General features: G+C 63.3%; 104 protein-coding genes (1 of these 104 running past the window's edge). 48 read left to right on the forward strand and 56 right to left on the reverse strand.

The features are described 5' to 3' along the window. Positions 1-84 precede the first annotated feature (84 nt). Genes kynA through kynB form a run of 3 tightly spaced genes read right to left on the reverse strand, consistent with a single transcriptional unit; the run spans position 85 to position 2,946 of the window. Positions 85-1,017 (reverse strand): tryptophan 2,3-dioxygenase, encoded by a 933-nt coding sequence (gene kynA / locus P0D73_RS26190; RefSeq protein ID WP_408286744.1) that lies wholly within the window; start codon positions 1,015-1,017, stop codon positions 85-87. Between the two features lie 10 nt (positions 1,018-1,027). Then, on the reverse strand, positions 1,028-2,278 hold the full coding sequence (gene kynU / locus P0D73_RS26195; protein WP_408286745.1) for a kynureninase: 1,251 nt from the start codon (positions 2,276-2,278) through the stop codon (positions 1,028-1,030). A gap of 29 nt (positions 2,279-2,307) precedes the next feature. Then, entirely contained in the window at positions 2,308-2,946 is a 639-nt protein-coding gene (gene kynB / locus P0D73_RS26200; RefSeq protein ID WP_408286747.1) for an arylformamidase, read from the reverse strand. Positions 2,947-3,077: 131 nt separating this feature from the next. On the opposite strand from kynB, the gene P0D73_RS26205 reads away from it, so the two are divergent. Further along, on the forward strand, positions 3,078-3,593 hold the full coding sequence (locus P0D73_RS26205; protein ID WP_012434188.1) for an Lrp/AsnC family transcriptional regulator: 516 nt from the start codon (positions 3,078-3,080) through the stop codon (positions 3,591-3,593). Positions 3,594-3,717: 124 nt separating this feature from the next. Here P0D73_RS26205 and P0D73_RS26210 read toward each other — a convergent pair whose 3' ends face one another. Then, entirely contained in the window at positions 3,718-4,227 is a 510-nt protein-coding gene (locus tag P0D73_RS26210; RefSeq protein ID WP_132373332.1) for a flavin reductase family protein, read from the reverse strand. A gap of 257 nt (positions 4,228-4,484) precedes the next feature. Here P0D73_RS26210 and msrA point away from each other — a divergent pair, with 257 nt between their 5' ends. After that, a complete protein-coding gene (msrA, locus tag P0D73_RS26215; protein ID WP_408179836.1) occupies positions 4,485-5,033 on the forward strand; it encodes a peptide-methionine (S)-S-oxide reductase MsrA in 549 nt (182 codons plus the stop codon). A gap of 28 nt (positions 5,034-5,061) precedes the next feature. Here msrA and P0D73_RS26220 read toward each other — a convergent pair whose 3' ends face one another. The 3 genes from P0D73_RS26220 to pdxH all read right to left on the reverse strand — a co-directional run bounded on the left by P0D73_RS26220 (position 5,062) and on the right by pdxH (position 8,549). Further along, entirely contained in the window at positions 5,062-6,480 is a 1,419-nt protein-coding gene (locus P0D73_RS26220; RefSeq protein ID WP_408286749.1) for a DUF72 domain-containing protein, read from the reverse strand. Positions 6,481-6,551: 71 nt separating this feature from the next. Beyond that, the gene (locus P0D73_RS26225) at positions 6,552-7,766 is read right to left on the reverse strand and encodes a class I SAM-dependent methyltransferase (RefSeq protein WP_132373335.1); all 1,215 of its coding nucleotides are present in this window, start codon (positions 7,764-7,766) and stop codon (positions 6,552-6,554) included. 141 nt (positions 7,767-7,907) lie between these two features. Continuing rightward, positions 7,908-8,549, reverse strand: a complete 642-nt coding sequence (gene pdxH / locus P0D73_RS26230) for a pyridoxamine 5'-phosphate oxidase (protein ID WP_408219951.1) — start codon at positions 8,547-8,549, stop codon at positions 7,908-7,910. A 230-nt stretch (positions 8,550-8,779) separates the two neighbouring features. Here pdxH and tcdA point away from each other — a divergent pair, with 230 nt between their 5' ends. Then, the gene (gene tcdA, locus P0D73_RS26235) at positions 8,780-9,637 is read left to right on the forward strand and encodes a tRNA cyclic N6-threonylcarbamoyladenosine(37) synthase TcdA (RefSeq protein WP_408433379.1); all 858 of its coding nucleotides are present in this window, start codon (positions 8,780-8,782) and stop codon (positions 9,635-9,637) included. Between the two features lie 83 nt (positions 9,638-9,720). Here tcdA and trxA read toward each other — a convergent pair whose 3' ends face one another. Beyond that, a complete protein-coding gene (gene trxA / locus P0D73_RS26240; protein ID WP_132373338.1) occupies positions 9,721-10,569 on the reverse strand; it encodes a thioredoxin in 849 nt (282 codons plus the stop codon). Positions 10,570-10,660: 91 nt separating this feature from the next. Continuing rightward, positions 10,661-11,536, reverse strand: a complete 876-nt coding sequence (locus P0D73_RS26245) for a pirin family protein (RefSeq protein ID WP_408179832.1) — start codon at positions 11,534-11,536, stop codon at positions 10,661-10,663. A 189-nt stretch (positions 11,537-11,725) separates the two neighbouring features. On the opposite strand from P0D73_RS26245, the gene P0D73_RS26250 reads away from it, so the two are divergent. Next, positions 11,726-12,628: an EamA family transporter gene (locus tag P0D73_RS26250; protein ID WP_408433381.1), complete on the forward strand. Its 903-nt coding sequence runs from the start codon at positions 11,726-11,728 to the stop codon at positions 12,626-12,628. Positions 12,629-12,713: 85 nt separating this feature from the next. Here P0D73_RS26250 and P0D73_RS26255 read toward each other — a convergent pair whose 3' ends face one another. Further along, positions 12,714-14,294, reverse strand: a complete 1,581-nt coding sequence (locus P0D73_RS26255; RefSeq protein WP_132373341.1) for an N-acetylmuramoyl-L-alanine amidase — start codon at positions 14,292-14,294, stop codon at positions 12,714-12,716. Further along, on the reverse strand, positions 14,276-14,866 hold the full coding sequence (gene tsaE / locus P0D73_RS26260) for a tRNA (adenosine(37)-N6)-threonylcarbamoyltransferase complex ATPase subunit type 1 TsaE (protein ID WP_408433383.1): 591 nt from the start codon (positions 14,864-14,866) through the stop codon (positions 14,276-14,278). The genes P0D73_RS26255 and tsaE overlap by 19 nt, the downstream gene beginning before the upstream one ends. Positions 14,867-14,883: 17 nt before the next feature. Between tsaE and queG the strand changes: the two genes are divergently transcribed. Genes queG through xerD form a run of 3 tightly spaced genes read left to right on the forward strand, consistent with a single transcriptional unit; the run spans position 14,884 to position 17,582 of the window. After that, positions 14,884-16,122 (forward strand): tRNA epoxyqueuosine(34) reductase QueG, encoded by a 1,239-nt coding sequence (gene queG / locus P0D73_RS26265; RefSeq protein WP_408433385.1) that lies wholly within the window; start codon positions 14,884-14,886, stop codon positions 16,120-16,122. Between the two features lie 57 nt (positions 16,123-16,179). Further along, a complete protein-coding gene (locus P0D73_RS26270) occupies positions 16,180-16,650 on the forward strand; it encodes a methylated-DNA--[protein]-cysteine S-methyltransferase (RefSeq protein ID WP_132373344.1) in 471 nt (156 codons plus the stop codon). Then, complete coding sequence (gene xerD, locus P0D73_RS26275; RefSeq protein ID WP_408433387.1) at positions 16,647-17,582, forward strand: site-specific tyrosine recombinase XerD; 936 nt, start codon at positions 16,647-16,649, stop codon at positions 17,580-17,582. The genes P0D73_RS26270 and xerD overlap by 4 nt, the downstream gene beginning before the upstream one ends. A 25-nt stretch (positions 17,583-17,607) precedes the next feature. Here xerD and P0D73_RS26280 read toward each other — a convergent pair whose 3' ends face one another. Then, positions 17,608-19,170, reverse strand: a complete 1,563-nt coding sequence (locus P0D73_RS26280) for a class I adenylate-forming enzyme family protein (RefSeq protein ID WP_408433389.1) — start codon at positions 19,168-19,170, stop codon at positions 17,608-17,610. A 247-nt stretch (positions 19,171-19,417) separates the two neighbouring features. Between P0D73_RS26280 and ybaK the strand changes: the two genes are divergently transcribed. Both ybaK and plsY read left to right on the forward strand, forming a co-directional pair. Then, positions 19,418-19,909, forward strand: coding sequence for a Cys-tRNA(Pro) deacylase (gene ybaK / locus P0D73_RS26285; RefSeq protein WP_408286762.1), 492 nt, complete (start codon positions 19,418-19,420; stop codon positions 19,907-19,909). Between the two features lie 125 nt (positions 19,910-20,034). Next, positions 20,035-20,679, forward strand: coding sequence for a glycerol-3-phosphate 1-O-acyltransferase PlsY (gene plsY / locus P0D73_RS26290; protein ID WP_408433390.1), 645 nt, complete (start codon positions 20,035-20,037; stop codon positions 20,677-20,679). 126 nt (positions 20,680-20,805) lie between these two features. Here the strand turns inward: plsY and P0D73_RS26295 are convergent, their stop codons facing one another. Beyond that, positions 20,806-21,291, reverse strand: coding sequence for a YajQ family cyclic di-GMP-binding protein (locus tag P0D73_RS26295; protein ID WP_007180572.1), 486 nt, complete (start codon positions 21,289-21,291; stop codon positions 20,806-20,808). Positions 21,292-21,499: 208 nt separating this feature from the next. On the opposite strand from P0D73_RS26295, the gene murB reads away from it, so the two are divergent. Further along, positions 21,500-22,540 (forward strand): UDP-N-acetylmuramate dehydrogenase, encoded by a 1,041-nt coding sequence (gene murB / locus P0D73_RS26300; RefSeq protein WP_408316398.1) that lies wholly within the window; start codon positions 21,500-21,502, stop codon positions 22,538-22,540. Positions 22,541-22,675: 135 nt separating this feature from the next. Here murB and P0D73_RS26305 read toward each other — a convergent pair whose 3' ends face one another. Then, positions 22,676-23,902 carry an argininosuccinate synthase gene (locus P0D73_RS26305; RefSeq protein WP_132373350.1) on the reverse strand — a complete coding sequence of 409 codons (1,227 nt, stop codon included), beginning with the start codon at positions 23,900-23,902 and terminating at the stop codon, positions 22,676-22,678. 250 nt (positions 23,903-24,152) lie between these two features. Continuing rightward, positions 24,153-25,082, reverse strand: coding sequence for an ornithine carbamoyltransferase (gene argF, locus P0D73_RS26310; protein WP_408433391.1), 930 nt, complete (start codon positions 25,080-25,082; stop codon positions 24,153-24,155). 450 nt (positions 25,083-25,532) lie between these two features. Here argF and P0D73_RS26315 point away from each other — a divergent pair, with 450 nt between their 5' ends. Next, complete coding sequence (locus P0D73_RS26315; RefSeq protein WP_132373352.1) at positions 25,533-25,877, forward strand: DUF3579 domain-containing protein; 345 nt, start codon at positions 25,533-25,535, stop codon at positions 25,875-25,877. Between the two features lie 201 nt (positions 25,878-26,078). Here the strand turns inward: P0D73_RS26315 and rpsT are convergent, their stop codons facing one another. Next, positions 26,079-26,357 carry a 30S ribosomal protein S20 gene (gene rpsT / locus P0D73_RS26320; protein ID WP_020069158.1) on the reverse strand — a complete coding sequence of 93 codons (279 nt, stop codon included), beginning with the start codon at positions 26,355-26,357 and terminating at the stop codon, positions 26,079-26,081. A 514-nt stretch (positions 26,358-26,871) separates the two neighbouring features. Between rpsT and murJ the strand changes: the two genes are divergently transcribed. Together murJ and P0D73_RS26330 are read left to right on the forward strand one after the other, a co-directional pair. After that, positions 26,872-28,422 carry a murein biosynthesis integral membrane protein MurJ gene (gene murJ / locus P0D73_RS26325; protein ID WP_408433392.1) on the forward strand — a complete coding sequence of 517 codons (1,551 nt, stop codon included), beginning with the start codon at positions 26,872-26,874 and terminating at the stop codon, positions 28,420-28,422. Between the two features lie 5 nt (positions 28,423-28,427). After that, positions 28,428-29,270: a SirB1 family protein gene (locus P0D73_RS26330; protein ID WP_132373354.1), complete on the forward strand. Its 843-nt coding sequence runs from the start codon at positions 28,428-28,430 to the stop codon at positions 29,268-29,270. 120 nt (positions 29,271-29,390) lie between these two features. Here P0D73_RS26330 and P0D73_RS26335 read toward each other — a convergent pair whose 3' ends face one another. The 5 genes from P0D73_RS26335 to lpxK form a co-directional block, all read right to left on the reverse strand. Further along, on the reverse strand, positions 29,391-30,149 hold the full coding sequence (locus P0D73_RS26335) for a 3-hydroxyacyl-CoA dehydrogenase (protein WP_168795051.1): 759 nt from the start codon (positions 30,147-30,149) through the stop codon (positions 29,391-29,393). 279 nt (positions 30,150-30,428) lie between these two features. Continuing rightward, positions 30,429-31,094, reverse strand: a complete 666-nt coding sequence (adk, locus tag P0D73_RS26340) for an adenylate kinase (protein ID WP_132373356.1) — start codon at positions 31,092-31,094, stop codon at positions 30,429-30,431. A 214-nt stretch (positions 31,095-31,308) separates the two neighbouring features. Continuing rightward, entirely contained in the window at positions 31,309-32,109 is an 801-nt protein-coding gene (gene kdsB / locus P0D73_RS26345) for a 3-deoxy-manno-octulosonate cytidylyltransferase (RefSeq protein ID WP_408433394.1), read from the reverse strand. A gap of 149 nt (positions 32,110-32,258) precedes the next feature. Further along, positions 32,259-32,462 (reverse strand): Trm112 family protein, encoded by a 204-nt coding sequence (locus P0D73_RS26350; protein WP_007180583.1) that lies wholly within the window; start codon positions 32,460-32,462, stop codon positions 32,259-32,261. Continuing rightward, entirely contained in the window at positions 32,443-33,459 is a 1,017-nt protein-coding gene (lpxK, locus tag P0D73_RS26355) for a tetraacyldisaccharide 4'-kinase (protein ID WP_408179822.1), read from the reverse strand. The genes P0D73_RS26350 and lpxK overlap by 20 nt, the downstream gene beginning before the upstream one ends. A gap of 567 nt (positions 33,460-34,026) precedes the next feature. On the opposite strand from lpxK, the gene xseA reads away from it, so the two are divergent. The 4 genes from xseA to P0D73_RS26375 all read left to right on the forward strand — a co-directional run bounded on the left by xseA (position 34,027) and on the right by P0D73_RS26375 (position 39,172). Continuing rightward, positions 34,027-35,406, forward strand: coding sequence for an exodeoxyribonuclease VII large subunit (gene xseA, locus P0D73_RS26360; protein ID WP_408286771.1), 1,380 nt, complete (start codon positions 34,027-34,029; stop codon positions 35,404-35,406). 219 nt (positions 35,407-35,625) lie between these two features. Beyond that, a complete protein-coding gene (gene sodB / locus P0D73_RS26365) occupies positions 35,626-36,204 on the forward strand; it encodes a superoxide dismutase [Fe] (RefSeq protein ID WP_132373360.1) in 579 nt (192 codons plus the stop codon). Positions 36,205-36,587: 383 nt separating this feature from the next. After that, positions 36,588-37,145 (forward strand): glycine zipper family protein, encoded by a 558-nt coding sequence (locus tag P0D73_RS26370; RefSeq protein WP_132373361.1) that lies wholly within the window; start codon positions 36,588-36,590, stop codon positions 37,143-37,145. A 260-nt stretch (positions 37,146-37,405) separates the two neighbouring features. After that, positions 37,406-39,172: a PQQ-binding-like beta-propeller repeat protein gene (locus tag P0D73_RS26375; RefSeq protein ID WP_408433395.1), complete on the forward strand. Its 1,767-nt coding sequence runs from the start codon at positions 37,406-37,408 to the stop codon at positions 39,170-39,172. Between the two features lie 208 nt (positions 39,173-39,380). Here the strand turns inward: P0D73_RS26375 and P0D73_RS26380 are convergent, their stop codons facing one another. Continuing rightward, positions 39,381-40,823 (reverse strand): NYN domain-containing protein, encoded by a 1,443-nt coding sequence (locus P0D73_RS26380; RefSeq protein WP_408433396.1) that lies wholly within the window; start codon positions 40,821-40,823, stop codon positions 39,381-39,383. A 243-nt stretch (positions 40,824-41,066) separates the two neighbouring features. Then, complete coding sequence (clpP, locus tag P0D73_RS26385; RefSeq protein ID WP_408286776.1) at positions 41,067-41,714, reverse strand: ATP-dependent Clp endopeptidase proteolytic subunit ClpP; 648 nt, start codon at positions 41,712-41,714, stop codon at positions 41,067-41,069. A 300-nt stretch (positions 41,715-42,014) separates the two neighbouring features. On the opposite strand from clpP, the gene P0D73_RS26390 reads away from it, so the two are divergent. Then, positions 42,015-43,001, forward strand: coding sequence for a sigma-70 family RNA polymerase sigma factor (locus P0D73_RS26390; protein WP_408433398.1), 987 nt, complete (start codon positions 42,015-42,017; stop codon positions 42,999-43,001). On the opposite strand, the gene P0D73_RS26395 is transcribed toward P0D73_RS26390, so the two are convergent. From P0D73_RS26395 to P0D73_RS26405, 3 genes are all read right to left on the reverse strand, one after another. Then, positions 42,957-44,231, reverse strand: a complete 1,275-nt coding sequence (locus P0D73_RS26395) for an EAL domain-containing protein (protein ID WP_132373366.1) — start codon at positions 44,229-44,231, stop codon at positions 42,957-42,959. The two genes, P0D73_RS26390 and P0D73_RS26395, sit on opposite strands and share 45 nt — an antisense overlap. Before the next feature lie 251 nt (positions 44,232-44,482). Beyond that, entirely contained in the window at positions 44,483-45,940 is a 1,458-nt protein-coding gene (gene mdtD, locus P0D73_RS26400) for a multidrug transporter subunit MdtD (RefSeq protein ID WP_132373367.1), read from the reverse strand. Between the two features lie 78 nt (positions 45,941-46,018). Then, entirely contained in the window at positions 46,019-47,437 is a 1,419-nt protein-coding gene (locus P0D73_RS26405; RefSeq protein WP_408286780.1) for an aminotransferase-like domain-containing protein, read from the reverse strand. Between the two features lie 190 nt (positions 47,438-47,627). Here P0D73_RS26405 and P0D73_RS26410 point away from each other — a divergent pair, with 190 nt between their 5' ends. After that, on the forward strand, positions 47,628-47,933 hold the full coding sequence (locus P0D73_RS26410) for a DUF2917 domain-containing protein (RefSeq protein WP_408286782.1): 306 nt from the start codon (positions 47,628-47,630) through the stop codon (positions 47,931-47,933). A 36-nt stretch (positions 47,934-47,969) separates the two neighbouring features. On the opposite strand, the gene P0D73_RS26415 is transcribed toward P0D73_RS26410, so the two are convergent. Next, positions 47,970-49,211 (reverse strand): citrate/2-methylcitrate synthase, encoded by a 1,242-nt coding sequence (locus tag P0D73_RS26415; protein ID WP_408433399.1) that lies wholly within the window; start codon positions 49,209-49,211, stop codon positions 47,970-47,972. A 125-nt stretch (positions 49,212-49,336) separates the two neighbouring features. Here P0D73_RS26415 and P0D73_RS26420 point away from each other — a divergent pair, with 125 nt between their 5' ends. Further along, positions 49,337-50,728, forward strand: coding sequence for a CoA transferase (locus P0D73_RS26420; RefSeq protein WP_408433401.1), 1,392 nt, complete (start codon positions 49,337-49,339; stop codon positions 50,726-50,728). An 88-nt stretch (positions 50,729-50,816) separates the two neighbouring features. Here P0D73_RS26420 and P0D73_RS26425 read toward each other — a convergent pair whose 3' ends face one another. After that, a complete protein-coding gene (locus tag P0D73_RS26425) occupies positions 50,817-51,563 on the reverse strand; it encodes a GntR family transcriptional regulator (RefSeq protein WP_012434145.1) in 747 nt (248 codons plus the stop codon). A gap of 190 nt (positions 51,564-51,753) precedes the next feature. On the opposite strand from P0D73_RS26425, the gene P0D73_RS26430 reads away from it, so the two are divergent. Further along, a complete protein-coding gene (locus P0D73_RS26430; protein ID WP_408433402.1) occupies positions 51,754-52,599 on the forward strand; it encodes an aldo/keto reductase in 846 nt (281 codons plus the stop codon). A 27-nt stretch (positions 52,600-52,626) separates the two neighbouring features. On the opposite strand, the gene P0D73_RS26435 is transcribed toward P0D73_RS26430, so the two are convergent. The 12 genes from P0D73_RS26435 to P0D73_RS26490 form a co-directional block, all read right to left on the reverse strand. Next, on the reverse strand, positions 52,627-53,118 hold the full coding sequence (locus P0D73_RS26435) for a hypothetical protein (protein WP_408286788.1): 492 nt from the start codon (positions 53,116-53,118) through the stop codon (positions 52,627-52,629). A gap of 332 nt (positions 53,119-53,450) precedes the next feature. Continuing rightward, on the reverse strand, positions 53,451-54,227 hold the full coding sequence (locus P0D73_RS26440) for a hypothetical protein (RefSeq protein ID WP_408433404.1): 777 nt from the start codon (positions 54,225-54,227) through the stop codon (positions 53,451-53,453). A gap of 380 nt (positions 54,228-54,607) precedes the next feature. Next, positions 54,608-56,791, reverse strand: coding sequence for an ABC transporter ATP-binding protein (locus P0D73_RS26445; RefSeq protein WP_408316375.1), 2,184 nt, complete (start codon positions 56,789-56,791; stop codon positions 54,608-54,610). Next, positions 56,788-57,654, reverse strand: coding sequence for an ABC transporter permease (locus P0D73_RS26450; protein WP_132373375.1), 867 nt, complete (start codon positions 57,652-57,654; stop codon positions 56,788-56,790). Before P0D73_RS26450 ends, P0D73_RS26445 begins: the two co-directional genes overlap by 4 nt. After that, a complete protein-coding gene (locus P0D73_RS26455; RefSeq protein WP_408433406.1) occupies positions 57,651-58,661 on the reverse strand; it encodes an ABC transporter permease in 1,011 nt (336 codons plus the stop codon). The genes P0D73_RS26450 and P0D73_RS26455 overlap by 4 nt, the downstream gene beginning before the upstream one ends. A 27-nt stretch (positions 58,662-58,688) precedes the next feature. Further along, the gene (locus P0D73_RS26460; RefSeq protein WP_408433409.1) at positions 58,689-60,353 is read right to left on the reverse strand and encodes an ABC transporter substrate-binding protein; all 1,665 of its coding nucleotides are present in this window, start codon (positions 60,351-60,353) and stop codon (positions 58,689-58,691) included. Between the two features lie 316 nt (positions 60,354-60,669). After that, a complete protein-coding gene (locus P0D73_RS26465) occupies positions 60,670-61,689 on the reverse strand; it encodes a HoxN/HupN/NixA family nickel/cobalt transporter (protein ID WP_408179805.1) in 1,020 nt (339 codons plus the stop codon). Positions 61,690-61,706: 17 nt separating this feature from the next. After that, positions 61,707-62,222, reverse strand: a complete 516-nt coding sequence (locus tag P0D73_RS26470; RefSeq protein WP_408179804.1) for a cupin domain-containing protein — start codon at positions 62,220-62,222, stop codon at positions 61,707-61,709. A 186-nt stretch (positions 62,223-62,408) separates the two neighbouring features. After that, positions 62,409-64,514: an elongation factor G gene (fusA, locus tag P0D73_RS26475; protein WP_408286797.1), complete on the reverse strand. Its 2,106-nt coding sequence runs from the start codon at positions 64,512-64,514 to the stop codon at positions 62,409-62,411. 328 nt (positions 64,515-64,842) lie between these two features. Beyond that, on the reverse strand, positions 64,843-65,349 hold the full coding sequence (locus P0D73_RS26480) for a DUF192 domain-containing protein (RefSeq protein ID WP_408316370.1): 507 nt from the start codon (positions 65,347-65,349) through the stop codon (positions 64,843-64,845). A gap of 145 nt (positions 65,350-65,494) precedes the next feature. After that, entirely contained in the window at positions 65,495-65,689 is a 195-nt protein-coding gene (locus tag P0D73_RS26485) for a hypothetical protein (RefSeq protein ID WP_011489640.1), read from the reverse strand. A 456-nt stretch (positions 65,690-66,145) separates the two neighbouring features. Beyond that, a complete protein-coding gene (locus tag P0D73_RS26490; protein WP_408433413.1) occupies positions 66,146-66,715 on the reverse strand; it encodes a pseudouridine synthase in 570 nt (189 codons plus the stop codon). 315 nt (positions 66,716-67,030) lie between these two features. Between P0D73_RS26490 and icd the strand changes: the two genes are divergently transcribed. Continuing rightward, positions 67,031-68,287 carry an NADP-dependent isocitrate dehydrogenase gene (icd, locus tag P0D73_RS26495; protein ID WP_408316366.1) on the forward strand — a complete coding sequence of 419 codons (1,257 nt, stop codon included), beginning with the start codon at positions 67,031-67,033 and terminating at the stop codon, positions 68,285-68,287. Between the two features lie 349 nt (positions 68,288-68,636). On the opposite strand, the gene P0D73_RS26500 is transcribed toward icd, so the two are convergent. After that, positions 68,637-68,843 carry a cold-shock protein gene (locus P0D73_RS26500; protein WP_007180614.1) on the reverse strand — a complete coding sequence of 69 codons (207 nt, stop codon included), beginning with the start codon at positions 68,841-68,843 and terminating at the stop codon, positions 68,637-68,639. Between the two features lie 551 nt (positions 68,844-69,394). Between P0D73_RS26500 and clpS the strand changes: the two genes are divergently transcribed. Beyond that, a complete protein-coding gene (gene clpS / locus P0D73_RS26505) occupies positions 69,395-69,709 on the forward strand; it encodes an ATP-dependent Clp protease adapter ClpS (RefSeq protein WP_006050100.1) in 315 nt (104 codons plus the stop codon). After that, positions 69,706-72,003: an ATP-dependent Clp protease ATP-binding subunit ClpA gene (gene clpA, locus P0D73_RS26510; protein WP_408433416.1), complete on the forward strand. Its 2,298-nt coding sequence runs from the start codon at positions 69,706-69,708 to the stop codon at positions 72,001-72,003. The genes clpS and clpA overlap by 4 nt, the downstream gene beginning before the upstream one ends. Before the next feature lie 122 nt (positions 72,004-72,125). Here clpA and dut read toward each other — a convergent pair whose 3' ends face one another. The 6 genes from dut to P0D73_RS26540 form a co-directional block, all read right to left on the reverse strand. After that, on the reverse strand, positions 72,126-72,572 hold the full coding sequence (dut, locus tag P0D73_RS26515) for a dUTP diphosphatase (protein WP_408179801.1): 447 nt from the start codon (positions 72,570-72,572) through the stop codon (positions 72,126-72,128). Positions 72,573-72,585: 13 nt separating this feature from the next. Continuing rightward, complete coding sequence (locus tag P0D73_RS26520; RefSeq protein WP_408316364.1) at positions 72,586-73,605, reverse strand: LLM class flavin-dependent oxidoreductase; 1,020 nt, start codon at positions 73,603-73,605, stop codon at positions 72,586-72,588. A gap of 74 nt (positions 73,606-73,679) precedes the next feature. Next, positions 73,680-74,894 carry a bifunctional phosphopantothenoylcysteine decarboxylase/phosphopantothenate--cysteine ligase CoaBC gene (coaBC, locus tag P0D73_RS26525; protein WP_408433420.1) on the reverse strand — a complete coding sequence of 405 codons (1,215 nt, stop codon included), beginning with the start codon at positions 74,892-74,894 and terminating at the stop codon, positions 73,680-73,682. A 102-nt stretch (positions 74,895-74,996) separates the two neighbouring features. Beyond that, the gene (gene lspA / locus P0D73_RS26530; RefSeq protein ID WP_408433423.1) at positions 74,997-75,515 is read right to left on the reverse strand and encodes a signal peptidase II; all 519 of its coding nucleotides are present in this window, start codon (positions 75,513-75,515) and stop codon (positions 74,997-74,999) included. After that, positions 75,515-78,352: an isoleucine--tRNA ligase gene (ileS, locus tag P0D73_RS26535; protein ID WP_408433426.1), complete on the reverse strand. Its 2,838-nt coding sequence runs from the start codon at positions 78,350-78,352 to the stop codon at positions 75,515-75,517. The genes lspA and ileS overlap by 1 nt, the downstream gene beginning before the upstream one ends. A gap of 171 nt (positions 78,353-78,523) precedes the next feature. Continuing rightward, complete coding sequence (locus tag P0D73_RS26540) at positions 78,524-79,519, reverse strand: bifunctional riboflavin kinase/FAD synthetase (RefSeq protein ID WP_408433429.1); 996 nt, start codon at positions 79,517-79,519, stop codon at positions 78,524-78,526. Positions 79,520-79,636: 117 nt separating this feature from the next. On the opposite strand from P0D73_RS26540, the gene purN reads away from it, so the two are divergent. From purN to nadC, 6 genes are all read left to right on the forward strand, one after another. Continuing rightward, complete coding sequence (gene purN / locus P0D73_RS26545) at positions 79,637-80,290, forward strand: phosphoribosylglycinamide formyltransferase (RefSeq protein WP_132373387.1); 654 nt, start codon at positions 79,637-79,639, stop codon at positions 80,288-80,290. Beyond that, positions 80,287-81,546, forward strand: coding sequence for an RsmB/NOP family class I SAM-dependent RNA methyltransferase (locus P0D73_RS26550; protein ID WP_408286813.1), 1,260 nt, complete (start codon positions 80,287-80,289; stop codon positions 81,544-81,546). The genes purN and P0D73_RS26550 overlap by 4 nt, the downstream gene beginning before the upstream one ends. 75 nt (positions 81,547-81,621) lie before the next feature. Next, entirely contained in the window at positions 81,622-82,977 is a 1,356-nt protein-coding gene (locus P0D73_RS26555) for a mechanosensitive ion channel family protein (RefSeq protein ID WP_408316354.1), read from the forward strand. A 202-nt stretch (positions 82,978-83,179) separates the two neighbouring features. After that, a complete protein-coding gene (locus P0D73_RS26560) occupies positions 83,180-84,376 on the forward strand; it encodes a DesA family fatty acid desaturase (protein ID WP_132373390.1) in 1,197 nt (398 codons plus the stop codon). A gap of 130 nt (positions 84,377-84,506) precedes the next feature. Further along, complete coding sequence (gene nadA, locus P0D73_RS26565; protein WP_408433432.1) at positions 84,507-85,646, forward strand: quinolinate synthase NadA; 1,140 nt, start codon at positions 84,507-84,509, stop codon at positions 85,644-85,646. After that, entirely contained in the window at positions 85,646-86,545 is a 900-nt protein-coding gene (nadC, locus tag P0D73_RS26570) for a carboxylating nicotinate-nucleotide diphosphorylase (protein ID WP_408433434.1), read from the forward strand. Before nadA ends, nadC begins: the two co-directional genes overlap by 1 nt. Before the next feature lie 91 nt (positions 86,546-86,636). Here the strand turns inward: nadC and nadB are convergent, their stop codons facing one another. From nadB to radC, 4 genes are all read right to left on the reverse strand, one after another. Next, complete coding sequence (nadB, locus tag P0D73_RS26575) at positions 86,637-88,235, reverse strand: L-aspartate oxidase (protein ID WP_408179791.1); 1,599 nt, start codon at positions 88,233-88,235, stop codon at positions 86,637-86,639. 248 nt (positions 88,236-88,483) lie between these two features. Further along, on the reverse strand, positions 88,484-88,651 hold the full coding sequence (rpmG, locus tag P0D73_RS26580; protein ID WP_007180630.1) for a 50S ribosomal protein L33: 168 nt from the start codon (positions 88,649-88,651) through the stop codon (positions 88,484-88,486). A gap of 10 nt (positions 88,652-88,661) precedes the next feature. After that, positions 88,662-88,895: a 50S ribosomal protein L28 gene (gene rpmB / locus P0D73_RS26585; protein ID WP_007180631.1), complete on the reverse strand. Its 234-nt coding sequence runs from the start codon at positions 88,893-88,895 to the stop codon at positions 88,662-88,664. 229 nt (positions 88,896-89,124) lie between these two features. Further along, positions 89,125-89,904, reverse strand: a complete 780-nt coding sequence (gene radC, locus P0D73_RS26590; RefSeq protein WP_408286819.1) for a RadC family protein — start codon at positions 89,902-89,904, stop codon at positions 89,125-89,127. A gap of 167 nt (positions 89,905-90,071) precedes the next feature. Here radC and P0D73_RS26595 point away from each other — a divergent pair, with 167 nt between their 5' ends. From P0D73_RS26595 to P0D73_RS26625, 7 genes are all read left to right on the forward strand, one after another. Continuing rightward, positions 90,072-90,527 carry an FKBP-type peptidyl-prolyl cis-trans isomerase gene (locus tag P0D73_RS26595; RefSeq protein WP_075302429.1) on the forward strand — a complete coding sequence of 152 codons (456 nt, stop codon included), beginning with the start codon at positions 90,072-90,074 and terminating at the stop codon, positions 90,525-90,527. Positions 90,528-90,529: 2 nt separating this feature from the next. Beyond that, complete coding sequence (gene ispH / locus P0D73_RS26600) at positions 90,530-91,489, forward strand: 4-hydroxy-3-methylbut-2-enyl diphosphate reductase (protein ID WP_132373394.1); 960 nt, start codon at positions 90,530-90,532, stop codon at positions 91,487-91,489. 540 nt (positions 91,490-92,029) lie between these two features. After that, on the forward strand, positions 92,030-93,229 hold the full coding sequence (locus P0D73_RS26605; RefSeq protein WP_408179841.1) for a branched-chain amino acid ABC transporter substrate-binding protein: 1,200 nt from the start codon (positions 92,030-92,032) through the stop codon (positions 93,227-93,229). A gap of 230 nt (positions 93,230-93,459) precedes the next feature. Further along, positions 93,460-94,410 (forward strand): branched-chain amino acid ABC transporter permease, encoded by a 951-nt coding sequence (locus P0D73_RS26610; RefSeq protein ID WP_012434109.1) that lies wholly within the window; start codon positions 93,460-93,462, stop codon positions 94,408-94,410. Positions 94,411-94,428: 18 nt separating this feature from the next. Then, complete coding sequence (locus P0D73_RS26615; protein WP_408179788.1) at positions 94,429-95,598, forward strand: branched-chain amino acid ABC transporter permease; 1,170 nt, start codon at positions 94,429-94,431, stop codon at positions 95,596-95,598. A gap of 18 nt (positions 95,599-95,616) precedes the next feature. Next, the gene (locus tag P0D73_RS26620) at positions 95,617-96,390 is read left to right on the forward strand and encodes an ABC transporter ATP-binding protein (RefSeq protein WP_132373397.1); all 774 of its coding nucleotides are present in this window, start codon (positions 95,617-95,619) and stop codon (positions 96,388-96,390) included. Further along, the gene (locus P0D73_RS26625; RefSeq protein ID WP_116139411.1) at positions 96,390-97,106 is read left to right on the forward strand and encodes an ABC transporter ATP-binding protein; all 717 of its coding nucleotides are present in this window, start codon (positions 96,390-96,392) and stop codon (positions 97,104-97,106) included. The genes P0D73_RS26620 and P0D73_RS26625 overlap by 1 nt, the downstream gene beginning before the upstream one ends. 87 nt (positions 97,107-97,193) lie before the next feature. Here P0D73_RS26625 and P0D73_RS26630 read toward each other — a convergent pair whose 3' ends face one another. Together P0D73_RS26630 and P0D73_RS26635 are read right to left on the reverse strand one after the other, a co-directional pair. Then, positions 97,194-97,664 carry a GNAT family acetyltransferase gene (locus P0D73_RS26630; RefSeq protein ID WP_408433437.1) on the reverse strand — a complete coding sequence of 157 codons (471 nt, stop codon included), beginning with the start codon at positions 97,662-97,664 and terminating at the stop codon, positions 97,194-97,196. 18 nt (positions 97,665-97,682) lie between these two features. Then, positions 97,683-98,867: an acetylornithine transaminase gene (locus tag P0D73_RS26635; protein WP_408433440.1), complete on the reverse strand. Its 1,185-nt coding sequence runs from the start codon at positions 98,865-98,867 to the stop codon at positions 97,683-97,685. Between P0D73_RS26635 and P0D73_RS26640 the strand changes: the two genes are divergently transcribed. Together P0D73_RS26640 and P0D73_RS26645 are read left to right on the forward strand one after the other, a co-directional pair. Further along, entirely contained in the window at positions 98,857-99,195 is a 339-nt protein-coding gene (locus tag P0D73_RS26640; protein WP_408433443.1) for a hypothetical protein, read from the forward strand. The genes P0D73_RS26635 and P0D73_RS26640 overlap by 11 nt on opposite strands. 79 nt (positions 99,196-99,274) lie before the next feature. Continuing rightward, on the forward strand, positions 99,275-100,324 hold the full coding sequence (locus tag P0D73_RS26645) for a hypothetical protein (protein WP_408433446.1): 1,050 nt from the start codon (positions 99,275-99,277) through the stop codon (positions 100,322-100,324). On the opposite strand, the gene P0D73_RS26650 is transcribed toward P0D73_RS26645, so the two are convergent. Further along, positions 100,290-101,321, reverse strand: coding sequence for a CDP-6-deoxy-delta-3,4-glucoseen reductase (locus P0D73_RS26650; RefSeq protein ID WP_132373402.1), 1,032 nt, complete (start codon positions 101,319-101,321; stop codon positions 100,290-100,292). The genes P0D73_RS26645 and P0D73_RS26650 overlap by 35 nt on opposite strands. Positions 101,322-101,417: 96 nt before the next feature. Between P0D73_RS26650 and P0D73_RS26655 the strand changes: the two genes are divergently transcribed. Beyond that, a complete protein-coding gene (locus P0D73_RS26655) occupies positions 101,418-102,443 on the forward strand; it encodes a Rossmann-fold NAD(P)-binding domain-containing protein (protein ID WP_408433449.1) in 1,026 nt (341 codons plus the stop codon). Positions 102,444-102,612: 169 nt separating this feature from the next. On the opposite strand, the gene P0D73_RS26660 is transcribed toward P0D73_RS26655, so the two are convergent. Both P0D73_RS26660 and P0D73_RS26665 read right to left on the reverse strand, forming a co-directional pair. Beyond that, entirely contained in the window at positions 102,613-102,801 is a 189-nt protein-coding gene (locus P0D73_RS26660; protein ID WP_132373404.1) for a hypothetical protein, read from the reverse strand. Positions 102,802-102,968: 167 nt separating this feature from the next. Then, positions 102,969-103,679 carry a pseudouridine synthase gene (locus P0D73_RS26665; protein WP_408286831.1) on the reverse strand — a complete coding sequence of 237 codons (711 nt, stop codon included), beginning with the start codon at positions 103,677-103,679 and terminating at the stop codon, positions 102,969-102,971. Between the two features lie 95 nt (positions 103,680-103,774). Here P0D73_RS26665 and P0D73_RS26670 point away from each other — a divergent pair, with 95 nt between their 5' ends. From P0D73_RS26670 to P0D73_RS26705, 8 genes are all read left to right on the forward strand, one after another. Next, entirely contained in the window at positions 103,775-105,028 is a 1,254-nt protein-coding gene (locus P0D73_RS26670) for an MFS transporter (RefSeq protein WP_408433451.1), read from the forward strand. 166 nt (positions 105,029-105,194) lie between these two features. After that, positions 105,195-106,178, forward strand: a complete 984-nt coding sequence (locus P0D73_RS26675) for a MurR/RpiR family transcriptional regulator (protein ID WP_132373407.1) — start codon at positions 105,195-105,197, stop codon at positions 106,176-106,178. Continuing rightward, positions 106,175-107,167 (forward strand): isoaspartyl peptidase/L-asparaginase family protein, encoded by a 993-nt coding sequence (locus tag P0D73_RS26680; RefSeq protein ID WP_408316340.1) that lies wholly within the window; start codon positions 106,175-106,177, stop codon positions 107,165-107,167. The genes P0D73_RS26675 and P0D73_RS26680 overlap by 4 nt, the downstream gene beginning before the upstream one ends. Positions 107,168-107,228: 61 nt before the next feature. Continuing rightward, complete coding sequence (locus tag P0D73_RS26685; RefSeq protein WP_408433453.1) at positions 107,229-109,151, forward strand: dipeptide ABC transporter ATP-binding protein; 1,923 nt, start codon at positions 107,229-107,231, stop codon at positions 109,149-109,151. A 71-nt stretch (positions 109,152-109,222) separates the two neighbouring features. After that, the gene (gsiB, locus tag P0D73_RS26690; protein ID WP_408433456.1) at positions 109,223-110,785 is read left to right on the forward strand and encodes a glutathione ABC transporter substrate-binding protein GsiB; all 1,563 of its coding nucleotides are present in this window, start codon (positions 109,223-109,225) and stop codon (positions 110,783-110,785) included. Between the two features lie 122 nt (positions 110,786-110,907). Further along, entirely contained in the window at positions 110,908-111,828 is a 921-nt protein-coding gene (gsiC, locus tag P0D73_RS26695; protein ID WP_132373411.1) for a glutathione ABC transporter permease GsiC, read from the forward strand. Between the two features lie 7 nt (positions 111,829-111,835). Continuing rightward, positions 111,836-112,741, forward strand: coding sequence for a glutathione ABC transporter permease GsiD (gsiD, locus tag P0D73_RS26700; RefSeq protein ID WP_408179777.1), 906 nt, complete (start codon positions 111,836-111,838; stop codon positions 112,739-112,741). Continuing rightward, positions 112,738-113,690 carry the 5' portion of a DmpA family aminopeptidase gene (locus tag P0D73_RS26705; RefSeq protein ID WP_408179776.1) on the forward strand. Its footprint extends 130 nt past the window's final position, so the window shows 953 of its 1,083 coding nt (coding positions 1-953); its start codon is at positions 112,738-112,740; the stop codon falls past the right edge of the window. The genes gsiD and P0D73_RS26705 overlap by 4 nt, the downstream gene beginning before the upstream one ends.

Consider the following 113,690-nt stretch of genomic DNA (forward strand, 5'->3'; position numbering starts at 1 on the left):
GCTAATAGACCACAAACAAATCAAGAAAAGGCCAACACCCCAAGAGCACAGAAAAAGAAAGCGCCGCGCAGGCAAAAAATCTATCTACAGCATAGTCCGCACATGCCAAAGCTCCGGAAACAAAACCACATCCAACATCTTCCGAAGATAAGTTGCCCCACTGGTGCCACCAGTCCCTTGCTTAAACCCAATAATCCTCTCAACGGTAGTGACATGCCTGAACCGCCACTGCCGAAAAGCATCCTCGAGATCGACAAGCTCCTCAGCCATCTCATAGAGCTCCCAATGTTGAGAAGGATTCCGATAAACCTCCAACCAGGCCGCTTCAACGGAAGCATCATGCACAGTAGGCTGACTCCAATCCCGCTCCAACCGAGAAGGTGAAATCGCAAACCCCCGCCGAGCGAGCAACCGCACAACTTCATCATAAAAAGAAGGCGCTTCCAACGAAGCCTTAACCTCAGCAAGTACATCAGCCCGATGCGCATGCGGCTTCAGCATCTGCTCATTCTTATTCCCAAGCAAAAACTCAATCTGCCGATACTGATACGACTGAAACCCGGAAGAACTCCCCAGATAAGGCCGCATCGCCGTGTACTCAGACGGCGTCATCGTCGCGAGAACGCTCCAGGCCTGTACGAGCTGCTCCATAATCCGCGACACACGCGCAAGCATCTTGAACGCCGGCGGCAATTCATCACGATGCACAGCCTGCAACGCCGCGCGCAACTCATACAGCGCAAGCTTCATCCACAACTCGCTCGTCTGATGCTGAATAATGAACAGCATCTCGTTGTGATCCGGCGACAACGGATGCTGCGCATCCAGCACCGTCCCCAGCGACAGATAATCGCCGTAACTCATCGACTCCGAAAAATCGAGCTGAGCGTTATGCCAGCCATCGCCGGAATCAGCGGCAGGGGAGGCCGCTTGAGCCGCAACACTCCCATGCCCAAACGGACATCCCTGCGCCGGTTTCTCTTCCGGCAGGCCCGGCGTTTGCATGTGATCGGTCATCGCGCGCTCCTCAGGTCACTGCGCCGCGCGCGGCGAATTCGGGTGCCCGCCAGGTCTCCTTCACGAGCACCTCGCGCAACGTTTCCACCGCATCCCACACATCGACAAAGCGCGTATACAGCGGCGTCAATCCAAACCGCAACACATGCGGCTCACGATAATCGCCGATCACCCCACGCGCGATCAGCGCTTGCATCACCTCGTATCCATGCGGATGTTCAAAACTCGCATGCGACCCACGCTGCGCATGCTCACGCGGCGTAACGAGCTTCAACGGAAATTCGCTGCAACGCGCTTCGACCAGTTCGATGAACAGATCGGTCAACGCTAGCGACTTCTCGCGAACCGCCTGCATATCGGTTTGCAAAAACACATCGAGTCCGCACTCGACGAGCGACATCGACACCATCGGCTGCGTGCCGCACAGAAAGCGTCCGATGCCGTCATCCGGCTGATACGTCGGATCCATCTTGAACGGCGCGCGATGTCCCCACCAGCCGGACAGCGGTTGCGCGAAGTCATTTTGATGGCGCTTGGGCACCCACACGAACGCGGGCGAACCCGGGCCGCCATTCAGATACTTGTACGTGCAGCCAACCGCATAGTCCGCGCCGACGCCGTTGAGATCGACTGGCACCGCGCCCGCCGAATGCGCGAGATCCCACAGCGCGAGCGCGCCTTTGTCGTGGATCAGCTTCGTGAGCGCGGCCATGTCGTGCATGTAGCCGGTGCGGTAGTTGACGTGCGTGATCATCACGATGGCGGTGTCGTCGCCGATCGCGGCAGGCAGTTCGGAAGGATCGTCGACGAGGCGCAGTTCATAGCCGCGGTCGAGTTGCTCGATCAATCCCTGCGCGATGTACAGATCCGTCGGGAAATTCGAGCGCTCGGAAACGATCACGCGACGTTTAGGATCACGCGCATTCGCGACCCGCACGGCCGCCGACAGCAGCTTGAATAGGTTGATCGAAATCGTATCGGTGACGACCACTTCGTTTTCCGCCGCGCCGATCAGCGGCGCGAGCTTGTTGCCGAGGCGGCGCGGCAGCTCGAACCAGCCGGCGGTGTTCCAGCTACGGATCAGGCCTTCGCCCCATTCGGCGCCGATCACGGTCTGTGCGCGCTGCGCGGCGGCCGCGGGCGGGACGCCCAGGGAATTGCCGTCGAGATAAATGGTGGTCGACGACAGCGCGAACTGGTCGCGCAACGTCGCGAGAGGGTCGGCGCTGTCGAGCGCCAGTGCTTCGTCACGGTGGTTCATGGTGATTCCGTCAGTCAGATCAGAGATGTTCATTGAGACTCGGGCAGCGCGCGCAGGATCGCGCGCACCGGGCTTGCATCGAGTGTGGTCAGCTTGAGCGGCAGCGCGATCAGTTCGTAGTCGCCGGGCGCGACGTCGTCGAGCACGATGCCTTCGAGAATCGCCATGCGATGCGCGCGAATCCGGTGGTGAGCATCCATCGTCTTCGACTCCTGCGGATCGAGCGACGGCGTGTCGACGCCGATCAGCTTCACACCGCGCGCGGCCAGCAGGTCGATGGTGTCCGGCGCGACCGCGCAGAACGCGCTGTCCCATGCGGTGGTCGGCGCGTTTCTGTAAGTGCGCAGTAAGACTCGCGGTGGCAAGTCGTCGAGCGAGCCGACGAGGTGTTGTGGCGTCACAACAGGCGATGCGCCGATGCAATGAATCACACGGCATCGGCCGAGGTACGCATCGAGCGGCACTTCGCCGATGGCGGCGCCTTCGGCGTCGTAGTGCAGCGGGGCGTCGGTGTGCGCACCGGTGTGCGGCGACAGCGTCAGCCGCGCGACGTTGACGGGCGAGCCCGCCTCCATGCGCCACACGCGCTCGATGCCCACCGGCGTGTCGCCCGGCCAGACGGGCGTGGCGGTATCGACGGCGGGGGTGATGTCCCAAAGTGTTGGCATAGTCGCATCGGCAGTTTATTGTCTATCCGGGAATGATAGGTGGCTTGCCGCGAAATGTGATTGCGAAAAAATCTCCTTCTGAGCCGTGTCTTGGAACATAATTTGAGACAAACGGGAAAGGGAGACCGAATATGAACGCGATCTCGCTCGACGCCACCGATTGCCGTATCTTGACGGTGCTTCAGCAAGAAGGACGGATCAGCAATCTCGACCTCGCGGAGCGCATTTCGCTCTCGCCGTCAGCCTGTCTACGACGCCTGCGCCTGCTTGAGGAGCAGGGCGTCATCGAACATTACCGCGCGTGTCTTAACCGCGAAGTGCTGGGTTTCGAACTGGAAGCGTTCGTGCAGGTATCCATGCGCAACGACCAGGAGAATTGGCACGAACGCTTCGCGGAAGCGGTGCGCGACTGGCCGGAAGTGGTCGGCGCGTTTGTCGTGACCGGCGAAACGCACTATCTGCTGCGAGTCCTCGCGCACAACCTCAAACATTATTCGGATTTCGTGCTGCAGCGTCTCTACAAGGCGCCGGGTGTGATGGATATTCGTTCGAATATCGTGCTGCAGACGCTCAAGGAAGATTCGGGCGTGCCGGTTTCGTTAGTGAAGAAAACCGGTGGGCATAGCGCCGCGCATAACGATCGCTGACCGAGAGGACGGCCGCGCCGGCAGAACGGCGCGGGCATTTGTTTGAGACGGCGAAGTCCTCGCGCCGCCCGTCATTCCCAAACCACTTGAACCGCCCGCGCCGAATCCAACCGCGGCACCGCGTTCAAAGCGGTTTGAGTCCGTGAAACCGACCGTTCTGAAAAACCAGCGGCGAAGTCTCCGCGGCATTTTCGTGCACGCCGCAGCGCTCCACTTCACCGACGAAAATCACGTGGTCGCCCTCTTCGTAACGGCTGCGGTTATGGCACTCGAACCAGGCGAGCGCGCCGTCGAGCACCGGCATGCCGGTGTCGCCTTCCGCGTGCGACACGCCTTCGAAGCGATCGCCCTTCACGGTCGCAAAGCGCTTGCACAGTTCGAGCTGCGACGCGGCCAGCACATTGACCACGTAGTGACTGTTGGCGCGGAACACCGGCATCGATGCCGAGCGCGTGGCCAGACTCCACAACACCAACGGCGGGTTGAGCGAAACCGAATTAAATGAGCTGGCCGTGATGCCGATCAACTGGCCGGACGACGCGCGCGTTGTAATGACGGTGACGCCGGTGGCAAATTGGCTGAGCGCCTGCTTGAAGGCGTTCTGGTCGAAATTAGGCGGGCTGGCGCGCTTCATCGGGCGCAAGCCCCTGGCGCAAACCGGGTGAATCCCGGACTGAACCCATCGCGCGCACGGCTGGAAACAAATGATTCGAAAGTCATAGTGAAAATCGTCGATTTGTCCCAATTTTAACTGCAATCGCGGCGGATTGGCCGCGACCCCAGCCGGCGCATGAAAAAGCCGCTAAGCTGGAAAGCTCGGATGGTGGCATGAGCGTTGCGGCGAACCGTGGACCGGCATCGGCCGACTATGAGTTTCAAGGAGCGAGCAGCATGAGTCAGACAGGCGAAGTCGCCACCCTCGGTGGCGGGTGTTTCTGGTGCCTCGAAGCGGTGTACCTGGGCGTCGACGGCGTGAGCGCGGTGGAGTCGGGCTATGCGGGCGGCCAGACCCAGCGCCCGACCTACGAGCAGGTGTGCGACGGCGTGACGGGCCACGCCGAAGTCGTGAAGGTCGACTTCGATCCGGCGAAGATCAGCTATCGCGAGATTCTCGATATCTTCTTCGCGATCCACGATCCGACGCAGTTGAACCGGCAGGGCAACGACGTCGGCACGCAATACCGCTCGGTGGTCTTCACCCATTCGGATGCGCAGCGGGAAGCGGCGTTGCAGGCGATTCGCGAGATCGGCGAACAGCGCATTTACGATGCTCAGATCGTTACGCAAGTGCTGCCGCTCGACGGCAATTACTGGCCGGCCGAGGCTTATCACCAGAACTATTTTGCGCAGCACCCGAATCAGGGGTACTGCTCGTTCGTGGTGGCGCCGAAGGTGGCGAAGTTTCGTCAGAAGTTTGCTCACCGGATCAAGGCGAGCTAATGGGACGAGCGGCTGCTTGGCGCGTTGCTCAAACGGCGGAGTCAGGCCGCTGCTCGTTCTCGTCGGATGGCGGAGGTTCACTGTCGTGCTCATGCTCATGAGCGAGCCGCGCATACGCCTCGATAATCGCCCGCGCCAGCTCCACGCAGCTGAGCGGCGCTGATCCTTCCGCTTTATTGTTGATCGCGATCACCACCGGCTGGCCGGCCAGCGCGTAGCGCGCGGCCAGTTCGGCGAGTGACGCGCGGGTCGCCGGGTCGTGGTCGACCAACTGGTTGAACGGTTCGTACTTGGCCTTCGCCCGTTCGTATTTGAAGCCGCCGTGCAGGCTCCAGCGCACGATCAGCGGCCCAGCCGGTTCGCCGTCCAGCAACGCGAGCGCCGCGGCCTGACGCAGCGGATCGGGCATACGCGCATGAATCCCGACGCAATAACGCACGCCCGCCATTTTGAGCGTGCGGATGAAGCGCGGCGTGAGCAGGCTTCCGTCACGGATTTCAATCGCGTAGCAGGCGCTGTCCGGCAGCTTCGGCAAGGCCATCAAAAATTCAGCCAGCCGTTCGATGAATACCGCCGGCTGCGCAAGCATCTGATCCGGCAGCGGCGAAAGCTGGAACACCAGCGCGCCAGCCTTGGCGCCGAGTCCTTCGAGACACGGCGTGACGAAATCGTCGATCGCCATTTGCGCGTTCAGAAAACACGGATTCATCGAGACCGGCTCGCCGCGTTCAGCGCGCACGGTGGCGTCAGTGATCGTCATCGGCGCTTTGACGATGAAGCGGAAGTGCTCGGGCACTTGCTGCGCGTAGCGCAAATACTCAGTGACTGTGAGCGCCTGATAAAACGACCGGTCGATGCTGACCGTCTTCAGTAGCGGATGCGCGCCGTAGGCCGTGAGACCCTCGCGCGACAGTTTGCTGTTGCTGTACTCGTCGCCGTAGACGATGCCGTTCCAGCCTGGAAACGACCACGTCGAGGTGCCGAGGTGGATCTGCGGCGGCAGTTGCGCCGCGAGCGCGAGCAGTTCCGGCGAGGGCGGGGCCGCGAGGATTTCGCGGGTGCGGCGTTTTTTGGGGGCGTCGGAGGGGGCGGGCGTGGTGTTGGCTTTGGGCGGGGTGACGGCATCTTCCGGCGCTGCCGCTTCGTCTTCCTGCCACAGGGAGCCGGCGCTTGCGGCGTTCTTCGCGCGCGGCTGACGCCGGCGCTCGGGCTGTGTCGCGGCTGCGGATGCGGCGGCTGTATCAGCGGGCGAGGTTGCCCGCTCCATTGGATGCTGACCAGTGTCAGCATCTGCCCCAGCCGTCCCACGCGGTAACTTCACACCGCCATCGCCCTTCGCCGAGGCTTCCACCGGCATCCCGAACAGATCGAACTGCACGGCTTCGCCATCGGCGCCAGACTCGCCTTCTACCGGCTGATCAACTTCGCTTGTCCCGCTCTGGTCCATCGGTGTTCGACCTGCTGTTCAAAGGTTGCACCGCGTCGCCCGCTTATGCACGGCGCCGCGGCGCAACCGTATCACAGCGGTTTGTCGTACATGAAGCGGCGCGACCACGGCAAGGTTTTCGCGCTGCGGCCGGCTTTGCGGCACACCACCTGGTAGATCGACACGTCGTCGTTTTCGAACGCGTAGGCGCAACCGGCGAGGTACACGCGCCAGATGCGGAATTTTTCGTCGTCGACGAGCTTGCGGGCTTCCTCCGCATGCGCTTCGAAATTCTCCGCCCAAATGTCCAGCGTGTGCGCATAGTGACGGCGCAGGCTTTCGACGTCAACCGCTTCGAGCCCGCCGCGCTGCATCGATTCGAGCGCAAGGCTGATATGCGGCAGCTCGCCGTCCGGAAACACATAGCGGTCGATGAATTCGCCGCCGCCGAGCGCGGTCTCGCCGCTGTCCGCATCGCTCGACGTAATGCCGTGATTCATGGCGATGCCGTCGTCGACCAGCAGGTCGCGGATCTTCTCGAAGTAGCCCGGCAGATTCTTGCGGCCCACGTGCTCGAACATGCCGACACTCGTGATGCGATCGAATTGCCCTTCGACGTCGCGGTAATCCTGCAGACGAATCTCGATCTGGCCTTCCAGCCCCGCCGCTTTGACGCGCGCGGTGGCGAGGTCGAACTGGTTCTGCGAGAGCGTCACGCCCACGCACTTCGCGCCGAATTTCTGCGCCGCGCGCAGGACGAGCGCGCCCCAGCCGCAGCCGATATCGAGCAGGCGCTGCCCCGGCTGCAACTGGATCTTGGTGAGGATGTGGTCGATCTTCTTGATCTGCGCGGTGGCGAGATCTTCGTTACCGTTCTCGAAGTACGCGCACGAGTACACCATGTTCTCGTCGAGCCACAGTTTGTAGAACTCATTCGAGACGTCGTAGTGATACTGGATCGCCTTCTTGTCCGACGCTTTCGAATGATTGAAATAGCGCCGCACGCGCGCCAGCTTGCCCGCGCTCGTGACGGTATTGCGCGCCAGCTGGTAGCCGATATTGATGATGTCCGACAGCTTGCCCTCGATGTCGATCTTGCCCTTCACATACGCCTCGCCGAGATTGTCGAGGCTCGGTTCGAGCAGATAGGGCAGCGCCGTGGCGCTTTTGACATGTAGCGTGACCTGAGGCGCGGCGAACTGCCCGAAGTCATGTTGCTGACCGTCCCACAGCACGAGGCGTGCAGGAACGTTAGCCCTGGTTTTTACATCTTCCACCCACTGCGCTAGCTTCTTCTCCCAGAACATGTGATCTCTCCGTGTCCGTTGAATTAAAGCAAAGCCTGTGTGGATCGCAACTCAATGCGGCGCGACTCCCATGCCGCGAGATGCCATCCGGCCGCCGCGCGCTGCTGCGTTGGCAACGCGGTGGCGGCGTTGTATTCCGATTCAAGGCGATAGGCGGGAGATTTGCCAATCGCTGTGTTCGCCTGAACGCGTGTAGAGCAAACGGTCGTGCAATCGCGACGGCCGGCCCTGCCAGAATTCGATTGCTTCGGGCACCAAACGATAACCGCCCCAGTGCGGTGGACGCGGTGGCTGGTCGCCGTATTGCAGCCTGATTTCGCGTTCGCGTGTTTCGAGCTGCGAACGGCTTTCAATTAGCTGACTCTGATTCGAAGCCCACGCACCGATGCGTGAACCGAGCGGGCGCGACGCGAAATACGCGTCGCTTTCTTCCGCGCTGGTTTTGACGATGCGGCCTTCCACGCGCACCTGGCGTTCCAGTTCGATCCAGTAGAACAGCAGGCTGGCGTAGGGATTGGCGGCCAGTTCGCGGCCTTTACGGCTTTCGTAATTGGTGAAGAACACGAAGCCACGCTCGTCGACGCCCTTGATCAGCACGATGCGCGCCGACGGCCGGCCACGCGAGTCGACCGTGGCCAGCGTCATGGTATTCGGCTCGGGCAGTTTGGCGTCGACCGCTTGTTGAAACCACGTATCGAACTGACGAAACGGGTTGCGGTTGATATCGGCAACGTCCAAAGAACCCAGCGAATAGTTTTTTCGAAGTTCGGCGAGTGAGGTCATGTTCTTATGCGAACGCTACAGTTCAATCAGTATAGCTAAGGCGCTGATTTTTTGCCCGCAGCCATGTCAAGGTCTCGCGCGGTGCGTGCATGCATGCCGGCCCGCGCGTGGCCCCTCGGTGTGGCGCTGTTCGCGGCGATGCAACTCGGCGCGTTCAGGCAGAATACGAGGTTACGTACGCCTTTGCGTCGCCACTTCGTGTTTTAGCCCGACCAACGAGCCCTGCCATCATGTCCAGCACCACCGCGCAATCCGATCTTACTACCAGCCTCGACGGGAAAGAAACCGCCGATCGCGCGCGGCGCTTCGGCGGCATCGCGCGTCTGTACGGCGCGCCGGCGCTGGCCGCGTTCGAAGGCGCGCACGTCGCGGTGATCGGCATCGGCGGAGTGGGGTCGTGGGTGGCGGAGGCGCTGGCGCGCAGCGCGGTCGGCACGCTGACGCTGATCGATCTCGACAACGTCGCCGAGAGCAACACGAACCGGCAGATCCACGCGCTCGACGGCAACTACGGAAAACCGAAGGTCGAAGCCATGGCCGAACGCATCGCGGCGATCAATCCGTTTTGCGACGTGCGCTTGATCGAGGACTTCGTCGAGCCGGACAACTTCGACGCGACGCTCGGCGGCGGCTTCGATTACGTGATCGATGCGATCGACAGCGTGCGCACCAAGACCGCGTTGATCACATGGTGCGTGGAGAAGAAACAGCCGTTGATCACGGTCGGCGGCGCGGGTGGCCAGCTGGACCCGACGCGCATTCGCATCGACGATCTCGCGCTGACGATCCAGGACCCGTTGCTGTCGAAAGTGCGCGGCCAACTGCGCAAACAGCACGGTTTTCCGCGTGGCCCGAAAGCGAAGTTCAAGGTGAGCGCGGTGTATTCGGACGAACCGTTGATCTACCCGGAAGCGGCGGTCTGCGATATCGATGAGGAAGCCGAGCACGTCACCACATCGCCGGGCCACACGGGGCCGGTCGGTTTGAACTGTGCGGGTTTTGGTTCGAGCGTATGCGTGACAGCGAGCTTCGGTTTTGCCGCGGCCGCGCATGTGTTGCGGGCGTTGGCGAAGCAGGCGACGGTTTGAAGTGATTCACGCCGCGGTGGATGCCGCAGCGCATTCAGGCGCTGCCGGGACGCCGCGCCTGAATATCGATTGAGCCAATCAGATCAGAACAACGAAGCGCTCAGCTTGCGCCGCCATTGCGACACCAGCTCCGGCTGATGCGCAGCCAGATCGAACACCGACAGCATCGTCTTGCGGCCGATATCGTCGCGGAACGTGCGGTCGCGCTGCACGATCGCGAGCAGATGTTCGAGCGCTTCCGCGTATTTGCGGCGGGCGATGAACGCGCTAGCCAGATCGAAACGCGCTTCGAGATCGGCCGGGTCGGCCGCGACCTTTGCCTCCAGTGCATCGGTGGGCGGCAGGTCGGCTGCGGCGTCCACCGCGTCGAGGCGAGTCTTGATCGCGTTGAATCGCGCGTCGATGCCTTGCGTCGTTTTCGGCGACAGCAGATCGACTTCGTTGCGCGCTTCGTCGATACGATTGTCTTCGAGCAGCATTTCAATGCGGTCCATGCGCGCTTCGTCGAAACCCGGGTCGTAGGCGAGGGCGGCTTGCAGCGCGTCGTACGCATCTTCGCGACGGCCTTCGTCCAGCGCGGTGTGCGCTTCGAGACGCGCGGCGTCCGCGCCTTGCGGCACCAGCCGTTCGAGAAACTCGCGCAACTGGCCTTCAGGCAGCACGCCGACGAACTGATCGACCGGCCGTCCGTCGGCAAAGGCCATGACGTGCGGAATGCTGCGCACCTGGAAGTGCGCGGCCAGTTCCTGGTTCTCGTCCACGTTCACCTTCACGAGCTTCCACTTGCCGGCAGCTTCGGCTTCGAGCTTTTCCAGCATCGGGCCGAGGGTCTTGCAGGGGCCGCACCAGGGCGCCCAGAAATCGACCAGCACGGGGGCCAGTGTCGACGCCGCGATGACGTCCTGTTCAAAAGTGGCCAGAGTGGTGTCCATTGCGTCCTCGTCGATAAAACGGTCTGTTGACTATTTGGGGCCGAACACTGCGGAATCAATGCTGCCCGAAGCCGCTTGCGCTCATCTGTGCTTATTTGCGCTGGGGCAGCGGAATCCATTCGGTTTCGCCCGGCACTTTGCCCATTTCCTGATTGGTCCACGCGAGCTTCGCGGCTTCGATTTTCTCGCGCGAACTGGCGACGAAATTCCACTCGATAAAGTGCTCGCCGTCCAGTTTTTCGCCGCCGAGCAGCATGACGCGCGCGCCGTGGGTGCTCGCCAGCGTCACCGTTTCGTCGAGCGCGAGCACCGCCATCTGGCCGACTTCGAGCGGCGTGCCGTCGATCTCCAGATCGCCGTCGACGAGATAGACGCCGCGTTCCTCGTGTTCCGGTTCGAGCGCGAAGGCGCCGCCCGGCGCGAATTCGCCGGCCACATACAGCGTGCCGGAAAACGTCGCGACCGGCGAGGTTTCGCCGAACGCCGTGCCTGCGATCACCCGCAGCGTGACGCCGTTGCGCTCGACCACCGGCAGCGTTTCGGCCGCGTGATGCGCGAACGACGGCTCGATCTCTTCGTCTTCGAGCGGCAGCGCGACCCACGTCTGAATGCCGTGCATGCTCTGGCCGCTCGCGCGGTCCTCGTCCGGGGTGCGCTCGGAGTGGACGATGCCGCGCCCGGCCGTCATCCAGTTGACGTCGCCGGGGACGATTTTCTGCTCCGAGCCGAGGCTGTCGCGATGCATGATCGCGCCTTCGAACAGATACGTCACCGTGGCGAGGCCGATATGCGGATGCGGCCGCACGTCGAGGCCGACGCCGGGTTCAAGCGTGGCCGGGCCCATGTGGTCGAAGAAGATGAACGGGCCGATCAGGCGCGCCGCCATGGCCGGCAGCACGCGCCGCACGGTCAGACTGCCGACGTCGCGCAGATGCGGTTTGAGGACTGCTTTGATCGAGGAGGACATGGGCAGGCTCGGCTGGAGTGTGGGTGGGGATTTTTGCTTAATAGATGATTCTACTGCGGTGGGCGCAATGACGACGGCTCGGCGACACGTCGACGCCCCGGCAACCTCCGGGATTCCGTAGCCCGGGCCGTTACCGCGTGCTGCCGGCTCCGCTAAACTGCCGGATCGAACAATCAATTGGAGACTGGGATGTCGCCCAGGGATTTGCTGCTCGCGCTGGTCGTGGTCGCTGCGTGGGGCGTCAACTTCGTCGTGATCAAGGTGGGTCTGCATGGCGTGCCGCCGATGCTGCTCGGCGCGCTGCGCTTCACGCTCGCCGCCGTGCCGGCGGTGTTTTTCATCAAACGGCCCAACCTGCCGTGGCGCTGGCTGATCGCGTACGGCGCGACCATTTCGCTGGGGCAGTTCGCGTTTCTGTTCTCCGCCATGTATGTCGGCATGCCGGCTGGACTCGCCTCGCTGGTGTTGCAGGCGCAGGCGTTTTTCACGCTGATTTTCGCGGCGATGTTCCTGCATGAGCGGTTCCGCTTGCCGAATGTCGTGGGTTTGCTGGTCGCGGCGGGCGGACTTGCCGTGATCGGCATGCAAGGCGGCCACGCCATGACGCTGGCCGGCTTTGTCCTTACCTTGTGCGCCTCGTGTTCGTGGGCGCTCGGCAACATCGTCACGAAGAAGGTCGGCCAGGTTGACCTCGTCGGACTGGTGGTGTGGGGCAGCCTGATCCCGCCGCTGCCGTTTTTCGCGCTGTCGTACGCGTTCGAGGGTCCGCAGCGGATCGTCGCCGCGCTTTCCGGCATCAGCGCGATGTCGATCTTCGCCATTGTCTATCTCGCGTTCATTGCCACGCTGATCGGCTACGGGTTGTGGAGCCGTCTGCTGTCGCGCTATCCGGCGAGTCAGGTCGCGCCGTTTTCGCTGCTGGTGCCGATAGTTGGCCTGGCGTCAGCGTCGCTGTTTCTCGACGAGCAACTGTCCGCGGCGCAGATCGCCGGCGCTTTGCTGGTGATGGCAGGCTTGGCCGTGAACGTGTTCGGCGGCTGGGTCGTCCAACGGTTGTCACCCGCGCGTCGCGCGACCGGCACGTCCGAGTGAGAACAAAAACGCGGACGAGCATGAAGACGAAAAACGGCCGCTCATCGAGCGGCCGTTCTTCATTGCATCAAAGCAGACGCGAGCATCACGTCATGCGATTCTTCGCAAGCGGTGGATTCGCCGCGAAATAGCGCTTGATGCCGGTCATGATCGCATCGGCCATCTTCTCGCGATACGCGTCGTCGTTCAGGCGGCGCTCTTCGTCCGGGTTGCTGATGAAGGCAGTTTCCACGAGGATCGACGGAATGTCCGGCGCCTTCAGCACCGCGAACCCGGCCTGTTCGACCGAGCCCTTGTGCAGCTTGTTGATGCCGCCGATTTCCTTCAGCACGAAGTTGCCGTAACGCATCGAGTCGCGAATCTGCGCGGTGGTCGACATATCGAACAGCGCGCGGTTCACGGTGGCGTCGGCGGACTTGATATTGATCCCGCCGATCTGATCCGACGAGTTCTCCTTGTTCGCCATCCAGCGCGCCGCGGCGCTCGAGGCGCCATGCTCGGACAGCGCGAACACCGACGAACCCTTCGCGTCGGGCGTGGTGAACGCGTCGGCATGGATCGACACGAACAGGTCCGCGCCGACGCGCCGCGCCTTTTGCACGCGCACGTTCAGCGGCACGAAGAAGTCGGCGTCGCGCGTCATCATGGCGCGCATGTTCGGTTGCGCGTCGATCTTGGCGCGCAGCTTCTTCGCGATGTCGAGCGCGACATGCTTCTCGTACGTGCCCGAACCGCCGATCGCGCCCGGGTCTTCGCCGCCGTGGCCCGGATCGATCGCGACGGTCAACAGACGCACCGTGTTGCTCTTGCCGGACTTGGGATTGGTGAAGGCGTAGGTATCGTCGCTGCCGGCATCGTCCGCGCCCAGCGTGCTGGCGCTGTTGCCCTTGTTGCGGGCGATGGCCGTTGGCGGCGCCACCGGCGCAGCGGGCGTGGCGGGCTTGCCGAGGATCGGCGGAACGGGTGTGGGCGCGACATGCACCGGCGGACGCGGCACGCTCGGCGCGGACCCGCTACCGCTGTTCTGCGCGTAACGCTCGAAGAACGCCTCGCTGTTATCGGCAGTGGGCGGCGTGGTGCCCGGACCGCTCAGCGTGGCGGGCGGCGGCGCGGCGTTCTCTTCGTTCAATGTCTGTTGCTTGTGTTCCGTCTGGGCGAGCAGATCCATCAACGGATCAGGCGCGACCGCGGGATACAGGTCGAACACCAGCCGGTACTTGTACGCGCCGACCGGCGGCAGCGTGAACACCTGCGGCTTCACCGAACCCTTCAGGTCGAACACCATGCGCACCACATGCGGCTGATATTGCCCGACCCGCACCGACTGGATCTGCGGATCGTTCGGCGTGATCTTCGAGACGAGGTCTTTCAAGGCCTGGTCCAGATCGAGGCCGCTCAGGTCGACCACCAGCCGGTCCGGTCCCTGCAGCAACTGCTGGGCGTTCTGCAGCGGCTGATCGGATTCGATCGTCACGCGCGTGTAGTCGCGCGCTGGCCAGACCCGCACGCCGAGCACCGAGCTTGCCCAAGCGAGACGCGGCGCGACGAGGCCGAGCACGAGCGTGGACGCGCCCGCGCGCAGAATCTGCCGGCGCCGCCAGTTATGCGTTGCGGTAGCCGCCGATTCGATCGAGCGGAACGGTTTGATCAACATCTTTCGAGACATGCCTTTCCTGATTCGCTGTATGCCCGTGCGACGAGGACACGGCCGTCGCCTTCGTTCTCGCCATCATTGTCGTTGTCGAGGTCGAGCGAGAAGACAAGATCCGGCACGCCCAGGAGACGCCCCGCGCGTTGCGGCCATTCGACGAGGCAGACGGCGCCGCTGTCGAAGTACTCGCGAAAGCCCGCGTCGGCCCATTCGGCCGGATCGGTGAATCTATACAGATCGAAGTGATAGAGCGCGAGTTCCCCGGCGGGCCGCTCGAGCACGTAGGGTTCGACGAGTGTGTAAGTGGGGCTGCGCACGCGGCCGGTGTGGCCGAGGCCGCGCAAAGTTGCGCGCACGAGGGTGGTTTTGCCGGCGCCGAGGTCGCCGACGAGTTGGACTTGCAGTCCGTAGAACGCCTTGTCGCCGTCGGCGCCAGGCGCGTGCCGCGCGGCCTCGCGCACGCTGTCGATCGCCTGCGCGAAGCGCTCGCCGAAGGCCATGGTGGCGGCTTCGTCCGCGAGCGCGAAGGTGCGTTCGAGCAGGACATTGGCGGGCGGTTGGATCGCGAGATCGGAATTGACAGGCATTCTCGTAAAATGGCGTGATGAACCGAAGTCCGGAGTCCCCTGTTTCCTGCACGCCTGCGTCTAACGACGATGCGCGTGCCGAGCGTCATTTCGATGAAGCGGCGCTGTACGCGCTCGCGCTGAACATCAAAACGTGGGGCCGTGAACTGGGTTTCGGAGCGATCGGCATTAGCGACACCGATCTCTCCGCCGCCGAAGCGCCGCTTGCAGCCTGGCTGGAAGCGGGTTGCCACGGCGAGATGGATTATATGGCGAAACACGGCATGAAACGCGCGCGGCCCGCCGAGCTTGTGGCCGGCACGCGACGTGTGATTACGGCGCGCATCGCTTATTTGCCCGCGCAGACATTGAGCGGAAAGGCGCACGAAAGCGCTTTGCAGGACGGTCCGCTCACGCAAGAATGGCGTGCAGCCGAGCATGCGCGGCTCGCGGACCCGTCGGCGGCGGTCGTGTCGGTCTATGCGCGAGGCCGCGATTATCACAAGGTGATGCGTAACCGTTTGCAACATCTGGCCGAGAAGATCGAGGCCGAGATCGGCGCATTCGGCTACCGCGTATTTACCGATTCGGCGCCGGTGCTGGAAGTAGAACTTGCGCAGAAGGCCGGCATCGGCTGGCGCGGCAAGCACACGTTGCTGCTGCAACGTGACGCGGGTTCGCTGTTTTTTCTCGGCGAAATCTATGTCGATGTGCCCTTGCCGACCGACGCCGAGACCTTGCCCGAGGCCGCGCCCGAAACGCCGGGCTCGCATTGCGGGAGTTGCACGCGCTGTATCGGCGCCTGTCCGACCGGCGCGATCGTCGCGCCTTACAAGGTCGATGCGCGCCTCTGTATTTCCTATCTCACGATCGAATTGAAGGGCAGTATTCCCCTGGAAATGCGGCCGCTAATCGGTAATCGTGTGTATGGCTGCGACGATTGCCAGCTCGTGTGTCCATGGAACAAGTTCGCGCAGGCCGCGCCGGTCGCCGATTTCGACGTGCGGCATGGGCTCGATCGCGCGTCGCTTGTCGAGTTGTTCGCATGGAGCGAGGACGAGTTCGATACGCGTATGCAGGGCAGCGCGATTCGCCGCATCGGCTACGAGTGCTGGCTGCGCAATCTCGCGGTGGGCATGGGCAACGCGCTGCGTGCGTCGTCCGATAGTTTGAGCGAGCCGGCGCGCGAGGCGATCGTGCAGGCGCTGAGAATGCGGGTCAATGACGCTTCCGCCGTCGTGCGCGAGCATGTGGAATGGGCTTTGGAAGCGGCGTAGAGTAGCGGCAAACTTGGCGATGCGTTGCAACGCCGCGCCAGAGAGGAGCAGGCAATCATGTTCAATGCAGTGATCGATGCGCCGTTCGGCAAGGTCGGCATCCGCCTTGAAGGCGCAGCCGTGCGCGAGATCGTCTATCTGCCGGATTCGATGCAAAACATCGAGCCCGACACGCCGTTGGCGAAACAGGCCGCCGAACAGATCGAGCGATATTTCGAGCGCGCGTCCGCGAAGTTCGAGTTGCCGCTGGCTTCGGTCGGCACCGCGTTTCAGAAGCGCGTGTGGCAGGCCATCAGCGACATTCCGCCGGGCGTCGTGCTGACCTACGGTCAATTGGCAAGGCAACTCGGCAGCGCGCCGCGCGCGGTCGGTCAGGCGTGCGGCGCCAACTACTTTCCGATTGTGATTCCATGTCATCGGGTGGTGAGTTCGAGCGGCATCGGCGGTTTCGCGAATCACGCCGAAGAGGGTTTCTTCCGCAACATCAAGCGCTGGCTGCTGGCGCATGAAGGCATTCCCTACGCATGAGCGATACGTTGATCGACGACACGGCCGCCGCGTCACCTCTGTTCGTCGCCAGTTCGGCGTCGATCGATGCGTTCTGCGACGCGCTGTGGCTCGAACACGGCCTGTCGCGCAACACGCTCGACGCGTACCGCCGCGACCTGCGTCTCTTTTGCGAATGGCTCGCGCAGAGCCGCAACGCTTCACTGGACACCGCGAGCGAAGCCGATCTGAACGCGTATAGCGCGGCGCGCCAGAAAGACAAATCGACTTCGGCAAACCGGCGGCTCTCTGTGTTTCGCCGCTATTACGGGTGGGCCGTGCGTGAGCATCGCGCGAAGGTCGACCCGACGGTGCGCATCCGCTCGGCAAAACAGCCGCCGCGTTTTCCGTCGACGCTCAGCGAGGCGCAAGTCGAAGCGCTGCTCGGCGCGCCCGACGTCGATACGGCTTTAGGGCTGCGCGATCGCACGATGCTGGAGTTGATGTACGCGAGCGGTTTGCGCGTGACCGAGCTCGTCACGTTGAAGACGGTGGAAGTGGGCCTGAACGAAGGCGTGGTGCGCGTCATGGGCAAGGGCTCGAAGGAGCGCCTGATTCCGTTCGGCGAGGAAGCGCATAGCTGGATCGAACGCTATCTGCGCGAAGCGCGGCCGGCGTTGCTCGGCGCGCGCGCGACGGACGCGCTGTTCGTGACGAGCCGCGCCGAAGGCATGACGCGCCAGCAGTTCTGGAACATCATCAAGCGTCACGCGACGGCGGCCGGCGTGAATGCGCCTCTCTCGCCGCATACATTGCGGCATGCGTTCGCGACGCATCTGCTCAATCACGGCGCCGACTTGCGTGTCGTGCAACTGCTGCTCGGCCACACGGATATTTCGACCACGCAGATCTACACGCACGTGGCCCGTGAACGGTTGAAGTCGCTGCATGCGCAGCATCATCCGCGAGGCTGATGCTGGGTTTGCGATTGCGCGCCCGTCAGAGAAACTCACGCAGCCGATGCTTGAGAATCTTGCCGGTCGATGCAGCCGGCAGGGCGGCGAGCACTTTGACTTCGGCCGGCCGCTTGTACGGCGCCAGACGCTCGCCGCACCAGTCGATCAATTCGGCGGCTGTCACCGTCGCGCCCGCAACCAACTCGACGAACGCGACCACTTCCTCGTTACCTTCCACCGCGCGCCCGATCACCGCCGACTGCACGACCTGCGGATGCGCGTTCAGCACATGTTCGACCTCGGCCGGGTACACGTTGAAGCCCGAGCGGATGATCAATTCCTTGCTGCGCCCGACGATATGCAACGCGCCGTCCGCGTCCTGTCGCGCGAGATCGCCGGTTTTGAGCCAGCCGTCTTCGGTTACGACCGCACGTGTCTGCTCAGGGCTGCGGTAGTAGCCGAGCATCACGTTCGGACCGCGCACCCATAGTTCGCCGATTTCGCCCTTCGCGGCGTCAGTGCCGTCGAGTCCGACGAAGCGCACCTCGACACCCGGAATAACGTCGCCGACGGAACAATCGCTGCGCGGCGCATCGAGCATGGTGTGCGACACGGTCGGGCTGCTCTCGGTCATGCCATAGCCGTTGTGCAGCGGCAGACCGTAGACGCTTTCCACCTGCGCTTTCAAGGCGGCGTCGAGCGGCGAGCCGCCTGAATACGCGAAGCGCAATTGCGGCGCGGACCACGCGTGGCCGTGCGTCTGCAGATATTCGAGCAATTTGGCGTGCATGGCCGGCACGCCCTGGAAGATCGACACGCGTTCCTCGGCGAGGGCGCGGCGCACGGCTTCCGGCGCGAAGCGCGGCACGAGCCGCAAGGTCGCGCCCGCCTGCAGGCTGCCCAGGCACACCGACGCGAAGCCGTACACGTGCGAGATCGGCAGCACGGCATAGACGACGTCGTCGGGGCCGACTTTGCGCAAGCGGCTCGAGATTGCGGCAATGAACAGCAGATTGCGATGCGACAGCATCACGCCCTTCGGTGCACCGGTGGTACCGGTGGTGTAAATCAACGCGGCGCATTGGCGGTCGTTTGCGGCTTCCACGGGCTCGGCTATTGCCGCGCTGTCCACGGTGTACGACCAGGTGCCGATGTCCGGCGTGATAGCCGGCGCTGCCGTGGCTTGATGCCGCTGCGCGTGGTGCTTGGCATCGCTCGAGCTTTCTGTGGCGTAGGCGACCACGCGAGGCTGCGCGTGCGCGCGGATCGAGTCGAGTTCGGCCGCGGACAGGCGCGCGTTCGACACCAGCGCCCACGCGTCGAGTCGGGCGGTCGCGAACAGCAGTACGATCTGCACGATGCTGTTTTCCGCGACGATCATCACGCGATCGCCGCCGCGCACGCCCCATTCGCGCAGCAGCGCGGTGGCGGCGTCGACGGCCTCCAGCAGTTGCGCGCTGGTCAGGCGGCGCGCATCCTCGATCAAGGCGACGTGCTGCGGATCGCGGGCGGCGGCCAGCGCTGGAATGTCGGCGATGCGCGCGGGCAGGGCAGCCAGCAGCGCGGGAATGTCGATCGCGGAACGGGTGGATGAATCGAAGCTCAACGCTGTCTCCTTTGTCGACCGGAGTTGACGCTTTAGCGTCTTACTCCGGTCCCATGCCTGTGTGCGGTCGACCGGAGTTGACGCTTTAGCGCCTTACTCCGGTCCCATGCAAGTTTGCAAGAACAATGCGGTGCCCGGCGTACGTTGCGCCGGAAGATTTTCGAACGATCGTGCCACAATCACCGGACCCGCACAATTGACCATTCGGCAAATAGCCGTTGTGCAAAGTCGCCATTACAATGCGCCGATGAGCAAATCCAGACACGTCTCCGAAACGCCGGCCACGCAGTTTCTGCGCCGCCACGGCGTCGCTTTCGGCGAACATCCTTATGATTATGTCGAGCACGGCGGCACCGGGGAATCGGCGCGCCAGCTCGGTGTGGACGAACATCACGTCGTGAAGACGCTGGTGATGGAAGACGAGCACGCCAAGCCGCTGATCGTGCTGATGCACGGCGACCGCACCGTCAGCACCAAGAACCTCGCGCGGCAGATCGGCGCGAAGCGAGTCGAACCGTGCAAGCCCGAGGTGGCGAACCGCCATTCCGGCTACCTGATCGGCGGCACCTCGCCGTTCGGCACGAAGAAGCAGATGCCGGTGTACGTCGAGTCGAGCATTCTGGAGATGGACAAGATCTGGCTGAACGGTGGCCGGCGCGGGTTTCTCGTCAGCATCGACCCCAAGGTGCTGACGGAATTGCTGGCGGCGAAGGCGGTGCAGTGCGCGAGCGTCGATTGACGTTTGCCTGAATGTTTTGCGGGCGCGCGGGTTCGGTAGAATGTGCGCCGCCTCGTTCCGAGTTGCGCGCCCTGTTGCGGTTGGGGTATCGAGTTTCAGACCGCCGATCCTTATAAGAGTCCCAGATGCAAAACCTGATCGTTGCTGTGGTTGCCTACCTGATCGGTTCGGTGTCGTTCGCCGTGATCGTGAGCGCCGCAATGGGCCTCGACGACCCGCGCTCGTACGGCTCGGGCAACCCGGGCGCCACCAACGTGCTGCGCAGCGGCAGCAAGAAGGCCGCGATTCTCACGCTGATCGGCGACGCATTCAAGGGCTGGCTGCCGGTGTGGTTCGTCGTGCACTACGGCGCGGGCTACCGGCTCGACGAGACGTCGGTGGCGATTGCGTCGGTCGCCGTGTTTCTCGGCCACCTCTACCCGGTTTTCTTCCGCTTCAAGGGCGGCAAGGGCGTGGCGACCGCAGCGGGCGTGCTGCTCGCGATCAACCCGATTCTCGGCGTGGCGACCTTGCTGACGTGGCTGATCGTGGCGTTCTTTACGCGCTATTCGTCGCTGGCGGCATTGGCCGCAGCGGTGTTCGCGCCGATCTTCGACGGTTTCCTGTTCGGGCCGCATGTCATCGCGCTGGCGATCGTCGTGATGAGTTCGCTGCTGGTGTGGCGCCATCGCGGCAACATCGCCAAGCTGATGCGCGGGCAGGAAAGCCGCATTGGGGATAAGAAGAAGGCGGATGCGGCGGCGAAGGCGGCGGGTGGTAGCGATCTTTGAGGTCTGGTGCTTCAGTGCTTCAGTGTTTCAGTGCGCGGTGCGCCAGTCCGCCCGTCATGCGTGGTGCCGCCCGCCGTGTGCTTGCATCGCCGCGCGCGCGTTTGACGGGAGCGCGCGCCCGGCAGATCAGTCGCGGAAGTTGTTGAAGTCGAGCGGCGTGTCCGTCACGTCCTTGCGCAACATGGCGATCACGCTTTGCAGGTCGTCGCGCTTGCCGCCGGTGATGCGCACCGCGTCGCCCTGAATGCTCGCCTGGACTTTGATCTTGCTGTCCTTCACGAGGCGCACGATTTTCTTCGACAGATCGCCCGACACGCCTTTCTTGATCTTGATGACCTGCTTGACCTTGTCGCCGCCGATCTTCTCGATCTTGCCGTAGTCGAGAAAGCGCACGTCCACGTTGCGCTTGGCCATTTTCGACAGCAGCACGTCTTTCACCTGGCCTAGTTTGAAATCATCGTCCGCGTAGGCCGTGATCTCGTTTTCCTTGTGTTCCACGCGCGCGTCCGACCCTTTGAAGTCGAAGCGCGTTGAAATTTCCTTGTTGGACTGCTCGATCGCGTTCTTGACTTCGATCATGTTCGCTTCGCAGACGACGTCAAACGATGGCATTTTTTTCTCCCAATAGTGCTGCGGTGCGTGACGCAACCGGGCGGCTGCTCACGGGGCACTCGCTATAATCACGGACCGGACGTCATTTTACCGACGCCGCTCCCTTTTGCCCAAGGCCGCCGCGCATTGTCGCCCGGCCGGGGCCCGAAGCCGGTTTCGTCGGCTGCTTTATTCGTTGTCTCATTGGTCGTTCACTGTTCTCATTCCGATGTCTCAATCCGACTCCGCCGCGTTCATTGCCGGTTATCCGCTGAAGGCGCACAACACCTTCGGCTTCGACGTTCGTGCGCAGTTTGCGTGCCGCATCGAGCGTGAAGAGCAACTGATGGCCGCGGTGCGCGACCCGCGCGCCGCCGGCCTGCGGCGGCTCGTGCTGGGCGGCGGCAGCAATGTCGTGCTGACCGGCGACTTCGGCGGTGTGGTGCTGCTGATCGCGCTGCAAGGCCGCCGCGTCGTGCGCGAGGACGATGACGCATGGTACGTCGAGGCGGCCGGCGGCGAGCCGTGGCATGAGTTCGTCGGCTGGACTTTGTCGCAAGGATTGCCCGGGCTCGAAAATCTCGCGTTGATTCCGGGGACGGTGGGCGCGGCGCCGATTCAGAACATCGGCGCGTACGGGTTGGAGATGTGCGAGCGCTTCGCGTCGCTGCGGGCCGTGGAGCTGGCTTCCGGTGACGTGATCGAAATGGATGCGCAGGCGTGCCGCTTCGGCTATCGCGACAGTTTTTTCAAGCGGGAAGGGCGCGACCGGTTCGTGATTATGTCGGTGACGTTCCGTTTGCCGAAGGTGTGGCAGCCGCGTGCCGGCTACGCGGATCTCGCTCGCGAACTGGCCGCCAACGGCCATGCCGAGACGCCGCCGACCGCGCAGGCCATTTTCGATGCGGTGGTGGCAGTGCGGCGCGCCAAGCTGCCTGATCCGCTGGAGCTCGGCAATGCCGGCAGCTTCTTCAAGAATCCGGTGATCGACGCGGCGCAGTTCGACGCGCTGAAGGCCAGGGAGCCGGACGTCGTGTCGTACGCTCAGCCGGATGGGCGGGTGAAACTTGCCGCGGGCTGGCTGATCGATCGATGCGGCTGGAAAGGCCGCGCAATGGGCGCAGCGGCGGTGCATGAGCGGCAGGCGCTGGTGCTGGTCAATCGCGGCGGCGCGAGCGGGGCGGAAGTGCTGGCGCTTGCGAAAGCGATTCAGCGCGATGTGCTGGAGCGGTTTGGGGTCGAGCTGGAGGCGGAGCCAGTTTGTTTGTGACGATTGGCTGATGATAAAAAAGGCGCCGGGAGTTTCCTCCCGGCGCCTTTTTTGCATCTGCGTTTTGGCTTCAGCCGAGCCTCGCGGCGCTTAACTTCGCTTGCGCGAAGTTAGCCTTCACCAAAACGCTCGCCGTCAACCGCGCTGACGACGCGCATTCTCCGCAATCCGCATACGCAGCGCGTTCAGCTTGATGAACCCGCCAGCGTCGGCCTGGTTGTAAGCGCCGCCGTCGTCGTCGAACGTGGCGATGGTCTTGTCGAACAGCGTTTCCTTCGAATCGCGCGCGACCACCGACACGCTGCCCTTGTACAGCTTCACACGCACCCAGCCGTTGACCTTCTCTTGCGTATGGTCGATCAGCACCTGAATCGCGCGTCGCTCCGGGCTCCACCAGTAGCCGTTATAAATCAGCGACGCGTAACGAGCCATCAGGTCGTCTTTCAGGTGAGCGACTTCACGGTCGAGCGTGATCGACTCGATGCCGCGGTGCGCCTTCAGCATGATCGTGCCGCCCGGCGTTTCATAGCAGCCGCGCGACTTCATGCCGACATAACGGTTTTCCACCAGATCCAGACGGCCGATGCCGTGCTTGCCGCCCAAACGGTTCAGTTCGGTGAGCATTTCCGCAGCCGACAGACGTTTGCCGTTGATCGCAACCGGATCGCCGTGCTCGTATTCGATGTCGATGTATTCAGCCTGGTCCGGCGCCTGTTCCGGCGACACGGTCCAACGCCACATATCGGCTTCGGCTTCCGCCTTCGGGTCTTCCAGGTGACGGCCTTCGAACGAGATGTGCAGCAGGTTCGCGTCCATCGAATACGGCGCGCCGCCTTGCTTGTGCTTCATTTCGATCGGAATGCCGGCCTTTTCCGCGTACGCGAGCAGTTTTTCGCGCGACAGCAAGTCCCATTCACGCCACGGTGCGATCACCTTGATGCCCGGTTCCAGCGCGTAGTAACCGAGTTCGAAGCGAACCTGGTCGTTGCCCTTGCCGGTTGCGCCGTGCGACACCGCCTGTGCGCCGCTGGCGCGGGCGATTTCGATCTGACGCTTGGCGATCAGCGGACGCGCGATCGACGTGCCCAGCAGGTACTCGCCTTCATAGATCGTGTTGGCGCGGAACATCGGGAACACGAAGTCACGCACGAATTCTTCGCGCAGGTCTTCGATAAAGATGTTGTCCTGCTTGATGCCGAGTTGCAGGGCTTTCTTGCGCGCCGGTTCCAGCTCTTCGCCCTGGCCGATGTCGGCCGTGAACGTGACGACTTCGGCGTCGTAATTGTCCTGCAACCACTTCAGGATGACGGAGGTGTCGAGGCCGCCCGAATAGGCGAGCACGACTTTCTTGATATCGCTCATGGTGAACTCGTAGCTGGAGAAAGCGGGAAAACAAGGCGCGCCGGCGGTCCCGGAGCGCGGAAAACCACTATTTTGACACTAAACCGCAGCGTGCCCGCGTTTTTGGGGCAGTGCGGTATTCAAGCCGGGTCCGCTTATCGCCTCGGACGCCGGCTCGATGCGTGGCGCTAAACGTGGATGCCTTGCCTCGTATTCAAGGCCCCGTCGCGCTTCACGCAGATGCTGCTCAACGTGCCGGCCAGCGGCTCGCTCAGTGATTCAGCTTGCCGAGCAGCAGGTATTCCATCAAGGCCTTTTGGACGTGCAGACGATTTTCGGCCTCGTCCCACACGACGCTTTGCGGGCCGTCGATCACTTCCGCGCTCACTTCCTCGCCGCGGTGGGCGGGCAGGCAGTGCATGAAGAGCGCATCGGCATTGGCGCGCGCCATCATGTCGGCGTCGACGCACCAGTCGGCGAAGGCTTTTTTGCGCGCTTCGTTTTCGGCTTCGAAGCCCATGCTGGTCCAGACGTCGGTGGTCACGAGGTCGGCGCCGGAGCAGGCCTCGTTCGGATCGTCGAATTCTTCGTAGAACGGCGCGCTTTCGGCGGCGACCATGGCGCGGTCGAGCTTGTAGCCCGGCGGCGTGGACAGGCGCAGCTTGAAGCCGAGAATCTGCGCGGCTTCGATCCACGTGTACAGCATGTTGTTGGCGTCGCCGACCCACGCGACCGTCTTGCCGCGAATCGGTCCGCGATGCTCGAAGTACGTGAAGATGTCCGCCAGCACCTGGCACGGGTGATATTCGTTGGTCAGCCCGTTGACCACCGGCACACGCGAGTTCTCGGAAAAGCGCTGGAGTATGTCCTGGCCGAACGTGCGGATCATGATGATGTCGACCATGCGCGAGATCACTTGCGCTGCGTCTTCGATCGGTTCGCCGCGACCGAGCTGCGTGTCACGCGTGCTCATGAAAACGGCGTGGCCGCCCAACTGGAAGATGCCGGCTTCGAACGACAGGCGCGTGCGTGTCGAATTTTTTTCGAAGATCATCGCCAGCGTGCGATCGTGCAACGGATGGTAGGTCTCGTAGTTCTTGAATTTGCGTTTCAGAATGCGCGCGCGTTCCAGCACGTACTCGTAGTCTTCCAGCGAGAAATCCTTGAACTGCAGGTAGTGGCGAATTTTCTTGGCGGTCATGAAACAAATACGGCGGTCTCACCCGGCAGGATTGCCGGACGGCGCCGCCGTCGTTTGTGGTAACTCAAAGCAGCATAAAGGATTTCGCCCGGTTTGACGAGTCGGCCAAAAGGCCGGGAAAGCTGTCTGAAAGCCTTGTGGAACGCTCCTGGAACCGTTGCTTATGTCTTGTGTGCGCTGCGGAAAAAGGTCCGCTGCGCTATAATCTACGGGTTATCCCAAAGCCCAGCAGGCCGGTATTCCGCTTGTGGGACACGGCTCGCGCGGTTCGGAACAACCTGCTTGCGGTGCGCCGTCACGACGAGCGACAAGGTGGCTTGGCCGGCTCTTCGCGGTTTCTGGTGATGCGGCTCGCCATCGTGGCACGGTCGGCGAGTCCCAGGCAATTCAGAGCCGTTTCGTCGTCCGCTTTGCCGTCATCCCGCTGGGCAGTCACACAGGTATTCCTACATGGCCGAAGCAGCTCCAACCGAATATTTCATTCAGGGCATCACGTCGACGGGAAAAAAGTTTCGGCCGAGCGACTGGTCGGAGCGTCTCGCAGGCGTCATGGCCTGTTTCGGCCCCGGCGCAAGGAAGGGGCCGAACGCCTATTTGCAGTACTCGCTGTATGTCCGGCCGACCATGATCGGCGACCTCAAGTGCGTGATTCTCGATTCGCGCTTGCGCGACATCGAGCCCATGGCTTTTGACTTCGTCCTTAACTTCGCGAAAGACAACGACCTGGTCGTGACCGAGGCGTGCGAGTTGCAACTTGAGCACGCCGCGCCGCAAGAGAAAAGACACGTGATCTAGCGCGAACGTGCTTGATTGGCGAAGGCAAAAAGCAAAAACCCGCTGGCAGCGGGTTTTTTTATGGGCAGTCCGTTAGTCATGCGCGCGACGAATTGCGCGAGACAGTGCGGATCTGTCGGTCCGAAGCAAAAAAGCCCGCCGAGGCGGGCTTTTCTGTGCAGCGGAAACAGGAGGTAGCCCACCGAAGCGGGCTGACCGGAATTACTGCGCTGCGGACGCTTGCAGACCCTTGATGGCTGCAGCGAGACGGCTCTTATGGCGAGCAGCCTTGTTCTTGTGAACGATTTTCTTGTCGGCGATGATGTCGATGGTCTTCGACGATGCCTGGAAGATCTCAGCGGCCTTGGCCTTGTCGCCGGCGTCGATCGCCTTGCGGACAGCCTTGATAGCCGTGCGGAACTTCGAGCGCAGTGCCGAGTTGTGCGAGTTTGCCTTGGCGGCCTGGCGGGCGCGCTTGCGTGCTTGTGCGGAGTTAGCCATGACGGTTCCTTATCCTGTTCCTGTTTCCAGTACCTGACCTTCAAGTGGTGAGGTGCTGCTTTTAGATCGAACTCTTGGAAGCGATTGCCCAAGAGCGCAAAAGTGTCGAAAAAAATCGATCGGACTACGCGAAGGCAGGCCTGTGTTTTCGGGGTGTGCGAGGGTCTTGGCAGGCGCTGTGGCGCCGCTCCAAACCCCGTCCGAAAGTTGAGCGAGCTTCGAAACCGGCGATTATAGCAACAAAATCAGGCACGTGGCAACGGGAAAGCGCTATGACGCTGCGCCGCCGTGTTGCGTAAAGACCTGCGCCCAGTCGGCAGCGCAGCGGGCGCGAGCGTGTCGCCCCCGGGCATAAGGCGGGCGCGGGGCGAGTCCAGCGGTCCCAGGACGGCGCGGCCGAGCCACAAAAAACGCGCCGATCCGCTCATCGGATCGAACGTCCGCGCGGCAAATCGGTCGGAATCGCGTTCCGGCTCGTCGTCCGCACTCGCGGCACCCGTATAATAAGCGCCCCATGAATCTATTCCGAGCCCTGCTGACGGTCAGCGGCTTCACGCTGCTGTCGCGCGTGACCGGACTGGCCCGCGAAACGCTGATCGCACGCGCGTTCGGTGCCAGTCAATACACTGACGCGTTCTACGTCGCCTTCCGCATTCCGAACCTGCTGCGCCGCATCTCCGCCGAGGGCGCGTTCTCGCAGGCCTTCGTGCCGATCCTCGCCGAGTTCAAGAACCAGCAAGGCCACGACGCCACCAAAGCGCTGGTCGACGCCACGTCGACGGTGCTCGCCTGGGCGCTCGCAATCCTCTCGCTGATCGGCGTGGTGGGCGCGTCGGGCGTGGTGTTCATCGTCGCCTCGGGCCTCGCGCATGAAGGTCAGGCGTATGCCCTCGCGATCACCATGACGCGCATCATGTTCCCGTACATCATTTTCATTTCGCTGACGTCGCTGGCGTCGGGCGTGCTGAATACGTACAAGAACTTCTCGCTGCCCGCGTTCGCGCCGGTTCTGCTGAACGTCGCGTTCATCGTCGCGGCGGTGTTCGTCGCGCCGCGTCTGCAAACGCCGGTTTATGCGCTCGCGTGGGCGGTGATCGCCGGCGGCGTGCTGCAATTCATCGTGCAGCTGCCGGGGCTGAAAAAGATCGACATGATTCCGCGCATCGGCCTGAATCCGGTGAAGGCGCTCGCGCATCGCGGCGTCAAGCGCGTGCTGTCCAAGATGGTGCCCGCGATGTTCGCCGTCTCGGTCGCGCAGATCAGCCTGATCATCAACACGAATATCGCGTCGCGCATCGGGCCGGGCGCCGTGTCGTGGATCAACTACGCCGACCGGCTGATGGAGTTTCCGACCGCGCTGCTGGGCGTCGCGCTCGGCACGATCCTGCTGCCGAGCCTCTCCAAGGCGCACGTCGATGCCGATCCGCACGAATACTCGTCGCTGCTCGACTGGGGCTTGCGTGTTACCTTCCTGCTGGCCGCGCCGAGCGCCGTCGCGCTGTTTTTCTTCGCGCAGCCGCTGACGGCCACACTGTTCCACTACGGCAAGTTCGACGGCAATTCGGTGGTGATGGTCTCCCGTGCGCTGTCGGCGTATGGCGTCGGCCTGATCGGCCTGATCCTCATCAAGATCCTCGCGCCGGGTTTCTACGCGAAGCAGGACATCAAGACACCGGTGAAGATCGGGGTCGGCGTGCTGATCCTCACGCAGTTGAGCAACTATCTGTTCGTGCCGATTTTCGCGCACGCGGGCTTGACGCTGAGCGTCGGGCTCGGCGCTTGCGGTAATGCGCTGCTGCTGTTTCTCGGTCTGCGCAAGCGCGGCATCTATACGCCGTCGAGCGGCTGGCTCAAATTCTTCGTGCAGTTGTTCGGCGCCTGTCTGGTGCTGGCCGGCACGATGCACTGGCTGGCCATCAGCTTCGACTGGATCGACATGCATAGCCGCCCGGTCGATCGCATGGTGTTGCTCGCAGCGTGCCTCGTTCTGTTCGCCGCGCTATATTTCGGTATGCTTTGGCTGATGGGCTTCAAGTACGCGTATTTCAAAAGGCGAGTGAAGTGATCACGATGACGCGAGTTCTCGACTATTTCAGCACGCTCGTCGCCGAAGACGACAGTCTTCCGCTGACCGAGGCGGCGCTCTCGCTCGCGCAGGACGCCTATCCCGATCTCGATCTGCAAGGCACGCTCGCCGAGATCGACGAACTGGTGGTGCGCCTGCAGCGTCGCATGCCGGACGATGCCGACATCAAGCAGAAGGTCGGCATTCTGAACCGGTTCTTCTTTCGCGAGCTGGGCTTCGCCAGCAATCTCAACGATTATTACGACCCCGACAACAGCCATCTGAACGCGGTGCTCAAGCGCCGCCGCGGCATTCCGATTTCGCTGGCGGTGCTGTATCTGGAAATGGCCGAACAGATCGGCGTTCCAGCGCGCGGCGTGTCGTTTCCCGGTCACTTCCTGTTACGCGTGACGACGCCTGACGGCGACGTCATGCTCGATCCGACCAGCGGACACTCGCTGTCCGAATCGGAGATGGTGGAGATGCTGGAGCCGTATGTGGCATCGGCGGGCGAATCGGTGAGCAGGGCGCTGCGCATGTTGCTGCAACCAGCCACGCGCCGCGAGATCATCGCGCGAATGCTGCGCAATCTGAAGTCCACGTATCTTCAGACGGAACGTTGGCAGCGTCTGCTGGCGGTGCAGCAGCGTCTCGTGATCCTGCTGCCGGAGAGTATCGAGGAAGTGCGCGATCGTGGCTTCGCTTATGCGCGGCTCGATTACCTGCGGCCCGCGCTCGAAGATCTCGAGCGCTATCTCGGCGACCGGCCGGATGCCGAGGACGCGACCGTGGTGGAGTCGCAATTGCACGAACTGCGTCAGCGCACACAGCACGACGACCGCGAGTAAACGAGCAAGCGGCCACGCGTCGCACCAGAACCACGCAAAAGAAAACGCCTGCACATGATGATCATGTGCAGGCGTTTTTCATTGACGCGGGCTATACGAAACCGCGCGCCGTACGCAGGCTTACTTCGGCTGCATCCGAATCGCGCCGTCCAGACGAATCACTTCGCCGTTGAGCATCGGATTGTCGAAGATCTGCTTGGCGAGCATCGCGTACTCCGCCGGTTTGCCGAGACGCGGCGGGAACGGCACCATCGCGCCCAAGGCGTCCTGCACTTCCTGCGGCATGCCGAGCAGCATGGGCGTTTCGAAAATGCCCGGTGCGATCGTCATCACGCGGATCGCGTTGCGCGACAGGTCGCGTGCGATCGGCAGCGTCATGCCGACCACGCCGGCCTTGGACGCTGCATAAGCCGCCTGGCCGATCTGGCCGTCATACGCGGCCACCGACGCCGTGTTGATGATCACGCCGCGCTCGCCGTTCGCGTTCGGCTCGTTCTTCGACATAGCCGCGGCGGCGAGCCGGATCATGTTGAAGGTGCCGATCAGATTGATCGAGACGGTGCGCGCGAACGAGTCGAGCGGATGGGGGCCGTCCTTGCCGACCGTTTTGACGGCCGGCGCGACGCCCGCGCAATTGACGAGGCCGCGCAGCGTGCCGAGCTTGGTGGCGGCTTCGACGGCTTGGGTGGCGTCGTCTTCGCGGCTCACATCGCATTTGACGAAGACGCCGCCGAGTTCTTTCGCGAGCGCCTCGCCGGCATCCACATTCAGGTCGGCGAGCACGACTTTGCCGCCGTTTTCGACGAACAGGCGCGCCGTGGCTGCACCTAGACCCGATGCACCACCGGTGATCAGGAAAACGTTGTCACGAATCTCCATGTCTTCTCCTTTGCTACGGTTCAGTAATGTCTAGATCGAATATCTTTTCGATGATCGATTGTAACGGCTATGCTGCAATGCGGAAAGCGAAGCGGGCCGGCGCCCGATTCACGCGCTGTCAGCGGGCGCAGGCAGAGCAAACCATTACGGATGGCTAATTAATACTGAGCGCGGACGGATAGAGAAAGCGCACCGCACTCGCGCCACGCGTTGCATAAAAAAACCCGCCGGCAAGGGGCGGGTTTTTGCAGAAGCGATCACAGACAGACGCAAACGAGCTTACTTCAACGCCTCGAACGCGCGGTCACGAATTTCGTCGACGCTGCCGAGGCCTGAAATGCGCCGATACTGCGGCGCGGTCAACGGGGTCGACGAATCGCCGTTCTTCGCCCAGGTGTTGTAGTACTCGATCAGCGGTTTGGTTTGCGCCTCGTACACTTCCAGACGCTTCTTGACGGTTTCTTCCTTGTCGTCGTCGCGCTGGATCAGCGGTTCGCCGGTCACGTCGTCCACGCCTTCGACCTTCGGCGGATTGAACTTGACGTGATACGTACGGCCCGACGCCGCGTGCGAGCGGCGCCCGCTCATGCGCACGATGATCTCGTCGAACGGCACGTCGATTTCCAGCACGTAGTCGATCGGAACGCCGGCCTGCTTCATGGCTTCAGCTTGCGGAATGGTGCGCGGAAAACCGTCGAACAGATAGCCGTTCGCGCAGTCCGGCTGCTGCAGACGCTCTTTCACCAGGTTGATGATCAGTTCGTCCGTGACCAGTTCGCCGGCATCCATGAAGCGCTTGGCTTCAAGGCCGAGCGGCGTGCCTGCTTTGACAGCCGCGCGCAGCATATCGCCGGTGGAAATTTGCGGAATGCCAAACTTTTCCTTGATGAAGGTCGCCTGAGTGCCCTTGCCCGCGCCGGGCGCACCCAAAAGGATCAAACGCATGTGATATCTCCAGATCTATGTGAATTCTTTGGTGGCGCTGCGGACGTCCCACGATGCGTCGAGGGGACCCGCATCGGCTGCCGTTCCAGGTCTCGCGCTGCACGTCGAAGACGACGGCGCTGCAAGACGGCGACGGCGCGACCGGGCAAACCCTGACTCTCGCGTGTAGCGGGAGGCGCGCACAACCGTCCGATTATGCCATGGGTTTTTCCGCTCAAGACCCGAATAAAGCCTGCACGCGCGCGAGATCGGCGGGTGTGTCGACACCGGGCAGCGGCACGTCGTGCGTGACGAGCACCGCGATGCGCTCGCCGTGCCACATCGCGCGCAGTTGTTCGAGCGCTTCGACCTGTTCGATCGGCGAGATTGCGAGGCTGGGATACGTGCGCAGGAATTGCGCACGATACGCGTACAGCCCGATATGCCGATGAACCACCGCGGGCGCGGGCGGCGCGGGCATCGACGCGACATCGGGCCAGTGCGGCTGGTAGGCGTCGCGTGCCCATGGAATCGGCGCGCGCGAAAAGTACAGCGCGACGCCGCGCCCGTCGAGCACGACCTTGACGACGTTCGGGTTGAAGATTTCGGCGGGGTCGGTGATCGGGTGCGCGGCGGTGGCGATCGCGCAGCCGTGGCTCGCCGCAAGGTGCGACGCAACGCCGCACACGAGCGCCGGATCGATCAGCGGTTCGTCGCCTTGCACGTTGACCACGATCGTCTCGTCGCTCCAGCCGAATTGCGCCGCGACTTCCGCGAGACGGTCGGTGCCGGACGGATGGTCCGCGCGCGTCAACACCGCTTCGAAGCCGTGGTCGCGGGCGGCGTCGAGCACCGCTTGCGCGTCCGAGGCGACCAGCACCTGCTGCGCACCCGATTCGCGCGCGCGTTCGGCGACCCGCACCACCATCGGCTTGCCGCCGATGTCGGCGAGCGGCTTGTTGGGCAGACGCGTCGAGGCGAGCCGGGCCGGCACGACGGCGATAAACGGGGGAGTGGTGGTGTTGGCGTGGGTCATCGGCAAGGCAAGCGCAAAGACGGGCGGCGATGAAGCCGGAAGAAATCGGCCGCGCATGCAGCGCGGCCGCGAACGGACAAGACGACGGATTCAGCTGGCGACACGCGCCACACTGACATGGCGGACGCCGCGCGCGAGCGCAGTCTGACTCAGGCCACCGAGCCCGGATTCAGATCGACCGGCGTGCCTTCTACGGTCTGCCGCGCTTCGTCGACCAGCATGACGGGAATGCCGTCGCGAATCGGATAGGCCAGCTTGTCCGCGTTGCAGATCAGCTCCTGCGCGGCGCGGTCATAGCTGAGCGGGCCCTTGCAGATCGGGCAGACGAGAATTTCAAGCAGGCGAGCGTCCACGGACTTTCTCCACAACTAATGCAATGAGGCGATGATCGAGCGCGGCTTCGACCGGGACAACCCAGATGCGCGCGTCGTGCCAGGACCCTAATTTTACCGCATCCTTTTCCGTTATCAGGATGGCGTCGGCGTCCACGTCCGTAAACGGATTGCGCTCGAACGCGTAGTGATCCGGCAGTGCGCGCGTGGCGGGCGTGAGGCCGGCGGCGCGCAGCGTAGCGAAAAAGCGCTCCGGCGCGCCGATGCCTGCTGCCGCGAGCACGCGATCGCCGCTGAACTGCGCGAGCGGACGGCGCAACGCGGGATTGTCCAGATGCCACGCGTCGGCGGGCGCGAGTTGCAGCGCGAAGGTGTTCGGCCACGCCGGCAGCGTGCGCGCGTAAGGATCGTTGATGAGCGTCGCGTCGCGGCGGCGCGACAGCGGCTCGCGCAGCGGGCCGGCCGGCAGCAGGAAACCGTTGCCGCCGAGCCGGTGATCGAACACGACCAATTCAGCGTCGCGCTCGAGCCGGTAATGCTGCAAGCCGTCGTCGCTCACGATCACGTCGACTTCACGGTGCGCGGCGCACAGCGCCTGCGCGGCCGCCACGCGATCCGGACAGACCCATACCGGCGCACCGGTGCGGCGCGCGATCAGAAGCGGCTCGTCACCGCCGACACTCGCCGCAGAGGTGGAAGTGACCCGCGTCGGCGTCTTCACGCGCGCGCCGTAGCCGCGCGACACCACGCCGGGTTTGAAGCCCGCGGCGCGCAACGCCTCGACCAGCGCGATCACGGTCGGCGTCTTACCGGTGCCGCCGACGGTCACATTGCCGACCACCACCACGGGCACACCGATGCGCACCGATTTCAACCAGCCGAACGAAAAGGCCGCGCGGCGCGCGGCGGCGATCGCGCCGAACACACACGCGAGCGGCGACAGCGCCCAGGCGAGGGGGCCGCGCTGTTGCCATTCGCGCGCGAGGCGTGCTTCGAGACGGTTGCTGACTTCGCTCATGGGCACGTCGCGCAGACGAGTGGCGCGCCGCTCGCTAAAAAGCGCCGGGACGGCGGCGTGAAGGAGCTAGGCGCAATACGCGGGGCAAGCATCAACGCGGTTCTCCGGACTATCGAAAGTGAGGCGAAAAATGAAGCGAGGCGGCAACGGACGCACTTTCGCAGTGTGCCGCAATGCCGGGCGCCGCGGGGCGTTCGGCATGCCGTCGAACCCGCCACTCTAGCGCGCGAGCGTCACGCCCGGCAAGCCGCGCGCCATGCGCCGCGCGACGAAACGGCACTTCCGGCGTTGCTCACAGCCTGTGGATAACTTTGTGGAGAACCTGCCGTCCGACGGGCGGAGAAGGCCATTCCGCGCGCCCGGTATCGGCAATCATTCTTTTTAGCGGGATGTAAACACCATATAAATCAACGACATGCCTGGAATTCATGCGGCCTCGCAGGCAATCTGGCGGGATCCGTCTGGCGGGTCCCGCCATGTGGACACTTTTAACAATTCGAGCGCGGCGCTGGACGCGGATGGTCGGTCGGTCTATCGTCTGTCCGGCCAGCCACCCATGTTCCTCGCATGAATCCCGAAAGCCCTTTTTCCTCGTCGGCGACGCCCGGCGGTGAGGTCGTCGTTCCCGTTTCGGCGCTCAATCGCGCGATCGGCACGATGCTCGAACGTTCGTTTCCGCTCGTCTGGGTCGCCGGCGAAGTGTCGAACTTCACGCGCGCCGCGAGCGGCCATTGGTATTTCTCGATCAAGGATGCGCAGGCGCAGATGCGTTGCGTGATGTTCCGCGGGCGGGCGCAATACGCCGAATTCACGCCGCGCGAAGGCGACCGCATCGAAGTGCGCGCGCTGGTGACGATGTACGAGCCGCGCGGCGAACTGCAACTGAATGTGGAAGCGGTGCGGCGCACCGGACAGGGGCGTCTCTACGAAGCGTTCCTCCGGCTGAAAGCGCAGCTCGAAGCCGAGGGGCTCTTTGCCGCCGAACGCAAACGCGCGTTGCCGACGCATCCGCGGGCGATCGGCATCGTCACGTCGTTGCAGGCCGCGGCGTTGCGCGACGTCCTGACCACGCTGTCGCGGCGCGCACCGCACATTCCGGTGATCATTTATCCGGCGCCGGTGCAGGGCGTGGGCGTGAGCGGCAAGCTCGCCGCGATGGTCGACGCCGCCAACGCGCGGCGCGAAGTCGACGTGCTGATCGTGTGCCGCGGCGGCGGCTCGATCGAAGACCTGTGGGCGTTCAACGAAGAAGTGCTGGCGCGCGCGATCGCCGAAAGCGCGATTCCCGTGGTCAGCGGCGTGGGCCACGAAACCGATTTCACGATCGCCGACTTTGCCGCGGACGTGCGCGCGCCGACGCCCACCGGCGCCGCCGAACTCGTCAGTCCGCAGCGCGTGCTGCTGCTGCGCGAGTTGGATCACCGCCACGCGACGCTCGCGCGCGGCTTCGGCCGCATGATGGAGCGGCGCGCGCAGCAACTCGACTGGCTCGCGCGCCGGTTAGTGTCGCCGGCCGAGCGGCTCGCGCGGCAACGCACGCATCTGCAGCAATTGAGCGTGCGGTTGGCGTCGGCGGGCGCGCGTCCGGTGCGCGACGCGCGAGCGCGGTTTTCGCTGCTGCAGATGCGCTGGCAGCGTTGGCGTCCGGATCTCGCCGGGCATCAGGCGAAACTCGGCAATCTTTCGCAACGTCTCGACGCGGCTTTGTTACGCCAGCATGAACGTCAGACCGCGCGCATCGACACGCTCGCCGCGCGTCTCGAAGTGCTCAGTCCGCAGCGTACGCTGGAGCGTGGCTATGCCGCCGTGCTCGACGCCCAGAGCGGACGCGCGGTGCGCGCGCCGTCGTCGTTGAAGCCGGGACGGCGCCTGACGGTGCATCTTGCGGAAGGTGCCGCGGATATCGCGCTGGCCGATGTGCAGCCGCGCCTGACCGACGGTTTCTGACACTTCGCCGACCGCCTCGGCGCCTGTACTTTTGACTGTTGCGAAGGCCGGGCACACCGGGTGCGCAAGCACTAATTACGCTGTGCGCGCGGCGTGTTCGCCAATGCCGGGCATAAAGTCCGTTGATTTGCGGGGTTATTCCAAGTCGCCTACAATCGAGTGCTCAAAAGCGTTATCCGCAGACTCCCCCACAACAGATACAGACAGAAGGAAAGCACCATGGAACATACGCTCCCGCCGCTGCCGTTCGCGAAAAACGCACTCGTGCCGAACATGTCGGAAGAGACGCTCGAGTATCACTACGGCAAGCATCACCAGACCTATGTGACCAACCTGAACAATCTGATCAAGGGCACGGAGTTCGAGAACCTGTCGCTCGAAGAAATCGTCAAGAAGGCATCGGGCGGCGTGTTCAATAACGCAGCTCAAGTGTGGAACCACACGTTCTTCTGGAACAGCCTGTCGCCGCAAGGTGGCGGTGCGCCGACCGGCGCGCTCGCTGACGCGATCAACGCCAAGTGGGGTTCGTTCGACAAGTTCAAGGAAGAGTTCGCCAAGACCGCGGTCGGCACGTTCGGCTCGGGCTGGGCATGGCTGGTGAAGAAGGCCGACGGTTCGCTCGACCTCGTGTCGACGAGCAACGCCGCTACGCCGCTGACCACCGACGCGAAGGCTCTGCTGACGATCGACGTGTGGGAACACGCTTACTACATCGACTACCGCAATGCGCGTCCGAAGTTCGTCGAAGCGTACTGGAACATCGTCAACTGGGAATTCGCGTCGAAGAACTTCGCGTGAGATTGCCGGTGAGTTTGAAACTGGCGCCGCCGGCTGGCTGATCCGGTCGCGGCGTTGATCGTCGAACTCCGTAGCCATTGCAGGAAAGAAAAGCCCTCAAATGCGAGGGCTTTTCTTTTCCCTGGCGTGGCTTGCTGTCGCGCGTCAGTGCGTCGAAGGGTCTCGACGGGGCTCGCGCCCGAGATGCATAGGATTGCTTTTCACACGCCGCGGCGCATGAATCTTTGTCACAGTTGGTAACGGCACGCCGGCTTCCAATTCGCATTCAGCCTGCCGACAGCGTGTCCAGATGCAGGCGGAAAAAATACGGTAACTATCTCGTAAACAAAGCGCCCGCAAATTGGCCTAACGTATGTTTCCCCTATGAAGAAACGTGCGCCACCATGATCTCAAGTCCTCAATCGATACGCGTCGCATTGCCTGTGGCTGCGGTCGCACTGGCGCTCCTCGGCGGTTGCGCGGTGGTGCCGCCGAGCGGTCCATCCATCGTCGCGCTGCCGCGCAGCGGCGAGCCGCTCAATCAGTTCCAGCAGGACGACTACAACTGCCGCGACTACGCTTATCGCTCGACCAACGCCACCGGCGCCTCGCAGGCCGCGACCACGAACAGCGTCAATAGCGCGGCTATCGGCACGCTAGGCGGTGCCGCTGTCGGTGCGCTCTTTGGCGCAGCGGCAGGCAATCCCGGCGCGGGCGCGGCCATTGGCGCGGGCAGCGGCTTGCTGATCGGCGGCGCGACCGGCGCCAACGGCGCACAGTACGCGGGCGGTAGCCTCCAGGCGCAGTACGACGCGGCGTACGCGCAGTGCATGGTATCCAAGGGCAACACGATTTCGCAGCCGCGGATGCCGGTCTATGCGCCGCAACCGGTATATGTTGCTCCGCCGCCCCGTTATTACGGGCCGCCTCCGGTAATGTATGCGCCCTATCCGTACTACTGATCGAATCTCGCCGAGCGTCCGGGGCCACTGAATCGTATCGCCGTCACGCATTGCCTCGTATGGCGGAGAGAGGCGACACGATGGCGATAAACGCCTTTGCAAACAGCGTACGGTTAATTAGCCGTAAGGGCGATGACTGTGTTCGGCGAGCGGGAGACGCGCGTGGCGGGCTCCTCTCTTACGGCACGCGACGTGAGTCACGGCGCGCACCGTCGGTTGTGCGGAGCTGACCGTCGCATCGTTCAAGAGACGAGGCGAAAATGCGAATCTCGCAAGCTGGCGCTGAGACATCCGGGCTCGGCGCATGGACCCGTCGGGGCACGGTAGTGGCGCTGATTGCCGTCGCCTCCTGTTTCGCGTCGTGTGGCGGCGGTGGTTCGGGCGCCGCGTCGGGGTCGGCGAGCGGAAGTGGCACGTCGAGCGGCTCGGATACAGGTTCCGGTAGCGGTACGGGTTCGACCACCGGCACGGGCACCGGCACCGGAACGACCGGCACGGGCAACACACCGGCAGCGGTGACGGCCTACGCCACCGACGTCCTCATGCATCACAACGATCTCGGCCGCACTGGTCAGATGCTCGCCGAGACCACACTCACGCCGGCGAACGTCAACTCGGCGAGTTTCGGCAAGGTCGCGTTTCTTGCCGCGGACGGCAAGGTCGACGGACAGCCGCTCTTCGTCACCAGCCTGTCGATCGCCGGCACGGCCCATGACGTGGTCTACGTGGTCACCGAACACGATAGCGTCTACGCCTACGACGCCACATCTTTCGCGCAACTGTGGAAAGTCTCGCTGATCGGCAGCGGCGAAACGCCCAGCGACGACCACGGATGCCAGGACATCACCCCTGAGATCGGCATTACGTCGACGCCGGTCATCGACCGCAGTCGCGGCACGAATGGCGTGCTGTATGCCGTGGCGATGACGAAAGACAGTGGCGGCGGCTACCATCACCGGCTGCATGCGCTCGATCTGGCGACCGGCGCCGAAGTGCTCGGCGGTCCGACGGAAATCGCGGCGACTTATCCGGGCAACGGCGCGGGCAGCGTCAACGGGGTGATTACCTTTAACCCGTCGCTGCATACGGAGCGCGCGGCACTTACGCTGGTCGGCGGCAACATCTACATGGGTTGGACCGCGCACTGCATGGGGGGCTCGTACACCGGCTGGATGATGGCCTATAGCGCCGACACGCTGAAACAGACCAGCGTGATCAACATCACGCCGAACGGCAGTCAAGGGTCGATCTGGATGGCCGGCTCGGGCATGGCGTCGGACGGCACGTCGCTCTACGTCGTGGACGGCAACGGCACGTTCGGCACCACGCTGAATGCGCAGGGCTTTCCTGTCGACGGCGACTTCGGCGACTCGATGATGAAGCTCTCCTTGGGCAACCTGCAGGTCACCGATTACTTCGCGATGTCAGACGTGGTCACGCAAGCGGCCACCGACAACGATTTCGGCTCGGGCGGCGCCATGGTGTTGCCGGATCAGACCACGACAGGAGGCGTCGTCAAGCATCTCGCGGTGGCGGCCGGCAAGGACAACCGCATCTACGTCGTCGATCGCGACGCGATGGGCAAATTCAACCCGACGGCCAACAACATCTGGCAGGAGTTGATCGGCACGTTGGCGGGTGGCATCTGGGGATCGCCGGCTTACTACAACGGCGTGGTCTATTACGGCGGGCTGAACGACAACCTGAAGGCGCTGCCGGTCTCGGGGGCGTTCCTTGCGACTACCGCGGCGTCGAGGAGTCCGACCACTTTCCCGTATCCGGGCGCGACACCCGCCGTATCGGCGAACGGCGCGAGCAACGGCATTGTCTGGGCGGCGGAAAACGGCACGACCGGCGCGTTACACGCGTACAACGCGGGCAATCTCGCCGTCGAGTTGTACAACAGCAACCAGGCCGGCACGCGCGATCAATGGGGCGCGGGCAATAAATTCATCACGCCGATGATTGCGCGCGGGAAGGTGTATGTCGGCGCTACTAATGGGGTGGCGGTGTTTGGGTTGTTGTGAGCGGAAGGGGGATGGTTTCGCGTTGGGTGAGATGCGGCTGTAGTTGAGTGTGTTCGTGTGGGTGTCGGTGGTTGGCTTGCGGGTTATCTGGATCGCGGTATGAAAAAGCCCCTGTTCCTTTTTGAGGAGCAGGGGCTTTCTGTTTGGCGCTGGGCTAATGCAGCGGCAGCCACATCGGCACGGCTACACACCGCGCCAGATATCACGCTCACTCCGCATCGCTCGCAGCGGCCGTCTTACGCGGACGACGACTGCGCGGCGCCGACTTGCGTGCGGCCTTTTTTGCCGGCGCAGGCGCTTCTTCCGCTGTGGCAGAAGCGGCCGGCGCTTCAGCGGGCGCTGCGATCTCCGGAATATCGTCGATGCTTCGCGGCGCAGCTTTCTTTGCTCGCTTCGCAGCCGTCTTGCGCGGCGCGCGTTCGCTGCGGCGCTTGGGTTGCTTGCCGCTCGTCTCTCGCTCGTCCGCTTCTGCCGACCTCTCCGAGCCACCGGATTCTTCAGCGTTCGCGGCTTCAGCCTCCGCGAAAGGCGCATCCGGCAGTTCAAAAGCGAACTCGGCATTTTCCGGCGCTTGCTCGCGCACATCGTCCGCTTGAGCCTGAGCGCCACCGCCATGTTCGACGGTCGTACGCTCTTCGTACACGGTCTCCTGTTGGCCGCGTCCTGCTTTGCGATTGCCTCGTCCTCGACGGCGCGACTCGTGTTTGCCGCCCGACTCGGCGATCACCGTTTCGGCGACCTGCGCCTCATACAACTGTTCCGCCGACTCCACGACTTCGACGGGCTCGCCCGTGTTGTCGCCGGCCACATTCGCGGCCGTGCTTCGATACACATACGCGCCCGACTTCTCGTCGCGGCCGAACTCGAGCAGCCCGCGAGCATGAGCTTCTTCGAGCAGATTGCCGAAAGCGCGAAAGCCGTAGTACGTTTCGTTGAAATCCGGCTTGCGGCGCTTGATCGCGTTCTTCAGCACCGACGCCCAGATCTTGCCGCTATCGCCGCGTTCGGACGCGAGCGCGTCGAACGTTTGCACCGCGATTTCGACCGCCTTGGTGCGGCGTTTCTCGAGGTCTTCCTTGTTGCGGGTCTTCTCCTCGTCGGGCGCGCGTTTGGCCGTCGGCTGGGCGGACTGTTGCGGGCGCGACGACTCGCGCTTGGCGACGGTGCGTTGACTCTCCCGCACGAGGTCGTCGTAAAAGAAGAACTCGTCGCAGTTCGCGATCAGCAGATCGGACGTGGATTGCTGCACGCCGACGCCGATCACCTGCTTGGCGTTCTCACGCAGCTTCGACACCAGCGGCGAAAAATCCGAGTCGCCGCTGATGATCACGAACGTATTGACGTGCGATTTCGTGTAGCAGAGGTCGAGCGCGTCGACCACGAGCCGGATGTCGGCGGAATTCTTGCCCGATTGACGCACGTGCGGAATTTCGATCAATTCGAAATTGGCCTCGTGCATCGCGCCTTTGAAACTCTTGTAGCGGTCCCAGTCGCAATATGCTTTCTTCACGACAATGCTGCCCTTGAGCAGCAGACGTTCGAGCACCAGCTTGATATCGAACTTGTCGTACTTCGCGTCACGCACGCCGAGCGCGACGTTTTCGAAGTCGCAGAATAGCGCCATGCTGACAGTTTCGTTGGATGACGCCATGTATATCTCCATTGAAGCGATCGTCGAATTGGACGAATCGCGACCATGATAGCGATTCCAGCGGAGGTGATCAGCTTTTGTGTTCCGGGCGCACCGATACGGGCGGCGCGAACCCCCGACGGCGCGCGCTTTTTGTGACGTTCTCCAGGGTTCTTGCAGGCATGCCGACACCGTGCCTAAACAGTCTCAGCGTTACAGCCCTACGGCGTTGGTTCGCAGTGGGTGACCACACGGGCCACCGTGCTACCTATCCTGGTGATACGGCGCGACATTCAGCGCCGCGCGTGTTTCAAGCACTTCATCGACGAGACCGTACGTCTTCGCGGCCTGCGCCGACATGAAGTTGTCGCGGTCGGTGTCGCGGGCGATTTCCTCGATGCTGCGCCCGGTGCGCTCGGCCGTTATCGCATTCAGGCGCTCTCGCAGATAGAGCACTTCCTTCGCCTGAATCTCGACGTCCGCCGCCGTGCCCTGGCTGCCGCCCGACGGCTGATGAATCATGATGCGCGCGTTCGGCAAGGCATACCGTTTGCCGCGTTGACCGGCTGTCAGCAGAAAGGTGCCCATGCTCGCGGCGAAGCCTGTGCACAAGGTCGATACCTCCGGTTTGATGAATTGCATGGTGTCGTAGATCGCGAGGCCGTCGTACACCGAACCGCCCGGCGAATTGATGTAAAAAGAAATATCCTTGTCGGGATTCTCGGACTCCAGAAACAGCAACTGGGCGACAATCACACTGGCCGATTGCTCGTTGACGGGCCCGACCAGAAACACGATGCGCTCGCGCAGCAAGCGCGAATAGATGTCGTAGGCGCGCTCGCCGCGGCCGGACTGTTCGATCACGGTGGGCACGAGGCCAAGGCCGGTGATGGTTGAATGGCTGGACTGCATATTGACCTCGCGTATGCGGTCTGGGTGACCGCGGTTTGTGCGGAGCGTGTGGCTTCATGGCGCGAAGCCTCCAGGCTGCGCCTTAGCCGTTCCGTAACCTGCGCATTCCTTGCGCTGGTTGTTGTCCCTATGACGACGGGACACAGGGCGCCGTGACAGAAATATTTTTTTGCGGACCTGTCACATCGCTCGATGCCCAGCCGTCAAGACGAAAAGAATCAGGATGTCGGCGCGCACCCGGATCATTTCGCAGGCAGGGCGCCGCGCGCTTTTCACCACGCACGATCTGGAGGTCTACGTATGACAGAACAAGGAATCGACAAGGCATCCAGCTTCGAGGCCGTGCGCGCCCGCCTGCTCGCGCTGGCGTACCGGATGCTCGGCAGCCGCGCCGAAGCGGAAGACGTGGTGCAGGACGTCGGATTGAAATGGCACCTCGCGGACACGCAGGAGGTGCAGCTACCTGTCGCCTGGCTCACCACGATCACCACGCGCGTGGCGATCGACCGGCTGCGGCGTGTGCAGCGCGAACGCGCGTCGCAGGCCGCCGGCTGGTTGCCGGAGCTGTGGCTCGACGAGGTGGCGCCATCGGCCGAAGAACTGGCCTTGCGCGCGGCGGAGATGTCCTCTGGCGTGATGCTGCTGCTCGAGCGTCTGAAACCGGACGAACGGGCAGCGTTCGTGCTGCACGAAGCGTTTGATTGTGACTACGCGGAGATCGCGGCCATTCTCGAGCGAACGCCGGCGGCCTGCCGGCAGATCGTCCATCGGGCCAAGGCGCGCCTGCAACGCGCGGGTGCACCGGTGGAGCCCGCCGATCCCGCAGCGCATGCGCGGATCGTCGAGCGCTTGCGCACGGCGTTGGAGGCGCAGGATCGAGTCGGCTTGTTGCGGCTCTTTAGTGACGCGCCGGAAGTCGTCAGCGACGCGCCTGTGTGCGCGCCGGTGAGCACGTCTGAACCGGCGGTGGCAGGGTGGATGGATACGGTAACGTCGCTCGTCGAACACGCGAGCAACGCCGAGACGGTATCGGTGGCGGGCACATTGTGTATCGCCGTGCTCTTCGAGGGCGAGGTGGTCGGAGTACTCGACGTGTCCACGAATAGCCTGGCGGATGGCTCCACGAAGATCGTGGCGATGCGCGTGGTGACCAGCGCGGCGCGTCTGCGAGCCACCAACCGCATGCTGGGCCGCGCGGCAGTCTCGCAACTGCTCGCACGGATCCAGCAGAGCGCCATGAGCTCAGTTGCGGTGGGCTGCGACTTCCCAGTTGATGTCCACGCATAGCACCTGCGTGCCCGTCGGCGTGTGCGCGGCGATCGAGGCGGTCACGCACAGATGCGCTTCGTTGATGGATAGATAAGGCGGCGTGAGATGCACGTGGCCGGGTGTGCGCATCGCCTGGATGAAGTATGGCCGGCGCTCCCAGCTTGCGCCTTCCGAATGCAGCAGCGGACGGAAACGCTTGGCGCGTTGCGAGGCGCGCCCCGGCGGGAGCACGTTGTCGCCGATCTGCCGGCCCGACCCGTCGAGCACGAAGCAGCGTGCCGTCTCGCCGAGCATCAGAAGCGGCGCAGTGGCTTGCGCGACCGACTCGCCGGCCACCAGTTGCGCGGCGGCCGTCTCGAGCGCCGTGACATACGGTGCGAGCCGTGCCGATTGTGCGTGTTCGCGCGCGGTGACCCGTTCGCGCAGCGCCGCGGATAGCGAGTCCATCAAACCGGCCGCCGCTTGCGGTTTGACCGGTTCGACGCTCGGGCCCGCGAAGAAGGCGCCTTGCACGAAGTCCACGTTGCATTCGAGCGCGATCAGCGCGTCGCGTTCGGTGCTCAGGCCGCCCATCAGCACCAGTTGGCCGGATTCGTGCAGCAGCGAGACGAGGCCCGGCAGCACGCGTTCAATGTGCGAATGTTCGCTGGCTTGCGCGAGAATGCAGCGGTCGAGCGTGACGATGTCCGGCCGCAGATTCCACACGCGGTCAATGTTCGAATGCTTCGCACCGAAGCCATCGAGCGCGATCAGGAAGCCGGATTTGCGCAGCGCGTCGACGATTTCGGCAAAGCGCGTGGTTTCGCCGCCCGCCTGTTCGGACACTTCGAGCACCACGCGCTGCGGCGGCAGGCCGAGTGCCTTGAGGCCGGCGAGCAGCGCGTCGCCGTAACTGGTGTCCATCAGCGCGGCGGGGTGCAGGCTCAGGAAGAGCCATTCGTCGTGACTGTCGAACGCGTTGAAGTTGCCCAGATGCAGCGATTCGGCGAGCCGCCCGAGTTCGAGCAGGTCGCCGCGTCGTGCGGCTTGCGTGAAAACCTCGTGGGACGGCACTTGCAGTGCGTGTTCGTCATGGGCGCGCAGCGACGCGTGATAACCGATCGCGCGCCGGTGCGACACGGAGAAAACCGGCTGGAACACGCTGAAAACAGTGTAGCCGCCGTACAGAACGGTGCGCCGGGAGCCTTCGTCGCCGGCCATCGGGCGCGGTGGCTGGAAGCCGGGAGGATCGAGTTCGATCATGCTCATCATGTCAGTCGTGTGGAGGTGGCTGCGCGCCTGCATGCTCGACACAAGTTCGCACGCGCAAGATGTGAGTTTACAGGATTGGCGAGCAAGAACTATGCGCGTGCGGAAACACAGCATGCATGCCCGATTGTCACACTCAGATTAGACGATTGTGCGCCAGCACGGGTGCGAAGGCGACGGTTCGCACTTCGCTGGTGCGGCCCGCGCCCCGTTGCGGGTGGGTGGCGGGCGCGCAGCCGGGTAGACCCGCATCAGGTCCGTTCGGAAGGATCGGTCTTTTTCGCGGGCGTGCGGATGTCCGGCGACAGTTGCGCAAAGATCCACGACGAGCCTGCCGTGATGATGCCGACACACAGGAAGGTCGCGTGGAACGCGGGCAGCGAATTGGCGGCCGTCACGCGCGGCAGCAGGCCGGTGAAGGTCGCGAGCAGGGCGCCGGCCACCGTCACGCCGAGACTCATCGAAAGCATCTGGACCAGCGAAAACAGGCTGTTGCCGCTGCTCGCGCCGCCGGTGCCCAGGTCCTTGAGCGTCAACGTGTTCATCGCGGTGAACTGGATCGAGTTGACGCCGCCGAAGAACGCCAGTTGCACGAGCCGCAGCCACAGCGGCTGGTTCGCGGTAGTGAGCGCGAAGCTTGCCATGGTCAAGCCGACCAGCACCGTGTTGATGATCAACACGCGCCGATAGCTGTGCTTGATGATCAGGCTCGTCACCAGGCGTTTGGACGCCATGCCCGCAGCCGCCACCGGCAGCATCATCATGCCGGCTTCAAACGCGCTATAGCCGAGGCTCACCTGCAATAGCAGAGGGATCAGATAGGGCATCGCGCCGCTGCCGATCCGCGCGAACAGATTGCCGAGCAGGCCGACGCTGAAGGTGTGGATCTTGAAGAGATCGAGCGAGAAAATCGGCGTGGGCTCGCGCACGGCGTGCAAGCCGTAGGCGACAAAGCAGGCGAGGCTGAGGATCAGCAGCACCAGCACCGTGGCGTGCTGAATGCCGAACTCGGTGCGGCCGTCGAGCGCGAACGAAATCGCCACCATGCCGACGATCAGCAGCAGATAGCCTTTCATGTCGAACTTGCCGACGTGTTCATTCCGGCTATCCGGCATGTAGATGAACGTGGCGATGCAACCGACGATTCCCACCGGCACGTTGATCAGAAAGATCCAGTGCCACGAGGCGATCTTCACGAGCCAGCCGCCGAGCGTGGGGCCGATTAGCGGGCCGATGAGACCCGGGATCGCCACGAACGAGAGCGCCGGCAAATAGCGTTCGGCAGGAAAGGTGCGCAACACGGCGAGCCGCCCGACCGGCAGCAGCATCGCCCCGCCCACGCCCTGCATGATGCGGAAGGCCACGAGCTGATTCAGGGTATGCGCGTTCGCGCATAGTAACGAGGCGACTGCGAACACGAGGATCGCGCTGAAGAACACGCGTCGCGTGCCGAGCTTGTCGGCGAGCCAGCCGGACACCGGGATCATCACGGCCATCGTCAGTGAATAGGCGATCACCACCGATTGCATGCGCAGCGGCAACTCGCCGAGGCTCGTCGCCATCGCGGGGAGCGCGGTGTTGACGATGGTCGAGTCGAGGGTCTGCATGAAGAAGCCGGTGGCGACGACCCACAGCATCACGGTGAGCGAGCGGGGCGAAGGTGTACTGGACGTACCGGGCGTGGTGGCGGGCGGAGTCGGCGTGGACATGGAGGGCGGCTAGGCGCGCAGGGACGGGCTGGGACTCGCTATTCTAGGGAAAAGCGCGGGCCGGCGCTCATTCAGAACTCACTCCGACGCCGGCAACGCCGCGGCGGCGCGAAAGAACGCCTGCGCACGCGGGTCATTACCGAATGCGATGTGAATCCTGGTCCACGGGCTCACTTCCATATTCGGCCGGAAGTGATTGCCCGGCACGACGGTCACCCCCAGCGGCACGCCGCATTCCACCAGCCGTTCCGCATTGGCGACATGCGGCACGCGAGCCCACACGAATTTCCCGCCCACGGGCTTGTCGAAAATTTCCCAACCCGCGTCTTCGAGCGTCTGAATGGTCGAGCCGAGCGCATCGCGCATACGCCGACGCAGGCGCTCCAGATACTTGCGATACGCGCCGCGCTCCAGCATCGCCACGGCGACCGCTTCGGCAAAACGCGAGCCGCCGATGCTCGTCAGCATCTTGATGTCGACCAGATCCTTGATGATCGCGTGGCTCGCGACCACACAGCCGATCCGCAGCGACGACGACAGCGTCTTCGACAGCCCGCCCACATAGATCACATGTTCGAGCTGGTCGAGCGTGGCGAGCCGATCGGTGAGGTCGGTCTGGAAATCGGCGTAGATATCGTCTTCGATGATCGAGAAGCCGTGCTCACGCGCCAGTTGCAGCAGCCGGAAGGCAACCGGCGGCGCCACATTGGTGCCGGTCGGATTGTGGAACACGGTGTTGATGAACAGCAGCTTGGGCCGATACGACTTCAACTGCTCCTGCATCACATCCAGATCGGGACCGTTGCGTGTGCGCGGAATGCCGACCAGTTTCACGCCGTGCAGCTTCAGCAGACCGTGGAGGTTGTAGTAACCGGGGTCTTCGACAAAGATCGTGTCGCCTGCCTTGAGCATGTAGCGCATCAGCAGATCGAGCGCCTGGCTTGCGCCGTTGGTGATGAGGATCTGCGACGTGTCAGCCTGAATCCCCAACTGGCCGATGCGGCTTTGCAGATGCTCGCGCAACGTCAGGTTGCCGAGCGGGGTGGCGTAATCGACCATGCTCGCGAGATCGGTGCGCGACACGTGGCGGATTGCCTGCGCGATGCTGTCCGTGTCGCGCCACGCTTCAGGGATGAAGCCGCTACCGAGCTTGAGCGTTTCGCCCGGATGGTTGAACTGCTGCAGGAGATGGTCCGACTCGTCCTCGGCGCGGCGGGGATCCGAGGAGCCCTGGCAGTGCGTGCCCGCCGGCTGGCGGTCGGCGACATAGAAGCCGGAGCCGTGGCGCGAGTCGACGTAGCCGAGCGACACCAGCCGGTCGTAAGCCTCGATCACCGGAAAGCGGCTCACGCCGTAGTCGGCGGCGAACTGGCGAATCGACGGCAGCTTCGAACCGGGGTGGGCGATGCGCGAGCGGATCCACGTCGTGACGCCGGTGACGATCTGCTCGGTCAGCGGCACGCCGTTGTCTCGATCGAGCTGGATTTCGAGTTTCATGAGGATCTTCCTTCACCGAACCGCAGGCCGGATGCGCTCGAACTCGGCGCTAAAAAACACGCTGCCCGCGCCAACTGTCCGGTTTTTCGACTGAACAGTTCTGACGGAAGTGTTCGGAACTGTGTATGGGTATCTGATCATCGCACGTCAATAATCGGTACAACAGAAAAGTTCTTTGAAGGAGAGAGCGATGCGTGAAGTCCGGATTTTCGAATTGGAACATGGCGAGCCCGCGACGGCCTGGCGTGTCGCGCGTCCGTCGATCTTCAAGGTGATCTCGGGTGAGATCTGGCTGACTATCGCAGGCGACAGCGAGGATCACTGGCTCGCTACCGGCGAGTCGATCGAACTGCCGCGTCGCGCAGTGGCGTGGATCAGCGCGGGGCAGACCGGCGCGCGCTTTGCGCTGGCAAGCGGCTCCGAGCGCACCGCAACGAAGCCGATGCTGGGTACGCCGGTCTTGAACTGGCTGCCGCGCTGGCTCGGCGCGGTCTGACGATTCGTCGAGCGAATCAGCCGGGTTTGCGGCGCCTCAGTCCGGCTCGGCAGCCTCATATTCCCCGATGTAACGCGCGCGCGGCCGGATCAGGCGGCCGTCGCGCGTCTGTTCCATGGCGTGCGCAATCCAGCCGACCACTCGGCCGACTGCGAACAGCGTGAAGGCGGCGCCAGCCGGCAACGCCAGCACTCGCTCGATGGCGGCGAGCGCGAAGTCCACCGTCGGCTCCGCGCCGGTCGTGTCGCGCACCGTGCGCACCAGTCCCAGCACTTCAGGCAACGGCGAACGCGCCGGCGCGCAGTCGGCGAGCATGGCCAACAACAGCCGCGCCCTCGGGTCGCCGTCCGGATAAAGCTGGTGACCGAAGCCCGACAGCACCGGCCCATGCGCGCCGTGTTCGACGCGGGCGAGACGGTTCGCCAGATAGCGGTCGAGATCCGGCGCGCGCGACGCTTCTTCGAGCAGCGCGGCGATGCGCACCGTTTCGCCGCCATGCCGCGGGCCCGACAAGGCCGCAAGACCTCCCGCCACCGCGCCGAACAGGTGCGTCCCCGTCGACGTGATGCAGCGCACCGTGAAGGTCGACGCATTCAACTCATGATCCGCGCAGGCCACCAGCGCCGCGCGCAGCAAGCCGGCCTGCTGGCGGTTACGCACATGCCACGCTAAAGCCAGTTGCCGATGCAGCGGTTCGTTCGACGGCGCCGCCGAGATCATCGCGGCGGCCAACAGGCGCATGACGGCACAGGCCGTATCGAGTTGCGCATCGCGGCCGAGCGCCCACACCCGCGGCATTTGCGCCGCGGCGGCCGGCAACAGCACGAGCGCGCGATCGAGCGGCGTGCTGTCGCCCCAGAGCTTGAGCCACGCGGCCCACTGGGCGGTGGCGAACGGCACGGCCGGCGCATCGGTAATACGCCGTGTGCTGCATTCCCATAGCAGCGCCGCGATGTCCTCGAGCGACGCGCTTTGCGCTAGTTCAATCGCATCGTGCCCGCGATACAGCAGACGCCCATCGGCGACCAGCGTGATGGACGATTCGAGCACCGGCACGCCCCAGTCCAGCACCTTCTGCGCGACCTTGCCCGCGCGCTTGCCGTCTTCCTTGCGACGCGCGAGGCGTCGCACTTCGCCGGCGTCGTAGAGACGATGCTTGCCCTGCGCATCCGGCGACGAACTCAGCATGCCGCGGCTCACATACGCGTAGAGCGTGGGCAAGCTGATGCCCAGTGTCGCGGCGGCTTCAGCGGCGGTCAGGGAGTTTGAAGTCGGCATGGGCCGGCATGGAAAAGTGCGGAAACCGAAGAAATCAATATATATTGATTATCATAATCAAGATTGATTGCGACGGGGCGAAATTCTAGACTCGGTTCACTTCTTCCTGCTTCGCTAGGGACGACATGACACCTGAACTCGCTCTCAAACATATCTGGACGCTCGCCGGGTGCGATCCGACGGCGCTGCATTCCGTGACGCTGACCGGCGCCGATCCGGGCTTGCCGTCGGTCTACCGGGTCGGCAGCCTGGCCTCGGCGAGCATCGCCGCGACCGGCCTTGCGGCGGCCGAATACCAGCGGCTGCGCACCGGACGCAGGCAGCATGTGACGGTGGAAATGCGGCGCGCGCTGGCGTCGTTTCGCAGCGAACGCTATTTGCGTGTCGACGACGGACCGCCGCCCGCCTTGCGCGATCCGGTGACGGGTTTCTACGAGACGCGCGACGGCCGCTGGATTCAACTGCACACGAACTTCGCGCATCATCTCCAAGGCGTATTGCAGGTGCTCGGCTGCGAGAACGATCCTGCGGCCGTGGCTGCCGCAATTCGCGATTGGGACGGCGCGCGGCTCGACCAGACGCTCGCCGACGCCGGCCTCTGCGCGGCGTTGATTCGCACGCCCGACGAGTGGGCCGCGCTCGATCAGGCGAAAGCGATTGCGGACTTGCCGCTCTTCGAGATCGAGCGCATTGGCGACGCGCCGGCCGAGCCGCCACGCGAGGGCGGCGTGGATCGGCCGCTGGCGGGCGTGCGCGTGCTGGACCTGTCGCGCATCATCGCCGGGCCGGTGGCCGGACGGGCGCTCGCGCAGCATGGCGCGGACGTGTTGATGATCAACGGGCCGCATCTGCCAAACATCGCGCCGCTGGTGATCGACAACGGGCGCGGCAAGCGTTCGGCTCTCGCCGATCTGCGCGACGCGGCGGGGCGCGAGGTTTTGCGCGGTCTCGCTGCCGACGCCGATGTATTTCTGCAGGCATATCGCCCGGGTGCGCTGGCCGCGCGCGGTTTCGGTCCCGAGGAACTGGCGCGTGTGCGGCCTGGGATCGTCTATGTTTCGGTGTCCGCGTATGGGCACGAGGGACCGTGGGCTCGACGGCGCGGGTTCGATAGTCTGGTGCAGTCGGCGAGCGGGATTGCCTTTACTGAGCGGCAGGCGGCGGGATGGAACGAGCCCAAGCATTTGCCGTGTCAGGCGCTGGATCATGCGACCGGTTATCTGGCGGCTTTCGGCGCGATGGCCGCGTTGGCGCGGCGGGCTACAGAAGGCGGCAGCTGGCATGTGCGCGTCTCGCTCGCGCAAACGGGCCGGTGGCTGCAGTCGTTCGGGCAGATTCCCGAGGGCTGGAAAGCGCCTGACGTCACGCTCGAGGATGTGCGCGATTGCCTCGCGACCGTGGAGTCGGAGTTTGGACGCGTGCTGGGCGTGCAGCCGGCTGAGGCTTTGGACGAGACGCCTGCGTATTTCGCGCTGCCGCCGACCCGAGTGGGCGCGCATCAGGCTAAGTGGGAGTGAGGGCTTCAAGTAACCGCTGCCCGTGGCGAGGCGCGTGCCGATACACAACCGGCGCATGCCCCGCACACAGCGCAAAAGACCCGACCACCTACTTCCTCAACTCCGCGACAAAGTCGTAGTAATCATTGCGGCAGTACGTGTCGGTCAATTCGATCGCCCGCTGATCGGCGGTGTAGCCCACACGCGTGATCAACAGCAGCGCCTCGTTCGGCGCGATGCTCATCTGCTGCGCGATTTCCTCGCTCGCGTTCACCGCGCGGAAATGCTGCAACGCGCGGACAATCGTCAGTCCACGATTCTCCAGATACGTGTACAGCGAATCGCCGATCGCTTGAGGATCGGGAATCACCGCGGCGGGGAAGGTGGAGTTCTCAACCGCCATCACAATGCCGTCGGCCATCCGCAGGCGCCGCAACCGCGTCACCGCCGCTGCCGGCGACAAGCCGAGCTGAATCACTTCGTCGCGATTGGCCGGCAAAATTTCGCGCGAGAGCCACTTCGAACTCGGCGTAAAGCCTCGTCGCCGCAGCATTTCGCTAAAGCTCGACAGACGCGATAGCGGATCTTCGTAGCGTGGTGTGATGAAACTGCCCGCGCCCTGAGTGCGCCGAATCAAACCCTGCTCGACCAGCAAGGCAATCGCCTTGCGCGAAGTGATCCGCGATACGCCGAGCGCCTCGGAGAGCACACGCTCCGAAGGCAGTGCCTCGCCCGCGTTCCAGCGGTTCTCGTGGATGGCGGCGCCGAGTTTGCGAGCCAGTTGCAGATATAGCGGCGTGTCGTTTTCCGGGTCCGGGCGCAGGTCGCGCCAGCGGTCTTCCGAGGCAGAGGTCATGGAGCTCACGCAAGAAGGGCAAGCGGCAATTCTATGACATCGGCGCGTTGTGTTATAGCGGGCTTTTGCCTGGTGGCCGATCGAATGCCGATTGAACCGCTAAACTCGTCGCTATGATTTTCGTGGCATGCGGCGCGCATTCGTCTGCGCAGCGGCTTTGCCGACCATTGAGCCACTTCGAGGAGTCAGCATGACGAGCGACATCGCAAGCGTGAGCCTGCCCGACGGCGAACACATTCCGAAACTGGGTCAGGGCACCTGGGAGATGGGCGAAAAGCTGGCGCGGCGTGCCGCTGAAATCGACGCGCTGCGTTGCGGCATCGAACTCGGCATGACGTTGATCGATACGGCGGAAATGTACGGCGACGGCGCGACCGAATCGCTGCTGGGCGACGCGCTCGCCGGCTTGCGCGACAAGGTGTTTCTGGTTAGCAAGGTATATCCGCACAACGCCAGCCGGCGCGGCGTGATTGCGGCCTGCGAGCAGAGTCTCAAGCGCTTGAAGACCGATCAGCTCGATCTGTATCTGCTGCACTGGCGCGGCTCGGTGCCGCTCGCGGAAACGGTCGAGGGCTTCGAGGCATTGCGCCGGGCCGGCAAGATCCGCCATTGGGGCGTTAGTAATTTCGATACCGAGGACATGGAAGAACTCGTCGCCACGCCGGGTGGCGATGCCTGCGCAACGAATCAGATTCTCTACAACGTGGCGCGCCGCGGGCCGGAGTTCGATCTGCTGCCGTGGCTCGCCGCGCGCAAGATGCCGGGCATGGCGTACAGCCCGGTCGATCACGCGCGCCTGCCGAAGCGCTCGCCGCTCGACGATATCGCCGACGCGCGTGGCGTCTCGGCGTTCCAGGTGGCGCTCGCATGGGTGCTGCGCCAGCCCGGCGTGTTCGCGATTCCGAAGGCGGCGCGCGTCGAGCACGTGGGCGACAACCATCGCGCGTCGCAATTGCAACTCGGCGCGGACGAATTGGCCGCTATCGACGCTTATTTCAAGCCGCCGCGCGGCAAGCGTCCGCTCGAAATGCTGTAAGCGTAGCGGGGCGCCGCGCGCGCCTCGTCAATTGCAGCCGTGGTGCATGTGCACGGAGCCGAGCACCGCGACTTCCGCGGGGGTGTGCTTGAGCGAATCTTCATTGACCTGGGCGGCGTCCGCGACGAATTCGTCGACGATCGACGACACCTGCGTATTGCGTAGGCACAGCGACACGCGCTGCGTTTCATTGGCCGGCAACGCAGTGCGCTGACTGAGGAACAGCACGCCGTACTGATAGCCGTGGATGATGCCGCGAATCGCGCCGACGCATTGGCCTTGCGCGACGTTGTCGTTCTTCCGCTTGCAGGTCTGCGCGAGCGAATACGCGGAGAAGGTGGGATCGACCGGCGGTGCGGCTTGCGACAATGTCGGTGAAAGCGGCTGAGCCGCTGGCGCTGTTTGCGTTGGTGTTTGCGCTGCCGTTTGCGCATGAGCGAGCGATGCGACGCTGAGCGCGGCAGCCATCAACAAGCTGGTGACCACGCGTGCCGCGGAGGGGGGGACGTTTCGTTGCATGTTGTGGTGCCCTCATATCGAACGTTGAATCTGATATGAGGCGATCGCTTCGGTTTGGTTCCGGTTACGCGCGCACGGGCGGCCGATTGTTCGAGTTATAGCCGCCTGTGAGCGCTTCGGCGTGCGCGGTTTGAGTGTGCGGTCCGAATCTGCATCACCGCGGGTTATCGGCCCGCTGTGGATCGCTCAAACCAACCGGCCTCGGGCGGTGACGCTCGACCGGGGGATCGAGACATCACCGCCGATGCCGGCGGACAGCGAACGGTAAACCGGAACGTGACATTGGTGACGTTAGGGCGCGGGGGGCACCCCAACCAGAGACCGGGCGATTGCTAGTGCCCGTTCCCTCCACCATTGCCACCACCGTTACCGCCGCCACCCTTGCCTCCGTGACCGCCGCCGAAGCCTCCGCCAAAGCCTCCGCCGAAACCGCCACCGAAGCCGCCGCCGAAGCCGCCGCCAAAACCACCACCTTTACCACCGCCGAAACCACCGCCAAAGCCACCACCTTTAGCGCCACCTGCGCCAGCGCCGCCGTTGGAGCCTCCGCAACCGCAGCCGCTTCCGCCGCCACTGCTTCCACCGCCGCTGTTGCCACCGCCGCTGTTGCCACCGCCGCCGCTTGCGCCGCCATTGCTACCACCACCGCTGCCCCCACCACCGCCACCCCCCATTCCCGCTCCCGCCGCCACCCCCTTGCCGCTTCCACCTCCACCGGAGTTGCCGCTGCCCGAACCGGCGCCACCGTTCCCCGAACTCGCCGCGCCGTTACTCCCGCTGCCGCCGCCGTGAGGCGCGCATCCACTGACGTTGGCGCCGCTGCAGTCGTGCGGTTGAAATACCAGGGCGGCGTCGTCGGCAGCAGTCGGCTCGCCGGCCGCTGCGCCGGTCGCCAAATCTCCCGGCGCTACACCGTCGTTCTGCGCGAGTTGCGCTGTGCCCTGCATGGCGCTGGCGGGCAGCGGCGCGTCGGCGAGGACCATCCATTTGGGGATCACGTCCGTCGAGGCCGGAAACGCGACCTGAGTCGTCAGAGCAACGACACCCGCTACGATCGCCGCACGCCGAATAACCCCCCAGTAGTACTGATTGAGTCTTATGGTTTTCACCGCGTCTCTCCCGAGGGAACGACGACACCTCGTTGCCGCCATTTCTCACGCCGAGTCTGCATCGGCGGGCCTGTCTGTACGCGGGCCTCGTCGTCCCCCGAATTGTCTTGCCGATGTCGGTCAAACACTCATCGTTATCTTCCCGGCTGCGTAGCCCGGTGTGTACAAGCGCTTCCGCACGCTTGCCCGCTCACCGTTTTGCCTCCGTCGCCATGCATTGCGTCGCGATGTCTGGTCAGTACTTAGCGATATCCATGCCATTGGCCGGAAAGCCTTGAGCTAACAGGCGTGGGATAGGGATGTGCGATGCGCACGCTGAAAAAACACGCGAAAACGTTTCGGCGTTGAAACGCGAGGGCTCGATGCCGCGCTATGCCGTGTTATTCGTTACGGCCGGCGTTCTCGGGCGCGTTTTCCGAGCCTTTGTCAGGGACTTTGCCCGTGACTTTTCCAGCCTCACCGCGTGATGCGGTTTGCAGCGCGCGCAATTCGTCGACGGGGATGTGGCAGCGGATTCGATGCGCGGACGGCGTTGCGGCGTTGCCTTCGCCCGCATCGGCGAACGGCGGGTCTTGCTGTTCGCAGATCGCGCCGAGCTTGCGCGGGCAGCGCGTGTGGAACACGCAACCGGACGGCGGCGATGCCGCGCTCGGCAAATCGCCGGACAGGCGGATGCGGGTCGCGCCACCGTGACCATCGAGTGTCGGCACCGAGGACAGCAACGCTTCCGTATAAGGATGATGCGGTCCTTCGAACACGGCGGCAGCCGGTCCGATTTCCAGCAGCCGGCCCAGATACAGCACCGCGATGCGATCCGACAGATAGCGAACCACATGCAGGTCGTGCGAGATGAAAACGTAACTGACGCCCCGCTCGCGCTGCAGATCGGCGAGCAGGTTCAGGATCGCGGCCTGCACGGAGACGTCGAGCGCCGAAGTCGGTTCGTCGCAGACCACCACGCGCGGCTCGCCGGCGAACGCGCGGGCAATCGCCACACGCTGTTTGAGTCCGCCGGACAGTTGCCGCGTGCGCGAGCCGAGATAGCGCTCCGGCAACCGCACGGCGGCCGTCAATGTGGCGAGCCGTTCGTCGATTGCCGGCCCACGCAGCGCGGTGAGGCGCGACAGCGCACGGCCGATCAGCCGCTTCACCGAATGCGCCCGATTGAGCGCCGAGTCCGGATTCTGAAAGACGATCTGCAGGGACTTGACCTGATCGTTGTTGCGCCGCGTGACGCGCGCGGCGAGCGGGGCGCCGTCGAGTTCGAGCACGCTGCCGGCATCCGGCGTGAGCAGGCCGAGCATCAGTTTGGCGAGCGTCGTCTTGCCGCTGCCCGATTCGCCGACAAGCCCGAGCGTCTCGCCGCTAGCGAGATCGATTGAGACATTGTCGACCGCGCGCAGCGGGGCACCGGACACGTGAAATGTCTTCGAGAGTTTTTCTGCGCGCAGCACGAGAGCAGGCGGCTTGCCGTCGATCGACGCGCCATTGCGTTCGGGCAACGCTTCCGCGCTCGCACGGGGCAATTCGATCGCGCGTTCGTGGTAATGGCAGCGCGACATCTGATCGCCGCGCGCGGCGCTCACGCGATACGGCGGCGGCGCTTCACGGCGGCAGCGGTCGTCGGCGAGGCGGCAACGGTCTGCGTAAATGCAGCCCTGCGTGACGGAACCTGGCAAGGGCAGACTGCCCGCGATCGTGTCGAGCCGCTCGCTGTCTTTGCTGCGCCCGGCCGTGGGCAAACAGCGCAACAGTCCGACCGTATAGGGATGGCGCGGCCGCGTGAAGACATCTTGCGTCGCGCCTTCCTCGACCAGTTTGCCCGCGTAAAGCACGCCGACGCGTTCGCACATCCGCCCGATCACCGCGAGGTTGTGGCTGATGAACAGCACCGCCGTGCCGAGTTCCTTGCGCAACTGCGCGACGAGGTCGAGCACTTCCGCTTCGACGGTAGCGTCGAGGCCGGTGGTCGGTTCGTCGAGAATCAGCAGCGCGGGGTTCGAGGCGAGCGCCATCGCGATCACCACGCGCTGTTGCATGCCGCCCGACAGTTGATGCGGATAACTCTCCATCACCCGCTCGGGCGATGCGATGCGCACGCGCTGCAGCATCTCATGTGTGCGCCGCAACGCTTCATCGCGCGCGACACCGGCGGCTTCGAACGCCTCGGAGACCTGACGCGCGATCGTCAGCGACGGATTCAGCGCGCGCCCCGGATCCTGATAGACCATCGAAATCGCATTCGCGCGCATGTTGCGCAACGCGTCGGCGTTGAGCTTCTGCACGTCCTCGCCGGCGATGATGATCTTGCCGGCCTTCACTTTGCCGTTACGCGGCAGATAGCGCAGCGCAGCCATCGCGACGGTCGACTTGCCGCAGCCGGACTCGCCGACGAGGCCGTACGCTTCGCCGCGCCGCACGCGAAACGAAATGTCCTGCAGCACTTCGCGATCGCGTCCGCGCATGCGGTACGTGACCGTCAGACCGACGACGGTCAGCGCGTCCGTGCGGTCGCTCTTCGAGACGTCGAAGGCGGGGAACGAGGAGGGCGGCGGGCCGTTCATCGGTCGAGCACGCCTTGCACGCTGTCGGCGATCAGATTCACGCCAACCACCAGGCTGGCAATCGCGCCGGCCGCGAATACGACGGTCCACCACGCGCCGCCCGCCATCAGCGTGTACGACTCGGACAGCGCGAGACCCCAGTCGGCCGACGGCGGCTGAATGCCGAAGCCGAGAAACGATAGCGTGGCGACCGCGAAGATCGCGTAACCGAGCCGCACCGTCGCTTCGACGATGATGGGCGGCAGCACGTTCGGCAGAATCTCGGCGAACATGATGTAGGGCGCGCGTTCGCCGCGCAGCTGCGCCGCGGCGACATAGTCGAGATGCCGTTCGGCGAATACGGCGGCGCGCACGGTGCGCGCGGTGATGGGTGTGAACGTGATGCCGATCACGAGGATGACGGTGAAGTTCGACGCGCCGACCGCGGCCAGCGCGAGCAGCGCGACGATCACGAGCGGCAGCGCGAGCACGGCGTCGATCGCGCGTCCGACCACGTTGTCGACCCAGCCTTCGAAGTAGCCGACGATCAAGCCCAAAGCGGTACCCGCTACCGTGCCGAGCAAAGTCGCGAGCGGCGCGATGGTGAGAATGTCGCGCGCGCCGACGATCACGCGCGAGAACACGTCGCGTCCGAGTTGGTCGGTGCCGAACCAATGCGTGCTGTCGGGCGGCGTTAGCGAGTTGAGTGGATCGGACGCGTACGGATCAATGCGTACGATCCACTGCCCGGCAATGGCACAGACGATCCACCACGTGACGATCACCACGCCGACCACGAAAGTGGGCGAGCGCAGCAGCACGCGCAACTGGTCGAAGCGCGGCTCGGCAGCGACACGCGGAGTCGGCGGAACGATAGTGCTCATTCAGCGCTCCTTACCCGCAGCCGCGGATTGAGCAGGACATGCAGCGCGTCGGCAACGAGGTTAGCGACCGTGTAGACCACGCCGATCGTGAGCACGCCCGCCTCGAGCATCGGAAAGTCCTTGGCTTTGGCGGCGTTGTAGATCAGCGAGCCGATGCCCTGATAGTGGAACAGCGTCTCGACCACCACGAGGCCGCCGATCATATAACCGAGTTGCGTGGCGGCGACCGTGATGGTGGGCAGCAACGCATTGCGCAACACGTGCCGCCAGATCACGATATGGCGCGGCAGGCCTTTGAGAATCGCGGTGCGCGTGTAGTCCGCTTCGAGCGCTTCGACGGTGCCGGCGCGCGCCATTCTCGCGATATAGCCGAAGAACACCAGCACGAGCGGCAGCACCGGCAACACCAGATGGCGCAACTGTTCGAGTGCGCTCGCTTCGGGCGGATACGACGCTTCGATCGGCAGCCAGCGCAGCCACACGCCGAACACCAGAATCAGCACGATCGACGAAACGAATTCCGGCACCACCGTCGCCGACAATCCGGCAATGCTGATCGTGCGATCGAGCCAGCGTCCCGCGTGCATGGCCGACCACACGCCGCCCGCAATGCCGAGCGGCACGACCACGATGAACGCCAGCAAGCCAAGTTTGGCGGAATGCGCGAGCGCCTCGGCGATAAACGGCCCGACCGGCTCGCGATACGCATAAGACAGCCCCATATCGCCGCGCACGAAATGCGAAATCCATTCGACGTATTGCGTCATGAGCGGCCGGTCCGCGCCGAGTTGATGATTGAGCGCGGCGACCGCGCGCGCATCGGCGAGCGGCCCGAGGACCGCGCGGCCGATATCGCCGGGCAGAAGCTGCCCGCCCGCGAACACGATCACCGAGAGCAGCCACAGCGTGATCAGCGACAAGCCGACGCGCGTCGCCAGAAACCGCACGACGCGGCCCACATTGCCGTTCGGCGCAGAGGGAGCGGAAGGGGTCACCGTGGTCGACATCGTGCTCTCCTGCCGAAACGCCTGCGCTTACGCGCTCAACACCGCGCGGTCGAAATAGAGTTGCGCAAGCGCGGTGAAGCGCACGCCGTTCACACCCTTGCGCATGGCGATCAGTTGATCGTAGAAGAACGGAATGATGATAGGCGTCTCGTCGAGCAGCAGCGTCTGGATTTGCCCGGAGATCTTCTTCTGCGAGCCGAGATCAATGGCGGCGACGAATTGCGCGACCAGTTGATCGTATTGCGGATTTTTGAAGTGCGCGGCGTTCCACGTGCCGGTGCTGGTGAGCGGCGCATTCAGGAACACATTCGGCACGCCGCGATGACCGTAGTCGGTGATGCCGAGCGGCGAGTCCAGCCAATCCGATTTGCCCGGCGTGCCCGCGCCGTAATAGAGCGACTGGCTCTCCACCTTCAGATTGATGCGCACGCCGATGGCCTTCGCCGCGTTCTGCACGACCACCGCGAGATCGGGAATCTCCATGTATTTTTCGGTGGTCAGCGTCACGTCGAAGCCGTTCGGCACGCCCGCTTGCGCAAGCAGTTGCTTGGCCTTCGCGACGTCGATCTTGCGTTGCGGCACGCCCGCATCCGACGACGGAAACACGGGAGCGAACGGACTGTCGTTGCCGAGTTGCGCGCGCCCTTTGAAAAGGCCGCGCACCAGCACGTCGCGATCGAGCGACAACGCCAGCGCCTGGCGCACACGCTTGTCCTTGAACAACGGATTGTCGTTGCGCATGTGAATCTGCCGATGCGCGCTCGACTTCACACCCACGGCCTTGTAATCCGGATTGTTCAGAATGCCGGCGCCGCCCTGCACGGTGAAGGTGCCCATCACATCCGCCTGATGGCCTTGCAGCGCGAGTAACTGCGCCTGTTCGTCGGCGTAGAAGGAGAACTGTACGCGTTGTGGTAGCGCTTTGTCGCCCCAGTAGTCGGGATTACGCACGAACGATGCGCCCACTTTCGCCTGATACTTTTCGAGCTTGAACGGACCTGTGCCGATGAAGCTCTTTTCATAACCGCCCGCATAGTTCGCGGGCAGGATCACGGCGTTGTAATTGTCCGAGGAAACGTAATAGGGGAAGTTGCCGTTCGGCGCATCCAGATGAAACGCGATCGTGTGGTCGTCCACCACTTTCGCGCCGCCTTTCGACAGCACGCCCTTGAGTACGGACAGCGCGGCCGAGCCGCTGGCCGGATCGGCGAGGCGGTCGAACGTGGCGGCCGCGTCTTTGGCGGTGAAGGGCTGGCCGTCGTGGAACTTGACGTTCGGACGCAGCTTGAAGGTCCACACGTCGCCCTTGTCGTTCGGCTTCCACGACAGGGCAAGCGCCGGCTTCAGCACGAGTTTTTCGCCGTCGTCGTCGATCAGGAATTCGCCGGTCTGATTCAGCAGCGCAAGACTCGCGGCGTCCGTCACCGTGAGCGGATCGACCGCGCCCGCAGGCGTCAGGTGAGCCACGCGGATCGTCTGATTCGACGCGCCGGCGGTGCCTTGCGCGCGGGCTCGCGGCGCATTCAGCACGCCGCCGCCCACCAGCGACAAACCGATCACGCTGGCATAGCGCAGCAGATCGCGGCGCGTGATGCGGCCGGCGAGAAATTCGTCGATGGCGTGGTTGCCGTAGGCGTCGGCGGTGAGGCGGGCTGCGTCGAGTGCGAGAAATCGGTCCGCGGGAGTCTTCATCGATGGAGTGTCCAGTCCGTTCTGTTGCCGGTTCTGAAGGGCCGCGCCAGATGCGCGCGACAGGGCGACGGTATTGCAATGACGAAAGCGACGAGGCGAAGCGGGTTCAGTGTAAGCGATTGCCCGTGGATTCGGAGCGCTTGCGGCGCTGCCGGGGTCCCGATTGGGGGCTAAAAGGGCTGGTGTGTATCGTCACCACAACGCTCTGTATGGCCGCGGCGCGAGGCATGCCCGGTACGCCCACCGCCGCAGCAGCGCAACGGCTAATGCCGCGAATGGAAAGCTTACCGATCATGTCGCGCGGCCGGTGTTGGATTTACCGCGCGACCGCACCCGGGCGCCGCCAGCGATGGAACAGCACCGAGCCGATCCAGCACGCCATGAACATCGCGACGATGCCGTAACCCAGCACACCGAAGCGCTCGTTCATGCTGGCCACCGCATCCCACACGCCGCCGTTCAGACCGAGCTTGTCCGACAGCAGACCCAGCGCCTCGACGCCGCCGATCACAATCGCCACCACCGCCGAGACGAAGGTGATGCTCGCGTTGTAGTAGAGCTTGCGTTTCGGGTCGTCCATGGCCCAGCCGTAGGCGTGGACCATCAATACGTTGTCGGTCGAATCGACCAGCGTCATGCCGGCTGTGAAGAGCGCGGGGAACACGAGAATCGAATAAAGCGGCAGACCTTTGCCGGCTTCCGATGCGGCGATCGCCAGCAGGCCGATCTCGGTCGCGGTATCGAAGCCGAGGCCGAACAGCACGCCGACGGGGTACATGTGCCAGCTTTTCGTCACGAGCCTGAAGAGCGGCCGCAGAGCGCGCGACAGCAGACCGGCCGGCGCAGTCGAGTCCGGCGTTTGCGCAGGCAATTCGCCGCTACGTTGGACGTGCCGGTAACGGCGCCACACGTCGCGCAGAATCACGAGGTTGACGGCGGCCAGCACCAGCAGAAAGCTTGCCGAGACCAACGTGCCGATCGTGCCGCCCACCGCCTTGAAGGTCTCGAAACGGCCGTGCAGCGAATGCGCGGTCCACGCGATGCCGATCGTCGCCAGAATCACGATCGTCGAATGCCCTAGCGAAAACGATAGCCCGACGCCGAGCGGACGCTTGCCGGTTTGCATGAGCTTGCGCGTGACAGCGTCGATCGCCGCGATGTGATCCGCGTCGACCGCGTGACGCAGGCCGAAGCCATAGGCGAGCAGCGCGGTGCCGAGCAGCAGCGGATAGTGGCGAAACGCGATCAGGGCCCACGCCCATGCGCCGAGATTGGCGGCGATCAGCACGGCGTACAGCGTGAAGAGGCGTGGGCGCAGGGAAGCGGTCGGCGTCATGAGTCGCGTGGCAAGAGTTAGTGATCGTGCGGATGCTTGTGAATCGGATCGACCCAGAACACCGTCTCGGGCTGTTCCACGGCGTCGATGTTCAGATTGACCACCACCGCTTCGTTGTCGCTGCGTACCAGCACGCATTCGAGCGGGTCGTCGGTGCTTGCATTGATCTCCTGATGCGGAACATACGGCGGTACGAAGATGAAGTCGCCGGGGCCGGCTTCGGCGGTGAACTCCAGATGCTCGCCCCAGCGCATGCGCGCCTGCCCGCGTACCACGTAGATCACGCTTTCGAGCGCGCCATGATGATGCGCGCCGGTTTTCGCATTCGGATGGATCGTCACGGTGCCGGCCCAGATCTTCTGCGCGCCGACACGTGCCGCGTTGATCGCGGCCGCGCGATTCATGCCCGGCGTCTGCGCGGTGTTGCTATCGAGCTGATCGCCTTTGATGACCTTCACGCCGTGCTCGCGCCAATCGACCGGCGCAGCCGGCGGCACGTCTTTGTAATGCGGGTGTTCGTGATCCTGGCTCATGATGTGTCTCCTCGAGGGCGTAAGTCCCGGCGTTCGGCACGGCGCCGTCTGGCATTTTTGCATGTTCAAAAACGTGCGTGTGAAGAAGCCCCGTGTGCGGCGCGGCGGACGAAAAAAAGCCCGTCCACAGAGGACGGGCTTCGAGCCGTTGGCGTGTGCTGCCTTCGGCTGGATGGTGGATCGCGCTTACTTGTGCTTCGCGTTGATCACGGCTTCAGCGACGTTGTTCGGCGTTTCCGCGTAGTGCTTAAACTCCATCGTGTAGGTCGCGCGGCCCTGGGTCGCGGAGCGCAGCGACGTCGAGTAGCCGAACATCTCCGCGAGCGGCACTTCGGCGCGCACCAGCTTGCCGCCGCCGCCGGCGATGTCTTCCATGCCTTGCACCATGCCGCGACGGCTCGACAGATCGCCCATCACGTTGCCCATGAAGTCTTCCGGCGTTTCCACCTCGACGGCCATCATCGGTTCGAGCAGCACGGGCTTGGCTTTGCGCATCGCTTCCTTGAAGGCCATCGAGCCGGCCATGCGGAACGCGTTTTCGTTCGAGTCGACGTCGTGGTACGAACCGAAGGTCAGCGTCACCTTCACGTCGACCACCGGGTAGCCCGCCAGCACGCCGGCCTTCAGCGTTTCGACGATGCCCTTGTCGACTGCCGGAATGTATTCGCGCGGAATCACGCCGCCCTTGATCGCGTCGACGAACTCGTAACCCTTGCCTTGCGGCGCCGGCTCCAGCGTGATCACCGCGTGGCCGTACTGACCGCGGCCGCCCGACTGCTTGACGAACTTGCCTTCGACGTCTTCGACCTTGTTGCGCACCGTCTCGCGATACGCGACCTGCGGCTTGCCGACAGTCGCCTCGACGCCGAACTCGCGCTTCATGCGATCGACCAGAATTTCCAGGTGCAACTCGCCCATGCCCGAGATGATCGTCTGGCCGGATTCTTCATCCGTCTGCACGCGGAACGACGGATCTTCCTGGGCAAGACGGTTAAGCGCGATGCCCATCTTTTCCTGGTCGACCTTGGTCTTCGGCTCGACAGCCTGCGAGATCACCGGTTCCGGGAAGATCATCTTTTCGAGGATGATCACGTGGTTCGGATCGCACAGCGTGTCGCCCGTGGTCGCTTCCTTCAGGCCGACGGCCGCGGCGATGTCGCCCGCGTAGACTTCCTTGATTTCCTTGCGCTCGTTGGCGTGCATCTGCAGGATCCGGCCAAGGCGTTCCTTCTTTTCCTTGATCGCGTTGTAGACCGTGTCGCCCGAATTCACCACGCCCGAATAGACGCGGAAGAAAATCAGCTGGCCGACGAACGGGTCGGTCATGATCTTGAAGGCGAGCGCCGAGAACGGATCGGTGTCGCTCGGATGGCGCTCGATTTCCTTGTCGTATTCGTCGTGACCGGTAATGGCGGGCACGTCGACCGGCGAGGGCAGATAGTCGATCACCGCGTCGAGCATGGCTTGCACGCCCTTGTTCTTGAACGCGCTGCCGCACAGCATCGGCACGATTTCGTTGGCGATGCAGCGCGTGCGAATGCCGTACTTGATTTCCTCTTCGGTCAGGGTTTCGCCACCGAGGTATTTGTCGAGCAATTCCTCGTTCGCCTCTGCTGCGGCCTCGACCATCTTGTCGTGCCATTCCTTCGCGGTCGCCGCGAGTTCCGGCGGAATATCACGGTATTCGAACTTGATGCCCTGGTTCTCTTCGTCCCAGTAAATCGCCTTCATCTTGACCAGATCGACCACGCCCTGGAAATGATCTTCCGCGCCGACCGGAATCTGGATCGGCACCGCGACGCCCTTCAGGCGATCGCCGATCTGCCGCTGCACGCGGAAGAAGTCCGCGCCCACGCGGTCCATCTTGTTGACGAACGCAATGCGCGGCACCTTGTACTTGTTCGCCTGGCGCCACACGGTTTCCGACTGCGGTTGCACGCCGCCGACCGAGTCGTACACCATGCACGCGCCGTCGAGCACGCGCATGGAGCGCTCCACTTCGATCGTGAAGTCGACGTGTCCGGGGGTGTCGATGATGTTGATCCGGTGTTCCGGATAGTTGCCGGCCATGCCCTTCCAGAAAGCGGTAGTGGCCGCCGACGTGATGGTGATGCCGCGCTCCTGCTCCTGTTCCATCCAGTCCATCGTTGCCGCACCGTCGTGAACCTCGCCGATCTTGTGGGTCACGCCGGTGTAGAACAGGATGCGTTCAGTGGTGGTGGTTTTGCCGGCATCGATGTGAGCGCTGATGCCGATGTTCCGGTAGCGCTCGATGGGAGTCTTGCGGGGCACGTGAACCTCCTTGGAATGGCGCGCCTGAAACGCTTGCCGGGCGGCAGTCTGTGCTGCCCGGGGAGCCTGGATGCTGCTTTACTAAGACTACTAGGATAGCGCGTCGGCCCGTCTTTTGCAGGAATCTTGCCAGCCGGACGTGAACGCCTGCTGGCAAGGCTTCGGCTGCCGGCGCCGCGCGCTTCGATGTGGTGCCAGGCGAGGCGATCGTGCCCGCCCGCCGATGCCGCGGCGCGGAAAAGAAAAAAGCCGGCGCCCTGGAACAAGGCACCGGCTCTCGGAAAGCGGTGGGACGAAGCGGCGGCGTTTTCGCGCGGCCGGCGCGGTTTTATTGCGCGGCCGGCAAGCCCTGGATCTTCATCCCCGGTTTGATGCCCTTCGACGTGAACCAGCCTTTGCTCATCTCCAACGCATACACGCCGTTGTTCTTCGGGCAGTGATTGTTGGTGGTTTCGGCCTGCATCTCGTCGATGTCGGTGACCGTGCCGTCGGCGCGCATGAACGCGATCGACAGCGGGATCAGCGTGTTTTTCATCCAGAAGCAATGCACGGCGTTTTCGCCGAAGACGAACAGCATACCTTCGTTCGGCGCGAGACTCGTGCGATACATGAGGCCTTGCTCGCGGTCCGCGTCGTTCGCGGCGACGGCGGCGTCGATCACGAACATGCCCGCGGTCAGTTTCGCGCGAGGAAATTCGCTGGGCTGTTTGGCGCCGGCCGGCATCTGCTGCGCATGCACGGGAGCAGCAGTGGTAGCGACAAACGACAACGCGGCGAGCGGCAGTGCAACGGCAACAGCGAAACGCGCAATCAACGAGCGCATGGGAAATCGCACGGCATGACTCCTTGCTGGAAATTAACCCGCGAATGTTACGCGAGCGCGTCAAAAACAAAAAGGCAGATCGCCTTGCGGTGATCTGCCTTTCAACGCCGTAAGAACGGCAATGAAGCTAGTTCTTGACTGCGTTTTTACAACAAACTTACTCCGAAGCGCCCGAAGCTGCAGCAGCAGCTGCTGCCTTCTTGTGCGACTTCTTGTGAGCGTGCTTCGTGGTCTTCTTTGCCGACGAAGCTGCTGCTGCCGGAGCTGCCGAAGCTGCTGCCGGTGCCGAAGCTTGTGCGAATGCTGCCGTTGCGAAGAGACCAGCGACCAGAGCGGCGATCAGTTTGTTCATTTTGTGAATCCTCAGCTTTAGTTAATTAACCAAATGACCCGGTTATATATGGAGTCATGTCGGTAAACGTGCCATCCACCTTTCGGTTGACAGCCGCATCGACAAATTTTTCGACACGTCTGCTTTAGCGCTCAGACTCCCTGCACTGACCGCAAGAGCGGCTTGCACAAAGGCCCTTAAGGCTGAATGCCGGATAGCTTCGGGCGGCATCTGCGTCGAATAACGCCTGAGCTCATGCGCCGGTTGACGTGAATTTCGTGGAAATTTATATGCGGCTGCGTTGATGCGAATGAGAGGCCGCGGCGTACGCGCGCATGCAATTGTTTCACGCGTTTTTCACCGTAGTTTCACGCGCTCTTTTGTTTGCTGATACAACGAGTTAGCTTATTTTTTCAGCAGCGTGAAGTGCGAGCGTGTTGCGGATTCCATCATCAGTCGATGCGTGCGTGCAGATGATCAGGCGATGCCTTCCCACGGCGCCTTCGGTGGCAATTCGACGCTCTCTCCCGGTTGCAGCCCGAGCGAAAATATGTCGAGCGCGCCGATGCCGACGCGCACCAAACGCAGCGTCGGGAACCCCACCGCGGCAGTCATGCGACGCACCTGGCGGTTCTTGCCTTCGGTGATCGACAGCTCGATCCATGTGGTCGGTATCGCGGCACGGTAGCGAATCGGCGGCGTGCGTGTCCAGAGCGCGTCGGTCGGTTCGACGTATTCCGCACGGCATGGCCGCGTCACGTAATCGCCGAGATCGACGCCGCGTGCGAGTTTCTTCAGCGTGGCCGCATCGACCACGCCTTCCACTTGCGCCCAATAACGTTTGACAAGCTTGTGACGCGGCTCGGCGATGCGCGCTTGCAATGCGCCGTCGTCGGTGAGAAGCAGCAGGCCTTCGCTATCGGAATCGAGCCGGCCCGCCGGATACACGTTGGGCACCTTGACCCAGTCCGCCAGCGACGCCCGCGTCTCGTGCGGCGAGAACTGACAGATGGTGCCGAACGGTTTGTTCAGAGCGAGAAGGCGCATAGGGAGTGGAGAGTGAGTCGCGCAGCGCCGCCGGTCTCCAGGAGACGCCGGACCAAGAGTAAATGGCGGGATAATAAAGCATATTGCGTGGCGACAGGCTCCATGTCTTGTATAAGACATAAGACTTATGCCTCGCGGATTTGCGTTTCGTCCATGTTGGAAAACCCCGAGCCGTTGCCGCCTCGGGGCGGCGGCCGTGTGGGCTAGAATAGCTGCCAGGCCGCTTGCAGTCGTCCGGCATTGCGCGTAGCGAGGAGCGCCCCATTTCGCAGTCTCCCCATCAGCTTTCAGCACAGCCTTCACTGGAGTCCGATCATGCCGTATCAGCACATCAAGGTTCCGACCGGTGGTGACAAGATCACCGTCAACGCCGATTTCTCGCTCAACGTGTCCGATCAGCCGATCATTCCGTATATCGAAGGCGACGGTACCGGTCTCGACATCACGCCGGTCATGATCAAAGTGGTGGATGCCGCGGTCGAAAAAGCATACGCGGGCAAGAAGAAAATCCACTGGATGGAAATCTACGCTGGCGAAAAGTCGACCAAGGTTTACGGCCCGGACGTATGGCTGCCGGAAGAGACGCTGCAGGTGCTCAAGGAATACGTCGTATCGATCAAGGGCCCGCTCACCACCCCGGTCGGCGGCGGCATCCGTTCGCTGAACGTCGCGCTGCGCCAGGAGTTGGACCTCTACGTGTGTTTGCGTCCGGTGCAGTATTTCAAGGGTGTGCCTTCGCCGGTGCGTGAGCCGGAGAAGACCAACATGGTGATCTTCCGCGAGAACTCGGAAGACATCTACGCCGGTATCGAATGGCAGGCTGAATCGGAGCAAGCGAAGAAGGTCATCAAGTTCCTGCGCGAAGAGATGGGCGTGAAGAAGATCCGCTTCCCGGATACGTCGGGGATCGGCATCAAGCCGGTGTCGCGTGAGGGCACGGAGCGTCTGGTGCGCAAAGCGATCCAGTACGCGATCGACAACGAACGCCGCTCGGTCACGCTGGTGCACAAGGGCAACATCATGAAGTTCACCGAAGGCGCGTTCCGCGACTACGGTTATGCGCTGGCGCAAAAGGAATTCGCCGCGGAACTGATCGACGGCGGCCCGTGGATGAAGATCAAGAATCCGAAGACCGGTGGCGACATCGTCCTGAAGGATGTGATCGCTGACGCGTTCCTGCAGCAGATCCTGCTGCGTCCGGCCGAGTATGACGTGATCGCCACGCTCAACCTGAATGGCGACTATGTGTCGGACGCGTTGGCTGCGCAGGTCGGCGGTATCGGTATCGCGCCGGGCGCGAACATGTCGGATTCGGTCGCGATGTTCGAAGCCACGCACGGCACCGCACCGAAGTACGCCGGCAAGGACTACGTGAACCCGGGTTCGGAAATTCTCTCGGCGGAAATGATGCTGCGCCATCTCGGCTGGACCGAGGCGGCGGATCTGATCATCAAGTCGATGGAAAAGTCGATTCTGCAAAAACGCGTCACGTACGACTTCGCGCGTTTGATGGAAGGCGCGACGCAGGTGTCGTGTTCGGGCTTCGGCCAGGTGCTGATCGAGAATTTGTGAGCGGTTCGCGTTGAATTGACGTAGGTCGTATCTGCAACCCCGGCGCTGAGAGGCGGCCGGGGTTGTTTGTTTTCTGGCGCGTGGAACGTCGCGCGATTAGATATTCGCGATGCTGCAAAAAAGCGCTATAGGAACCTGCCATACGGTTGCCTATATTTCGCTCCGTGCTTGCCCCTGATCAGTGCAAAAGACCGACGGACGGCCATCATCGCAAAAGCGGAAGTGGACAGCAGGCCGAAACGCTACCCGATATGTGGGACGTGCATGCAATAAGCACGGCTGGAAGCCGACGTCCAAAAAAAGAAACCCGGCACGAAGCCGGGTTTCAAAGGACGGGTATCGACCAGTATCAGGCAGGTGCCTGGATGTTCGATGCCTGTTTGCCTTTCGGGCCTTGCACGACCTCGAAGGTTACCTTTTGGCCTTCCTTGAGGGTTTTGAACCCATTCATCTGGATGGCCGAGAAGTGTGCAAACAGATCCTCACCACCTTCATCAGGCGTGATGAATCCGAAACCTTTTGCGTCATTGAACCATTTGACCGTACCAGTTGCCATTCCAACTTCCCCTGTAACTCATGTCACTACCACGAGCCCTCGAAAAGCTCGACGACCGCGCGAGGCAGCCGCTCCCTCCTCACAAGCTCACCATCGGCATTTTTTCGAAATTATGGCGCAGTGAAAAAAGTGCCAGCTTGATTGTTGAGGCTCTTTATTCGGGTGTCAAGAAAATTTTGAGACGTAGTTGTGGCGTTGCAAACCGGCACTTTCCAGGGTTTTTCCCGCTTTCGTTATGTGCGGTTGCGCAAGCGGGCCGTCTTGAAAAGTCGCATAATCGACTCACATGCTGTTCTGCGGGTCGCACCGCCGGCGATGAGGCCAGGCGAGCCGTCAGCCAGCTACGGCAGGTTGTGCGATACTCGATCCGACTGCGGTGCAACACAACCGCAAGGCATCACAGGATAGGGGCCGGCTCCGCAATCGGCTCGTCGATTTAACGCACGCATGGCGGGGTAATCACCCATCAAGCGGTAGCGAACGGGCTCACCGGCCGGTCGGCCGGGTTTTGACAGGATTGCGGGCCTGTCCTAGTTGTTTAGAATGGGTGTATGGCGATTATCCCGGACAAGCAGGACGGCACCGTACTGGAGCGGCAGGAGAAGAAGCTCAAGCCGCCATCCATGTACAAGGTGGTGCTGCTGAATGACGACTTCACGCCAATGGAATTTGTCGTGATGATCGTGCAGGAATATTTCAATAAAGATCGTGAAACCGCAACACAGGTAATGTTGAAGGTGCATCGCGAGGGCAGGGGAGTTTGTGGGGTCTATACGCGGGACATCGCGTCGACCAAAGTCGAGCAAGTCGTTACCCACGCACGGCAGGCCGGGCATCCGCTGCAGTGTGTGATGGAGGAAGCATGATTGCCCAGGAACTGGAAGTCAGCCTGCACATGGCGTTCATGGAAGCACGCCAGGCGCGGCACGAGTTCATAACGGTCGAACACCTTTTGCTGGCCCTGTTGGACAATCCGACAGCGGCGGAGGTGTTGCGTGCATGCGCGGCCAATATCGAGGATCTGCGCCAGAACCTGCGCAACTTCATTCATGACAACACGCCGACCGTGCCTGGCACGGACGACGTCGACACGCAGCCCACGCTGGGTTTCCAGCGTGTGATTCAGCGCGCGATCATGCATGTGCAGTCCACCTCGAATGGCAAGAAGGAAGTGACCGGCGCGAACGTGCTGGTTGCGATCTTCGGCGAGAAGGATTCGCACGCGGTGTACTACCTGCAACAGCAGGGCGTCACGCGTCTGGACGTGGTGAATTTCATCTCGCACGGCATCGCCAAGACGAGCAGCACGGACGCCGCGAAAGCGAGCGACGCGAATGCCGAGTCCGACGAAGCCGCCGCGCAGAAGGAAACCCCGCTGGCGCAGTTCACCCAGAACCTGAACCAGATGGCGAAAGACGGCCGGATCGATCCGCTGATCGGACGCGAGTCGGAAGTCGAGCGTGTGGTGCAGGTGCTGTGCCGCCGCCGCAAGAATAACCCGCTGCTGGTCGGTGAGGCGGGCGTCGGTAAGACGGCGATCGCCGAAGGCCTCGCGTGGCGCATTACGCGCGGCGAAGTGCCGGACATTCTCGCGGATGCGCAGGTGTATTCGCTCGACATGGGCGCGCTGCTCGCCGGCACCAAGTATCGCGGCGACTTCGAACAGCGCCTGAAGACGGTCCTCAAAGAATTGAAGGAACGTCCGCACGCAATCCTGTTCATCGACGAAATTCATACGCTGATCGGCGCAGGCGCTGCGTCGGGCGGCACGCTGGACGCGTCGAACCTGCTCAAGCCGGCGTTGTCGTCGGGCACGTTGAAGTGCATCGGTGCGACCACGTTCACGGAATATCGCGGCATCTTCGAAAAAGACGCGGCATTGTCGCGCCGTTTCCAGAAGGTCGACGTGACCGAGCCGACCGTCGAACAGACGGTGGCGATCCTGCGTGGCCTGAAGTCGCGTTTCGAAGAGCACCACGGCGTGAAGTATTCGTCGGGCGCGCTGTCGGCGGCGGCTGAGTTGTCGGCACGCTTCATCACGGATCGTCATCTGCCGGACAAGGCGATCGACGTGATCGACGAAGCGGGCGCGGCGCAACGCATTCTGCCGAAGTCGAAGCAGAAGAAGACCATCGGCAAGAACGAGATCGAGGAAATCATCTCGAAGATTGCCCGCGTCCCGCCGCAAAGCGTGTCGCAAGACGATCGCAGCAAGCTGCAAACGCTGGATCGCGATCTGAAGAGCGTGGTGTTCGGGCAAGACCCGGCAATCGACGCGCTGTCGGCCGCGATCAAGATGGCGCGTGCGGGTCTCGGCAAGCTGGACAAGCCGATCGGCGCGTTCCTGTTCTCCGGCCCTACGGGCGTCGGCAAGACGGAAGTGGCGAAGCAACTGGCGTTCACGCTGGGCATCGAGCTGATTCGCTTCGACATGTCGGAATACATGGAGCGTCACGCGGTCAGCCGTTTGATCGGCGCGCCGCCGGGCTATGTCGGTTTCGACCAGGGCGGTCTGCTGACCGAAGCTGTCACGAAGAAGCCGCATTGCGTGCTGCTGCTCGACGAAATCGAGAAGGCGCATCCGGACATCTACAACGTGCTGCTGCAGGTGATGGACCACGGCACGCTGACGGACAACAACGGCCGCAAGGCGGATTTCCGCAACGTCATCATCATCATGACGACGAATGCGGGCGCCGAGGCGATGGGCAAGTCGGTGATCGGCTTCACGAATCGTCGCGAAACCGGCGACGAAATGGTCGACATCAAGCGCATGTTCACGCCGGAGTTCCGTAATCGTCTGGACGCAACGATCAGCTTCCGCTCGCTCGATGAGGAAATCATCATGCGCGTGGTCGACAAGTTCCTGATGCAGCTGGAAGATCAGTTGCACGAGAAGAAGGTCGATGCGCTCTTCACCGACGCGCTGCGCAAGCATCTCGCCAAGCACGGTTTCGATCCGTTGATGGGCGCGCGGCCGATGCAGCGTCTGATCCAGGACACGATCCGTCGTGCACTGGCCGACGAGTTGCTGTTCGGCAAGCTGATGAACGGCGGCCGCGTCTCCGTCGATGTGGATGTGGAAGACAAGGTGCAGTTGACCTTCGACGAGCATCCGGCGCCGCGCAATCCGAATCCGGAAGCGGTGGAAATCGAGTAAGTTCGAGTCGGCATCAGAAAGCAGAACGGCGCGGGTTTAACCCCGCGCCGTTTTCTTTTGTGCGCTCGTTTTTGCTTCGATCTACGCTCGTTACAGTCGGTAGACCGAAGCAATCGAATCGATCAATGCTTGCCCGTGCTGCCGAATCCGCCGGCGCCGCGCTCGCTGGTTTCGAAGTCGTCGACGATATTGAATTCCGCTTGCACGACCGGCACGATCACCAGTTGCGCGAGGCGTTCCATCGGATTCAGCACGAACGTGGTCTCGCCACGGTTCCACGTCGAAATCATCAGTTGACCTTGGTAATCCGAATCGATCAGGCCGACCAGATTGCCCAGCACGATGCCGTGCTTATGCCCCAGTCCCGAGCGCGGCAGAATCAGCGCGGCATAGCCCGGATCGCCGACGTGAATCGCCAGACCCGTCGGCACCAAAGCGGTTTCGCCGGGTTTCAAGGTCAACGGTTCGTCGAGGCATGCGCGCAGGTCGAGGCCCGCGCTGCCGTTGGTGGCGTAAGCCGGGAGCTGCTCGCGCATGCGCGCGTCGAGGATCTTGAGGTCGAGTTTCATGCAGATTCAAAGGTTAAGAAGTGGAGGCCGGGCGTCCGAGCTGGAACGCTTCGGCGAGAAGTTCATAGGAGCGCAAACGGGCGCGGTAGCTGCCCGCAACGGTGAGCACGATCAGTTCGTCGGCCTCGAACTGTTCCTGCAAGGCATGCAGCCGCTCGGTGACGGATTCCGGCGTGCCGATGATGCTGCGCGGCTTCTCGCGATCGATCACCAGACGCTCGCGCTCGCCGTATTCCTGCGCGACGCCCTGTTCGATCGTCGGGATCGGTTCGTTCAGGCCATAGGCCATTTGCACGCGGCGCAGATCGACGGCTTTCTCCAGATCCGCCGCTTCCTGTTCGGTGTCAGCGCAAATCACGAACACGGCGGCCGCCAGATACGGTTGCTGCATGTCCTGTCCGGCCTTGAAGCGCTCACGATACGCATGCGCGACCTGGTGCCCGAAATGCGCGTTAATGAAGTGCGCAAACGCAAAAGGAATGCCGAGTTGCGCCGCCAGCAAGCCGCCGAATTCGCTCGACCCGAGCATCCACAGTTGCGGACGCGTATCGATTTGCGGCTGCAGCAGCACGCCGCTCGCAATGTGATCGGCGGGCAAGGTGCCGTGCATCAGACCGAGCAGATCGGCCACCTGCTGCGGAAAGATATCGCCGCGATTGTAGTCGCCGGCAGCGACTGCTTGCGCCGTGCGCATGTCGCCGCCCGGCGCGCGTCCCACGCCCAGATCGATGCGATTGGGGAACAGCGCTTCGAGCATCATGAATTGCTCGGCGACCTTGAACGGGCTGTAGTACGGCAGCATCACGCCGCCGGAGCCCAGTCGAATGTGTTGGGTCACGCTGCCGAGCCGCGCCAGCATCACCTCGGGGCAGGGGTTCGACACGCCGCGCAGCCCGTGATGCTCGGCGCACCAGTAACGCGTATAGCCGAGGTCGTCGGCGAGCTGCGCGAGTTCGACCGTGGCGGCAATCGCGTCCGCCACCGAGTGCCCGGCGATCACGGGCGTTTGATCGAGTACGGATAGTCGCGTCATGTCAGTACCGCTCCAGTTGATTCCATTCGCTAGTGCGACGCGTGGCGACTGCGCTGACGCGTCGCGCGCATGGCTCAGCGAATCAGACTTGTGTCGGGCAGACGCCTGGCGATCTCCGCGATCAGAGCGCCCGCGAGCGTCTGCTTGTCGGCGCGTGGCAGCTTGGTCGCGCCGCCTGCTTCGAACAGGATCACTTCGTTATCGTCGAGGCCGAAAGTCAGTGGGCCGAGATTGCCGATCAGAAGCGGCACATTTTTGCGCACGCGCTTTTCTTCGCCATGCACTTCCAGATCGCCGCTTTCCGCGGCGAAGCCGACCGCGAACGGCGGATGCGGCAGTTTCGCCACCGAGGCCAGAATGTCCGGATTTTCGACGAAGGTGAAGCTCGGCAGCGCGCGCTCGGCGGTCTTCTTGATCTTGTGCTCGCTGGCGTGATCGACGCGCCAGTCGGCCACTGCGGCCACGCCGATGAAAATGTCGGCGTCCGCGACCGAGCGCATCACCGCGTCATGCATTTGCTGCGCGGTTTGCACGTCCTGGCGGAATACGCCCCACGGCGTATCCAGCGCGACGGGGCCGGCGATCAGGTGGACTTCGGCGCCGGCCTGTTGCGCGGCGCGCGCCAGCGCGAATCCCATCTTGCCGCTGGAGCGATTGGTGATGCCGCGTACCGGATCGAGCGGCTCGAACGTCGGCCCGGCGGTCAGCAGCAAGCGCTTGCCGGCGAGGATTTTCGGCGAGAAGAACGAGGCGATGGCTTCGTAAGTGGCCGCGGCTTCGAGCATGCGGCCGTCGCCGACTTCGCCGCACGCTTGCGGACCCGAATCGGGTCCGAGCACTTCGATGCCGTCCGCGCGCAATTGCGCGACGTTGCGCTGCGTCGCCGGGTTCTGCCACATTTGCCGGTTCATGGCCGGCACGACCAGTAGCGGACAATCGCGGGCGACACACAGCGTCGACAGCAGGTCGTCGGCCATGCCGTGGGCGAGTTTGGCGAGGAAATCGGTGGAGGCGGGCGCGATCACGATCGCATCCGCTTCACGCGACAGGTCGATGTGCGCCATGTTGTTCGGCACGCGCCCGTCCCACTGGCTCGTGTAGACCGGACGGCCCGAGAGCGCCTGCATGGTGACGGGGGTGATGAATTGCGTGGCCGCTTCGGTCATGACGACCTGCACGGTCGCGCCGGCCTTGGTCAGCAGACGCGTGAGTTCGGCGATCTTGTAGCAGGCAATGCCGCCCGTCATGCCGAGGACGAGGTGTTTTCCTGCGAGTTCTGCGGTTGCCAACGAAAGCCTCCGACTAAGCGTGGTGGCGGGCAGCGAGGCGTTGCGTCCCCGCCGCCATGTCTTTCAAAGCGTACTGGTGCGCAAACGCCAGCGGTCGCGCTGTTAGCGCGAGCCGCGCACGCGCCGCAGTTCGTCGAGCACGAGCAGCACCGCGCCGATTGTGATCGCGCTGTCGGCGAGATTGAACGCCGGCCAGTGCCACGTGCGCACGTGGAAATCGAGGAAGTCGATCACGTGGCCATATGCGAGCCGGTCGATCACGTTGCCGAGCGCGCCACCGAGAATCAGCGCGAGCGCCGTGCAGAACATTTTCTGCCCGCCGTGGCGCTTGAGCAGGTAGCAGATCACCAACGCGGCCACGACGCCGAGCGCGGTGAACGCCCAGCGTTGCCAGCCGCCCGCCATCGCGAGAAAACTGAATGCCGCACCGCGGTTGTACACGAGGATCAGGTTGAAAAACGACGTGACCTCATGCGCGACACCGTAGGCGAACACTTTCTGGACCGCGATTTTCGTCAACTGATCGAACAGGATGACGATCAACGCGACGCCGAGCCAGGGCGCCAGCGAACCGTTTGCAACAGATGTTTTCGGCGCGGTTTTCGACATGGTTCTCGCCATTATGCCGCGCTCCTGATTTCACCGTTGCCGAACAGATTGCTGAAGCAGCGGCCGCACAGCGTGGGGTGTTCGGCATTCGCGCCGACGTCCGCGCGGTAATGCCAGCAGCGTTCGCACTTCAGATACTTCGAGGCGATGACTTCGACGCCTTCTTCCGCTTCGCTGTCGACCTTCGCGACGCTCGCCGCCGACGTGATCAGCACGAACTTCAGATCGTCGCCGAGGCTCGTGAGCGCGTCGTAGCGCGCGCCGCTCGCACGGATTTCGACTTCCGCCTGCAAGGACGAGCCGATCAGGTTCGCCACGCGCGCTTCTTCGAGCGCCTTGGTCACGTCGCTGCGCGCGGCGCGCAGGAGCGTCCATTTGTCGAGCAGGGCGCCGGCTTCGGGCACGGCCGGGAATGCGTGATACGTCTCAGTGAAGATCGTCTCGCTGTTAGGTTGGAAGATCTTCCACGCTTCTTCGGCGGTGAACGACAGGAACGGCGCCATCAGACGCAGCAGGCCGTGCGCGATGTGATACAGCGCGGTCTGCGCCGAACGGCGCGCGACGGAGTCCGCCGCGGTCGTGTACAGACGGTCTTTCAGCACGTCCAGATAGAAGCCGCCGAGGTCTTCCGAGCAGAACGTCTGCAGCTTGGCGACCACCGGGTGGAATTCGTACTTGTCGTAGTGCGAGAGGATGTCGTTTTGCAGATTCGCCGACAGCGCCACCGCATAGCGGTCGATCTCGAGCCAGTCTTCGACCGGACGCGCGTGCTGCGCGAAGTCGAAGTCCGACAGGTTCGCGAGCAGGAAGCGCAGCGTGTTGCGGATACGGCGATAGCCTTCCGTCACGCGCTTCAGGATTTCTTCCGAGATCGCCAGTTCGCCCGAATAGTCGGTCGACGCGATCCACAAGCGGATGATTTCCGCGCCGAGGCGGTTCGCCACTTCGTGCGGATCGATGCCGTTGCCGAGCGACTTGCTCATCTTGCGGCCTTCGCCGTCCACGGTGAAGCCGTGCGTGAGCAACGCGTTATACGGCGGACGGCCGTCGAGCATCGAAGCGGTCAGCAGCGACGAGTGGAACCAGCCGCGGTGCTGGTCCGAGCCTTCCAGATACAGGTCGGCCGGGAATTGCAGTTCGTCCTTGTGCGAGCCGCGCAGCACGTGCCAGTGCGTGGTGCCCGAATCGAACCACACGTCCAGCGTGTCGCGGTTCTTTTCGTACATGTTGGCGTCGTCGCCGATCAGCTCGCGCGGGTCGAGGGTTTGCCAGGCTTCGATGCCGGCCTTCTCGACGCGTTGCGCGACTTCCTCGAGCAATTCCAGCGTACGCGGATGCAGCTCGCCGGTTTCCTTGTGCACAAAGAACGCCATCGGCACGCCCCATTGGCGTTGGCGCGACAGCGTCCAGTCCGGGCGGTTGGCGATCATGCTGAACAGGCGCTGCTTGCCCCACGCCGGATAGAAGGCGGTGTTTTCGATGCCTTCGAGCGCGGTCTCGCGCAGCGTCTTGTCGGTGTCGTTCGGCTGCACGTCCATGCCGGCGAACCATTGCGACGTGGCGCGGTAGATGATCGGCGTCTTGTGGCGCCAGCAGTGCATGTAGCTGTGCGTGTACTTCTCGGTGCGCATCAGCGAGCCGGCGCCTTGCAGCGCTTCGACGATCTGCGGGTTGGCCGCCCAGATCGACAGGCCGCCGAACAGCGCGAGTGATTCGATATAACGGCCGTCGCCCATCACCGGATTGATGATGTCCGAGTCCGCCATGCCGTGCGCCTTGCACGACACGAAGTCTTCCACGCCGTACGCCGGCGACGAGTGCACGATACCCGTACCCGTTTCGGTCGTCACATAGTCGCCGAGATACACCGGCGCCGTGCGCTTGTAGCCCGGATGCGCGGACGCGAGCGGGTGGTTGAAGCGCAGGTTGACGAGCTTTGCGCCCGGCGTGGTGGCGACGATCGTGCCTTCCAGGCCGTACAGCTTCAGGCAGGCTTCAACACGCTCTTCGGCGAGGATCAGCAGGCCGCGCGGCGTGTCGACCAGCGCGTAGACGATTTCCGGATGCAGGTTCAGCGCCTGGTTGGCGGGGATGGTCCACGGCGTGGTGGTCCAGATTACGATGCCGCCTTCGTTGCGCGGCAGCGCATTCAAACCGAACGCTTGCGCGGTCTTTTCCGGTTCGGCGAAGCTGAACAGTACGTCGATGGTCGGATCGGTCTTGTCCTTGTATTCGACTTCCGCTTCGGCCAACGCCGAGCCGCAGTCGAAACACCAGTTCACCGGCTTCAAGCCGCGGAACACGTAGCCTTTTTCCATGATCTTCGCGAGCGCGCGGATTTCGCCGGCTTCGTTCGTGAAGTTCATGGTCTTGTACGGGTTGTCCCAGTCGCCGAGCACGCCCAGCCGGCGGAAGCCGACCTTCTGCTTCTCGATCTGCTCGGTTGCGTAGGCGCGCGCCTTCTGCATGACTTCGGCGGCCGGCAGCGACTTGCCGAACTGCTTTTCGATCTGGATTTCGATCGGCATGCCGTGGCAATCCCAGCCCGGCACGTAGACCGCGTCGAAGCCCGCCAGATTGCGCGCCTTGACGATCATGTCCTTCAGGATCTTGTTCACCGCGTGGCCGAGGTGGATGTCACCGTTCGCATACGGCGGGCCGTCGTGCAGAATGAACTTCTTGCGGCCCTTGGAGGCGGCGCGGATCTTCTCGTAGACCTTGCGTTCCTGCCATTCCTTGACCCATTGCGGCTCGCGCTTGGGCAGGTCGCCGCGCATCGGGAACGGCGTGTCGAGCAGGTTGACCGGGTAGCGTGACTGCGGTTTCGAATCGGCTTTCTTGTTGCTCATGATGAGGTCGCGGTGAATTCTTTCTATGCGCAGCAGGGCGCGGAATGCGCACGATGCGCGAGGGCGTTGGGCGCGCCCGGCAGGCATGTCGCGTGATCCACGGACGCCTTTCGATGCGCGCGGCGAGGGTCCACACACGCGGCGCCTGAGCGCCTGCACGGACCACGGCGGTTATCTAATTCGATCAGTGGCCGAGGTGGAGAAGCCGGTGGAGCTGCTGCCCGGCGTGTCCGCGCCGACGGCCGCGAACCACGCGCGCGCGTTGACGACGTCGCGCTTGATGGCGGCGGTTAGCGTTTCGAGGTCGATGTACTTCTCCTCGTCGCGCAGCTTCTTCAGGAATTCGACGCGCACGAGTTTGCCATACGCGTCGCCGTGCCAGTCGAGCAGGTGAACTTCGAGAAGCACGCGGCCGGAATCATCCACCGTGGGACGCAGGCCGAGGCTCGCGACGCCCGGCAGCGGTTCGTCCGCCACGCCGTGAACGCGCACCACGAAAATGCCCGCGAGCGCCGGACGCTTGTGGGCGATCGGCAGATTGAGCGTGGGAAAGCCGAGATCGCGGCCGAGCTTCATGCCGTGCACGACATGGCCGCTGATCAGATAGTCGCGGCCCAGCGCGGCGCGCGCCGAGTCGAGGTCACCCGCCACCAGCGCGGCGCGCACGCCCGAACTGGAAATGCGCGCGCCCGACGGATCGGCCACGGTAGCCATCTGCTCGACTTCGAAACCGTATTGCTGCCCCGCGGCCTTGAGCGACCCGAAGTCGCCCGCGCGCTTCGCGCCGTAGCGGAAGTCGTCGCCGATCATGACCCAGCGCGCGTGCAGCCCGTTGACGATGATCCGTTCGACGAACGTGTCCGGCGACTGGCTCGCGAACGTGTGGTTGAAGTGCTCGACCACCACCCGGTCGACGCCGTTGGTGCGCAGCGCCTCGAGCTTGTCGCGCAGCATGGCGATACGCGGCGGCGCGCCCGCCGGGTTGAAGAACTCGCGCGGGTGCGGCTCGAAGGTCATCACGCAGACGGGCAGGCCGCGTGCATCGGCGGCGGCGCGCACGTGGGCGAGCAACGCCTGATGGCCGCGGTGGACACCGTCGAAGTTGCCGATGGTCAGTGCGCAAGGCGCACGGCTTTCAGCATTGGGAAGACCGCGGAAGACTCTCACGATAGCGGGTTTGAGGTGGAGCGGGCGGAGTGCCGCAAAACAAACGATTATAAACGTTCAGCGCAGTGGACGGCGGCGCGTCGCGGTTTCGGTGTCCCCGAATGATAAAATCCGCGGATGAAAAAACTCGTCATCCTGATTTCCGGACGGGGAAGCAACATGGAAGCCATCGTTCGAGCCTGCTCGGACGAGGCCTGGCCGGCGCAAGTCGCCGCCGTGATTGCCAACCGTCCTGATGCCGCGGGGCTTGCGTTCGCGGCGTCGCACGGTATTGCCACGGCGGTGGTCGACCATCGCCAGTTTCCGGACCGAGACAGCTTCGACGCCGCGCTCGCCAAAGAAATCGATAGTTTCGCCCCCGACCTGGTGGTGCTCGCTGGATTCATGCGAGTGCTGACAGCCGGTTTCGTCGATCATTACGCCGGGCGCATGCTGAACGTGCATCCGTCGCTGCTGCCGAGCTTTCCGGGACTGAAAACCCATCAGCAGGCGCTCGACGCGGGCGTGCGGCTGCACGGCGCGTCCGTGCATTTTGTCACGTCGCAACTCGATCACGGGCCGATCGTCGCGCAGTCGGCGGTTCCCGTGGAAACAGGCGACACCCCAGCCATGCTCGCCGAACGCGTGCTGGCAACCGAACACATCATTTATCCACGCGCGGTGCGCTGGTTCGTCGAAGGGCGTCTTGCTCTGGATGGCCTGCGTGTCACGCTTACGCCGCCGGAGCCGCAATGGCTCTTTGCCGGTCACACCGCCGGAGAGGGCGCATGAGATTGCATGGTTTTTTGATTGGACAAACTGAGACTTTGTTGGCTGAAGTCCTAAGACTCAACGGCCCGGCCGACGCTACCACGAGCCGTTTCTTCCGCGCGCATCCGAAGCTCGGGCACGGCGAACGCGGCGTGATCGCCGAGGCCGTTTTCGCGGTGCTGCGTCGCCGGATGGAATTCGCCCATCTGGCCGAAGGCGGTGCCGGCAGCCCGGCGCGCCGCATGGCGCTGCTCGGTCTGATGCAGACGGCGGGGCGTAACGCGCTCAAGCCGTTCGTGTCGGAACAGGAGTTGAGCTGGCTCGAACACGTGTCGAAGATCGACCCGGAAAGCCTGCCGCTGCGGATTCGCCTGAATCTGCCCGACTGGATATACCAGGCGCTCAGCAAGCGCTTCGAGCCCGACGAACTGGCGCAACTGGCCGCCGCGCTGAACTACCCGGCGCCGCTGGATCTGCGCGCGAACCCGATCAAAGCGAGCCGCGACGACGTGTTGAACGCACTGTCGAAGGCCGGCATCGAGGGCGGCGCCACGCCGTTCGCGCCGTTCGGCGTGCGCGTGGTCGGCAAGCCGCCGCTTACCAAGCTCGACGCGTTCCAGCACGGCTGGCTCGAAGTGCAGGACGAAGGCAGCCAGCTGTTGTGCTCGCTGGTCGCGCCCAAACGCGGCGAAATGATCGTCGACTTCTGCGCGGGCGCGGGCGGCAAGACGTTGGCGCTGGGCGCGGCAATGCGTTCCACCGGCCGGCTCTATGCGTTCGACATCTCCGAGCGGCGCCTCGCCAAGCTCAAGCCGCGCCTTGCGCGCAGCGGTTTGTCGAACGTGAATCCGGTACTGATCGACAGTGAACACGACGCCAAGATCAAGCGGCTCGCGGGCAAGATCGACCGCGTGCTGGTCGACGCACCGTGCAGCGGCTTGGGCACGCTGCGCCGCAACCCGGACCTGAAGTGGCGCCAGTCGCCGGAATCGGTGGCCGAACTGGCGCCGAAGCAGGCGTCGATTCTGGCCAGCGCCGCGCGTCTGGTGAAGAAGGGCGGCCGCCTCGTCTACGCCACCTGCTCGATTCTGGAGGCCGAAAACGAAGCGGTGGTGCAGCAGTTCCTCGCCGACCATCCGGATTTCGCGCTGGTGCCCGCGCGCGACGTGCTGGCCGAGCAGCGCATCGATCTGGAAATGGGCGATTACCTTTCGCTGTGGCCGCACCGCCACGCAACCGACGGCTTCTTCGCCGCCGTGCTGGAACGCCAGAGCTAAGCGCAACAGGCTTTTGCCGGCGCGCGCGAGTTCGATTCCTGAACCCGGCCGTGCGCCGGCGATTTCGGCGACATCATGCAAAACCGTCTTTTTCCTCATATGTTCAGCGACCTCGCACGCGACTTCGGCCAGCCCGTGATGCTGTGGCAGGTCGGCGTGCTGGTCGCGACGCTCGCGATCGCGTGGCTGGTCGCGCGCGTGTTGCGCCGTGCGCTGGATCTGCGCCGCCAGACGCGTTACCAGACGCTGCGCTTCGGCGCGGAAAGCCTGAACCGCGCGTTCTTCCCGTTGATCGGCGCGGCCCTCGTGTGGCTTGCGCGGTCGATCACCGGCCAGTTCATGCATACCGCGCTGCTCGATCTGGCGCTGGTGCCGCTCTTCGGCATCGGCTTGATTTACATCGTGTTTTTCTTCGCGCGACGGGTGTTCAGCCACGACGGCGAGACGCACCCGGTGCTGTTCCTCGTCGAGAGGATCGTCTCGACGGTGGTCTGGATCGGCATGGTGCTCACGGTGATGGGCATCCAGGACGACGTGATCACGTGGATGGCCGGGGTCCATTTCAGCGTCGCCAACGCGCATCTGACGCTGCTCTCGCTCATCTCGGGCCTGCTGTGGGTGTGCGTGACGATGATCGTCGCGATGTGGCTCGGCTCCACCTTCGAAGACCGCCTGATGCGCTCGAAGACGCTCGATGCCAACCTGAAGGTGGTCGTGGCGCGGGTCGGCCGGGCGGCGTTCGTGCTGGCGGCGGTGCTGATCAGCCTGTCGCTGGTCGGCATCGATATCACGGTGCTGGGCGTGTTCGGCGGCGCGCTGGGCGTCGGTCTCGGCTTCGGCCTGCAGAAGATCGCCAGCAATTACGTGTCGGGCTTCATCATCCTGATCGACCGCTCGCTGCGCATTGGCGACACGATCAACGTGGGCGGCCTGCAGGGCATGGTCACGCAGATTCGCACGCGCTACACCGTGGTGCGCGGGCTGGACGGCATCGAAACGCTGATTCCGAACGAAAAACTGATCACGGACGTGGTGCAAAACCAGTCGTCGTACCTGACGCGCGGCCATGCAAAGGCGGCCGTGCAGGTCGCGTACACGTCCGACGTCGAGCAGGCCATGGCGCTGCTTGCGCAGGCCGCTCAGGGCGTACCGCGCGTGCTGCAGGAGCCGGCGCCGACAGCTTATCTGGCGGGTTTCGGCTCAGACGGCATCAACCTCGAACTAGGTTTCTGGATCGAGGACGCGGCCACCGGAACCTCGGGCGTGCGCTCGGCCGTCAACCGCAATATCTGGCGTCTGTTCTCCGAGCACGACGTTTCAATTCCCCTCGCGCAACGCGAAGTGCGAATCGTCGGCAACATGGGCGACGCCATGCCGCAGCCGGTAACAATGACCGCTCCGGCAGTCAATCCGTCCGACAGCGCGCGCTGACGGGCACTTTGAGCGCGCCAGTGGGTCTTAGAAAGACCTTCGGCGCGTTCCTTTTGTTGATGCCGCACAAAAAATCCCTATTTGTTACAAACACTTGGAACGGTTCAAGTAGAATGTCGTCCAATCCCGCTGTATGCTTTCACTTTCTTGACACGCGCATTTTGCGTGTGTCTGGTGTCTCTCGTTCCACAGGTAAATTGCCTTGTTGAATTCTTTGCTCGATTTCCTTGCCCACGGTCTGTTGCACTTCTCGTGGTGGCAACTTGTGCTGTACACGGCGATCGCGACGCACATCACGATCATCGGCGTGACGGTCTATCTGCATCGCTGCCAGGCGCACCGCGCGCTGGAGCTGCATCCGATCGTCAGTCATTTTTTCCGCTTCTGGCTGTGGATGACCACGGGCATGTTGACCGGCCAGTGGGCCGCGATTCACCGTAAGCACCACGCCAAGTGCGAGACCGAAGAAGATCCGCACAGCCCGCAAACGCGCGGCATCTGGAAGGTGCTGCTCGAAGGCGCGGAACTCTATCGCGTCGAAGCGAAAAACGAAGAAACGATGCGCAAGTTCAGTCACGGCACGCCGAACGACTGGATGGAGCGCAACGTCTACACCAAGTACCCGATCCTCGGCGTGAGCCTGATGATGGTGTTGAACGTCGCGCTGTTCGGCGTCGTCGGTCTGACGATCTGGGCTGTGCAGATGGTGTGGATCCCTTTCTGGGCCGCCGGCGTGGTCAACGGCCTCGCGCACTTCTGGGGCTACCGCAACTTCAATTCGTCGGATGCCAGCACCAACATCTTCCCGTGGGGCATCATCATCGGCGGCGAAGAGCTGCACAACAATCACCACACGTATGCGACGTCGGCCAAGCTGTCGAACAAGTGGTACGAGTTCGACATCGGCTGGATGTACATCCGCATCATGTCGGCATTCCGTCTGGCCAAGGTGAAGAAGGTGGCGCCCACGCCGCGTCTGACCACTGGCAAGATGGTGCTCGATCAGGACACGCTGCAAGCCGTGCTGGCCAACCGCTACGAAGTGATGGCGCGTTACGGCAAGGCGCTCAAGCGCGCGTATCGTCAGGAACTGGCGCATTTGAAGGAAGTCGGCGCGCGCGAGAAGTATCAGGTCATGCGCGGCGCGCGTAGCTGGTTCCACAAGGAAGAAGCGGGTCTCGACGAGCCGCAGAAACGCCAGCTGCCGCAAATCTTCGCGAACAGCCAGAAGCTCAAGACCTATATCGACATGCGCAATGAGCTCGCCGCCATGTGGGAGCGCTCCAATGCATCGCGCGACCAGTTGCTGATCCAGTTGCAGGACTGGTGTCATCGCGCTGAGCAGAGCGGTATTAAAGCGCTGCAAGAGTTTGCGATGCGACTGCGTCGTTATGCCTGATAGCGAAATCCATTAAAATCTCAGTACGTCACAAAACCCCGCGTTGGCGGGGTTTTGCTTTTTGGGCCGCGGAAACTTCAATGACACGCGATTGACAGTCCGCGGCGGCAGAGCGAAGGCAGAGGAGATCATGGATCAGCAGGCGATCAGGGCCGTGGAATACGACCGGCCGCAGGCGCAGGGCACAACCTGCGGGATCGGGCAGGCGTGGGCGAAGGTGCCCGACGTGCCGTCGGCGGAGGAGAAGGTGGCGCTGAAGGCACGTATCCGCGCATTGCTCGAGCGCGAGAAAGCAGTGCTCGTCGCGCACTATTATGTCGATGCGGAATTGCAGGAGCTGGCCGACGAGACCGGCGGCTGCGTGGCCGACTCGCTGGAGATGGCGCGCTTCGGGCGCGATCACGCGGCGCAGACGCTGGTTGTCGCGGGTGTGCGCTTCATGGGCGAGACCGCGAAAATCCTAAGTCCGGACAAGCGCATTCTGATGCCGGATCTCGACGCAACCTGTTCACTCGATCTCGGCTGCCCGGTCGATGAATTCTCGGCTTTCTGCGACGCGCATCCGGATCGCACGGTGGTCGTTTATGCGAACACGAGCGCGGCGGTGAAGGCGCGCGCGGACTGGATGGTGACGTCGTCGATAGGCCTTGAGATCGTTGCCGATCTGCATGCGCGCGGCGAAAAGATCATCTGGGCGCCGGACCGGCACCTCGGCAACTATATCCAGAACAAGACCGGCGCGGACATGCTGCTGTGGCAGGGTTCATGTCTGGTGCACGACGAGTTCAAAGGTATCGAACTCGATCTGCTGCGCGCCGAATATCCGGGCGCGAAAGTGTTGGTGCATCCGGAGTCGCCGGCTAACGTGGTTGCGCAAGCGGACGTGGTGGGCTCGACCACGCAATTGATCGACGCGGCGCAAAAACTCGACGCGACTCATTTCATCGTGGCGACCGATCTCGGCATTTTGCACAAGATGCAACTCGCCGCACCCGGCAAGACCTTGATTGCCGCGCCGACGGCCGGCAACAGCGCGACTTGCAAGAGTTGCGCGCATTGTCCGTGGATGGCGATGAACGGCCTCGCGAATCTTGCCGACGTGCTCGAGCGCGGCCACAACGAAATTTTCGTCGATCGCGCGATCGGCGAGCGGGCGCGTCTGCCGATCGACCGGATGCTGGACTTCGCGGCGCGCCACAAGAAGCGGGTGCAAGCGAGTGGCGATCTCGCGCGCGACGCGCAACTGTATTCGAATGTGGGGGCGGCTTGATGGGCGCGGTAGAAAGCAACAAGCTCGAAGCGGTGTCGCCGCTGTTCGCTGAAATTCACGCACAATACGGCGAGGCATTCGACGCCGCGCGGGCGCGTAATGTGGCCGATGCATTGGCCGAAGACATCGGCCCGGGCGACCAGACAGGCCGCCTCGTTCCCGCGGACGACGTTCGCGAGGCACGCATCATCGTGCGCGAAGATGCCGTGCTGTGCGGCGTGCCGTGGTTTGAAGCAGTGATGCGCCAGGTCGATCCGCGTATCGAAGTCCAGTGGCGCTATCGCGAAGGCGAGTTGATGACGGCCGACACAACGGTGTGCGAAATGCGCGGACCCGCTCGGGCGTTGTTGACCGCGGAACGCAACGCGCTGAACTTCCTGCAATTGCTGTCGGGCGTGGCGAGTGCGACGCGCCGTTATGTCGATGCAGTCGCACATACGCGCACGCGCATTCTCGACACTCGCAAGACCTTGCCGGGCCTGCGGCTCGCGCAGAAGTACGCGGTGCGCGTCGGCGGTGGGGCGAATCAACGGCTCGCGCTGTACGACGGCATCCTCATCAAGGAAAACCACATTGCCGCGGCCGGCGGCGTGGGCGCGGCCATGGACGCGGCATTGGCGCTGAATGCTGGGGTCTCGATCCAGATCGAAGTCGAGACGCTTGAACAGTTGGAGACCGCGCTGGCGCACCGCGCGCAATCCATTCTGCTGGACAATTTTTCATTCGATGCCATGCGCGAAGCGGTGCGCGTCACAGCGGGGCGCGCGGTGCTGGAGGTATCGGGCGGCGTGAACTTCGATACGGTGCGTACGATCGCGGAAACCGGTGTCGATCGCGTGTCGATCGGTGCGCTGACCAAGGACGTGCGCGCAACGGACTACTCGATGCGGATCGTCTGACGCCCAAGTCCGCAATCACTTGCATTCAATCGGAGAAAAGGCCATCGCCGGATCATTTCGGCGATGGCCTTTTCGTTTCAGGTGGTCTCGATCACACGTTGCGATTGCGCACATGCTCCGGTGAGAGCACCGTCGGCAGCGCCTTGGGTAAGGTGGCCGGCCAGTCACGGCTAAAGTGCAGGCCGCGGCTTTCACGCCGTGAACGCGCGCCTTCGACGATCAACGATGCCACGTCCACCAGATTGCGCAATTCGAGCAGGTCGCGGCTCACCTTGAAGTTCGCGTAGTACTCGTGGATTTCGTCGCGCAGCAGGGCGAGCCGGTGCTTCGCTCGCGCGAGCCGTTTGTCGGTCCGTACGATACCGACGTAATTCCACATCAGCCGGCGCAGTTCGTCCCAGTTGTGGGCAACCACGACCTCCTCATCCGGATCGGACACGCGGCTTTCGTCCCAATCGGGCAGCGGTGCGTGGACGGCAGCGCTAAATCCTTCTTCCTCGATAGCCTGCGCGGCGGAGCGTCCGATCACGAGGCACTCGAGCAGGGAATTGCTAGCAAGCCGGTTCGCGCCGTGCAGACCCGTGCATGACGTCTCGCCCACCGCATAGAGGCCGGCCAGATCCGTGCGGCCCGCCAGATCGGTTACGACGCCGCCACACGTGTAGTGCGCGGCCGGCACAACCGGAATCGCTTGCTTGGTGATGTCGATGCCGAATTCCTGGCAGCGTGCCAGAATCGTCGGGAAGTGTTCACGCAGGAATTCAGGCGGCTGATGGCTGATGTCGAGATACACACAATCGATGCCACGCTTCTTGATTTCGAAGTCGATCGCACGCGCGACGATGTCGCGCGGCGCGAGTTCGGCGCGTTCGTCGTGATTCGGCATGAAGCGGGTGCCGTCCGGCAGTTTGAGAATGCCACCTTCGCCGCGCACCGCTTCCGAAATCAGAAAGGACTTCGCGTACGGATGGAACAGGCAGGTTGGATGGAACTGGATGAACTCCATATTCGACACGCGGCAGCCGGCCCGCCACGCCATCGCGATGCCGTCGCCCGTCGCAGTGTCGGGATTCGTGGTGTAGAGGTAGACCTTGCCCGCGCCCCCAGTGGCGAGCACGGTGTGGGGCGCCTCGATCGTGACGGTGCGCCCGCTTTGCAGATCGAGCGCGTAAAGGCCGTGACAACGACGTCCTGGCAAGCCGAGGCGGTCGGACGTGATCAGATCGATGGCGTAGTGATCTTCGAGCAGCGTGATGTTCGGGTGACGGCGCACCCGCTCGCTGAGCGTGGCCACTACGGCATGGCCCGTTGCATCGGCAGCGTGAATGATCCGGCGATGGCTATGGCCGCCTTCGCGCGTCAGATGGAAACCGAGCTCGGCGGCGTCGTCCTTGGTGAACGGCACGCCTTGCTCGATCAACCATTCGATCGCCGCACGCCCGTGTTCGACGATAAAGCGCGTTGCCGCTTCGTCGCACAGCCCGCCGCCGGCGATCAGCGTATCGCGCACGTGATTTTCGATGCTGTCCGCCGAATCCAGAACCGCGGCGATGCCGCCTTGCGCCCAGTCGCTCGCGCCTTCGGTCATCGATCGCTTGGCGACCACTGCCACCCGCCGGGTCTCCGCCAGATTGAGCGCGACGCTCAAACCAGCCAGACCGCTACCGACAATCGCCACATCGAATTCCATTGCCTACATCTCCGTCTTTTCGTTTTGCGGTGACGGCGTGCCATTTGCTCGCCGCTAAAACGAGAAAGGATACGCGCCGCGACGGATGAGGGAAAGCTGGCCGAACGACATAAGACTGTTCGCGTCGGCGAATAAACAGAAGTGGAAACTCAAAAGCAGAAACATGCGAACGCTGAAAACAAAAAAGCCTCGCACGAATGCGAGGCTTTTTTGCATGTCTTTTGCCTTCGTCAGGCAGGAGCCAAGATTTATTTAATCTTGGTTTCCTTGTACTCAACGTGCTTACGGACGACCGGATCAAACTTCTTGATCAGCATCTTTTCCGGCATGTTGCGTTTGTTCTTGGTCGTCGTGTAGAAGTGACCCGTGCCTGCGGTCGATTCCAACTTGATCTTGTCGCGTGCGCCTTTCGCCATGATTTACTCCTTAGGCTTCACCGCGTGCGCGCAGATCTGCGAGCACAGCGTCGATACCGTTCTTGTCGATCAGGCGCAGGCCGGCGTTCGAAACGCGCAGACGCACCCAACGGTTTTCGCTTTCCACCCAAATGCGGCGGTTTTGCAGGTTCGGCAGGAACCGGCGCTTGGTTTTGTTGTTCGCGTGGGAAACGTTGTTGCCGCTCATCGGCGCTTTCCCAGTTACTTGGCATACGCGTGCCATGAGAGCACTCCTAATACGCTAATTCTGAGTTCGAACGCCGTGAAAGTTTCCCGAAAAGAGCCGCGCTGAAATTCAGGCACGTTTCCTTTCCGGAACGCCTTGGTGGCTTCGGAACAGGGGGTTGGAAATAGGCAAACCGGAATTATAGCGGAAAAAAAGCCGCAAAATCAAACCTTATTTGCGATGCCGGACACGACGCAACGTCTGCGCGACCCTGGTTCATGCCGTCTCACGGCCAGCCGGCGCGGGCGAAGGAGTAGACGCTGTCCGTGCCGATCACCAGGTGATCGACCAGTTGCACGTCGATCAGTGTGAGGGCGTCGCGCAGCGTGTGCGTCAGACGGCAGTCGCTCGCGCTCGGCTGGACGGCGCCGGAAGGATGATTATGCGCGACGATCAGGCTGGCCGCATTCAGGCTCAGCGCGCGCCGCACGATCTCGCGCGGATACACGGCCATCCGCGTGAGCGTGCCCTGCGCGCTTTCTTCGCAGCGGATCAGCCGATGCCGGGCGTCGAGGAAAAGCGACACGAAAACTTCCTGCGGACGGCCGCCGATCCGCAGGCGCAGGTAGTTTTCCACGGCTTCGGGTGAATTCATCAGCGAGCGCGAGCGCATTTTTTCGACCAGCGAGCGCCGCGCCATTTCCATGATGGCCAGCAGCTGCGCCTTTTTCGCCGGGCCGATGCCGCGCAGGCCGTCGAAATCCGTGTAGGTCGCGTCGAGCATCGCGCGCAGCGAGCCGAAACGGTCGAGCAACGCGCGCGCGACACTGAAGACGTCGTGGCCGGGCAGGCCGGAGCCGAGTATCAGCACGATCATCTCGGTATCCGAAAGCACGCCGGGCCCCTGTTCGAGCAGCCGCTCGCGCGGCATGTCGTTTTTTAGCCATTTACCCCGCAGGAGCGGCGGGGACGCGGGCTCGCCGCAAGCCGCTACGTTGGGCGCCGACGGCTCGGGGGCGGCCGTTTCAGGGGTTGCCTCGTCAAATAGGGTGGCGTGATCTGCCATATATAGAGTGTCCTCCGCTTCGGGTTGGGGGCGCCACGGACGCAAGCCGCCGCCCGCTATGTGGCTTACAATAGACGCTTTGCGCACGGCACCCCGACGGTTTGCCACACGCGTCGACTGCGCCAGCGGCGCACGCGTGCAGCGCGCTTCGACTGAGCGAGCATTGCATGAGCATCATCGACATTTCCGAAGTGAAACCCGGTTCACACGTGACGCTTCACTACCGGCTTTCCCTTGCCGATGGCGCCGAAGTCATCAATACGTTTAACGACAAACCCGCCACGCTGCTACTCGGCGCCGGCCAACTGGCGCCGCCGCTGGAAGATATTTTGCTAGGTTTGAAGGTGGGCCACCATTCGACCTTTCAGCTAGCGCCAGGGCAGGCGTTCGGTCCCCGCAATCCGGAATTGATCCAGCGCGTGTCGTTGGCCACGCTGCGGGAAAACAGCATGATCGGCGAGGATTTTTCGCCGGGCGACCTGGTCGAATTCAACGCGCCAGGTGGCGGCCGCTACGCCGGCGTCCTGAAAGAAGTCGGCGAAACGTCGGCCCTGTTCGATTTCAACCACCCGCTTGCCGGCCAGGCGCTGGCGTTTGAAGTGAAAATCATCGGGATTCTGTAAACATGAGCATCACGGATACGACTCTTGCTGAAACCGAGATCCTGCTGGCGCAGCCGCGCGGGTTCTGCGCCGGCGTCGACCGGGCGATCGAGATCGTCGAGCGGGCTATCAAGCTGCACGGCTCGCCGATCTACGTGCGTCACGAAATCGTCCATAACGCCTACGTTGTCGAGGATCTGCGCAAGAAGGGCGCGATCTTCATCGAGCGGCTGGAAGAAGTGCCGCCCGGCAATACGGTGATTTTCAGCGCGCACGGTGTGTCCAAGGCCGTGCGTTCGGAAGCCGAGTCGCGCGGGCTGCGCGTGTACGACGCCACCTGTCCGCTCGTCACCAAGGTGCATATCGAAGTCGCGAAGATGCGCCAGGACGGCTTCGACATCGTCATGATCGGCCACAAAGGCCATCCTGAAGTCGAAGGCACGATGGGCCAGGCGGGTGAGGGCATGCATCTGGTGGAGGACATCGAAGACGTGCAGGCCTTGCAACTGGCCGACCCCGAGCGGATCGCCTTCGTCACGCAAACCACACTGTCGGTCGACGACGCCGCCGAGATCATCGGCGCCCTGAAGGCCAAATACCCGTCCATCCGCGAGCCGAAGAAGCAGGACATCTGCTACGCGACGCAAAACCGCCAGGACGCGGTGAAGTTCATGGCGCCGCAGTGCGACGTCGTGATCGTGGTCGGCAGCCCGAATAGTTCGAACTCCAACCGGCTGCGCGAGTTGGCCGAAAAGCTCGGTGTGCCCGCCTATATGGTGGACTCGCCCGACCAGATCGATCCGGTCTGGGTCGAGGGCAAACGCCGCATCGGCGTGACGGCCGGCGCCTCGGCGCCGGAGGTGCTGGCGCAGGCGGTGATCGCCCGGCTGCGTGAGCTTGGCGTGCGCAACGTGCGCGCGCTGGACGGCATCGAGGAAAACATCGCGTTTCCGTTGCCGCGCGGGCTGGGTTTGCCGGCCTGACGATCCGCCGACTGCTGAAAGAAAAGCGCGCCCGAGGGCGCGCTTTTTTTATCTCCAAGTTTGCACAAGCTCGCACCAAATAAAGTGCCAGATCATAGAAAAGTGCTGAATTTGGTGTCCTCTCGCACAAATTTCTTTGAAATGTGATCCGGTTTTTTATAGATTTATAAGCGATGCGTCCCCGTTTTATAAGACCTAAACGGGCTGCGCGGTTTTTTGACGCACTAAGATAGTGCGTGCGTCTCGATATTGCTGGAAACGTAATACTTAACGCCAAGCGCGGTGCAATCGGGCGTCGGGGGAATTCGCCGCAACACTTGATGCCATTGGGTGCAGCGCTGGTGCAACTGATGCACGAAAAATAATCGCAACCGGGTTGCGCCTATTAGCGGATTTCGCTCTCAAAATAAGGTTGCAATGCAGGAAAACCCTGCCGGTTCAACAATATTGCCCGTCGCAAAATTGGAGTTACAATGCGCGCGTTCTCAAGGCCTTAGGGCCCCGAACAATAGTTTTTGGAAGGCGCAGGAGACCTACTTAATGCGAGTCAAATTTGCTTACGCCGTGTCCATCGCGGCCGCGGTTGCGATGTTGACCGCGTGCGGCAAGAAACAGGATGGCGAGGCGGGAGCGGGGGCGTCGGCGGCTACGGCCGCGGCGGCACCGGCGAGCGAAGCGACTATCGTCAAGATCGGTCATGCGGCCCCATTGACGGGCCCCATTGCTCACCTCGGTAAAGACAATGAAAACGGCGCGCGTTTGGCGGTTGATGAAATCAACACACAGGGTTTGACCATCGACGGCCACAAGATCCAGTTGGAGCTCGACGCACAAGACGACGCCGCGGACCCGAAAACGGGAACGGCGGTCGCTGAAAAATTCGTCGACGATCACGTCGTCGCCGTGGTCGGCCACTTGAATTCGGGCGTCTCGATTCCTGCGTCGAAGATCTATAGCGATGCCGGCATCGTGCAAATCTCGCCGTCGTCGACGAACCCGGGTTACACGCAACAAGGTTTCAAGACGACTTATCGTGTGGTCGCGACCGATGCCCAGCAAGGGCCGGCGCTTGCCAACTACGCAACGAAGGTGCTTAACGCGAAACGCATCGCGATCGTCGACGACTCGAGCGTCTACGGCAAGGGATTGGCCGACGAGTTTGCGAAAGCAGCCCAGGCGAGCGGGGCAAAGATCGTCTCGCGTGAATCCACGAATGACAGGGCTACGGAGTTTCAGGCCGTCCTTAAAAAGATCAAGCGTGTTCAGCCGGACGTGATCATGTTCGGCGGCATGGACGCGACGGGCGGGCCGTTCACCAAACAGGCGGCGGCGCTCGGTATCAGGGCAAAAATCCTTGGCGGCGACGGTGTGTGTACCGACAAGGTGGGTGAGCTGGCGGGAACCGCCGTGCAAAACCTGGTCTGTTCGGAGGCAGGACTTGCGCTTTCGAAAATGGACAAGGGAGCGGACTTCGAGAAGAAGTACGTGGACCGCTTCCACACACCGGTGCAGATTTACGCACCGTTCACGTATGACGCTGTGTACGTGATTGTCGATGCAATGAAGCGCGCTAATTCGATCGAGGCGCCCAAGGTGCTGGCTGCGATGCCGTCGACTGATTACAACGGGGTAATCGGTCACATCGCGTTCGACGACAAGGGTGATTTGAAAGAGGGCGCCATTACGCTTTACGACTTCAAGGACGGCAAAAAAGCAGTTCTCGACGTCGTGAAGATGTGATGACGGGACGTTCAGCCTGACGGCACCGAAACCACCCAACGGTGCCGTTTTTGCATCCGCCCAAGGCAAGCCCGCGACTGTCATCCAGTCGCCAAGGCGAACCGGCAGCGGATAACCCTTACCGGTCTTTTACATCAGTACCCGCAGTGCCGTTGAGATTGGCGTACCGCATCACCGCCCACCGGCTGATGAAGAACGCGAATCCAGTCGCACGGGCTAAGGAGCATTAAATGGATATTTTCATCCAGCAGGTCCTCAACGGGCTGGTGCTTGGCAGCGTTTACGCCATCATCGCACTGGGCTATACGATGGTTTACGGCATCTTGGGCATCATCAACTTCGCTCACGGCGATGTGTTGATGGTGGGCGCGATGGTTGCGCTCTCGGCCATAGGCGTGCTTCAGAACCACTTCCCCGGCCTCGGCAATGTGCCGACGCTCATCATCGCGCTGATCATCGCGGCCATTGTGTGCGCGGCAGTCGGCTACACGATCGAGCGCGTGGCCTACCGGCCGTTGCGTAAAGCGCCGCGTCTCGCACCGCTGATCACCGCGATCGGCGTGTCGATCCTGCTGCAGACACTGGCCATGATGATCTGGTCGCGCAACCCGCTGCCGTTCCCGCAGCTGTTGCCCACCGACCCGCTCAACGTGATCAAGGCCACCGACACGACGCCTGGCGCCGTGATCTCGATGACTGAAATCGTGATCATCGTGGTGGCGTTCCTCGTGATGGGCGGCCTGCTGCTGCTGGTGCACAAGACCAAGCTCGGTCGCGCCATGCGGGCGATCGCCGAGAACCCGGGCAATGCCTCGCTGATGGGCGTGAACCCGAACTTCGTGATCTCGGCCACCTTCATGATCGGCTCGGCGCTCGCCGCTCTGGCCGGTGTGATGATCGCGTCGGAATACGGCAACGCACACTTCTATATGGGCTTCATCCCCGGCCTGAAGGCCTTTACCGCGGCGGTGCTGGGCGGTATCGGCAATCTCGGCGGCGCGATGGTGGGTGGCGTGATTCTCGGCCTGATCGAACAGTTGGGCGCCGGCTATATCGGCAACCTCACCGGCGGTGTGTTCGGTAGTAACTATCAGGACGTGTTCGCCTTCATCGTGCTGATCATCGTGCTGGTGTTCCGTCCGTCGGGCCTGCTTGGCGAACGTGTTGCGGATCGCGCCTGATCCCGGGAGAAAACAGACATGACCTCAATTCAACCGATCGAGCCGTCCACGACGCTCATCCCTGAAAAGAACCTGACGAAGACGCTGACCGTCGGCATCATCACCGCGATCTTCGTGATCGCGGCGCCGATGATCATCGGCACGGCCGGCGGCAACTACTGGGTCCGCGTGCTCGACTTCGCGATGCTGTACGTGATGCTCGCGCTCGGCCTCAATGTGGTGGTCGGCTTCGCCGGCCTGCTGGATTTGGGCTACATCGCGTTCTACGCGGTCGGCGCCTACACGGCCGCGCTGCTGAGCTCGCCGCACCTGGTGTCGCAATTCGAGTGGATCGCGCATCTCGCGCCGAATGGCCTGCACGTGCCGTTTCTCATCATCGTGCCCTGCGCGATGGCTGTCGCCGCGTTCTTCGGCGTGATTCTCGGCGCGCCGACGCTGCGTCTGCGCGGCGACTACCTCGCCATCGTGACGTTGGGCTTCGGGGAAATCGTGCGGATCTTCCTGAACAACCTCGACCGCCCGGTGAATATCACCAACGGCCCGAAGGGGATCACGGGGATCGACCCGGTGCACGTGGGCGACTTCAGCCTCGCGCAAACGCACTCGCTGTTCGGCTTCCAGTTCCCGTCGGTGTACTCGTACTACTACCTGTTCGTGCTGGCCGCGCTGCTGGTGATCTGGGTGTGTACGCGTTTGCAGCACTCGCGTATCGGCCGTGCCTGGGCCGCGATCCGTGAAGACGAAATCGCCGCCAAGGCGATGGGCATCAACACCCGTAACGTGAAGCTGCTGGCGTTCGCGATGGGTGCGTCGTTCGGCGGCCTGTCGGGCGCGATGTTCGGCTCGTTCCAGGGCTTCGTGTCGCCGGAATCGTTCACGCTGCCGGAGTCGATCGTCGTGCTGGCGTGCGTGGTGCTGGGCGGCATGGGCCACATTCCGGGCGTGATTCTCGGCGCGGTGCTGCTCGCGGTGCTGCCGGAATTCCTGCGCTCGACGATGGGTCCGCTGCAGAACATGATCTTCGGCCATGAAATCGTCGATACGGAAGTGATCCGTCAGCTGGTCTACGCACTCGCGATGGTGCTGATCATGCTGTACCGCTCGGAAGGCTTGTGGCCGTCGCCCAAGCACGAAGACAAGATCGCGAAACTGTCGAAGCGTAGCGGCAAGAAGCCGATACGGGCTTAACGGACCGGAGAGAAAAACATGAGCGACAACATTCGACTGTCCGTGAAAGGCGTCAACAAGCGCTTCGGCGGTTTGCAGGCATTGTCCGACGTCGGACTGGAGATCAAGGAAGGCACGATCTACGGTCTGATCGGCCCGAACGGCGCCGGCAAGACGACGTTCTTCAACGTGATCACGGGGTTGTACACGCCGGATTCGGGCGACTTCAAGCTCGACGGCGTGAACTATACGCCGACCGCGGTGTATCAGGTGGCGAAGGCCGGCATCGCGCGCACGTTCCAGAACATCCGTCTGTTCGGCGGCATGACCGCGCTAGAAAACGTGATGGTTGGACGTCACGTGCGCACGAAACACGGCCTGATCGGCGCGGTGTTCCAGACGCCGGCCGAGCGCAAGGAAGAGCGCGAGATCAAGGAACGCGCGATTGAACTGCTGGAGTACGTCGGCATTGCGCAGTACGCGGACTACACGTCGCGCAACCTGTCGTACGGCCACCAGCGCCGGCTGGAGATTGCCCGCGCACTGGCGACCGATCCGAAGCTGCTCGCGCTGGACGAACCGGCCGCCGGCATGAACGCGACGGAGAAGGTCGAGCTGACCAAGCTGCTCGACAAGATCCGCGCGGACGGCAAGACGATCCTGCTGATCGAACACGACGTGAAACTCGTGATGGGTCTGTGCAACCAGATGACGGTGCTCGACTACGGCAAGGTGATCGCGCAGGGTCTGCCGCACGACGTGCAGAAGGATCCGAAGGTGATCGAAGCTTATCTGGGTGCGGGGGTCCACTAATGGCAACGGCAATGTTGAAAATCAAGGGCCTGCAGGTCAATTACGGCGGCATCCAGGCAGTCAAGGGGATCGACCTCGAGGTCGCCCAGGGCGAGCTGGTCACGCTGATCGGTGCGAACGGCGCGGGCAAGACCACGACGATGAAGGCGATCACGGGTCTGAAACCGTACACGATCGGCGACATCGAGTACATGGGCGAGTCGATCAAGGGCGTGCCGCCGCATCTGCTGCTCAAGCGGGGTCTCGCGATGGTGCCGGAAGGCCGCGGTATTTTCGCGCGCATGTCGATCGTCGAGAACATGCAGATGGGTGCTTATCTGCGTACGGACACGGACGGCATCAAGGCGGACGTCGATCGCATGTTCGGCTTCTTCCCGCGTCTGAAGGAACGCGCGGCGCAATACGCGGGCACGCTTTCGGGCGGCGAGCAGCAGATGCTGGCGATGGCGCGCGCGATCATCTCGCGTCCCAAGCTGTTGCTGCTGGATGAGCCGTCGATGGGCCTGTCGCCGATCATGGTCGAGAAGATCTTCGAAGTGGTGCGGGCGATCTCGGCGGAAGGCATGACGGTGCTGCTGGTCGAGCAGAACGCGCGTCTGGCGTTGCAGGCGGCGAATCGCGGCTACGTGATGGACTCGGGTCTGGTGACGATGTCGGGGGACGCGAAGCAGATGCTGGATGATCCGAAGGTGCGGGCGGCTTATCTGGGTGAATAAGCCCCGTTAGTTTGCTCTGCCTATGAAAAAAGGCCGCATGCGTGAACTACGCATGCGGCCTTTCTCTATTCTGCGGGGCTTTATACTTTATACGGCAGGCACCGCGTCCGCGAATTCACCCAGGCGCTTGCCGAGACTGACCACCGCATCGGCGCGATAACCGAGCGCCTCGTAAAACGCGCGCACATCGGCCTTCGCGGACAACACCTGCAGATTCAGCTTCGGGCAGCCACGCTCCGTCAGCGCGTTTTCGACATGCGCGACGAGGCGCGTGCCGATCCCATGACGACGCAGCGACTCATCCACCGCGAGCGAATACAGCCAGCCGCGGTGACCATCGTAGCCGCCCATCACCGTGCCGACAATTCGCTCGCCGAACACCGCGACAAAGAACAGTTCCGGTTGCGTCGCCAGCTTGTTGGCGATCGACAGATGCGGATTGCGCTGCGGCCTCGTGGCGTCCCGATACTCCGGGAAGGCCTCCTGCCACAGTGCGACCACGGCATCGGTGTCGCTCGCTTCGAAGCGGCGGATCGATAACGATGCGCTCGATGTCATACGCGCGGTCCCGTTCGGTTACAGCGTGTCGAGAATCGAACGCAGCATCGCCATCATCTGGTCGATTTCTTCGTTCGTCACGTTCAGCGCCGGCATGAAGCGCAGCAGGTTCGGACGCGCCGCGTTCAGCAGCAGGCCGTCGGGTTGCATGTCGCGCGCTTTTTCGACGATCTTGTTGCCGATGTCCTTGCCGAGCAGCAGTGCGCGCAGCAGGCCTTCACCGCGCTCGCCCAGGAAGCCGCGTTCTTCCGACAACTCCAGCAGCTTCGAGCGCAGATACTCGCCGCGCGCCCGCACGCCTTCGAGGAAGCCCGGCGCCGTGAGTTGCGAGATCACCGAGTAGCCGACCGCGGTCATCAGCGGATTGCCGTTGTAGGTGCCGCCCTGATCGCCCGCTTCGAACACGGCGATGTCCGCTTTCGCGAGCAGCGCCGCGAGAGGCACGCCGCCGCCGATGCCCTTGCCGAGCGTCATGATGTCCGGCTCGATGCCCGACAACTCGTATGCGAACAGCGTGCCGGCGCGACCGCAGCCGCTTTGCACTTCGTCGACGATCAGCAGCAGGTTGTGCTTTTTGGTCAGCTCGCGCAGTTGCTGCATGAACTCGCGCGTGGCGGGAATCACGCCGCCTTCGCCCTGAATCGGTTCGAGCATCACGGCAACGGTCTTCGCGGTGATGAGCTTCTCCACCGATGCAATGTCGTTCAGATCCGCCTTCGGGAAGCCCGGCACTTGCGGTGCGTAGATCGTGTCCCAGCCCGGCTTGCCGCTCGCCGACATGGTGGCGAGTGTGCGGCCGTGGAAGCTGTGATCGAACGTGATGATCTCGAACGCGCCGTCCTTGAACTTCTTGCCCCACTTGCGCGCGAGCTTGATCGCGCCTTCGTTGGCTTCGGCGCCGCTGTTTGCGAAGAACACCTTGTCGAAGCAGCTGTGTTGCGTGAGCAGGCCGGCGAGTTGCGCCATCGGCTCGTTGTAGAAGGCCGGAGACGGATTGAGCAGCAGCTTGGCCTGCTTGTTCAGCGCTTCGATCATGCCGTCGTTGCAATGGCCGAGACTGTTGACCGCCCAGCCCTGGATGAAGTCCAGATATCGCTTGCCGTTATTGTCGTAGAGCCACGAGCCTTTGCCGTGCGTGAAAACGATTTCGGGCCGGTTCGTGATGTACATCAGCGACTCGATCGGATATTCATTGAAATTCATGACGGCAGGCTCCAGACAGCGGGGTGAAGGGTGGATGAAGATTGGCCAACTACGAAACCAGGGGCCGAAAAACAGAAAAGCCACGGCATGCCGTGGCTTTCATGATTCGAACAGCTTGCGCCTTTGTGTGGCGCGAATCCGTGACGAAGCCAGCGGCGTCCCTAGGGGAGCGGCGAGCGGCGACGTCGAAGTTCGGATTGGATGCGGTTCATGCGCGAAAGAATACGACAAGGAAAGCGCTGGTGTAAACCATGAATTTGCGTCGGAGGGATATTTTTGTCCATCGCGCGAGTTCATGCTGCTTGCCGATTATGAGATGTCCGGCTGACTAAAATGTGACGGCGGTCGTTTGAACCGCCTGCCCGGCGGGCGGGGCAGGTCACGAAGAACGGCCGCTGGAAATGCAAATGGGCGCTCGACTGAGCGCCCATTCTGAATCAGGAAGCCGGGGGTCCGCCCATCCGAAGATAGCTGCCGACGCTGATCCCGACTTGTCGCTGACAATTCTAAAAGCCGAGGAGGCGCACGTCGATGGACCATCTCACAGACCAGGAAATTTCAGCCGTCGCAACACTGCTTTCCGGAGAGCGCCTGAGCACTTTTCACGCAATGGCGAGCACGACGCGCGCGGCCGTTGCGCTTCATCAACAGATGCTGCAACTCGCCGGGGCGTTGATGAGCGTTACGGCAGTCGTCGAAATAGCACTGCGCAATGCGGTGTGCGACAGGCTGGGCGACCACTTCGGCGTAGACGGCTGGTTGTGTCGTCCACCGTCGCCTGGAAGGACGAGGAGCGAGGCAAGATCGAAGCGGCGGTTCGCGGTGCACAGCGCGCAGCGTATGCCAAGCTGACAGCTTCCGACAAGCGCGCACTCGATCAAGCCGCGTTTCGTCGCGGTGTGCCGCCGGGCCTGGAACATGAGTATCGGGTCGATGCGCGGCAAAAAGCGATCGCTGTTAGAAGTGGTCAGGTGATTACCCAACTCACGATGTACTTCTGGAAGCGCCTTTTTTCCCGCGATTACGAACAGACGCTATGGAAACCAGCGCTGAAGCCGATTTTCCCGAACAAGCGGATCGACCGGTCTGCGGTCGCTGTTCAACTGGAGCGCATCTACCGGACACGCAATCGCGTCGCACATCATGACCCGGTGTATGGTCACCGGCTATTCGACACACTGAACGCGGTGAATTTTCTGGCTTCGAATCTGGGAACGGCCGGCAGCGATGGCCGCACCGCATTGCATAAAATGCTGCAGTCCGAGCATGCCGCGCTCGAGAATCAGGCGCACGTACTTCGGCTCAGAATCGAGACTTGCGCCGGTGCAAATCATCAATGCGCGAAGCGCGGCCATTTGCATAGCCGCGCTTCCAGAAGTCCGCATAGCGAGCATCGACGCATCTGCGCCGACGCCTCTCCCATCAAACCGCGTTCGCGAGATCCGCTGCGCTCGTGAACGAATCCGCGTAGAACTCGTCTTCCGGCAGACCGTGATGCTGCGTGAAATCGCGCTGCGCCGACTCGACCATCACCGGCGCGCCGCACGCGTACACCTGATACGCCGACAGATCCGGCAAGTCCTCGATCACCGCGCGATGCACGAAGCCGACGCGGCCGGTCCATGCGTCGCCCGCGTCCGGCTCCGACAGCACCGGCACGAACTTGAAGTTCGGAATCTCGCGCGCCCATTGCTCGGCTAGTTCGAGCAAATACAGATCCTTCTTGCGACGAGCGCCCCAGTAGAGCGTCATCGGCCGGTTCAGGTTCTTGAACACCGCGTGCTCGACGATTGCCTTCAGCGGCGCGAAGCCCGTACCCGAGGCGAGCAGCACGATCGGCTTGTCCGAATCTTCACGCAGGAAGAACGTGCCGAGCGGCGCTTCGAAGCGCAGAATGTCGCGCTCCTTCATGGCGTTGAACACGTGATCGGTGAAGGCGCCGCCGGGCATGTGACGGATGTGCAATTCGATCGGGCCTTCCGTGTGCGGTGCGTTCGCCATCGAATAGCTGCGGCGCTTGCCGTCTTTCAGAATGAATTCGAGGTACTGGCCGGCGAGATATTGCAGCCGCTCGTTGGCGGGCAATTGCAGCTTCAGCACGACGACGTCGTCGGCCTTGCGCTCGATCGCGTTCACGCGGCACGGCAGTTTCTTGACCTGCACGTCGCCGACGCCCGCCACTTCGCGGATATCCACTTCGAGATCGGTGCAGGCAGTCGCGCAGCAGAAGAGCGCCATTCCGCGCGTTTTTTCGTCGTTCGACAAAGCCGACGACGAATGCGCACGCTGCTCGATTTCCCCGCTGACCACAGTGCCCTTGCACGAACCGCAAGCGCCGTTCTTGCAGCCGTACGGCAGGCCAATACCTTGGCGCAAGGCGGCGCTCAGCACCGGTTCGTCCTGTTCTACCTGAAACTGCCGGCCGCTTTGCCGGAGCGTGACGTTAAATGCCATAAAGTGTTCGAAATCGAAAAAGTCGGTAATCGTTATCGGAGCTGCCGTGTCAACGGCGCGGTGCCTGCCGCGCGTGACGGCTACAATGCGTCAACTATGAAAGCGACACGAAACTTCCGCCGGCCGCGCGTGTTAATCGTAGGTTGCGGCGATGTCGGCATGCGCTGCGTGCCCTTGCTGCGGCCACGCGCGCATGTCTTCGCGCTGACCAGTCACGCCGGGCGCTGCGCCGAGTTGCGCGCGGCGGGCGTGACGCCGCTGGTCGGCGATCTGGATGTGCGCCGCAGCCTGAAACGGCTCGCGGGCCTCGCGCCGACGGTGCTGCATCTCGCGCCACCGCAGAAAACCGGCGACGACGACCGCCGTACCCGCGCCTTGCTCGCTACGCTGGGCGCGCGCCGCGATTCAGCGCGGGCCGCTGTGGCGCCTGCCGTTTCGCCGGTGGGGCGGTTGCGCCAACTTCGTGCCTCGTGGGCGGAATCTGGAACAGCCGATATTGTACCCGACGGGGTGCGCCGGACCGCCGGTTCGCGCGCACCGGTGCGACTCGTGTACGCGAGCACAACGGGCGTCTATGGCGACTGCGGCGGCGCGTGGATCGACGAGACCCGCGTGACGCAAGCAGCCAATCCGCGCGCCAAGCGCCGTGTCTCGGCCGAACGGCAATTGCGGCGCGCGACCGCGCGCGGCAGCGTCGCGGCGAGCATCGCGCGGATTCCGGGCATCTATGCGGGCAACCGCCTGCCGCTTGCGCGGCTCGAAAAGCGCACGCCGGCCTTGATCGATGCCGACGACGTCTACACCAATCACATTCACGCCGACGATCTGGCCGCGATCCTCGTGCGCCTCGCCACACATGGGCGGCCGGGGCGCGTGGTCCACGCGTCCGACGACACGTCGCTAAAAATGGGCGAGTACTTCGACGAAGTCGCCGATGCGTTCGGCCTCGCGCGTGCGCCACGCATTACGCGAGCCGAAGCAGAGTCGCAGATCGAGCCGACCTTGCTGTCTTTCATGCGTGAATCGAGGCGGCTGGTGAATCGGCGTCTCAAAGAGGAATTGCGCGTGCGCTTGCGGTATCCGAGCGTCGAAGATTTTCTGCGTGAAGGCGTGAAGGCGTGAAGGCGTGAAGGTCTGAAAGGGAAGGTTGAAGAGCGTCGCTTCAACCTTCCCACACACCGCAAAAACCCACAAAAAAGCGCGGCAAAAAGCCATCTCTCCAGGCACCGCCCGGAAAAAATCCGACCCGCGCCGCGCTCCACTGCAGCGGCGCGGCGCGGCGTCGCGAGGCCTACGTCAGCGCGGGCAATGCTTCCAGCAGCAGGAAACACAGCATCGCGCCGATCAATGCGCCGATCAGGTTCGGATGATATTTGTGCCGCAGCCGCATCATGACCAGCAAGCCGCCGATCACGACCAGTCCAAGGCACAGAAAAGCAATCATCACCGCCGGAATCTGGAAACCGTTTTGGATGATCATGGCGCCCCTCCCTGAACCCTTTGTAGTCATTGTTTAAACGAGTATAGGGCGAGGTGTAAGGAAGATCATGCTGCGACGCAGCGCGCGAGCAGGCGCCGCGCGCGCTATGTGCGCAGCCGCGCATGCGATTTCCTGCTGCATCAAGAGCTTAAATGGGCGCTACCGGTTTACCCGCTCCGTAGAGATCCGAGGTCGGTTTCATCGAGCCATTGCCACGCGCCTGGCGCAAGCGTTTCGGGCAAAGCAAGTCCGCCGATCCGCTCGCGATGCAGCGCCTCGCAGCGGTTGCCGGCTGCGGCGATCATCCGCTTGACCTGGTGATACTTGCCTTCCATCACGGTGAGCGCGAGCGCGTGATCGCCGCGTGCCTTTGCGTCGACGGCTGCAATCGGTTTGGGCTCGCCGTGCAGCAGCACGCCGTCGCGCAGCGCGCTCAATTGCGCGTCGTCGATCGGATGACGCGTGGTCGCGACATACACCTTCGGCACTTTGCGTTTCGGCGACGTGAACAGGTGCACGAACTTGCCGTCGTCGGAGAGCAGCAGCAGGCCGGTCGTGTCCTGATCGAGCCGGCCCACGCATTGCACGCCGCGCTCGGCGAACTGCGGCGGCAACAGACTGAACACGCTCAGATGATGCTGCGGATCGCGCGAACACTCGTAGCCCGCCGGCTTGTTCAGCAGCAAATAGGCCTGCTCGCGATACGGCCAGACGACGCCGTCCACGCAGAAGGAGAAGGTAGTGTCGCCGGTGGGGAAATCGGCGTCGGCATCGGTGCAGACAGCGCCGCCGATGCTCACGCGCGCGTCGGCGATCAGCGCGCGGCATTGGCGGCGCGAGCCGAAACCTTGAGTGAAGAGAATGCTTTCGAGATTCATGGCGAGCGAAGAATAACACCGCAAGAAGCGGAGCGCCCCACGGCGCGAGTCGGACCACGATGAACGCTTCCATGTCCCGTCGCAGGAGCTCATCGATGCACGCCCCATCCTCCACGTTATCCGTACACCGACTGCCGGCCGCCTTTCAGCGGCTCGCGTGGTCGAACCTGGTCGCGCAATCCGCCGAGCAGATCAGCCTCGCCGCGGCGCCGCTCGTCGCGGTCTTCGCACTCGGCGCCGACGCGCGCGACACGGGTCTGCTGCAAGCCGCGCAGACGCTGCCGTTCCTGTTGCTGTCGATACCGCTCGGCGTCTGGGCCGACCGTCGCTCGCGCCGCACGTTGATGACGCTCGCTGAAAGCGTGCGCGTGATCGCCATGCTGTGCGTGCTGCTGCTCGTGATGACCCATGCGTTGAGCTTGCCGCTGCTCGCCGCGCTCGGCTTCATCGCCGCGACCGGCACGGTGGCCTTCAACGTCGCGGCGCCTTCTCTGGTGCCCGCGCTCGTGCCGCGCGAAGCCTACGCCAGCGCGAACGGCCGGCTGGAACTTGCGCGCAGCGTGGCGTATTCCGCGGGGCCGGCGCTCGGCGGACTGCTGGTCGGCTGGATCGGCGCGGGTTGGGCATATGGCTGCGCGGCCGCGCTGTCGGGGTTGGCCGTCGCGTTGCTGGGGGGCTTGCGCGAGCCGCCGCGCGCGGCCGCACCGCAGCGTCACTTCATGCTGGAACTGCGCGACGGTACGCGTTTCGTGCTGCGCGACGCGCTGCTGCGTCCGATGCTCGCGACCGCGGTGTTCTTCAACCTCGGCTTCTTCGTGCTGCAAGCGGTATATGTACCGTACGCGGTGCATCGGCTGGGTCTGAGCGCGTCGGCGGTCGGCGTGACGCTCGGCGCCTACGGTGTCGGCATGGTGTGCGGCGCGCTCGCCGCGTCCGCCATCGCGCGACGCCTCGCATTCGGCCGTGTGCTGATCATCGGGCCGTCGTGCGGACTGCTCGCGTCGCTCGTGATGGTGGCGACACTCGTTGCGCCGTCGTTCTGGCTGGCGACGCTGAGCTTCTTCCTGCTCGGCGCCGGACCGATTCTGTGGGTGGTCGGCTCGACCACGCTGCGCCAGGCCATCACGCCCGAACGGATGATGGGGCGCGTCTCCGCGCTCAACAGCACCGCTACCTACGGTGCGCGGCCGCTCGGTGCATTGCTCGGTGCCGCAATCAGCGCGCGCTGGGGCATGGACGCGTGTCTGGTCGCTGCTGCGGCCGCCTTCCTCGTGCAGGCGCTGATCATCGTCATGTCGCCGGCGGCGCGGCTTGCGCGCATTCCGGAGCAAAGCGCCGCGGCTTGCTGAAAACAGATTTTCACGAAGCCGCGCCGGTGAGCGATTGGGATGCGTAGTTTGTACGCGGGTCGTCGGTGAAAACCCTCGAAAATGAAAATGAATTTTTTTCTGCGAGATTTCCGTGTAAATATACTTTCATTCATTTTCATTACGCCCCCAAGCACCGCGCCCTCGCATGATTCATCAACCGTCCGTTGCTTCCGATTCCGCCGAGCAGGCCATCGCCGCGCGTATCGCCGCGGCCATGCCGACCCTCACGCCGATTCATCGGCGCATGGGCGACTACGTGCTGGCCAATCTGTTTCGCGCGGCGACCATGCGGATCGACGAGCTGGCCAGCGTGGTCGGTGCGTCGGTGGCGACGGCGAATCGCTTTGCGCGCGCGCTCGGTTTCGACGGCTATCCGCAGTTTCGTGAGGCGCTGGTCCGCGGCTTCGAGGCGACGCTCGCACCGGTCGAGCGCTTGCGCAGTGCGCAGGAGTCGCTCGCAGCCGGCGACGATGTGGTCGACGCATCGCTCGAACAGGCCGCCAACAATCTGCACGCCACCCGCACGGCGATCGACAGCGCCGCGGCCGAAGCCGCCGTCGAAGCGATCATCGCCGCGCGCCGCGTGTTTGTGCTCGGCTTCGGCGCCAGCGCGTTTCTCGCGGGTCTGATGGAACACGGCCTGATGCCGTATCACGACAACGTGCAGTCGCTCGCGCTAATGGGCGGACCGTCGCACGCCGCGCGGCGTCTGTTTGCTTCCAACGAGGGCGACCTCGTCATCGGTATCGCTTTTCCGCGTTACGTCGAAGACACGATCGAGCTCGCGCATCGTGCGGCGGGCCGTGGCGCTCGCGTGCTCGCGCTTACCGACAGTCCGCGTTCGCCGCTCGCGCAGTTCGCCGACATCTCGCTCTACGTCCGCGCCGACCGGCGGCTCGCGGCGAATGCCGATTCGGCCGTGCTCGCCGTGATCGAGGCGCTGTGCGACGCGGTGGCGTATCGGGCCAAACGCTCGGTGAAGGCCGCCGCCGAAGTCAGCGAATTCCTGCTGCCGTGGCTCGTCGACCCGCAAGCCGAGGCTGCCGGCACGAGCGCGCGGCCCGCGCGCGGCGCGACCCGAACCACCCGAACTTCCCGCACTCCTCGCACTACGAAAGCCAAACGATGAACTCCAACGCAGTCATTGCCATTCATGGCGGGGCAGGGACGATCCTGCGCTCGTCGATGTCGGCCAGCGCCGAAGCCGACTACCACGCCGCGTTGCACGCGGTGCTGAGCGCCGGCCAGCGCGTGCTCGCCGACGGCGGCAGCGCGCTCGACGCCGTCAGCGAAGCCGTACGCCTGCTCGAAGACTGCCCGCTCTTCAACGCGGGCCGCGGCGCGGTCTACACCGCGGCCGGCACGCACGAACTCGACGCGGCGATCATGGACGGCAGCACGCTCGACGCCGGCGCGATCTGCTGCGTAAAGCGCGTGCGCAATCCGATTCTGGCGGCGCGCCGCGTGCTCGAACGCAGCGAGCATGTGCTGTTCACCGGCGAAGGCGCGGAAGCGTTCGCCGCCGCGCAAGGACTCGAATTCGCCGAGCCCGAGTATTTCCATACCGAAGCGCGCCATCGCCAATGGCTGATCGCGCGCGGGCAACAGCGCGCCATGCTCGATCACGACGGCGCCACGCTCGCCGCCGCGCCGTCTCCCAGTGACGACGATCCGACGCCGCACGAACCGATCGATCCGAACCGCAAGTTCGGCACCGTCGGCGCCGTCGCGCTCGATCAGCACGGACACGTGGCGGCAGCGACATCGACGGGCGGCGTCACCAACAAGCAGGCCGGCCGGGTCGGCGATACGCCGCTAATCGGCGCGGGCTGCTATGCGGACGACGCGACCTGCGCGGTCTCGACCACCGGCTCGGGTGAAATGTTCATGCGCATGGTCGCGGCCTACGATGTCGCCGCGCAAATGGCTTACCGCAATGTGTCGTTGCAGGAAGCAGCCGACGACGTGGTGATGAACCGCCTGCCGAAGATCGACGGACGCGGCGGCCTGATTGCCGTCGATGCGCGCGGCAATGTCACGCTGCCGTTCAATACCGAAGGCATGTATCGCGGTTTTGCGCGGCTCGGCGAAGCGCCGGTGACGGCGATTTACCGCTAGTCAGTCTGGCCGCTTACAGCATGAACCCCCGTTAGCCGCGTTCGAATTCAAAGGAACCACCGTGCCGACCTCATCGCACACCGCCCGTCCGCTTATCGAAACCTTGCCGCCGCAACGCGTGCTCGCGGTCGACGATCTGTCGGTCGCATTCCGCAGCGGCGACACCACCTTCAACGCGGTGCGCAATCTCTCGCTGACAGTCGAGCGTGGCGAGACGCTGGCGATCGTCGGCGAATCGGGTTCGGGCAAATCGGTCACTTCACTCGCGTTGATGCGGCTGATCGAGCATGGCGGTGGGCGCCTTGCCGGCGGCAGCATCGCTTTCCGGCGCCGCGACGGCAGCGTGCTCGACCTCGCGAAAGCGTCGTCCGGCACGATGCGTTCGATTCGCGGCGCCGACATCGCGATGATCTTTCAGGAGCCGATGACATCACTCAATCCGGTCTTCACGGTGGGCGATCAGATCAGCGAGGCCATCGCCTTGCATCAGGGCAAGAGCCGCTCCGCCGCGCACGCCGAGACGCTGCGCCTGCTCGAACTCGTGCGCATTCCGGAAGCGCGGCGCGTGGCGGCGCGTTTTCCGCATCAACTGTCGGGCGGCATGCGCCAGCGCGTGATGATCGCGATGGCGCTGTCGTGCAAGCCGGCGCTGCTGATCGCCGACGAACCGACCACCGCGCTCGACGTGACGATCCAGGCGCAGATCCTGCAATTGATTCGCGGCTTGCAGGACGAGATGAACATGGGCGTGATCTTCATCACGCACGACATGGGCGTAGTCGCCGAAGTGGCCGATCGCGTGCTCGTGATGTATCGCGGCGAGAAGGTGGAAGAGGGCGCGTCCGACGCGTTGTTCGCCGCGCCGTCGCATCCTTATACGAAGGCGTTGCTCGCCGCGGTGCCGCGTCTCGGTGCGATGCAAGGCACGGATCAGCCGGCCAAGTTTCCGATCCTGACCGTCGAGCAGGCGAGCCTGAGCGGCACCGATCAGGCCGTGCGTCCCGCTGCCGCCGTCGCCGCAGAAACGCAGCCGCTAGTGCAAGAAACCACGCCGCCGATTCTGCGGGTTCGCGATCTGGTCACGCGCTTTCCGGTCAAGAGCGGATTGTTCGGCCGCCTGACGGGCCGCGTGCACGCGGTGGAAAAAGTCAGCTTCGATTTGCGGCCCGGCGAAACGCTCGCGCTGGTCGGCGAGTCGGGTTGCGGCAAATCGACCACGGGCCGCTCGCTGCTGCGTCTCGTCGAAAGTCAAAGCGGGTCGATCGAATTCAATGGCAAGGAAATCAGTTCGCTGACCGGCCCCGCGTTGCAGGCGCTGCGCCGCGATATCCAGTTTATTTTCCAGGACCCGTTCGCCTCGCTGAATCCGCGCTTGACCGTCGGCTTCTCGATCATGGAGCCGCTGCTCGTGCACGGCGTCGCGCAGGGTGCGCAAGCGCAGGCGCGCGTGGCGTGGCTGCTCGAAAAAGTCGGCCTGCCGCCTGAAGCCGCGCGACGCTATCCGCACGAATTCTCCGGCGGTCAACGGCAACGCATCGCGATTGCGCGGGCACTGGCGTTGAACCCCAAAGTCGTGATCGCCGACGAATCCGTGTCCGCACTCGACGTCTCCGTGCAAGCGCAGATCGTCAATCTGATGCTCGATTTGCAGCGTGAACTCGGCGTCGCGTATCTGTTCATTTCGCACGATATGGCGGTGGTCGAACGCGTCAGTCATCGGGTCGCGGTGATGTACCTCGGCCAGATCGTCGAAATCGGTCCGCGCCGCGCGGTGTTCGAAGCGCCACAGCATCCCTACACACGCAAGCTGATGGGCGCGGTGCCGGTCGCCGATCCGGCGCGCCGTCACGCGAAACGCATGCTCACCGCCGATGAGATTCCGAGCCCGATCCGTGCACTACACGATGAACCCGTCGTGGCGCCGCTCGTTGCGGTCGGACCGGATCATTTCGTCGCCCAGCATCGTGTGGGCGGCGCGTACTAAAAACCTAAAGCAACACGCTTCTTCTCGCAGCATCACAACCTGTTTTCATTTCGCAGCCTGGAGCCAACCTCATGAACCTGCTGGTCCCGTCTTCTCCGTTTCGTTTGCGCGCGCTGATCAGCGGCGGCGCGGTGGTGTTCGCGATGCTCGCGGGCAATGCGGCGCATGCCGACACCACGGCCGTGATGGCCGTCGCCTCGACCTTCACGACGCTCGATCCGTACGATGCCAACGACACGCTCTCGCAAGCCGTCGCCAAGTCGTTCTATCAAGGGCTGTTCGGGTTCGATAAGGACATGAAGCTGGTCAACGTGCTGGCCGATAGCTACGAAGCCAGCCCGGATGCGAAGGTCTACACGTTCAAACTGCGCCACGGCGTGAAGTTCCAGGACGGCACCGACTTCAACGCCGCCGCGGTGAAAGCGAACTTCGACCGCGTCACCGATCCGGCGAACAAGCTCAAGCGCTACAACATGTTCAACCGCATCGAGAAGACAGAAGTGGTCGATCCGTACACGGTGAGGATCACGCTGAAGGCGCCGTTCTCGGCGTTCGTCAACGTGCTGGCGCATCCGTCGGCGGTGATGATTTCGCCGGACGCGCTGAAGAAGTACGGCAAGGACATCGCGTTCCATCCGGTCGGCACGGGCCCGTTCGAACTGGTGAAGTGGGATCCGGCGGGCGATCTGACGGTGAAGAAGTTCGCCGGCTACTGGAAGAAGGGCTACCCGAAGGTCGACGCGATCGACTGGAAGCCGGTGGTCGACAACAACACGCGCGCTGCGTTGATGCGCACCGGCGAAGCGGATTTCGCGTTCCAGGTGCCGTTCGAACAGGCCGCGCAATTGCAGTCGAGCCCGAAGGTCGATCTGATCGCGTCGCCGTCGATCATTCAGCGCTACATCAGCCTGAACGTGAACCAGAAGCCGTTCGACAATCCGAAGGTGCGTGAAGCGCTGAACTATGCGGTCAACAAGGACGCGCTCACCAAGGTCGTGTTCGCCGGTTACGCGACGCCGGCCGACGGCGTGGTGCCGCAAGGCGTTGACTACGCGGTGAAGCAGGGCCCGTGGCCGTACGATCCGGCGAAGGCGCGCGCCTTGCTGAAAGAAGCGGGCTATCCGAACGGTTTTGAAACCACGCTGTGGTCCGCGTATAACTACTCGACCGCGCAGAAGGTGATTCAGTTCGTGCAGCAGCAACTCGCGCAAGTGGGCATCAAGGCGCAGGTCGAAGCGCTAGAGGCGGGTCAGCGCGTCGCCAAGGTGGAAAGCGCGCAGGACGCCGCGACGGCGCCGGTGCGTATGTACTACGCGGGCTGGTCGTCGTCGACGGGTGAAGCGGATTGGGCGATCACGCCGCTGCTCGCGTCGGTCTCGTTCCCGCCGAAGATGGTCAATACGGCGTACTACAAGAACGACACCGTCGACAGCGATCTGAAGCAGGCACTCGAAACCACCGACCGCACGAAGAAGGCCGAGCTCTACACCGACGCGCAAAAGCGCATCTGGGCCGACGCGCCGTGGATCTTCCTCGTCAAGGAGAAGGTCGTGTACGCGCGCAGCAAGCGCCTGTCGGGTGCCTATGTGGCGCCGGACGGTTCGTTCAATTTCGACGAGATCGCGATCAAGTAATGAGCTGACCGTGCGCGCCGGCGTGTCGTTTCATTGGCACGCCGTGCCGCACGGGGCTGCTTTGCACCATTACGCGCCGCACAAGATCTTTCGTTGCCCGCATCATTGCCGGATTGGATGTCATGCTGAACTTCCTCGTCAAACGTCTCTTTGGCCTCCTGCCGACGCTCTTTATCGTCGCCGTGCTGGTGTTCCTGTTCGTGCATCTGTTGCCGGGCGATCCGGCGCGGCTCGCCGCCGGTCCCGATGCGGACGAGGCGACCGTCGCGCTGGTGCGTGCCGACCTCGGCCTGAACAAGCCGATGCCGCAGCAATTCGCCAGCTTCTTCGTGAAGATCGCGCACGGCGACTTCGGCATCTCGACGCGCAGCAAGCGTCCGGTCAGCCAGGAAATCGGCGAGCGCTTCATGCCCACGCTGCTGCTCACGCTCGCCAGCATGGTGTGGGCGGTCGTGCTGGGCATGGGCATCGGCATCGTCTCGGCCGTGTGGCGCAACCGCTGGCCCGACCGGCTCGGCATGACGCTCGCGGTGTCGGGCATTTCATTTCCCGCATTCGCGCTCGGCATGCTGCTGATGGAGATTTTTTCGGTGAAGCTCGGCTGGCTGCCTATTGTCGGCGATGGCTCGTGGCAGAGCTACGTGCTGCCGTCGCTCACGCTTGGCGCGGCCGTCGCGGCGGTGATGGCACGCTTCACCCGCGCGTCGTTCGTCGAAGTGATGAACGAAGATTTCGTGCGCACCGCGCGCGCCAAGGGCGTGCCCGAACGTCTCGTGATCGTCAAACACTGCCTGCGCAACGCGATGATTCCCGTGATCACGATGATGGGCCTGCAATTCGGCTTTCTGCTGGGCGGCTCGATCGTGGTCGAAGTGGTGTTCAACTGGCCGGGCCTCGGGCGCCTGCTGGTGGACGCGGTATCGATGCGCGACTATCCGGTGATTCAGGCCGAAGTGCTGTTGTTCTCGCTGGAATTCATCATCATCAATCTGGTCGTGGACGTGCTGTACGCCGTGATCAACCCGACCATCCGTTTCAAGTGAGGCCCGCATGAGCACGACCGCCACCGAGCCGACCGCGGCGCAAGCCGCCAAAGCAGAACGCGCGATCCGCACGCCGTGGAGCGAGTTCTGGCGCAAATTCCGTAAGCAGCACGTGGCGCTCGGCGCCGGCATCTTCGTGCTGCTGTTGATTGCGGTCGCGATCATTGCGCCGCATATCGTGCCGTACGATCCGGAGAATTTCTTCGACTACGACGCGTTGAATGCAGGGCCGTCCGCCGCGCACTGGTTCGGCGTGGATTCGCTGGGCCGCGATATTTTCAGCCGCATTCTGGCGGGTTCGCGCATTTCGCTCGAAGCGGGCTTTCTGTCCGTTGCGATCGGCGCGGTGATCGGCACGTTCTTCGGCCTGCTGGCCGGCTACTACGAAGGCTGGTGGGATCGCATCACGATGCGCGTCGCCGATGTGCTGTTCGCCTTTCCCGGCATTCTGCTGGCCATCGGCGTGGTGGCAATTCTCGGCAACGGCATGATCAACGTGATCTGCGCGGTCGCGATCTTCAGCATTCCGGCGTTCGCGCGGCTCGTGCGCGGCAATACCCTGATGCTCAAGCAGCTCACGTATATCGAGGCGGCGCGCAGCATCGGCGCGTCGGATTGGACGATCATCGTGCGGCACATTCTGCCGGGGACGATTTCCTCGGTGGTGGTGTACTTCACGATGCGTATCGGCACTTCGATCATCACCGCCGCAAGTTTGTCGTTTCTCGGGCTCGGCGCGCAGCCGCCGACGCCGGAGTGGGGCGCGATGCTCAACGAAGCGCGCGCCGACATGGTCACCGCGCCGCATATCGCGCTGTTTCCGAGCCTGGCGATTTTCCTGACCGTGCTGGCGTTCAACCTGCTCGGCGACGGTTTGCGCGATGCGCTCGATCCGAAGCTCGACCGGCCATGAATTCGACTTGGGTTCAGAACGCGCCGCATATCGGTACGTTGCCGGCGGGTCCGCTCGGCACGATTGCCGATGTGCCGGGCGTGACGGTTGGTCATTGCACGCTCGATCAGGGTGCCGTGCAAACCGGCGTGACCGTGATTCGTCCGCACGACGGCGATTCGTTTCTCGACAAGGTGCCGGCGGCGTCGTCGGTGATCAACGGGTTCGGCAAAAGCATTGGGCTCGTGCAAGTTGAGGAACTCGGCACGCTGGAAACGCCGGTCGCGTTGACCAACACATTCGGCGTTGCCGCCGTCGCGCAGGCGCAGATTCGTGCGGCCATTCGCGCGAATCCGCAGATCGGGCGCGAGTGGTCGACGGTCAATCCCTTGGTGTTCGAATGCAATGACGGGTATCTGAACGATATCCAGGCACTCGCCGTCACCGCGCAGCATTTCGACGATGCGTATGCAGCGGCCAGCGCGGATGTCGTGAGTGGATCGGTCGGCGCGGGCCGGGGCATGTCGTGCTTCGATCTGAAGGGCGGCATCGGCAATGCGTCGCGTGTGGTGAGCATAGCGAGCCGTTGCTATACCGTCGGCGCACTCGTGCTGGCGAACTTCGGCCGCCTGCCGATGCTGACCGTCGACGGCACGCCGCTCGGCCGTGTGCTGGCCGCACGCGCGGCCAAAGCGGCGACGGCGGCGGCGGCGGCAACGAAGCCGGAGCAAGGCTCGATCATCATGATCGTCGCCACCGACGCGCCGCTCGACGCGCGCCAGCTCAAGCGTCTCTCATTGCGTGCGGCCGCGGGTCTTGCGCGCACCGGCTCGGTGTACGGCCACGGCAGCGGCGATATCGCACTCGCATTTTCGACGGCCTATACCGTGCCGCACGGCGCCGACTTCATCACGCTCCCGCCATTGCTCGCCGACGAGCGTCTGGACCCGCTCTTTCGCGCGTGCGCGGA

It is taken from the genome of Paraburkholderia sp. RL18-101-BIB-B, from assembly GCF_046026985.1.
In the GTDB taxonomy this organism is placed as follows: Bacteria; Pseudomonadota; Gammaproteobacteria; order Burkholderiales; family Burkholderiaceae; genus Paraburkholderia.

Bases quoted from the DNA above. Each gene is read 5' to 3' on its own strand.
- kynU (WP_408286745.1), bottom strand. From the start codon at position 2,278: ATGAACCACCGTGACGAAGCACTGGCGCTCGACAGCGCCGACCCTCTC.
- P0D73_RS26390 (WP_408433398.1), top strand. From the start codon at position 42,015: ATGACAGAACAAGGAATCGACAAGGCATCCAGCTTCGAGGCCGTGCGC.
- P0D73_RS26375 (WP_408433395.1), top strand. From the start codon at position 37,406: ATGCGAATCTCGCAAGCTGGCGCTGAGACATCCGGGCTCGGCGCATGG.
- P0D73_RS26595 (WP_075302429.1), top strand. From the start codon at position 90,072: ATGAGCATCATCGACATTTCCGAAGTGAAACCCGGTTCACACGTGACG.
- P0D73_RS26500 (WP_007180614.1), bottom strand. From the start codon at position 68,843: ATGGCAACTGGTACGGTCAAATGGTTCAATGACGCAAAAGGTTTCGGA.
- P0D73_RS26220 (WP_408286749.1), bottom strand. From the start codon at position 6,480: ATGGACCAGAGCGGGACAAGCGAAGTTGATCAGCCGGTAGAAGGCGAG.
- P0D73_RS26255 (WP_132373341.1), bottom strand. From the start codon at position 14,294: ATGTCTCGAAAGATGTTGATCAAACCGTTCCGCTCGATCGAATCGGCG.
- P0D73_RS26470 (WP_408179804.1), bottom strand. From the start codon at position 62,222: ATGAGCCAGGATCACGAACACCCGCATTACAAAGACGTGCCGCCGGCT.
- P0D73_RS26555 (WP_408316354.1), top strand. From the start codon at position 81,622: ATGCAAAACCGTCTTTTTCCTCATATGTTCAGCGACCTCGCACGCGAC.
- xseA (WP_408286771.1), top strand. From the start codon at position 34,027: ATGAATCCCGAAAGCCCTTTTTCCTCGTCGGCGACGCCCGGCGGTGAG.
- msrA (WP_408179836.1), top strand. From the start codon at position 4,485: ATGAGTCAGACAGGCGAAGTCGCCACCCTCGGTGGCGGGTGTTTCTGG.
- P0D73_RS26250 (WP_408433381.1), top strand. From the start codon at position 11,726: ATGTCGCCCAGGGATTTGCTGCTCGCGCTGGTCGTGGTCGCTGCGTGG.
- murB (WP_408316398.1), top strand. From the start codon at position 21,500: ATGTCTCAATCCGACTCCGCCGCGTTCATTGCCGGTTATCCGCTGAAG.
- trxA (WP_132373338.1), bottom strand. From the start codon at position 10,569: ATGGACACCACTCTGGCCACTTTTGAACAGGACGTCATCGCGGCGTCG.
- icd (WP_408316366.1), top strand. From the start codon at position 67,031: ATGCCGTATCAGCACATCAAGGTTCCGACCGGTGGTGACAAGATCACC.
- rpmG (WP_007180630.1), bottom strand. From the start codon at position 88,651: ATGGCGAAAGGCGCACGCGACAAGATCAAGTTGGAATCGACCGCAGGC.
- P0D73_RS26205 (WP_012434188.1), top strand. From the start codon at position 3,078: ATGAACGCGATCTCGCTCGACGCCACCGATTGCCGTATCTTGACGGTG.
- argF (WP_408433391.1), bottom strand. From the start codon at position 25,082: ATGACCGCCAAGAAAATTCGCCACTACCTGCAGTTCAAGGATTTCTCG.
- adk (WP_132373356.1), bottom strand. From the start codon at position 31,094: ATGCGTTTGATCCTTTTGGGTGCGCCCGGCGCGGGCAAGGGCACTCAG.
- P0D73_RS26465 (WP_408179805.1), bottom strand. From the start codon at position 61,689: ATGACGCCGACCGCTTCCCTGCGCCCACGCCTCTTCACGCTGTACGCC.
- P0D73_RS26430 (WP_408433402.1), top strand. From the start codon at position 51,754: ATGACGAGCGACATCGCAAGCGTGAGCCTGCCCGACGGCGAACACATT.
- P0D73_RS26315 (WP_132373352.1), top strand. From the start codon at position 25,533: ATGGCCGAAGCAGCTCCAACCGAATATTTCATTCAGGGCATCACGTCG.
- kynA (WP_408286744.1), bottom strand. From the start codon at position 1,017: ATGACCGATCACATGCAAACGCCGGGCCTGCCGGAAGAGAAACCGGCG.
- kynB (WP_408286747.1), bottom strand. From the start codon at position 2,946: ATGCCAACACTTTGGGACATCACCCCCGCCGTCGATACCGCCACGCCC.
- P0D73_RS26665 (WP_408286831.1), bottom strand. From the start codon at position 103,679: ATGAATCTCGAAAGCATTCTCTTCACTCAAGGTTTCGGCTCGCGCCGC.
- P0D73_RS26435 (WP_408286788.1), bottom strand. From the start codon at position 53,118: ATGCAACGAAACGTCCCCCCCTCCGCGGCACGCGTGGTCACCAGCTTG.
- P0D73_RS26210 (WP_132373332.1), bottom strand. From the start codon at position 4,227: ATGAAGCGCGCCAGCCCGCCTAATTTCGACCAGAACGCCTTCAAGCAG.
- P0D73_RS26410 (WP_408286782.1), top strand. From the start codon at position 47,628: ATGCGTGAAGTCCGGATTTTCGAATTGGAACATGGCGAGCCCGCGACG.
- gsiC (WP_132373411.1), top strand. From the start codon at position 110,908: ATGCTGAACTTCCTCGTCAAACGTCTCTTTGGCCTCCTGCCGACGCTC.
- P0D73_RS26630 (WP_408433437.1), bottom strand. From the start codon at position 97,664: ATGACATCGAGCGCATCGTTATCGATCCGCCGCTTCGAAGCGAGCGAC.
- P0D73_RS26305 (WP_132373350.1), bottom strand. From the start codon at position 23,902: ATGAGCGATATCAAGAAAGTCGTGCTCGCCTATTCGGGCGGCCTCGAC.
- P0D73_RS26485 (WP_011489640.1), bottom strand. From the start codon at position 65,689: ATGAACAAACTGATCGCCGCTCTGGTCGCTGGTCTCTTCGCAACGGCA.
- P0D73_RS26405 (WP_408286780.1), bottom strand. From the start codon at position 47,437: ATGAAACTCGAAATCCAGCTCGATCGAGACAACGGCGTGCCGCTGACC.
- ileS (WP_408433426.1), bottom strand. From the start codon at position 78,352: ATGAGCAACAAGAAAGCCGATTCGAAACCGCAGTCACGCTACCCGGTC.
- plsY (WP_408433390.1), top strand. From the start codon at position 20,035: ATGCAAAACCTGATCGTTGCTGTGGTTGCCTACCTGATCGGTTCGGTG.
- pdxH (WP_408219951.1), bottom strand. From the start codon at position 8,549: ATGACCTCACTCGCCGAACTTCGAAAAAACTATTCGCTGGGTTCTTTG.
- P0D73_RS26490 (WP_408433413.1), bottom strand. From the start codon at position 66,715: ATGCGCCTTCTCGCTCTGAACAAACCGTTCGGCACCATCTGTCAGTTC.
- P0D73_RS26225 (WP_132373335.1), bottom strand. From the start codon at position 7,766: ATGTTCTGGGAGAAGAAGCTAGCGCAGTGGGTGGAAGATGTAAAAACC.
- P0D73_RS26660 (WP_132373404.1), bottom strand. From the start codon at position 102,801: ATGATCATCCAAAACGGTTTCCAGATTCCGGCGGTGATGATTGCTTTT.
- P0D73_RS26675 (WP_132373407.1), top strand. From the start codon at position 105,195: ATGATTCATCAACCGTCCGTTGCTTCCGATTCCGCCGAGCAGGCCATC.
- P0D73_RS26335 (WP_168795051.1), bottom strand. From the start codon at position 30,149: ATGGAGATTCGTGACAACGTTTTCCTGATCACCGGTGGTGCATCGGGT.
- clpP (WP_408286776.1), bottom strand. From the start codon at position 41,714: ATGCAGTCCAGCCATTCAACCATCACCGGCCTTGGCCTCGTGCCCACC.
- P0D73_RS26610 (WP_012434109.1), top strand. From the start codon at position 93,460: ATGGATATTTTCATCCAGCAGGTCCTCAACGGGCTGGTGCTTGGCAGC.
- tsaE (WP_408433383.1), bottom strand. From the start codon at position 14,866: ATGCCTGTCAATTCCGATCTCGCGATCCAACCGCCCGCCAATGTCCTG.
- queG (WP_408433385.1), top strand. From the start codon at position 14,884: ATGAACCGAAGTCCGGAGTCCCCTGTTTCCTGCACGCCTGCGTCTAAC.
- P0D73_RS26245 (WP_408179832.1), bottom strand. From the start codon at position 11,536: ATGTCCTCCTCGATCAAAGCAGTCCTCAAACCGCATCTGCGCGACGTC.
- P0D73_RS26445 (WP_408316375.1), bottom strand. From the start codon at position 56,791: ATGAACGGCCCGCCGCCCTCCTCGTTCCCCGCCTTCGACGTCTCGAAG.
- P0D73_RS26680 (WP_408316340.1), top strand. From the start codon at position 106,175: ATGAACTCCAACGCAGTCATTGCCATTCATGGCGGGGCAGGGACGATC.
- ispH (WP_132373394.1), top strand. From the start codon at position 90,530: ATGAGCATCACGGATACGACTCTTGCTGAAACCGAGATCCTGCTGGCG.
- P0D73_RS26620 (WP_132373397.1), top strand. From the start codon at position 95,617: ATGAGCGACAACATTCGACTGTCCGTGAAAGGCGTCAACAAGCGCTTC.
- lpxK (WP_408179822.1), bottom strand. From the start codon at position 33,459: ATGAGCGAAGTCAGCAACCGTCTCGAAGCACGCCTCGCGCGCGAATGG.
- P0D73_RS26650 (WP_132373402.1), bottom strand. From the start codon at position 101,321: ATGGCATTTAACGTCACGCTCCGGCAAAGCGGCCGGCAGTTTCAGGTA.
- nadC (WP_408433434.1), top strand. From the start codon at position 85,646: ATGGGCGCGGTAGAAAGCAACAAGCTCGAAGCGGTGTCGCCGCTGTTC.
- sodB (WP_132373360.1), top strand. From the start codon at position 35,626: ATGGAACATACGCTCCCGCCGCTGCCGTTCGCGAAAAACGCACTCGTG.
- P0D73_RS26605 (WP_408179841.1), top strand. From the start codon at position 92,030: ATGCGAGTCAAATTTGCTTACGCCGTGTCCATCGCGGCCGCGGTTGCG.
- P0D73_RS26455 (WP_408433406.1), bottom strand. From the start codon at position 58,661: ATGTCGACCACGGTGACCCCTTCCGCTCCCTCTGCGCCGAACGGCAAT.
- P0D73_RS26370 (WP_132373361.1), top strand. From the start codon at position 36,588: ATGATCTCAAGTCCTCAATCGATACGCGTCGCATTGCCTGTGGCTGCG.
- P0D73_RS26380 (WP_408433396.1), bottom strand. From the start codon at position 40,823: ATGGCGTCATCCAACGAAACTGTCAGCATGGCGCTATTCTGCGACTTC.
- P0D73_RS26415 (WP_408433399.1), bottom strand. From the start codon at position 49,211: ATGCCGACTTCAAACTCCCTGACCGCCGCTGAAGCCGCCGCGACACTG.
- radC (WP_408286819.1), bottom strand. From the start codon at position 89,904: ATGGCAGATCACGCCACCCTATTTGACGAGGCAACCCCTGAAACGGCC.
- P0D73_RS26270 (WP_132373344.1), top strand. From the start codon at position 16,180: ATGTTCAATGCAGTGATCGATGCGCCGTTCGGCAAGGTCGGCATCCGC.
- rpsT (WP_020069158.1), bottom strand. From the start codon at position 26,357: ATGGCTAACTCCGCACAAGCACGCAAGCGCGCCCGCCAGGCCGCCAAG.
- clpS (WP_006050100.1), top strand. From the start codon at position 69,395: ATGGCGATTATCCCGGACAAGCAGGACGGCACCGTACTGGAGCGGCAG.
- nadB (WP_408179791.1), bottom strand. From the start codon at position 88,235: ATGGAATTCGATGTGGCGATTGTCGGTAGCGGTCTGGCTGGTTTGAGC.
- P0D73_RS26295 (WP_007180572.1), bottom strand. From the start codon at position 21,291: ATGCCATCGTTTGACGTCGTCTGCGAAGCGAACATGATCGAAGTCAAG.
- P0D73_RS26645 (WP_408433446.1), top strand. From the start codon at position 99,275: ATGGGCGCTCGACTGAGCGCCCATTCTGAATCAGGAAGCCGGGGGTCC.
- P0D73_RS26635 (WP_408433440.1), bottom strand. From the start codon at position 98,867: ATGAATTTCAATGAATATCCGATCGAGTCGCTGATGTACATCACGAAC.
- mdtD (WP_132373367.1), bottom strand. From the start codon at position 45,940: ATGTCCACGCCGACTCCGCCCGCCACCACGCCCGGTACGTCCAGTACA.
- P0D73_RS26425 (WP_012434145.1), bottom strand. From the start codon at position 51,563: ATGACCTCTGCCTCGGAAGACCGCTGGCGCGACCTGCGCCCGGACCCG.
- P0D73_RS26420 (WP_408433401.1), top strand. From the start codon at position 49,337: ATGACACCTGAACTCGCTCTCAAACATATCTGGACGCTCGCCGGGTGC.
- P0D73_RS26550 (WP_408286813.1), top strand. From the start codon at position 80,287: ATGAGATTGCATGGTTTTTTGATTGGACAAACTGAGACTTTGTTGGCT.
- gsiD (WP_408179777.1), top strand. From the start codon at position 111,836: ATGAGCACGACCGCCACCGAGCCGACCGCGGCGCAAGCCGCCAAAGCA.
- kdsB (WP_408433394.1), bottom strand. From the start codon at position 32,109: ATGACCCACGCCAACACCACCACTCCCCCGTTTATCGCCGTCGTGCCG.
- rpmB (WP_007180631.1), bottom strand. From the start codon at position 88,895: ATGGCACGCGTATGCCAAGTAACTGGGAAAGCGCCGATGAGCGGCAAC.
- clpA (WP_408433416.1), top strand. From the start codon at position 69,706: ATGATTGCCCAGGAACTGGAAGTCAGCCTGCACATGGCGTTCATGGAA.
- P0D73_RS26450 (WP_132373375.1), bottom strand. From the start codon at position 57,654: ATGAGCACTATCGTTCCGCCGACTCCGCGTGTCGCTGCCGAGCCGCGC.
- tcdA (WP_408433379.1), top strand. From the start codon at position 8,780: ATGTCCAGCACCACCGCGCAATCCGATCTTACTACCAGCCTCGACGGG.
- gsiB (WP_408433456.1), top strand. From the start codon at position 109,223: ATGAACCTGCTGGTCCCGTCTTCTCCGTTTCGTTTGCGCGCGCTGATC.
- nadA (WP_408433432.1), top strand. From the start codon at position 84,507: ATGGATCAGCAGGCGATCAGGGCCGTGGAATACGACCGGCCGCAGGCG.
- purN (WP_132373387.1), top strand. From the start codon at position 79,637: ATGAAAAAACTCGTCATCCTGATTTCCGGACGGGGAAGCAACATGGAA.
- P0D73_RS26520 (WP_408316364.1), bottom strand. From the start codon at position 73,605: ATGACGCGACTATCCGTACTCGATCAAACGCCCGTGATCGCCGGGCAC.
- P0D73_RS26655 (WP_408433449.1), top strand. From the start codon at position 101,418: ATGAAAGCGACACGAAACTTCCGCCGGCCGCGCGTGTTAATCGTAGGT.
- lspA (WP_408433423.1), bottom strand. From the start codon at position 75,515: ATGGCGAGAACCATGTCGAAAACCGCGCCGAAAACATCTGTTGCAAAC.
- dut (WP_408179801.1), bottom strand. From the start codon at position 72,572: ATGAAACTCGACCTCAAGATCCTCGACGCGCGCATGCGCGAGCAGCTC.
- P0D73_RS26395 (WP_132373366.1), bottom strand. From the start codon at position 44,231: ATGAGCATGATCGAACTCGATCCTCCCGGCTTCCAGCCACCGCGCCCG.
- P0D73_RS26615 (WP_408179788.1), top strand. From the start codon at position 94,429: ATGACCTCAATTCAACCGATCGAGCCGTCCACGACGCTCATCCCTGAA.
- P0D73_RS26670 (WP_408433451.1), top strand. From the start codon at position 103,775: ATGCACGCCCCATCCTCCACGTTATCCGTACACCGACTGCCGGCCGCC.
- ybaK (WP_408286762.1), top strand. From the start codon at position 19,418: ATGAGCAAATCCAGACACGTCTCCGAAACGCCGGCCACGCAGTTTCTG.
- P0D73_RS26460 (WP_408433409.1), bottom strand. From the start codon at position 60,353: ATGAAGACTCCCGCGGACCGATTTCTCGCACTCGACGCAGCCCGCCTC.
- murJ (WP_408433392.1), top strand. From the start codon at position 26,872: ATGAATCTATTCCGAGCCCTGCTGACGGTCAGCGGCTTCACGCTGCTG.
- P0D73_RS26330 (WP_132373354.1), top strand. From the start codon at position 28,428: ATGACGCGAGTTCTCGACTATTTCAGCACGCTCGTCGCCGAAGACGAC.
- xerD (WP_408433387.1), top strand. From the start codon at position 16,647: ATGAGCGATACGTTGATCGACGACACGGCCGCCGCGTCACCTCTGTTC.
- P0D73_RS26625 (WP_116139411.1), top strand. From the start codon at position 96,390: ATGGCAACGGCAATGTTGAAAATCAAGGGCCTGCAGGTCAATTACGGC.